Below are 115,343 nucleotides of genomic sequence, written 5' to 3' on the forward strand. Positions count from 1 at the left end.
GCCGGGCGACGACGCAGTCGGCGCAAACCCTCCTGCCCACGCCACATACCACATTTCGCCCTTGCCCCCTTCGCCACCCCATGGGATAGGGACGTGCCAACCGACACCCTCCAAGGAGACACCCTGATGGAGATTCGCGAGGCCCTCACATTTGACGATGTTCTCCTTGTTCCTGGCAAAAGCGCCGTGCTGCCGTCGGATGCCGATACGCGCACGCAAGTCACCAAGAGCATCGCGCTGAATATCCCGCTCCTGTCCTCCGCCATGGACACGGTGACAGAGGCGCGGATGGCCATTGCCATGGCGCAGGCGGGCGGCATGGGGGTCATCCACCGCAACCTCGACATCGACGCCCAGGCCCGCGAAGTACGGCGCGTCAAGCGGTTCGAGAGCGGGATCGTCTACAATCCCGTCACCCTGACCCCCGACCAGACCCTCGCCGATGCGCGCGAACTGGCGGAGCGCTACGGCTTTTCCGGCTTCCCGGTGGTGGATGAAAACCGCCGCGTGCTGGGCATCGTCACCAACCGCGACATGCGCTTTGCGCAGGACGACAGGACGCCGGTGCGCCTGATGATGACAGCAGACGACCTCGCCATCCTGCGCGAACCCGCCGACCGGGACGAAGCGATTTCCCTGATGAAGGCGCGGCGGATCGAGAAGCTGCTGGTGACCGATGGCAAGGGCGCGCTCACGGGCCTTCTGACGTTACGCGACACCGAACAGGCGGTGCTGAACCCGCAGGCCTGCAAGGACCCGCTGGGCCGCCTGCGCGTGGCCGCCGCAACAACGGTGGGCGATGCGGGGTTCGAGCGGTCGGAGGCGCTGGTCGATGCGGGCTGCGACCTGATCGTGATCGACACGGCCCATGGCCATTCCGAAGGCGTCGCGCGCGCGGTGGAGCGGGTCAAGGGCCTGTCGAACGAAGTGCAGGTGGTGGCGGGCAATGTCGCCACGGCGGAGGCGACGCGCGCCCTGATCGACGCGGGCGCGGATGCGGTGAAGGTGGGCATCGGCCCCGGCTCCATCTGCACCACGCGGATCGTGGCGGGTGTGGGCGTGCCGCAGTTGACCGCCATTGCCGATTGCGCGGCGGAGGCGTTGAAGACCGACACGCCGGTCATCGCCGATGGCGGCATCAAGTTCTCGGGCGATTTCGCCAAGGCCATCGCGGCGGGCGCCCATTGCGCCATGGTCGGCTCGATGATCGCGGGCACCGACGAAAGCCCGGGTGAGGTGATCCTTTACCAGGGCCGCAGCTACAAGAGCTATCGCGGCATGGGGAGCCTGGGCGCCATGGCGCGCGGCTCGGCGGATCGGTATTTCCAGAAGGATGCGGCCAGCGACAAGCTCGTGCCGGAGGGGATCGAGGGGCAGGTGCCTTACAAGGGGTCCGCCGGGACGGTCGTGCATCAGTTGATCGGGGGCCTGCGCGCCGCGATGGGCTATACCGGCTGCGCGACGGTCGACCAGATGCGGCGCGATTGCACCTTCGTGCGGATCACCGGGTCGGGCCTGAAGGAAAGCCATGTCCACGATGTCCAGATCACCCGCGAAAGCCCGAATTACCGCGCGGGTTGAGATGGTTATCGGCCGATCTTCATGTGATACGTTACCATGACGCCCGGCGCGCGCCTGTCCGCCGCGATGGAGGTGCTGGACGCCTGGCTGTCCGGCCAGCCGGTGGAGAAGGCGCTGACGACCTGGGCACGGGGCGCGCGTTATGCGGGCTCCAAGGACCGGGCGGCCGTGCGCGACCATGTCTACGATGTGTTGCGGCAAAAGGCGTCCTGCGCCGCGGCGGGCGGGGCTGAGACGGGGCGCGGCCTGATCCTTGGCCTGCGCCGCCTGCAGGGCCAGGACCTATCGAGGCTTTTCACCGGGGAGGGTCACGCGCCCGCGCCGCTTCGGCCAGAGGAAGCAGCTGTGTCGCCGCAGCCCCACGATCCGGAACGGGACATCCCTGACTGGGCGCGCGGCTTGCTGGCGGCCCGGGCCCCGGACATGGCGGCGGAGCTGTTCGCCAGCTTCGCCCACCGCGCCCCGGTCTGGTTGCGCGTGAACCTGTCGCGCATATCCCGCGACGGGGCGGCGGATGCCCTGGCGCAAGACGGCATCCTGACCGAGGCCCATGGCGAAGTCCTGACCGCCCTTGAAGTCACCGAAAACGCGCGCCGCGTGAAGCTCAGCGATGCCTATACGGGCGGGCTGGTGGAATTGCAGGACCTGTCGGTGCAGGCCGCCATCGCCCGGGTCGATTGGCCCGACGGGGGGCGCATCCTGGATTATTGCGCGGGCGGCGGCGGCAAGAGCCTTGCCATCGCGGACCGGGTCAGGGCGGAGTTGTTCGCCCATGACGCCAATCCTCGGCGCATGGTGGATCTTGGCCCACGTGCCGCGCGGGCCGGTGTGGAAATCGCGACCGTAGAGGGCGCCGATCTGACAAGTCGCGCGCCCTATGATGCCGTGCTGGCGGATGTCCCGTGTTCCGGCAGCGGCACATGGCGTCGCGATCCGGAAGCGAAATGGCGCACGACGCCCGATGATGTCGCGGCGCTGACCAAGGTGCAGGATGAGATCCTCGATGCGGCAGCGGCACTGACCGGCCCGGGAGGGCAATTGGTCTACATGACATGCTCGCTCTTCGAGGCGGAGAACGAGGCGCGCATCGCGGCGTTTTACGCGCGCGATCCCCGGTGGAGCATCGTATTCCAGCACCTCGATCTGCCGCTCACGGCGTCCGACGGGTTCTTCACCTGCGTCCTGCGCCGGGCCTAAATGTGGAAAACTCTAGGCGCTGCGTTCAGGCTTAAATCAAAATTAACCTATTTCGCGGACCAGTGATGGTAAGGTGGATATCCGCGCGCGGCGGAATCCCGTGCGTTTCACAGGGGCTGATCCAGGCGTGAGTGACGAAGCAACCGATAACGGCTTTGGGGACGGGCAGGCCATTCGTCCGTTCGTGCAACCGATTCTGTTGCTGGTTCTCGGCATCGTGGGTGGGCTTGCGGCCTATTTCGCGCCGGGGCCGGAATTGCGCTTTGGGCTGATGGCGGCGACCGGCGGCTGTCTTGCGGCGGCGGCGCTGGTAACGATCCGCGACATGTACCGCCTGTGGCGCGCGCGCACCACGTTCCAATCGGCCTTCGCCCTGATCCAGCACGACCCCGCCCCGTGTTTCTGCACGGATGAAGACGGGGCTATCGTGTTGCAGAATGTCGCGGCGGAACGGCGGTTCGGACAACGCACCGGCCTGCCCATGGCGCGCGCGATTGCGGGGGTGCTGCCCAATGCCGCCGCCGTCGTCTTCCGCCATGAAACCGCCCTTGGCCGCCGCGCCTCGGCCCACGAAATCGTGGTGACACCGCGCGGGACGGTCCGTCTGGCCGCCCACCGGATGCATGGCGGCACGATCTGGCGGCTGGAGGATATGGCCGATGGCCAGACGCGCCACGGGGAATGGATCGGCTTGCCGATGATGGTGGTCAGCCACAATGACACGGTCCTGTCGATGAACGCCGCGATGCGGGACGTGCTGGGGCGGCGGGCCACGACGCTGGAAGACGTGCTTCCCGACCAGCCGCTGGTCGCCGGGCGGCGATCCAGCCTGACCGGCGCAGATGGCACGATCGAAGTGATCCCGATCGTCGTCTCGGCCAAGGACGGCCGGCGGGAGATTTACGCCGTGCCGGGCCTGGCGGAGCCGCCTGCGGCTTCCGTTGCCGCGCGCGCCTTTGAATCGCTTCCCGTGGCCCTTCTGCATATCGGCGCAGACGGAGAGGTTCTGGCATCGAACCACCACGCGCAGGTGCTTCTGGGGATCGACCCCGGCATGACCGGCCCGCTGTCGCGCTTCGTGGAAAACCTGGGCCGCCCGGTGAACGATTGGGTCGCCGATACGCTGGCCGAGCGGGTTGCGAACCGACCCGAGGTCGCGCGCGCCAAGCAGCGGCGGGAGGAGACGTTCCTGCAAATCTCGCTCAGCCGGATCGTGGACGGAACCGGGCCCTCGCTTCTGGCCGTGCTGCACGACGCGACGGAGCTCAAGACGCTGGAGCAGCAATTCGTTCAAAGCCAGAAGATGCAGGCGATCGGCGAATTGGCGGGCGGGGTTGCCCACGATTTCAATAACCTGCTAACGGCGATTACCGGTCACTGCGATCTGCTGATGCTGCGCCACGACCAGGGCGATCCGGATTACGCCGATCTGGTGCAGATCAACCAGAACGCCAACCGCGCCGCCAGCCTCGTGGGTCAGTTGCTCGCCTTCTCGCGCAAGCAAACGCTGGAGCCCGAAGTGCTCGACCTGCGCGATTCGCTGGGGGAATTGACCCATCTGCTCAACCGTCTGGTGGGGGAGCGGATAAAGCTCAGCCAATCCAACGATCCCGATCTGTTGCCGATCCGCGCCGATCGCAGGCAGTTGGATCAGGTCATCATGAACCTGGTCGTCAATGCCCGCGACGCGATGCCCGATGGCGGCGAAGTGCGGGTGGAGACGCGGATGGTGAACCTGGCCGAGCCGATGAACCGCGACCAGGCGGTCGTCCCGCCGGGCTCCTACGTGACGATCCGCGTGCGCGACCACGGCCACGGCATCCCGCCCGACAAGCTGAACCGCATTTTCGAGCCGTTCTTCACCACCAAGCGCACCGGCGAAGGCACGGGGCTTGGCCTGTCGATGGCTTACGGCATCGTCAAGCAGACCGGCGGCTACATCTTCGTCGACAGCGTGGTGGGCGCGGGCACGACCTTCACGATCTACATCCCCGCCCATGTGCAGGACGACGCGCGCGCCCCGGCTGCGCAGGCGGAGGCCGAGATCGTCCCTGCGGGGGCCGAGGCGGAGATGCCGGATCGCGCGCCGGGTGTCGTGCTGCTGGTGGAGGATGAGGCGCCGGTGCGGGCCTTCGCCTCCCGCGCGTTGCGCCTGCGCGGCTATTCGGTGATCGAGGCGGGAAGCGCGGAAGAAGCGCTGGAGACGCTGTCCGACGCGGATCTGGCCGTGGACCTTTTCGTTACCGATGTCATCATGCCCGGCATGGACGGCCCGACCTGGGTGCGGGAGGCGATCAAGGACCGCCCCGATACCAAGGTGGTCTTCGTGTCGGGCTACGCGGAAAATGCCTTTGACGAGGGCTCCATCGGGGTGCCCGGATCCGTCTTCTTGCCGAAACCGTTTTCACTCACGGACTTAACCGAAACCGTGCGGCGGCAATTGCATTAAGGACGCGCCGCAACAACCTGAGACCAGAGCGCAAATTCCTCGGGCGCTTCCGATCTCAACCGCTGTTCCATCGCGTCGCTCAGGTGCACGTCGCGGGCTGGCGACACGTTGCTGTAGCCCAGATCGAGCTGCGCCTTGATCCGGCCTTCCACGAATCGCACGGCCTCCTCCAGGCGGTCGTGGCGGAACAGGTGATCCACGCCCAACGCGCCGTCCTCTTCCGACACGAAGCGCGATTGCCGCCCGACCCTGGCGAAGGCCGGCGGATCGTCTTGCAGCCACGCCTCCACGAACGCATCGAAGCTAATATCGGCGGTGGAATTCGCGGTGCCCCTGATCTGATCGCGGGCGCGGTAGCGATACCAGCTTTCCAGCCATCCCACCGGCTCGCGCACCACCGCCATCAGCTCAAGATGCCGCTGCCCGCGCTGCTCGAAAAACTTCTGAAGCTGGTTGCGATAGCGCCGCACGGTGCAGTGTTTTTGCTGCGGCGGGTTGAGAATCGCCGCATCCGCGTGGGGCAAAAGCGCCTCCTCCAGCGCCGTCGTGCCGGTTTTCGGCACCGCCAGAAGCACCAGTCGCGCTTTCCAAAACACCAGCATCCCAAAGCCTTCCCGCGAAATCCGCCCGCCCGTAACCGATTGTTAACGTCTGCCCGCGAAATATCACAGCACAGAAGAATTAACTTGAATTGTTCTCGTTTTGTTTGCTAGTGAGAAGTGGAACAAGAGGTGAACAAGAGCATGCCGGATATCGGGATCCAAAGACCCGGACCGGCCCCATTGCCGCCACGCCCCGCGGCATGACATAAGGATGAAACTCCATGGCAACGGCGAACCTTCTCGACATGACTGACCGTATCTCGGCCGATAAGCAAAAGGCCCTCGACAGCGCATTGGCCCAGATCGAACGGCAGTTCGGTAAAGGGTCGATCATGAAACTGGGCGGCGAGAACGCGCTGCCGGATATCGACTCCACGTCGACCGGGTCGCTTGGCCTCGACATCGCACTGGGGATCGGTGGCATTCCGAAGGGCCGCATCGTGGAAATCTACGGCCCGGAAAGCTCGGGCAAGACCACGCTGACGCTGCATTGCGTGGCCGAGGAACAGAAGAAGGGCGGCGTTTGCGCCTTCGTGGACGCAGAACATGCGCTTGATCCGCAATATGCCAAGAAACTCGGCGTGAACCTGGATGAGCTGCTGATCTCGCAGCCCGATACCGGTGAACAGGCGCTCGAGATCGTCGATACGCTGGTGCGCTCCGGCGCGGTCTCGATGGTCATCGTCGACTCGGTCGCGGCGCTGACGCCAAAGTCCGAGCTGGAAGGCGACATGGGCGACTCGTCGGTGGGTGTCCATGCCCGCCTGATGAGCCAGGCGATGCGCAAGCTGACGGGCTCCATCAACCGCTCCGGCTGCACGGTCATTTTCATCAACCAGATCCGCATGAAGATCGGCGTCATGTTCGGCTCGCCCGAGACGACGACGGGCGGCAACGCGCTGAAATTCTACTCCTCCGTCCGGCTGGACATCCGCCGCATCGGCGCCCTGAAGGACCGCGATGAGGTCGTCGGCAACGCCACCCGCGTGAAGGTCGTCAAGAACAAGGTGGCGCCGCCGTTCAAGCAGGTGGAATTCGACATCATGTACGGCGAAGGCATCTCCAAGATGGGCGAATTGCTGGATCTGGGCGTGAAGGCCGGGGTGGTCGAAAAGTCCGGGTCCTGGTTCAGCTACGGCGATGAGCGGATCGGCCAGGGGCGCGAGAATGCCAAGGCCTTCCTGAAGGAGAATTCCGACATCGCGTTGCAGATCGAAGACAAGATCCGCGCGGCCCACGGCCTCGATTTCGAGATGGCGCGGGACGGCGACGAAGACATCCTCGACGACGACGAATAAGTCGCCACGATCCGAAGGTGCAAGGGGCGGTCCGATCGGGCCGCCCTTTTTCGTTTGCCTCCTGTGGACAGGGCCGGGTCGCGGGGATACATCGGCCCCTGCACCCCAAGCCACGGACGCGCGCCCATGACCAGCCTCAACGATATCCGCTCGACCTTCCTTGATTACTTCGCCCGGCAGGGCCACGAGGTCGTGCCGTCAAGCCCGCTGGTGCCGCGCAATGACCCAACGCTGATGTTCGTCAATTCCGGCATGGTGCAGTTCAAGAACCTCTTCACCGGGGTCGAAAAACGCGACTACCAGCGCGCGACGACCAGCCAGAAATGCGTGCGCGCCGGCGGCAAGCACAACGACCTCGACAACGTGGGCTACACGGCGCGGCACCACACGTTCTTCGAGATGCTGGGAAATTTCAGCTTCGGCGATTACTTCAAGGACGATGCCATCGCCTTCGCGTGGGAATTGATCACCCGCGATTTCGGCATCGACAAGTCGAAACTGCTGACGACGGTCTACCACACCGATGACGAGGCGTTCGAGATCTGGAAGAAGGTCGGCGTGCCGGAGGACCGGATCATCCGCATCGCGACCTCAGACAATTTCTGGCAGATGGGCCCGACCGGCCCGTGCGGGCCGTGCACCGAGATCTTCTATGACCACGGCGATCATATCTGGGGCGGCCCCCCGGGCAGCGCGGAGGAGGACGGGGACCGGTTCATCGAGATCTGGAACATCGTCTTCATGCAAAACGAGCAATTCGCCGACGGCTCCATGGTGCCGCTGGATATGCAGAGCATCGACACCGGTATGGGGCTGGAACGGATCGGGGCGCTCTTGCAGGGCAGCCATGACAATTACGACACCGACACGATGCGCGCGCTGATGGAGGCGTCGGCGAATGCGTCATCGACCGACATCGACGGCACCCAGAACGTGCATCACCGCGTGATCGCCGATCACTTGCGCTCGACCAGCTTCCTGATCGCCGACGGGGTGATGCCGTCCAATGACGGGCGCGGCTATGTCCTGCGCCGGATCATGCGGCGTGCGATGCGGCACGCGCATCTTCTGGGTGCCAAGGACCCGTTGATGCACCGCCTTGTCCCCGCATTGGTCAGCCAGATGGGCCAGGCCTATCCGGAACTGGGGCAGGCGCAGGCGCTGATTGCCGAGACCCTGAAGCTGGAGGAGGAACGGTTTCGTCAGACCCTCGACCGCGGCCTGAAGCTGCTGGATGAGGAGCTTGCCGACCTGCCCGAGGGCAGCGACCTGCCCGGCGCGGCGGCCTTCAAGCTCTACGACACATACGGCTTCCCGCTGGATCTGACGCAGGATGCGCTGCGCGAGAAGGGGCGCGGCGTGGACACGGACGGCTTCGATGCCGCCATGGCCGAGCAGAAGGCCAAGGCGCGCGCGGCGTGGTCCGGTTCGGGCGATGCCGCGGACGCGACGATCTGGTTCGACATCGCGGAAGAGCACGGGGTGACGGAATTCCTCGGCTATGACACGGAAGTGGCGGAGGGGCAGATCCTTGCGCTCGTCACGGACAGCGCGCGGGTCGATGCGGCCAAGGGCGACGTGACGCTGGTGCTGAACCAGACGCCATTCTACGCGGAATCGGGCGGGCAGGTGGGGGATACCGGCGTCATCCGCACCGAAACCGGCACCGTCACCATCACCGACACCCGCAAGGTCGCGGATGTGTTCCTGCATATCGGCCACGTCACCGAGGGGGAGGTGAAGCCGGGGCAGGGGGCGGAGTTGCGCGTCGATCACGATCGGCGCACCACGATCCGCGCCAATCACTCCGCCACGCACCTGCTGCACGAGGCCCTGCGCCGCGCACTTGGCGATCACGTGGCCCAGCGCGGCTCGCTGAACGCGCCGGACCGGCTGCGCTTCGACTTCTCCCACGGCAAGGCGCTGAGCCTGGAGGAATTGGCGGGGATCGAGGCGGAGGTGAACGCATTCATTCGCCAAAACGCCCCCGTCGACACGCGGATCATGACGCCCGACGATGCAAGGGGCCTGGGCGCGCAGGCGCTCTTTGGTGAGAAATACGGGGACGAGGTGCGGGTGGTCAGCATGGGCACGCTCGACGGGTCTGGGAAAGGCATGGACGGCAACACCTATTCGCTGGAATTGTGCGGCGGCACCCATGTGACGCGCACGGGCGATATCGGGGTGTTCGTGACGCTCGGCGACAGCGCGTCGTCGGCCGGGGTGCGTCGGATCGAGGCGCTGACCGGACCCGCGGCGTTCGAGTACCTGTCGCAACAGGATCACCGCATGGGCGCGCTTGCGCTGGAACTGAACGCGCAACCGGGCGATGTGCTTGACCGGATCAAGGCGCTCAAGGACGAGCGCAAGAAGCTGGAAAACGAGGTGTCGCAGTTGCGCCGCGAATTGGCCATGGCGGGTGGGGCGAGCACGCCGGACGCCGCAGAGGTGGGGGGCATCGCCTTCCACGCGCAGGTGTTAAGCGGCGTGACGGGTAAGGATCTGGCGGCGATCGTGGATGAACACAAAGCGCGCCTTGGGTCTGGCGCGGTCCTGTTGATCGCCGATGCGGGCGGCAAGGCCGCCGTCGCCGCCGGTGTGACCGATGATCTGACGGACCGCATCAGCGCCGTGGACCTTGTCCGCGCGGCCACGCCCGTGCTTGGTGGCAAGGGCGGCGGCGGGCGGCCCGATTTCGCACAGGGCGGCGGGGCCGATGCCAGCAAGGCAGACGATGCCATCGCCGCTGCCAAAGACGTCTTGAAAGGAGCCTGAGACATGCCCGGAGCCTATTGGATCGCCCATGTGACCGTCACCGACGAGGACGCCTACGGCAAATACGCCGCGCTGGCGACACAGGCTATCGCGGCCCATGGCGGCACGTTTCTTGCGCGCGGCGGCCGGGCCATCCAGAAGGAAGGCCGCGCCCATCCGCGCAATGTCGTGGCGTTCTTCCCATCCCTCGACGCGGCCAATGAATGCTACGAATCCGCCACCTATCAGGAGGCGTTGAGCCACGCCAAGGACGCCTCCGAACGGGATTTGGTGCTGGTCGAAGCGGCGGAGTGACTTGACCCCGCCGTCCACGCCCTAACTTGGCGTGAAACGGTTAACGGGCAGTACATGGCACAACCTATCATCTACTGGGTCCGGCGCGATCTGCGCCTGTCGGATAACCCGGCATTGGTCGCGGCCTGCGCGGCGGGCGGACCCGTGATCCCCGTGTTCATCTGCGACGAGGTGGTGGAACGCCACGGCGCGGCCCCGAAATGGCGGCAGGGTCTGGGGGTTGAGGCGTTCGCGAGGACCCTGGAGGAGGCGGGATCGAAACTGATCCTGCGGCGCGGCGATGCGCTGGCACAATTGCAGGCGCTGATCGAGGATACCGGCGCGGCGGAGGTGCATTGGAACCGCCTTTACGATCCCGATAGCCGCAAACGCGATGAGGGCGTGAAGGCGGCGCTGAAGGATGCCGATATCAAAGCCGTCAGTCACCGGGGCCACGTCCTGTTCGAGCCGTGGACGGTGGAGACGGGCAGTGGGTCGTTTTACAAGGTCTATACCCCGTTCTGGAAAGCCGTGCGTGACCGAGACCCCGGCGATGCCCTGGCCACGCCCAAGATCCCCGCGCCGGATAGCTGGCCCGCCTCCGACGATATCGCGGATTGGGACCTTGGGGCGGCGATGGACCGGGGCGTGGAGGTGGTGGCCGACCATCTGAACGTGGGCGAGGGGGCCGCCCGCGCGCGGCTGGCCAATTTCATCGGCCACGGCATCGACGACTACGCCGATGCGCGCGATAACCTGGGAAAGACCGGCACCTCTCTTCTGTCCGAAAACCTCACCTACGGGGAGATCAGCGCGCGGGCCTGCTGGTGGGCGGGACGCCGCGCGATGGAGGACGGCAAACAGGGGGCGGAGACGTTCCTGAAGGAGATCGTGTGGCGCGATTTCGCGTATCACCTCGTGCATCACACGCCGCGCATCACCCACGCCAATTGGCGCGAGGATTGGGATGCCTTTCCGTGGAACGAGGATGAGCGCCGCGCGGAAGTGAAGGCGTGGAAACAGGGCCGCACGGGCATGCCCATCGTCGATGCCGCGATGCGCGAGATGTATGTGACGGGCCGGATGCACAACCGCGCGCGGATGCTGGTGGCCAGCTACCTGACCAAGCACCTGATGTGTCACTGGAAGATCGGGCTGGACTGGTTCGAGGATTGTCTTGTGGATTGGGACCCGGCCAGCAACGCCATGGGCTGGCAATGGTCCGCAGGCTCCGGCCCGGACGCGACGCCGTATTTTCGCGTCTTCAACCCCGAGACCCAGGCGGAGAAGTTCGACAGGCACGCACGCTACCGCACGCGGTGGCTGGCCGAGCTTTCGTCGCAACCTCCGCAAACCGCGTGCAGCTATTTCGAGGCGATCCCCCGGTCCTGGCCGATGTCGCCCGAAGACGCTTATCCCGATGCCCCGATCGTGAGCGCGTCGGAGGGGCGGCAACGGGCGCTGGACGCCTATTCCAACCGAAACTTCTGACGCGGATGTGTCGTGCTTGAGTGACGCGCTATGTGTAAAGGACTTGCTCCGGGCGCACCGGGCCGCCAAAACGTAAACGGGCAGGGAACAAGGGAAAAAAATGACGGTTTTCACGACACTTGAGGGGCAGCGCGATCTGCCGCGCTACTTCAAGGCGGTGTTCGATCAGGCCAAGGGGCTGGAACATGGGCGGCTCGATTTCCGACTGCCCGACGGGCGGCTGTTCCGGGTTGAGGGCTCCAAGCCCGGCCCGGTGGGCGAGTTGGACATCCACAACGAAGACATCTTCGCCCGCCTGATCCGCGAGGGCGATCTGGGGTTTTGTGAAGCCTATCTCGACGAATGGTGGTCCACGCCCGATTTGCAGGGGTTCCTCGACGTGGTTCACGCCGACAATGACGAGGTCTATGACGGCTTTCTCGGCCTTAGGATTATCCGCGCCTACGAAAAATTCCGCTTCTGGCTGCAATCCAATTCCAAGCGGCAGGCCAAGAAGAATATCGCGGCCCATTACGATCTCGGCAACGATTTCTATGCCCTGTGGTTGGACGACACGATGACCTATTCAAGCGCGCTGTTCGAGACGGGGCAGGAAAGCCTCGAGACGGCGCAGATCGCGAAATATGCCTCCATGGTGGATCAGATGGGTGCGATGCCCGGCGACCATGTGCTGGAGATCGGCTGCGGCTGGGGCGGGTTCGCGGAATACGCGGCGCGCGAGCGAGGGCTGAAGGTCACGGGCCTCACCATCAGCCGCGAACAGCACGATTACGCCGTCAAACGCATCGCCGATGCAGGCTTGAGCGACCGGGTGGAGATCAAACTTCAGGATTACCGTGACGAACAGGGCACATATGACGGCATCGCTTCCATCGAGATGTTCGAGGCGGTCGGGGAGAAATACTGGCCCGTCTACTTCGACACGCTGCGCGAACGGCTCAAGCCCGGGAAGCAGGCCACGCTCCAGATCATCACGGTGCAGGACAAGCGGTGGGACGTCTACCGCCGGGGCGTTGATTTCATTCAGAAATACATCTTTCCGGGTGGCATGTTGCCCGCGCCAAAAGTGCTCAGGGAACAGGTCCTGCGCGCGGGCCTGGAGGTGGCCCATTCGGTGGAATTCGGCGAAAGCTACAGCCAGACCTGCCGCCGCTGGTACGACACGTTCAACGAGAAATGGGACCAGATTTCCGCGCTCGGCTTCGACGATCGCTTCCGCCGGATGTGGAATTTCTACCTGACCTCTTGCGCGGCGACGTTCCATTTCGGAAATTGCGACGTGACACAGATCACGGTGCGGAGGCCGGTGTGATTATCGGAACGATCTAATGCCCACGGGCGCCAAGCTGGTCGGCGGTATCGTGTTCATGGCGGTGGGCTGGTTCGCGGCGTTGCAGGTGATCCTGACAATGCCCGAGGGCACGCCGGCCACTTACTTCCCCCACACGATCGCCGCCATCGGCCTCTGGCAAGGTTGGATGGTGATGGGCAACCGCGCGGGGGCGGGCATTGGATCGGGCATCGCCAACGGCATCCGCACCTCGGCCCAGATCGCGTTTTTCGGGCTGATGCTGTTTGCGCTGCGCACGATGTTCATCCGCTCCTCCGACCTGCGCTATGACAGCCCGGGGGAGGCGACGGTGGACGCGCTGAACCTGTTTCTGGAATACTTTCTGCAAATGCTGACGGTGGAGATCTGGGGCGTGCTCCTGATCGGCGGGGCCGTGGGCGGGTTGGTCACGGAACTGGCCGCAAAGGCGTGGCGCTAGGCGATGACCCCGATCTTCCTGTTCGGCACCCTGTGCCATCAGCCGTTGCTGGACCTCGTGGCGGGCCAGCCGGTGCGCATGGAACCCGCGCGCCTTGCGGGCCATCGCGCGGCCTGGGTCAAGGGCGCGTCCTACCCGATGCTGGAGGCGCGCGCGGATTGCGAGGCCGACGGGGCGCTCATCATCCCTGAGCCGCAATCGCTTCTGCGCCTTGATTTCTACGAGGCCTGCTTCGGCTATACCCGCCGCGCCCTTCGCGTCCATTGGGACGGCGCGGAGATCGAGGCGGAGGCGTGGTTCCCGCCCGAGCAGGCCGGCACACCGGGGGAAGATTGGTCGCTGCCCGCCTGGGCACGGCAATGGGGCGACGTATCCGTGCAGGCCGCGTCCGAGGTCATGCGCCAGATGGGCCGGCAGAGCCCGGAAGAGGTTGGCCAACGCTTCGGCATCATCCGCGCTCGGGCGGAGGCTTATGTCAGGGCCAGCCGTTGGCGCAGGCCGGGCCATGTCGGGCGCGGCTTCACCCGCGCCAATGCCATCCACCATGGCACCGAGCATGTCCATGACGGCTTTTTCAACATGGAAGAGGTCCGCGCGAGCCATGCGACCTTCAAGGGCGGCACCGCGGGGCCGATGACACGCGCCGTCTTCCGCGTGGCCGATGCCGTGACGGTTCTGCCCTATGACCCGGTGCGGGACCGTATCTTACTGATCGAGCAGTTCCGCTTCGGCCCATTCGCCCATGGCGATGCCGCGCCCTGGATGGTGGAGCCCATTGCGGGGCTGCTGGATGCCGGTGAAACGGCCGAGCAATGCGCGCGCCGCGAAGCGCGGGAGGAGGCGCGCCTGACCCTTGGCGCGCTCCATTTCATCGGGCGCTACTATCCCACGCCGGGCGGTGTGGCGCAGGTCCTGTTCTCCTATCTCGGCCTTGCCGATCTGCCGGATTCCATCGTGGGCGTCGGCGGCCACGCGCAGGAGAACGAGGATATCCTGAGCCATCTGGTGCCCTACGCCCTGGCGCTGAAGATGCTGGCGGAGGGCGACATGGCCAATGGCCCGCTGATCCTGTCGATGCAATACCTGATGCTGAACCGCGACCGCCTGCGATCCACGGTGCGTCTGGGATGATCCGCGCGGGTTGAGATCGCGCCCCGAAACTCCTACTCCTGTCGCAACCTCTCGGCCCCGGAAAGGCGTGCACCCATGACGACCCATAAAGACCTCGCCTCCGCCATCGGAAACACGCCCCTCATCCGCCTCAACGCGGCCTCCGACGCGACGGGATGCGAGATCCTGGGCAAGGCGGAATTCCTGAACCCCGGCCAGTCGGTCAAGGACCGTGCGGCGCTTTTCATCATCCGCGATGCGGTGGCGCGCGGCGACCTGCGCCCCGGCGGCACGATCGTGGAGGGTACGGCGGGCAATACTGGCATCGGCCTTGCACTGGTCGGTGCGTCCCTTGGGTTCAAGACGGTGATCGTGATCCCCAACACCCAGAGCCAAGAGAAGAAGGACATGATCCGCATCGCGGGCGCCGAACTGATCGAGGTGCCCGCCGTCCCCTATTCCAACCCCAACAACTACGTGAAGTATTCCGGTCGGTTGGCCGAACGGCTGGCCCAAAGCGATCCCAATGGCGCGATCTGGGCGAACCAATTCGACAATGTGGCCAACAGACAGGCCCATATCGACATGACCGGCCCGGAGATCTGGGAGCAGACGGAGCATAAGGTAAACGGCTTTACCTGCGCCGTGGGCTCCGGCGGGACACTGGCGGGCGTCGGAATGGTGTTGCAGCCCAAGGGTGTGAAGGTCGCGCTGTCGGACCCCGAAGGCTCGGGCCTTTACAAGCTCTATACGGGCCAGGAGGCGGGTGGAAACTCCATTACCGAAGGGATCGGGCAGGGGCGCATCACCGCCAACCTTGAAGGGTTCACGCCCGATGCCTGCTACAAGATCCCCGATGCGGAGGCGCTGCCGATCGTCTACGACATCCTCGCCGACGAGGGGCTGTGCCTTGGCGGCTCCTCGGGCATCAACGTGGCCGGTGCCATCCGCATGGCGAAGGAGATGGGGCCGGGCCACACGATCGTGACGATCCTGTGCGATTACGGCACGCGCTATCAATCCAAGCTCTTCAACCCCGATTTCCTGCGCGAAAAGGGCCTGCCGGTGCCACCTTGGATGGACGGGCCGGGCCGCGACGTGCCGACGGTTTTCGCGGAATGACGAACGCGGTCCTGCGGCGTCTGGCTGGCCTGGGTGCGGCCCTTGTCCTGGCGCTTACCCTCCTCGTGGCGATGTCGCCCCCGGCAATCGCCCAGACCGGCGGCCTTGAGCCTGTGGAAGAGCCGGCCCCCGCGCCGGCGGCCGACGGGGACGTCGTGGATTACGACGCGTGGGAACGGGCCGCGAGTTCGGCGGAGAACCTGATCTCGGGCGGTGTCGCCTCCACCGCGTTTTTCGAGACCCGCCGGGCGGAGCTTGTGCGCTGGCGCGCGCGGTTCTTGTCCGCCGAATCCCAGAACGCGGCGCGCATCCAGACCATTCAGGCCCAGATCGACGGCCTCGGCCCGGCCCCGGCGGAGGGCGAGACGGAGCCCGAGGCCATCGCTGCCCGCCGCGCCGCCTTGCAGGAGCGGCTGGCCGAAGCGCAATTGCCAAGCATCCAGGCGACCGAGGCGCTGAACCGCGCCGCCGGCCTGATCGCGGAGATCGACGCCGTCCTGGCGGAACGCCAGACCCAGGAATTGCTGGAGCTGGAGCCGACGCCCACCAACCCGGTGAACTGGGCCACGGCCCTTGGCGCATTGGCGGAACTTGCACGGCTGCTGCAATCGGATACCGCCGACCTTCTGGCCGATCCGGAGGTGCGCGCGAACATCACCGATGCCGCACCCGCGATCATCGGCATGATCCTGATCGGGCTGATCCTGATCCTGCGCGGGCGTAAATTCGTGGCGCGCATGGGCGAGCGGTTCCTCGATGCCGACCGCCGCCGGGGCCGTACCGCGCTTGGGTTCCTCGTCTCGCTCGGCCAGTTGCTGCTGCCCGTCTTCGGGATCGTGCTGATCGTCGTGGCCGCCGAAATCTCGGGCCTTCTGAGCGATGAGGCGGTGGAACTGGTGGAAGCGGCGCTGAGCCTCGTGATCGGCATCTACGCGGCCCTGTGGATCGGCGGGCGGCTGTTCCCGGATCATGAAGACCGCGCCGCAGCCTTCGATATGGCGCCGAAGCTGCGCGCGCCCGCGCGCCGCACGATCCTCTGGATCGGCCTCTTCATGGGGATGGTCAACTTCGTGGAGGTCGTGTCGAGCCTCGACGTGATCCCGCCCGCCGCACGCGGGGTGCTTGTGGTGCCGGTCCACATTGCGCTGGCGTGGATGTACCTGCGCCTCGCGCGGCTTCTGCGTCGCATCCGCACCGACATGCAGGAGGCGGAGACCTCCAGCTTCGCGCCGGGCGTGTTGGGTATCGCCGCCAACGCCCTGCGCGTCGTGGCCTTCGTCGGGCCGCTTCTGGGGCTCGTGGGCTACATCAATGCCGGTGAGGCGCTGATGGTGCCCACGGGCCTGACGCTGTTCCTGATCGGGGTGCTTCTGGCGCTTCAGGCGGTGGTCCGCGACCTCTACGCGCTCGTCTTCCGCAAGACGGCGGAGGATGCGAATGCCGCGCTTGTGCCGGTCCTTGTCAATTTCGCGCTGTTTCTTGCCGCCACCCCGCTTCTGGCCATCGTCTGGGGCATACGGCCCGAGCGGCTGGGGGAGCTTTACGCCCGCATCCTTGAAGGGTTTTCCGTCGGGGACACGCGGATCACCCCCGGCGTGGTGCTGGCTGTCATCCTTGTCTTCGCCGCGGGCCTGCTGATCACCCGCATCTTGCAAGGCGCATTGCGCAGCACGGTTCTGCCGCGCACCAAGCTCGACGTGGGCGCGCGCAATGCCGTCACCTCCGGTGTGGGATATGTGGGGATCGCGCTGGCCTGCGTGATTGCCGTGACCAGCGCGGGCATCGACCTCACGGCGCTCGGCTTCGTCGTCGGTGCGCTGTCCGTGGGCATCGGCTTCGGCCTGCAAAACGTGGTGTCCAACTTCGTCTCCGGCATCATCCTCCTGATCGAGCGTCCGATTTCCGAAGGCGACTGGATCGAGGTCAACGGCAATATGGGGATCGTCAAGGACATCTCCGTGCGGTCCACCACGATCGAGACCTTCGACAAGACCGACGTGATCGTACCCAATGCCGATTTCGTCTCCGGTACGGTCACGAACTGGACGCGCGGCAACACCGTGGGCCGGGCCATCGTGACGGTCGGCGTGGCCTACGGCACAGACACACGACGCGTGTCCGAAATCCTGTCGGAGATTGCCCATGGCCACCCCGACGTCGCCAAGTTTCCTGAACCCGGCGTCGATTTTCTGGGTTTCGGGGCCGACAGCCTCGATTTCCGGGTCCGCTGCATCTTGCGCGACATCAACCTGTTGGTGGTTACGAAGACCGAATTGCATCACCAGATCGCGGAACGCTTCGCCGCCGAGGGGATCGAGATCCCCTTCGCCCAACGCGACATCTGGCTGCGCAATCCCGAGGCGTTGCCGAATGCCACCCCCCGGTCCGAGCCGGAGGCCGAGGCCGAGCCCGACACCGATACCGACCCAGAGGCCGCGCCCGATCCGCGCGACCCGTCCCCATCAACGCCCGAGTAACGATGACCGAACCCCTGTTTCTGGACGATCCCTACCGCACCTCCGCCGCCGCCCGCGTCGTGGCCCATACCGAGGAGGGGGGCGTGATCCTCAACCGCACAATCTTCTACGCGCGCGGCGGCGGCCAGCCGGGTGACAGCGGCACGCTGGATTGGGACGGCGGGCGCATTCCGATCGCCACCGCGGTCAAGGGCGCGGAGGGCGCCATCGTGCTTGTCCCGGCAGAGCCGTCCGCCCTGCCGCCCGTGGGGGCCACGGTCGACCAACGGCTCGACTGGGACCGGCGGCACGGCCATATGCGTATCCACACCGCGCTGCATCTTCTGTCGGTCGTGATCCCGCTGGCCGTGACGGGCGGGGCCGTGGGGGCCGATAAGGGGCGGCTCGATTTCAACATGCCCGACCCGCCCGAGGACAAGCAGATCCTCGAAGGGCGACTGAATGCGCTGGTCACGCGCGACCTGCCCGTCTCGGTGGAATGGATCACGGAGGCAGAGCTGGACGCCAACCCGACCCTCGTGAAGACCCTGTCCGTGCAACCGCCCCGTGGGTCGGGCCGGATACGGCTCGTCCGGATCGGGGAGGGGAGGGACAGCGTCGATCTGCAACCCTGCGGCGGCACCCACGTGAAGCGCACCGGAGAGATCGGGAAACTGGTGATCGCCAAGATCGAGAACAAGGGCAAGCAGAACCGCCGGGTGACGATCGAACTGGCCTAGGGAGGCGCGGGCGAAACACCTTCCGCGGATCGCATCTAACCCCCTTGCACCTCCCCACCAATCTTGGGTAGACCCGGCCTTGGACAGGTGGCCGAGTGGTCGAAGGCGCGCGCCTGGAAAGTGCGTAGGCGGGAGACCGTCTCGAGGGTTCGAATCCCTTCCTGTCCGCCACCAACCCCGCATTTCCAATCGTTTTTGAATGCCGGGGGCCTCGCCCCGCCCGGCCCCATCCCTGTTTTTGCATAACATTTTGCATACCGTTCCGCTCCGCACCGACGGCGGGGCGGTATACATCAAGCATCCATCCACCCGATGTCCCGATCCCCCTGATCCGCGAACGCGCATTCGCGGGTGATTTCCGGTCGGCGTCGCGATATGCCGGGCGCGTTGGGGCAGTTCCGCCCCGTGTCGGAGGCATGACATGCGCAAATCCATCGCCCTCGTGGCCCATGATGCCAAGAAGGACGATCTTGTGGCCTGGGCCAGGGCTCACGAGGTGGACTTGGCGGGCCACAACCTCTATGGCACCGGCACGACCGGCGGGCGCATCCGCGATGAGACGGCGCTGGAGATCACGCCGCTGAAATCCGGGCCCCTGGGCGGCGATGCGCAACTGGGCGCGATGATCGCCGAGGGGCGTCTGGATGCGCTGATCTTCTTCGTCGATCCTCTGTCGGCCATGCCCCATGACGTCGATATCAAATCGCTCATCCGCCTTGCGATCCTCTACGACACGCCGCTTGCGGTGAACGAGGCGACGGCCACGGGCATTCTTCCGGGCCTTTCCGCGGATTGACCGCGCGCGGCTGTCATGCGCGCGTCTGTCACGCGCGCGGCTGTCACAGGGGCGTCACGGACTCACCCTAGATCACCGCCCAGAGAGTGTGCCGGGGGCCATCAAGCGGATTGCGCTTTGGCGCGGACGGTGTAGGCTGATCCCCGCGCGACACTCTTTGGGGGAGGATGCGGTCCGCGTGCGTCCCCCAACGATCATGACGACCTGCTGCATTGCACATGCAGGCGGTCGCGCCTTTCGCGCCCGGTCCGGGTGCATCACTGATGGGAGAGACGAATGACCCTCAAGACAACGTTGTCGCTTGGCCTTGCCGCCGGCCTGCTGGCCGGTGCCGCGGCGCAGGCGCAAACCGAGATTGAATTCTGGCACGCCATGGGCGGCCAACTTGGCGAAACGGTCAACCAGCTGGCCGAAGACTTCAACGCCAGCCAGGACCAGTACGTCCTGACGCCCGTCTTCAAGGGCACTTACGAGGAAACCCTGACCTCGGCGATTGCCGCGTTCCGCGCGGGCGAACAGCCCAACATCGTGCAGGTCTTCGACGCAGGCGCCGCCACCGTGATCGGGGCCACCGGTGCCACCATCCCCGTGGAACAGCTGATGTCCGACAACGGCATCGACTTCGACCGCGAGGATTACATCTCGGGCGTGCGCAACTTCTACGCCGACGCCGATGGGCAGATGATCGGCATGCCGTTCAACTCCTCCACGCCGATCATGTATTACAACGCCGACGCGCTGGCCGAGGCCGGGGTGGAGCCGCCCGCGACCTGGGAAGAGTTTGCCGAAACCACCGCGCCCGCGCTGCTGGAGGCGGGCTACATCCCCCTTGCGCAATCGCACCTGCCGTGGATCTTCACGGAGAACTTCTTCTCCCGCCACAACCTGCAATTCGCCACCAACGACAACGGCTATACCGGCGTCGATACCGAAATCCTCGTGAACCATCCCGCCATCCGCGCCCATTTCGAGGCGCTGACCGAATGGCAGGAGGCGGGCTATTTCGAGTGGTACGGCACCGGCTGGGGCGACAACCAGGACCCGTTCGAGGCCGGTGAAGTGGCCATGTGGCTCGGCTCCTCCGGCTCGTTCGGCGGCATCGCCGACCGCGTGGACTTCAACTTCTCCGCCGCCATGCTGCCCTATTGGGAGGCGGTCACGACGGAACCCACGCAGACCTTCATCGGCGGCGCGGCCCTGTTCGCCATGTCCGGCTTCGATGAGGCCGAGAACGAAGCCACCGCGGCGTTCTTCGACTTCCTCGACAGTGTCGATGCGCAGGTCATGTGGCACACGGAAACGGGCTACGTTCCGATCACCACCGCCGCCTATGAGGCGACCGCCGAGCAAGGCCATTACGAGGAATTCCCCGCCGCCGAAGTGGGCGTTCAGCAGCTGCAACTGCCCTCGGGCGAATGGACCCGTGGCTACCGCATGGGCTTCTACGTGCAGATCCGCGACGTGATGAACCGTGAATACGGCCGCATCCTGACCGGTGAGGCCACGGTGGACGAAGCCTTCGCCATCATCGAGGAAGAGGCCAACGAGCTTCTCGCCCGGTTCGCCCAGACCCAGGGCTGAGCGACCGACGATAATCGCGCTGGCCGGGTTTGTCCCGGCCAGTCGCCAACCAAAAGACGACCCGCCACTTTTCCAGGGGGAGAGCATTTCCGTGAAACGCGCCGCATTCGGGCATATCGGCTTTCCGATCCTGCTCCTGATCCCCCAACTCGCCATCATCGCGATCTTCTTCTACTGGCCGGCGGGCTACGCGATCCAATCCTCCTTCTACCTCGAAGATCCGTTCGGCTTCGGCTCCACCTTCGTGGGGATGGAGAACTACACCCGCCTCGCACGGTCCTCCAATTACATGTCGAGCGCGTGGTTCACCTTGATCTTCACCTGCCTCGTCACCTTCTTCGCGCTTGCCATCGCCCTTTTGCTGGCGGTCAAGGCCGACAAGGTGATCCGCGGCGCGCGCACCTACCGCACGCTGCTGATGTGGGTCTACGCCATCGCGCCACCCGTCGCGGGCCTGATCGGCGTGATGCTGTTCGACCAGTCACGCGGCAACATCACCCAGCTTCTGGGCATGATGGGGATCGAGTTTCGCCTGGGCGTGAATTACTGGGACACGGCCACGGCGATGATCTCCGTCTCGATCTGGAAACAGATCCCCGTGAACTTCATCTTCTTCCTGTCGGGGCTTCAGGCCATCCCGCGCTCGGTGCGTGAGGCCGCGATGATCGACAACCGCTCCGGCACGCGGCGGTTCTGGGACATCACCTTCCCGCTGCTGGCGCCCACGGGCTTCTTCCTGCTCATCATCAACATCACCTATTCGCTCTTCGACACGTTCGGCATCGTCGACACGATCGTGAAAGGCGAGCCGGGCAATAACCCCATGACGCTGGTCTACCGCGTCTTCGTCGACGGCTTCCGGGGCCAGGATCTGGGCGGATCGTCCGCGCAATCGGTCGTCCTCATGGTGCTTGTCCTGATCCTTACTATCGTGCAGTTCCGCTTCCTGGAACGCCGCATCCACTACACGTAAAGGGGGCACGGATATGGCTGACATCACCGACACCTCCACCCGGTCCGCCGCGCAATCGGCCGCCCCGACGCGGCCTGCCAAGCGCATCCGCTGGGGCGACATCGGCGACCACGCGATCCTGATCGCGGGCGCGCTTTTGATGCTGGTGCCCGTCTACATGGTCTTCGCCACCTCGTCGTGGGACGCGATCACGGTACACCGGCAGGGGATGCAATTCGGCTTCGGCGATCAGTTCGGCGTAAATTACGACGCGGCCCTGTTCGAATATGGCGGCTTCACGGACAGCGTGAATGGCGTGACGATGCTGGCCAATTCGATGATCCTGGGCCTCGGCTTTGCCATCGGCAAGATCATCGTGGGCATGATGGCGGCCTATGCCATCGTCTATTTCCGCCTGAAATTCGCGACACTTGCCTTCTGGATGATCTTCACCACGCTTCTCCTGCCGCTGGAGGTGCGCATCTTGCCGTCCTACGAGGTCATCACCTGGATGAACCTCGGCAACACCTATACCGGCCTGATCGTCCCGCTGATCGCGTCGGCCACGGCCACCTTCTTTTTCCGGCAGTATTTCCGCTCCATCCCCGAGGAATTGATCGAGGCCGCGCGCATCGACGGGGCGGGGCCGGTGAAGTTCTTCATCGACATCCTCGTGCCGCTGTCGAAAACCATGATCGCCGCGATGTTCATCATCATGTTCGTCTTCGGCTGGAACCAGTACCTTTGGCCCACGCTGATCACCACGGATGAAAGCCTGTTCACGCTCGTGCGCGGCATCCGGCAGATCATCCAATCCTACGCCGACGGGTCCGAGACGCCCGATTACGGGCAGGCGGCGGCGCTCGCCATCATCGCGATGACCCCGCCCGTCCTAATCGTCGTCTTCTTCCAAAGCTGGTTCGTGAAGGGCCTGACCGAGTCTGACAAATGAACAAGAGAGAACCATAAAATATGGCACAAGTGACCCTGAACGCTGTCCGCAAGGTCTATCCCAACGGGGCAGAGGCGTTGGAGCCGTCGACGTTCACCATCCCCGACGGGGAGCTGACGGTGCTCGTCGGCCCATCGGGCTGCGGCAAATCCACGATGCTGCGCATGGTGGCGGGGCTAGAGACGGTGACCGAGGGGGAGATTTCCATCGGCGACCGGGTCGTCAACGACATCGACCCGGCCGACCGCAACATCGCCATGGTGTTCCAGAATTACGCGCTTTACCCGCATATGAGTGTCGCGCGCAACATGGGCTACGGCCTCAAGAACCGCGGCATGGACAAGGCCGCCATCGCCGCCAAGGTGCGTGAGGCGGCGGAGATGCTGAACCTCACGGAATTCCTCGACCGCCGCCCGTCGCAACTGTCCGGCGGCCAGCGCCAGCGCGTCGCCATGGGCCGCGCCATCGTGCGGGAGCCCGACCTGTTCCTGTTCGACGAGCCGCTTTCAAACCTCGACGCCAAGCTGCGCAACCAGATGCGGATCGAGATTCGCGCGCTGCAACGCCGTCTTGGCACCACGGCGATGTATGTTACCCATGACCAGGTCGAGGCGATGACCATGGCCGACCGCATCATCGTGCTCAGCAACGGGCATATCGAACAGATCGGCACACCCAACGAGATCTACGAACACCCCGCCTCCACCTTCGTCGCGGCCTTCATGGGCGCGCCGCCGATGAACCTGCTGGAAGGGGAGGCGACGGGCGGGGCCGTCACGCTGAAGGGCGGGGCCGCGGTGCCGCAAGCGACCCCCAACGGCCATGCCGGGCCGCTGACCGTCGGTATCCGGCCCGAGGACGTGACGCCCGCCGATGACGGTGATCTGCCCTTCGACGTTGATATCATTGAGGAATTGGGCGCGCAGCGCCTGCTCCACGGCCATGTCGCGGGTCAGGCGTTTTCCGTTGCCGTGCCCAAGGACCGCGCCGCGGCCACGGGCGCCACGAAGCTGAGCGTCAAGCCCGGGGCGGTGCATCTGTTCGACCCGGACCAGGGCCGCCGCCTCTAGTTTCCCGTTGCGCCCGGCGTCACGCGGTTGTTTCGTCGCCCCACGAATGGAGGGACCGGAATGGCTTTGGTGAGACGTGATTGGGTTCCTTCGGGCAGCGAGGATCTGGTTCAGCGCATCGCGGCGCGAACCGCCGTCACCGACAGCGCGGCGCTCGCCGAACGGCTGACCGCATTGGGGGAGGAGAACCGCCGCATCCACGAGGATCGCTGCTTCAACCTCAACCCCGCCACCAACGTGATGAATCCCGCGGCGGAGGCGCTGCTTGCGAACGGCATGGGCACGCGCCCGTCGCTTGGCTATCCCGGCGACAAGTACGAGATGGGGTTGGAGGCGATCGAGGAGGCGGAGGTCATCGCCGCCGCGCTTGCCGCCGAAATCTTCGGTGCGCGTTTTGCGGAAATCCGCGTGGCGTCGGGGGCCATGGCGAACCTCTACGCCTTCATGGCGACCTGCAAACCCGGCGACACCGTGATCGTGCCGCCCGCCAGTATCGGGGGCCACGTCACCCACCACGGCGCGGGCTGTGCCGGCCTCTTCGGATTGCGGATCGTTGAGGCGCCGGTCAATGCGGATTGTTATACCATTGATATACCCGGTCTGGCCGATTTGGCGGAGAAGGAGCGCCCCGCGCTCATCACCCTTGGCGGGTCGCTCAACCTCCTGCCGCACCCGGTGGCGGAGGTGCGCGCGATTGCCGACGGGGTCGGCGCAACCGTCCTGATGGACGCCGCCCACCAATGCGGGTTGTTCGCGGGCGGGGTCTGGCCCGACCCACTAGCGGCGGGCGCGCATCTGATGACCATGAGCACCTACAAAAGCCTTGGCGGACCAGCGGGCGGCATGATCGTGACCAATGATGCAGACATCGCCAAGCGTCTGGACTCCATCGCTTTTCCGGGCATGACCGCCAATTTCGACGCCTCCAAATCCGCGGCCCTCGCACGCACGTTGCTGGATTGGCGCGATCACGGTCCGGCTTACGCGGCAGAAATGCTGCGCGTCGCGCATGAACTGGCCAAGGCATTGAAATCCCGTCAGGTTCCGGTGTTCGAGACGGCGGAGGGCCCCACCCGAAGCCACCAATTCGCCATTGCCGCCCACGAATGGGGCGGCGGGCAGGCGGCCTCCAAACACCTCTATCGCGCGGGCCTGATCGCCTGTGGCATCGGGCTGCCGATGGCGGAAATTTCCGGCGATATGAACGGCTTGCGGATCGGCACGCCGGAACTTGTCCGCTGGGGTATGGGGCAGGGCGAGGGGCAAATTGACCGCCTTGCCGACATGATTGCGCGCGCGCTGCGCAGCGACAGCCCCGAAGACCTCGCCCAGGAGGTCGCCGCATTTCGCCGTGAATTCAAGACCTTGCATTACATCACGCCGTAATCCGTCGATCCCTTCACGTTTTTGCAACTCATTCGCAATAGCCTTGCCTTTCTGCGAATGCATCGCATATACAGCTGGGACGGCGATGGTTCAGAGGACCTTGGCGAATGAAACGAGTTTTTCCTGCATTGGCGGTGACAGCCGCCCTTTTCCCCGCAACCGCCCCGGCCCAGGAGGCGCTTTCGGTTGTGACAACCACCGGCATGATCGCCGACGCTGTCCGTCAAGTCGGCGGAGATATGGTGGAAGTTCAAGCGCTTATGGGGCCGGGCGTTGATCCCCATGCCTATCGGCAGACACGCTCCGACATCGTGGCGACCGCGCGCGCCGACCTTGTGTTGTGGCACGGCCTGTATCTTGAAGCGCAGATGGAGGAATTCCTGCTGGAGCTGGCGGAGACGAACCGGGTCATGCCGGTGGCGGAGGCGTTGCCGCACGACGCATTGCTGGGGTCAGAGGATTACGCGGGCCAGTTCGATCCCCATGTATGGATGGATCCCGCGCTCTGGGCCGGTGTCGTGGCAGAGGTTGAGGCCGCACTTTCCGATGCCATGCCGGATGCCGAAGACATTTTCACCGCGAATGCCGCGGCCTTCGTTACGGAGATCGAGGCGCTGGCCAGCTATTCCGAGACCACGCTGGACACCGTGCCTGACACGGCCCGCGTGCTGATCACGGCCCACGATGCGTTCAGCTATTTCGGCGCGGCCTACGGTTTCGAAGTCGTTGGTATCCAAGGAATTTCCACGGAATCCGAGGCCGGGTTGCAGCGCATCTCGGAGCTGGTGGACCTGATCGTGACGCGCGAGATCGGCGCGGTCTTCGTGGAATCCTCCGTCTCCGATCGCAACATCCGGGCTCTGATCGAAGGGGCTGCGGCCCGCGGCCATGAGGTCGTGATCGGTGGCGAGCTTTATTCCGATGCGATGGGACCGGCGGGCACCTACGAGGGGACGTGGATCGGCATGATCGACCACAACGTTACCACCATCGCCCGCGCGCTTGGGGGCGACGCCCCGGAAGGCGGGATGCAGGGAAGGCTGATGGTGAATTGACATGGCGGAGCTGACATTGGTGGACATGCCAGCGGGACTTGATCCCTCAAGCCCCCTTGCGGTGCGCGGCCTGACCGTGACCTACGGCGAAAAGCCCGCGCTCTTCTCGCTCGACGCGGCGTTTCCCGCCGGACAGATGTCCGCCATTGTCGGCCCGAACGGGGCAGGCAAATCCACGTTTCTGAAGGCCGCACTTGGCCTGATCCCGCGCGTTTCGGGGGAGGTCAGCGTGTTTGGCCGCGATATCGACCGGGCCCGCGACCGCGTCGCCTATGTGCCGCAACGTGCATCGGTCGACTGGGACTTTCCCACCACGGCGCTCGATGTCGTCCTGATGGGCCTCTACGGCCAGCTTGGCCTGTGGAAACGGATCAGCGGCGGCCACCGCGCGACGGCGCTGGCCTGCCTTGACCGGGTGGGAATGGCGGATTTCGCGGAGCGTCAGATCGGGCAATTGTCCGGGGGGCAGCAACAGCGCGTCTTCCTTGCGCGGGCGCTGGCGCAGAATGCCGATCTGTTTTTGCTGGACGAACCTTTCGCGGGTGTCGATGCGGCGACGGAGCGGGCGATCATCGACGTGCTCAAATCCCTCAAGGCCGACGGGCGCAGCATCGTGGCGGTGCATCACGACCTTGGCACCGTGAAGGAGTATTTCGACCATGTGCTGCTGGTGAATTTGCGGCGCATCGCGGAAGGCCCGGTGGCCACGACCTTCACCGCCGCCACCCTGACGGAGGCTTATGGCGGACGCCTTGGCGCGGTCCAGATCGATGGGCTGGCGCTGGCCGGTGCGTGAATGTCGGATTTCCTGAACGCGCTCTTCTTCCAGGCCGGGTATAACGCGGCGCTGGTTGCCATCGGTGCCGCGCTTCTCGGTTTCGCGGCGGGGGCGGGGGGCAGTTTCCTGTTCCTGCGAAAGCGCGCATTGGTGGCCGATGCGGTGGCCCATGCGACCCTGCCCGGCGTGGGGCTCGCCTTCATCGTCATGGTGGCCCTTGGCGCGGACGGGCGCAGCCTGGTCGGCCTGCTTGCCGGTTCCGCGCTGTCGGCGTGGTGTGGGCTTCTGGCGGTGGAATGGATGGTGCGCCGCACCCGCCTGTCGGAGGATGCGGCCATCGGCGCGGTCCTGTCGGTGTTCTTCGGCCTTGGCGTCGTGATCCTGACCGTCATTCAGGGGATGAGCCGCGGTCGGCAGGCGGGGCTAGAGGACTTCTTGCTCGGCTCCACCGCGGGAATGCTGTTCCAGGACGCGGTCTTGATCGCGGCCGGTGGTGCGGTGGTCGTGGCGGCGATCTGGGTGTTACGGCGACCGATGACGATGGTGGCCTTCGATCCGACATTCGCCGCCGCCAGCGGCATCGACGTGCGCCGGGTCGATCTGGCGATGATGGGCGTGGTGCTGGCGGTCACCGTGATCGGCCTGAAACTCGTCGGCCTGATCCTGATCGTGGCGCTGCTCATCATCCCGCCGGTCACGGCGCGCTTCTGGTCGGAACGGGCGGAAAACGTGGTGTGGTCGGCGGGCCTGTTGGGCGCGCTGTCGGGGTGGGTCGGGGCCGCGATCTCGGCCTCCGCGCCGTCGTTGCCGACGGGTCCGATCATCGTGCTCGTGGCGGCCAGCCTGTTTGCCGTCTCGCTTTTGCTCGCGCCCGCGCGCGGTGTTCTGGCGACGCTGTTGGCGCGCCGTGCGTTCCAGCGCCGCGTCCACCGGCGCCAGGGGCTGCTGGCGGTCAGCCGGGCGGAGCCGATCCACGATCCCCTGACCCTGCGCATCCTGACCGCCGAGGGCCTGATGCGGCCGGACGGGGTTGCCACCGATGCAGGGCGCGCTGCCGCTACAAGGATTTCCCGCGACGAACGGCGCTGGTCGGTCGCGCGACGCCTGCACCACGACACGGCCCTGACCGGGCGCTATGACGGTTTGACGCCCATCGAGGAGGTGTTCACCGCGGATGAGATCGCGCAGTTCGATGCCGAATTTGGCACGCCCCATCAGGTGGGACCGGCGTGATGGGGGCGGAGTTCGTTCAGTTTTCCCTGACCCCGATCCTGATCGGCATTTTCGCGTCGGTGGCCTGCGCGCTTCCGGGCAATTTCCTGATCCTGCGGCGGCAGGCCCTGATCGGGGACGCGATTTCCCACGTGGTCCTGCCCGGTATCGTGGTGGCGTTCCTGGTGACGGGGATGGTGGCGACCGGCCCGATGCTGGTCGGGGCGGCGACAGCGGCCCTGGTCGCCGTTGTCCTGATCGAGGCGGTGCGCCGTCTTGGCAAGATAGAGCCTGGGGCAGCGATGGGGGTTGTCTTCACCTCCCTCTTCGCGGGCGGCGTCTTGCTGCTGGAGCAATCGGATACGTCGAACGTGCATCTGGACGTGGAACACGCGCTGATGGGCAATCTGGAACAATTGATCTGGCTACGCGCAGAGGGTTGGGGATCGCTGGTCGATCCCGTGGCGCTGTCCCATTTGCCGCCGGAGCTTGCACGCATGGCCATCGTCGCGGCGCTGGTCGCCATCCTGACGCTGGTGTTCTGGCGCCCGCTGAAACTGGCCAGTTTCGATGAGGGGTTTGCACGCTCCATCGGCTTGCCGGTGAACCTGATCGGGTTCGGGCTTGTCACGGCGGCGGCGGTTGGGGCGGTTGCGGCCTTCGATGCGGTGGGCTCCATCATCGTGATCGCCATGTTCATCTGCCCGCCAGCCGCGGCGCGCCTGATGACCAACAGCCTGGGCCGTCAGGTGGCGTGGAGCCTGGGCTTCGCGACCCTTTCGGCGATCCTTGGCTACGTCCTTGCGGGATACGGACCGATCTGGCTGGGGGCGAACAGCTCCGTCTCGGCGGCGGGGATGGTGGCGGCGGTCTCGGGTCTGATCCTTGCGCTGGCCTGCCTGTTCGGCCCGGCGCGCGGGCGGATCGGTATGGCGGCGGGGGGGTAAACATGAACAGCGATGCGTGGAAGAGCTTCCCGAATGCCCCGGCGCCGGGGACGCGGATTTGCGCGCGGGCGGAAGTTCCCACAAAGGGCGTTGCGGCGTTCGATCTTGATGGCTTCCCCCTGCTGCTGGTGGCCAGCGCGGAGGGTTTGCGCGCCTACGTGAATGCATGCCCGCACCAGTTCCTGCCGCTTGATTACCGGTCGGCAAACGTATTGTCGCCGGACGGAACGCTGCTTCGATGCTCCGCGCACGATGCCGGATTTGACGCGTTAAGCGGCGCGGGGGTCGATGGGTTCGGGCAAGGCTGCGCGCTTGACCCCGTACCGGTACGACATGAGGGGACGGACCTTGTGATCGGGCCCGCCTAGGGTTGGCAATCCCCCGCGTCCCTGCGCAAATGGCGCGCAGGAGGGGCGAGATGGCGAAACCACCCGAACATGACGGCGCGCGCATGTCGTTTGACGGCGCGATGAGCTATGTCGATTACCTGTCGCTCGATCCGATCCTTGGCGCGTCCAGACCGCTGAGCGATGCCCATGATGAGATGCTGTTCATCATCCAGCACCAGACGTCGGAGCTGTGGATGCGGTTGGCCCTGCACGAGCTGGACGCCGCCCGGTGGGCCTTGCAGAGCGGAGATTTCCCGCCCGTCTTCAAGATGTTGACCCGCGTGGCGCGGATTTTCGAACAACTCAACGGTGCGTGGGACGTGCTGCGCACGATGACCCCGTCGGAATACACACAGTTTCGGGAGGATCTGGGGGAATCGAGCGGCTTCCAATCGCACCAATATCGGCTGATCGAATACATCCTCGGCAATCGGAACACGGCAATGATGAAGGTGCATGAACACCGCAAGGATCTGCACGCGATGTTGGCGCAGGAGCTGACCCAGCCGTCGCTCTACGATGTGGCCATCACGCATCTGGGTGCGGCGCTGAGGCTGGAACTGCCCGACAGCCCGCTTGATGCGCCCCACGCGCCAATCCCGGCGATCGAGGATGCCTGGGCACAGGTCTACCGCGATCCGGAGCGGCACTGGACGCTTTACGAGCTGGCGGAGAAGCTGGTGGATCTGGAGGATTACTTCCGCCGCTGGCGCTTCAACCACGTAACCACCGTGGAGCGGATCATCGGCTTCAAACGCGGCACGGGCGGGACATCGGGCGTGAAATACCTGCGCCGGATGCTGGAAGTGGAATTATTTCCGGAGCTTTGGAATGTGAGGGGCCAGCTATGAGTTTGCCGATGAAACACAAGTTCGAGTTGCCCGATGGGGTGATCTACCTTGACGGAAACTCGCTTGGTCCGTTGCCCAAGGGCGTTGCAGAACGCGTTGGAAAAGCGATGAACGCAGAATGGGGGGCGAACCTCATCAAGGGGTGGAACGTGGATGGCTGGATGGCGCAGCCCACGCGCGTTGGCGATCAGGTCGGGCGGATCATCGGCGCGGCACCCGGCAGCGTGGTGATGGGGGATACCCTGTCGTTGAAGGTCTACCAGGCACTCTCGGCCGCGTTGCAGATGCGGCCCGACCGGAGGGTTGTGATTTCCGACAGCGGCAATTTCCCGACGGACCTCTACATGGCCGAGGGGTTGATCCGGCACCTCGACCACGGCCACGAATTGCGGATCGTGGCCCCCGAAGAGGTGGCGGACGCGATCACGGAAGACGTGGCCGCCGTGATGATAACCCAAGTCGATTACCGGACCGGACGGGTGCATGACATGGGGGCGATCACGGCGCGCGCCCACGGGGCAGGGGCCGTGATGATCTGGGATCTGGCCCATTCGGCAGGTGCCCTACCCGTGGACATGTCGGGCTGCGACGCCGAATTCGCGGTCGGGTGCACCTACAAATACCTCAACGGCGGGCCGGGCGCGCCCGCCTTCATCTACGTGCGCCCCGATATCGTGGGGGACATTGACCCGGCCTTGTCCGGTTGGCTCGGCCATGAAGCGCCGTTCGCCTTCGATCTCGATTACCGGCCCGGCCTGGGGATTGAACGGATGCGCGTGGGCACGCCCCCGGTTCTGCAGATGAGTGCGCTGGAGGAGGCGATGAAGATCTGGGAGGAGGTCGACATGGACGACCTTCGCGCGGCGTCGATTCTGCTGTCGGAGACATTCATCGCGGAGGTGGAGGCGCGTTGCCCCGATCTGGTCCTTGCCAGTCCGCGCGATCCGTCCAGGCGCGGCTCCCAGGTCTCGTTCCATTTCGAGGAAGGCTACGCCGCCATGCAGGCCCTGATTGCTCGGGGCGTGATCGGAGATTTCCGGGCCCCCGACATCATGCGCTTCGGCTTCACCCCGCTTTACCTCGACGAAGGAGATGTCGTGCAAGCGGCGGTAATTCTTGAGGATATTCTGACCAATCGCCTGTGGGACCGACCCGAGTACCGCGCGCGCAACCGCGTGACCTGATCGGCAATTCGCCGCAGGTCAAAGGAAAACAGAAGGTGAACACTTCTCTTTTCCGGTGTAGAACATATAACGAACATATGGCCAAGCGTTCGTTATCCGAAAAACTCTCCATCCTCGCCGACGCGGCGAAATACGATGCGTCCTGCGCGTCGTCCGGGGGGGAGCGTCGCAATTCGTCCGATGGCAAGGGGTTGGGTTCATCGGGCGGCACCGGCATCTGCCATTCCTACGCGCCGGACGGACGCTGTATCAGCCTTCTCAAGATCCTGATGACGAATTTCTGTATCTACGATTGCGCCTATTGTGTGAACCGCGCCTCAAGCCGGATCGAGCGCGCGCGGTTCTCGGTGGAGGAGGTGGTGTATCTGACCGTCGAATTCTACCGTCGGAACTATATCGAGGGGCTGTTCCTGTCGTCCGGGATCATCCGCAGCCCCGACGACACGATGGCCGACATGGTGCGCATCGTACGAACGCTGCGGGAGCAGGAGAATTTCCGCGGCTACGTGCACCTCAAAACCATCCCCGATGCCTCCCCCGAGCTGCTGGACGAAGCGGGCAAATGGGCCGACCGATTGTCGATCAACGTCGAATTGCCGACCCAGAAGGGCCTGGATCAGCTTGCGCCGGAAAAAGACCTCACGGAAATCCGCAAGGCGATGGGAGAGGTGCGGCTGCGCCGCGAAGCGTCGCGCGAGAAAACCTATCGCGGCAAGCGCAAGGCCAAGTTCGCGCCCGCAGGCCAATCGACCCAGATGATCGTCGGCGCGGACGGGGCCAACGACCGCACGATTCTGCATCAATCGAGCAACCTTTACGCCAATTACGCGCTTAGCCGGGTGTATTATTCCGCCTTCTCTCCGATCCCCGACAGCTCTCGCATCCTGCCGCTGAAATCGCCGCCGCTGGTGCGGGAACATCGCCTCTACCAAGCCGACTGGCTGTTGCGGTTTTACGGGTTCGAGGCGGGCGAACTGGCCGATGACGGGATGCTGGATCTGGATGTCGATCCGAAATTGTCTTGGGCGTTGCGCCACCGCGCGGCCTTTCCCGTCGATATCAACACCGCCGGCAAGGAAATGCTGTTGCGCGTTCCGGGCATCGGGACGCGGTCGGTCCAGCGCATCCTTGGCGCGCGCAGGCACCGGCGGTTGAGATACGAGGATCTGGCCGCCATCGGTGCGAATATGAAAACCGCCAAGGCGTTTATCGTGGCCGATGGGTGGTCGCCCGGTGGCCTGACCGATGCCGCCAACCTGCGTGCCCGCTTCGCCCCGCCGCCCGAACAGATGCTGCTGATCTGATGCATAGGGTCGCCATACCCAGGATCGGGGCATTGGCCGTCTGGCGGGCAGCCGCGCGCGGGTTTCTGCGCGATGGCATACGACCGGAGGAGGTGGATTGGAGCGGGGCGGACACCTTGTTCGACCGCTTGCCGGAGGCGTCGGATCAGGGGCGCGCGGGATCGTCCTATACCCTTTCGAAAGCGGCGCTTGGTACGATCGAGACAGCGCTCAGCCATTCGGACCCGGACCGCTATGCCCGCGCGTACCAGGTGGTCTGGCGCATGGCGCACGGTGATCTGCGGTTCGGCGACCGGTCCGATCCGCAGATGCACAAGCTGCTGGATCACGCCAAGGCCGTGCGCCGCGATATCCACAAAATGCACGCCTTCGTGCGGTTCCGCGAAGGGCCACCCCACGGGGAGCGCCGCGCCTTCGCGGCCTGGTTCGAGCCCGAGCATCCGATCGTGGAGGCGGGAACGCCGTTCTTCGCCAAGCGGTTCGGTGACATGGATTGGGTCATTGCCACGCCGACCCTGACCGCGACGTTCAAGAACGGGACGCTCACCTATGCGGAGACGTCCGACGCGAAGCCGCCCCCCGACGACGCGGCGGAAGAGCTTTGGTGTACCTACTATGCCTCCATCTTCAATCCGGCGCGCTTGATGACCCGGGCGATGCAATCGGAGATGCCCAAGAAATACTGGAAGAACCTGCCCGAGGCGCGGCTGATCCCCGATCTGGTCCAGACTGCGCAATCCCGCAGCCGCGCCATGCAGGAGGCCGCCCCGACCCAGGCCCCGGCGTTTTTCGAGGCAATCGCGCGCGCCCAGGACCGGGCGGAGGAGGCGAGCCCGGATGCGATGGAGGCGTTGCGGCGGCGCGCTGCGGCCTGCGAGCGGTGCGATCTGGCCTGTCACGCCACCCAAACCGTGTGGGGGCAAGGGCCGGTTGATGCGCCGCTGATGATCGTGGGGGAACAGCCGGGCGACCAGGAAGATCTGGCGGGTCTTCCCTTCGTCGGTCCCGCCGGTCAGCTTTTGCGCGCGCTTGCGCAAGACGTCGGTCTGTCGATCGACGATGCCTATGTCACGAACGCCGTGAAGCATTTCAAGTTCACCCCGCGTGGCAAGCGCCGCATCCATCAGCGCCCCAATGTCGGGGAGGTCGAGGCCTGCAAATGGTGGCTGGACCTGGAAATGCGGTTGATCAAGCCGCGCCTCGTCCTTGCGATGGGGGCCACCGCGGCGCGCGCCCTGACCGGCCGCAACGGCGCGATGGCCGCGCGGCGGGGACGGGTGGAGCCGGGGCGGCATGGCGGTGATGTGCTTGTCACCCTCCACCCGTCTTATCTGTTGCGCCTCGACGGGGCCGCGAAGGTGCAGGCGACGCAAGCCTTCTGCGCCGATCTTGCGCGAGCCCGCGATTTTCAACGTGACAGCGCGCAAGCCGTTGGCGATGTTGCCGTGGGGGGCGGGGGGACCCCGGGCAATGGCGACTTATCTGGGCTGCATCGCGGATGATTTCACCGGGGCGACCGACCTTGCAGGCATCCTTGCGCGTGGGGGTGTCCCGGTCTCCCTACGCATCGGGGTGCCGAGCGGTCCGCCGGAGGAGACTGCCCCGTTCGAGGTGATCGCCCTGAAAATTCGCAACCTCCCCGTGGCGGAGGCGGTGGCGCAGGCGCGCGCTGCCTTGGCCTGGTTGCAACATGCCGGGGCGGAGCGGGTATTCTGGAAATATTGCTCCACCTTCGATTCCACGCCCGAAGGCAATATCGGCCCGGTGGCGGAGGCACTGATGGACGATCTTGGCACTGATCAGACGATCTATTGCCCGGCGTTTCCGGAAAACGGGCGGTCGGTGTTCATGGGACATCTCTTCGTGGGACGCGATCCACTGGCCGAAAGCCCGATGAGGGATCATCCGCTTACGCCGATGCGCGACAGCAACCTGATGCGGTTGCTTGCGCCGCAAGTGACGCGGCGCGTGGGGCTGGTGGACCGGATGGAGGTTACGCGCGGCGCGGTGGCGGACCGGCTTGCGACCTTGCGGGACGAGGGTGTGGCCCATGTGATCGTCGATGCCGTCGCCGATGCGGACCTTTCCACGATTGCCGCCGCTTGCGAGGACATGGCCTTGGTGACCGGCGGCAGCGCCCTCGCACGGCCCTTGTCGGCGCTTTACGTGAAGGACGGGGCCGTGGGGGCGGCGGGCGATGGCCACGATACTCCACTCCTGCCGCCGGAAACTATCGTCCTCTCGGGAAGCTGCTCCTCCATGACAAATGCGCAGGTCGCGGCGTATCTCGCGACGGGCGCGGCGGGTTATCGGCTTGATCCCCTTGCTTTGGCGGAGGCGGGGCCCGGCCCGGTCCTCGATTGGCTTGCACAACAGGACCTCGCGCAGGCCCCGCTGATCTATGCCACGGCGCGACCGGAGGACGTCAGGAAGGCGCAGGACCGGCTTGGCACCGCACGGGCCGGGTCGCTGGTGGAGGAGGCCCTTGCCGCCTGCGCGCGCGCCGGGCGGGAGATGGGCGCGCGCAATTTCATCGTAGCGGGGGGAGAGACATCGGGCGCGGTCACGCAGGCGCTTGGGGTCGATCGGCTGACCATCGGTGCGGAAATCGCGCCGGGTGTCCCTTGGACTTACGGGCGGACAGACGGGGCGGACATCGCGCTGGCCCTGAAATCCGGGAATTTCGGCGCGGAGAGCTTCTTTTCCGACGCCCGCACGGGATTGGACGGGCCATGAGCGACGAGACGCGCCTGCGCGAACAGATCTGCCTTCTGGCGCGCTCGATCTTCGAACGGGGCCTGACCGGGGGCAGCACCGGCAATATCTCGGCCCGGACGGCGGATGGTGGCCTGTTGGTCAGCCCGACCGGCACGAGTTTCGGGCGCCTCGATCCCGCGCGGCTCAGCCGGTTCGATGCGGGTGGTGTATTGATCGACGGCGATCCGCCGACCAAGGAAATGCCGCTTCACACCGCGTTCTACGACACGCGCAGTACCGCGGGTGCGGTCGTGCATCTGCATTCGTGCCACTCCGTTGCGTTGTCGATGATGCCCGATGTGGACGAAGACGATTTCCTGCCGCCCCTTACGCCCTACGGCCTGATGAAGCTGGGGCGTGTGAAGCTGTTGCCGTTCTTCCTGCCCGGTGATCCGGCCATGGGGCAGGCGGTGCGCGGACTGGCGGGCAAACGCTCTGCGGTCATGCTGGCCAATCACGGGCCAGTGGTGGCGGGCCGCGACGTGGAGGCCGCGTGCAACGCTGTGGAGGAGCTGGAGGCGACCGCGCGGCTGGCGATGTTGACCCGCGGCCTTTCGCCCCGGATGCTGACCGACGCAGAGGTGCAGGCGGTGGTCACGGCGTTCGACGTGGAGTGGGAGGAATGAAATTCTCCGCCAACCTGGGGTTCCTGTGGGCCGATTGTCCGCTGCCCGATGCGATCCGGGCCGCGAAAGCGGCGGGCTTCGACGCGGTGGAATGCCATTGGCCCTACGACACGCCACCTGACGTCGTTCGCGATGCACTGTCCGACACGGGCCTGCGGATGCTCGGCCTGAACACCGCCCGGGGTAACGTGGCGGCGGGTGAGAATGGGATGAGCGCCGTGCCCGGGCGACAGGAGGAGGCGTGCCGCGCCATTGATGAGGCGCTGTCCTATGCCACGGCAATCGGGGCGGGCAACGTGCATGTGATGGCCGGTGTGGCATCGGGCGACGCGGCGCATCTTTGTTTCATCGATGCCCTGCAATGTGCCAGCAACCGCGCGGCCAGGCACGGCATCACGATCCTGATCGAGCCATTGAACCGGTTCGACGCGCCGGGCTATTTCCTGCGCAATCTCGACCAGGCCGCGCAGATCATAGCGGAGGTGGCGGTGCCGAACCTGAAACTGATGTTCGATTGTTATCATGTGGCCCGGACGGAGGGCGACGTACTGCGCCACCTTTCCAACCTGCAACCGATAATCGGCCATATCCAGTTCGCCCGCGTCCCCGACCGCGGCCCGCCGGACGGGGGTGATCTGGACTATCGCAAGGTCTTCGCCTGGATCGAGGCATCGGGGTGGGAAACGCCACTCGGTGCGGAGTACAAGCCCGGTGAAAACACGGATGCGACGCTTGGCTGGCTGACTTGGGCGCGGGGCTAGCCGGTTCGGTTGACCCGGTCGATCAGCGCCTGTCCCTTCTCCGCCCGCTCCGAGTAGCGATCGACAAGGTGATCGACGCTGTCGCGGGTCAGAAGGGTGAATTTCACCAATTCCTCCATCACATCGACCATACGGTCGAAATAGGGCGAGGGCCGCATGCGGTCGTCTGATCCGAACTGCTGAAACGCTTTCGGGACGGAGGATTGGTTCGGGATCGTCAGGCACCGCATCCACCGCCCTAGAATGCGCAGCTGGTTCACCGCGTTGAAGCTTTGCGATCCGCCATTGACCTGCATCAGCGCCAGCGTCTTGCCTTGCGTCGGGCGAACCGCCCCGAGGGAGAGCGGAATCCAGTCGATCTGGGCCTTCATGATACCGGTCATCGCCCCGTGCCGTTCGGGGGAGCACCAGACCATCCCCTCGCACCAGGTCACGGCCTCTCGCAATTCGGCCACCTTGGGGTGGTCGTCCGACGCGCCGTCGGGCAGGGGCAGGCCGGTTGGATCGAAGGTCCGCGTCTCGGCCCCAAGGCGGGCAAGAACGCGCGCCGCTTCCTCCGACATCAGGCGGCTGAAGGATCGTGACCTGAGCGAGCCGTAAAGCAGCAGGATGCGCGGCGCATGGGTGGACGGGGTCGCGGGAAAAAGGCGATGCGGATCGGACACACGAAAGGCGGCCTCGTGGATCTGGGGCGTGTCGGACATCAGTGTTCCTTCCCTGCAAGGAGCCAGCCGAAGAAGAGTGTGGCAAGGATCGCCGCGCCCAGTTGCACGGCGATGAATGGGGCGATGTCAGCGGGCGAGATCCCGGCAAACGTGTCTGAGAAGCCGCGCGCGATCGTGACGGCAGGGTTGGCGAAAGAGGTCGAAGACGTGAACCAGTAGGCGGCGGTGATGTAGAGGCCCACAGCCATCGGAACCGCATCCGGGCGCGCTTTCAGGCAGGCGAGGATCGTGCCGATCAAACCGAAGGTGGCGACGAATTCCCCGCTCCATTGGCCAACACCGCTGCGCAGCGTGGTGGAGGCGTCGAGGATTGGATGGTCGAACATCAGATGTGCCGCGAAAACCCCAAACACGCCGCCGGTGATCTGCGCGACGACGTAAAGCCCCGCATCGCGCGCCCCGATGTCTTGCTTGAGGGCGAAGGCCAGCGTGACTGCCGGGTTTAAATGCGCGCCCGAGATCGGGGCGAAAATCGTGATCAGCACGACAAGGATCGCGCCGGTGGGCAGTGTGTTTCCCAGAAGGGCGATGGCAAGGTTTCCGTCGGCAAGTCGCTCCGCCATGATCCCCGACCCGATCACGGTGGCCAGTAGGAAGAAGGTGCCGAGGGCTTCGGCCATCAGGCGTCGGGACATCAAGCGGCTCCTTACGCGGCATTCATTTCGGCGAAAACCGAATTGATCTATCGGTAATCCTGCGCCGGTTCTCTTGTCAAGATTTGATAATTCGGGAATGATCGAAACATGGATCAGACCCGCGCTATAGACGCATTTGCCGCTTTGGCACAACCGACCCGCGTTGCCGTGTTCCGGCTTTTGGTGCGCGAGGTTCCGGGCAGTCTTCCGGCGCTGGAGATCGCGCGGCGCCTTGATGTTGTTCCGTCAACGTTATCGGCGCATCTGGCGACCCTGCGTCGGGCGGGTATCTTGACCTCCACCCGGCACCAGAAGGAAATCCGCTACGCCGCCGACCTTGGTGCGGTGAATGCGCTCGTCGGGTTCCTGCTGGCCGATTGCTGCGGCGGACGGACCGAGAATTGCGCCGAGATCCTGTCGCTGCTTGGCAAAAGCGACGCAAGCTGCGGCTAGGGAGAGGGCGCGCGATGCAATATCATCTTGACGGCTACCGCTCGGGCGATCCTGCGGTCCATCCTGCGGATGAGAGGGTCGAGGCCGCGCGTGGCGATGTGGACGTGCTGATCGTCGGGTGCGGTCCCGCCGGTCTGACGCTTGCCGCGCAGCTGGCCGCGTTTCCTGACATCACGACATGCATCGTGGACCAAAAGGATGGCCCGCTGGAGGTCGGGCAAGCCGACGGGATCGCGTGCCGTTCGATGGAGATGTTCGCAGCCTTCGGCTTCGCCGATCGCGTGATGAAGGAGGCGTATTGGGTCAACGAGGTGGCATTCTGGCGCCCGGATGCAGAGGGAAAACTGCACCGCGCCGACCGAATCCAGGATGTAGAGGACGACCTGTCGGAGATGCCGCACGTCATCCTCAACCAGGCGCGGGTGCACGATTTCTACCTGGAGGTGATGGAGAATGCGCCAACCCGCCTGCGACCCGACTACGGGCGCCGATTGGTGGCGCTGAGGCGGGACAACCACGCGACCCATCCGCTTGAAGCCACGTTCGACGTTGCGGGAAGCGCGCCCACGACGATCCGCGCCCGGTACGTGGTGGGCTGCGACGGTGCGCGGAGTGCCGTGCGAAAATCCCTTGGCCTGGCCCTGGAGGGAGAGGCCGCGCGGCAGCTTTGGGGCGTCATGGATGTGCTTGCCGTGACGGATTTTCCCGATTTCCGCCTGAAAGCCGCGATCCAGTCCGCCGGTGACGGCAGCATCCTCCTCATCCCGCGAGAGGGCGGGTACATGGCGCGGCTCTATATCGAACTCGACGAATTGCATGGCGATGAACGGGCCGCGGACCGGGGTGTGAATGCGGATATGTTGATCGCGAAGGCGCGTGCCATCCTTGCGCCGTATCGCTTTGACGTGAGCGAGGTGGCGTGGTGGTCGGCCTATGAGATCGGTCAACGGGTCTGCGCACGTTTCGATGACGCCAAAGCGGGACAGGAGCCGCGGATTTTCATTGCGGGCGATGCCTGCCACACCCACAGCCCCAAGGCGGGGCAAGGGATGAACGTCTCCATGGCGGATGCCTTCAACCTCGGCTGGAAACTGGCGTCTGTTTTGCGCGGCCAGTCCGATCCGGCGCTTCTGCGGACGTATTCGGAGGAACGGCAGGCCAAGGCACAGGAGTTGATTGATTTCGACCGCGACATGGCGCGCCTGTTCAGTGCCAAGCCGAAGGATGCAGACGAAGCGGCGCAGTTTCAACAATACTTCAAGAAACATGGCCGCTACACGGCGGGGGTGGAAACACGCTACGCGCCGTCGATCCTGACGGGTGGGACGACGCATCAGCATCTGGCCAAAGGGTTGGTGGTGGGCAAGCGGTTTCACTCCGCCCCCGTTGTCCGCATGGCCGACGCCAAGCCTATGCAACTGGGCCATATACTGAAAGCCGACGGGCGTTGGCGCGTGGTCGTCTTCGCCGGGGCGGATGATCGGGGCGCGCCGGGCGGTTCGATCGCGCGTCTGTGCGATTGGCTTGAACAGGGAGAGAACAGCCCCTTGCGGCGGGTGACACAAGACGGCGCCGATATCGACAGCGTCGTGGACGTCCGCGCCGTGTTTCAGCAGGGCCACCGCGACCTGACGCCCACCGACATGCCCTCGTTGCTGGTTCCGACGAAGGGAATATTCGGGTTGGTGGATTACGAGAAGGTGTTCTGCGCCGATCCGGCGCATGACATCTTCGATATGCGTGGGATTGACCGGCAAAACGGGGCCTTGATCGTCGTACGCCCGGATCAATTCGTGGCTCATGTCCTGGTTCTGTCGGACCATGACGCGCTGTCCGCGGTATTCGATGCGGTTTTGCGCCCGGCCGGCAAAGAGAATCCCGACACCTGATTGCGTTTGTCGACGCGCCTTGACTCGCGCCCGGGAAACCCGCACCATTTCCAAATTGAACACAGTGTTCAATAGTGAACTACATGAACGCGCGTGCCGTAGGATCTATGCGCGCATTCGGGGGGAAGCACGGCGCGATGGCTCAGCCAAGGCTCAAATCCAACGCTGGCTTGACGTATCTGGAGCGGGAAGGCTCTGGACCACGAATTGTCTTTCTGCACGGTATCGGGTCGAACGCGATGTCGTTTGCGCCGTTGTTCGAGGTGTTGCCGGGCGATCTGCATCTTTTGGCTTGGAACGCGCCGGGATATCTGGGGTCCGACCCGCTGCCGTCCCCGTGGCCGATCGCAGACGATTATGCGGCGCGTCTTGCGACCTTTCTCGATGCCCTTGGGTTCGGGCGCGTGAACCTCGTCGGCCATTCCCTTGGCACCTTGATGGCCGCCGCCTTCGCGCGAGATTTTCCCGACCGGGTCCAAAGCCTCACCCTCGCCGCCGCTGCGAACGGATACGGGGTGCCTCGGGGCGGCACGCTGCCCGACAAGGCCTGCGCGCGTCTGGAGGATCTGGCACGGCTCGGGCCGCAGGCATTCGCCATGGCGCGCGGCGCAAACCTTGTCCACGATCCTGAAAACAATGCCGATATCGTCGGGCATGTCACCGACGCAATGTCCCGGATCGAGCCGCATGGCTACGGGCAGGCCGTGCGCATGTTGGCCTCCGGCGATCTTCCGGGGAACCTGGCCCATGTTCCCGCTCGACCGCGTTTCATCATCGGGGCTCAGGATCGGATCACGCCGCGAACCCAGACGGACGCAGCCGCTGCGGCTTGGGCGAACGCTCACGGCGCACATCCCGAGATCACCGAAATCGAAGGGGCGGGCCACGCCGTCTACCTGCAACAGCCCGATGCGTTCTGTGCCGCACTTTTGACCACTTTATCAGCCGCCACCGCCCAAACCCGAGAGGGAGCTTGAGATGACAGACGATATCAGACTGGACCACCTGCGTGGGATCGTGATGCGCGCGCCCGGAATTTCTGCGACGACCCCGTTCTACACCGAACAATGGGGCCTGAATGTCGCCCACGCGGAGGATGGGATCACCTACCTCCACGGGACGGGGGCGCAGCCTTTCATCTACGGTTTGAAGGACGACACGACCTACGGGATTGAATACATCCATTTCGGAATGCCGGACCGTGCGGGCGTCGATGCGCTTTTCCGTCACTTGCAGAACAAGGGTGCCGACCTGCGGTCGGCACCCAGTGATCTGGACGGTCCCTTCGGCGGCTACGGATTCGAGGTTGCCGATCCGGACCACCGCCGCCTGCGGATCAGCGCTGATGTCGCGTTGCGGCAGGCGGACGATGTCCACGCCTACCCGCGCAAGATCAGCCATGTGGTGTTGAACTCCCCCGATATGGACGGGGTTCAGAAATGGTACGAGGAGATGTTGGGTTTCCGCACCAGCGACTATTCCGCCGACCAGATGGTGTTCCTGCGCTGCGGCAGCGATCATCACGCCATCGCCCTTGTGCGGTCGCAATACCCGTCCGTGAACCATGTGGCCTTCGAGATGCCGGGCATCGACAGTTTCATGCGCGGCATCGGCCGGATGAAGCAAAAGGGGCAGGTGCCCAGTTGGGGGCCGGGGCGGCATGGGCCAGGCAACAACCCGTTCGCCTATTTCGTCTCTCCCTCCGGTTTCGTCATCGAGTTCACGTCCGAGGTACAGCAGATTGACGAGGCGACCCACGAACCCAAAGTCTGGTCGCGCGAGGACCCGGAGGCGATGGATCAATGGATGACCGCCGGGCCGCCGACGCCCGCACAACGTGCGGTCATGGCCGGACGGCCCGATCCGGGCTTCCCGAAGGGCGAATGATTCATGGATCTGGGATTGAAAGACCGCGTCGTTGTGGTGACCGGCGGCTCTTCGGGGATCGGATTGGCGGCTGTGCGCGTGTTTCTGGAGGACGGCGCGCGGGTGGCGTTCTGCGCGCGCGGGATCGAACGGCTGGAGGTCGTCGCAGCGGAGCTGGCCGATGAATTTGGCGCGGACCGGGTACTGGCGCGGGCCTTTTCGGTTCTCGACGCGGACGCCGTCGCCGGTTTCGCCGGAGACGTGCAGGCGACGTTTGGCGGCTGCGATGCGCTGGTGACAAATGCGGGGCAGGGGCGCGTCTCTACCTTTGAGGATACCAGTGATGCGGATTGGCGCGAGGAGCTGGAGTTGAAATTCTTCAGCCAACTCCACCCCATTCGCGCGTTTCAGGCGATGTTGCGCGAAAGCGAAGCAGGCGCCATCGTGGCGGTCAATTCGCTCCTTGCCCTGCAACCGGAGCCGCACATGGTCTGTACGTCCGCCGCCCGGGCCGGTTTGCAGAACCTGCTGAAGTCGTTGGCGACGGAACTTGCCCCGCATATCCGCGTGAATTCCATCTTGCTTGGCCTTGTCGATAGCGCGCAGTGGCAACGCCGCTTTGATGCGCGGGACGATCCATCGCAATCGCGGGATGAATGGTATGACGCGCTTGCGCGGACCAAGAAGATCCCCCTTGGCCGCCTTGGCCAGCCGAGTGAACCCGCGCGCGCCATCGCCTTCCTCGCCTCTCCGGCGGCCAGCTACATCACCGGTGCTAAACTCGAAATCTCCGGCGGCGTTTCGCGCTTTGCCTGACCAGATACGGAAAATGCCCATGTCCCAAAATGTTGGCCACCAGATCGCCGAGGCGCTTGCCGATGCGGGCGTCACCACGATGTTCGGCGTGATTTCCATCCACAACATGCCCATTCTGGATGCAGTGGCCGAACAGGGGCGCATTCGCTTCATCCCCGCGCGGGGGGAGGCGGGTGCGATGAACATGGCCGATGCATTCAGCCGGGTGTCGGGGCAATTGGGCGTGGCCCTGACCTCTACCGGGACGGCGGCGGGTAATGCGGCGGGTGCGCAGGCGGAGGCGTTGACCGCAGGCAGCCGCGTGCTGCACCTGACCACCCAGATCGACCGCCCTTACATGGACCGGGACCGGGCGGCGATCCACGACGTGCCGAAGCAGCCGGAGATGCTGCGCGGCGTGTCGAAGGCGGTCTATCGCATCTGGGATGAGAACGGCGTGCTTGGCACCCTGGCCGCCGCGATCCGTGCCGCGATGACGCCGCCCACCGGTCCGGTCAGCCTTGAGGTTCCGGTGGATGTGCAGCGCGTACCGGCCGTTTCAGGCATGAAACTGACGCCACCAAAGCCTGCATTGCCGCCGCTCAATGACGCGGCGCTGGATGCGCTGGCTGAAAAGGTGAAATCCGCCAAGCGCCCGATGATCTGGCTTGGCGGGGGCGCGCGGGGCGCGGCGGCCGAGGCGTTGGAGCTGGTGGAGCGTGGCTTTGGCGCGGTCAGCTCGACCCAGGGCCGCGGCGTCGTGCCGGAAAGCCACAAGGGCACGCTTGGCGCGTTCAACATGACGCCCGAGGCGGAAGGGATCTTCAAGAACGCCGATCTGATGATCGTCGTCGGCTCTCGCCTGCGGGGGAACGAGACGCGAAACAACAAGATGCCGCTGCCCAGACCGCTCTACCAGATCGACATGGAGCCGACCCAGGGCGGGCGCAATTATCCGGTCGACGGGTTCATCTTCGGTTACGCAGCCGCGAGCTTGCGCGGCTTGTTGGATCGGTTGCCGGATACGCTCAACACCGATCCGCAATTGCACTATGACATCGCGGTTGCGCGCGCGAAGTCCGAAGGCGCGCTGCGAGGGCGGCTCGGTCCCTATCAAGTCGTCGCCGATCACCTCCTGTCCGTGGTCCCTCAAGGCAATCACCCTTGGGTGCGCGATGTGACCATTTCCAATTCGACCTTCGGCAACCGCTACGTTCAGGTCGCGGCGTCCCATTTGGGGGTCCACGCGCTTGGCGGCGGGATCGGGCAGGGGATCGCCATGGCCATCGGCGCTGCGGCGGGCGCGGAGGCGCGGACCATTGCTTTGGTGGGCGACGGCGGCGCACAGCTTGGCATCGCGGAATTGATCACAGCGGTAGATCAGGATTTGTCGATTACCTTCGTCCTGATGAATGACGCGGCTTATGGCGTGATCGAGAACATTCAGGATGCACAATATGATGGTCGCAGACACTATTCCAAGCTGAAGACGCCCGACTTCAAGATCCTCTGCCAATCCATTGATATGCCGCATGTTTCGGTGTCGGCGATCGAGGATTTTCCGAAGGTGTTCGACGGCACGCTTTCCGCTTCCGGCCCCGTGTTGGTCGAGGTCGACATGAATGCCATCGGCCCCTTCGCGGAGTCCTTTGCCGGACCGCCCGCGGGTGCTGCCGGGGGTAAGACATGAGCCTTGGCCATATCGCAATCATTGGGTTCGGGGCCATCGGGCGGGATTTGGTAGACATCCTCGCCCAAAACGGTCCGCCTTCGCGCCTGTCGCTTCTGGTGCGGGAGGCGCTCGTGGCGGAGATTGAGGCGGAGGTCGGGAAAGCGATCACCGTGACCTCCGATCTGGAAACGCTTCTGGCCAGCGCGCCGGATGTTGTTGTGGAATGCGCGGGCCACGGGGCGGTCGCGGCCCATGGTGCGGCGATCCTGTCCCACGGCACTGATCTGGTCGTGGCCTCCGCGGGGGCCTTGGCCGATGCCGGTCTTGCCGCGGCGTTGGAGGCGGCGGCGCGTGGCTCGGGTGCCCAATGCGTTGTGCCGTCTGGTGCCATCGGTGGGATCGACGCGCTTGGCGCGGCGCGGCTGTCGGGGCTGACGCAAGTAGCCTATACAGGCACGAAACCACCCGCGGCATGGGCCGGAACTCCGGCGCAAGATGTGACGGACCTCCGAACCCTGACCGAGCCATTCACCTTCTTCGAAGGCACCGCGCGGGAGGCCGCGCAGTTGTATCCCAAGAATGCCAATGTCGCGGCCACTTTGGCGCTGGCGGGCCTTGGCATGGACCGGACGGAGGTCCATCTGGTGGCCGATCCGACGACGTCCGAGAACACGCACACCTTCGCCGTCACCTCGGCGGCGCTCGATTTCTCGATGCGCCTGGTCGGCAAACCCTCACCCCGCAATCCCAAGACCTCCCGTTCCACCGTCTACAGCATCGCGCGCGCCGTTCTGAACCGAAGCGCCGCGATCGCCATCTGAGGATTCCATGGACCAGACCTTTCGCGACGACCTGATTTTTGTGGGCGGCCAGTGGCAACGGGGACGCGGCGCACCGATTGCGTCTCACTTCGCGGCGGATGGTGCGCTGAACACCACGATCACAGGTGCATCGGCGCAGGATGTGGAAGACGCGATCGACCGCGCGAAGGCAGCGCAACCGGCCTGGGGGGCGCTGAAGCCCCATGAACGGGCGAGTGTTCTTCTGCGCATATCCGACGGGATCGCGGCGAATATCGAGAGGATCGCGTGGGTGCAGAGCCGCGACACCTCCAAGACGCTGACGGAGACACGGGCGCTTGCGACCTCCGCCGCTGGGACATTCCGGTATTTCGCGGCGGTGGCGGAGACGGCGGACGAATTGCTGACCGTGCCGCGCGGGGACTACACGACCTCGTCAATTCACGAACCGCTCGGCCTCGTGGCGGCGATCACGCCCTGGAATTCGCCCATCGCCTCCGACGCGCAGAAGATCGCCCCGGCCCTGGCGGCGGGAAATGCCGTCTTGCTGAAACCCGCCAGCTGGTCGCCGCTTGTCAGTCTGGAACTTGCCCGGATCGCGGAGGACGCGGGGTTGCCCTCCGGCCTTCTGTCGGTCTTGCCCGGATCGGGGCGGGAGGTCGGTAACCTGCTTGTGGAGCATCCCGATATCGCCAAGGTCTCCTTCACCGGGGGGACGGATACCGGGCGCCGTCTGGCCCATGCCGCGGCAGACAAGCTGATGCCGGTGTCGTTGGAACTTGGGGGCAAATCGCCCACCATCGTTTTTTCCGATTGCGACACGAATCTGGCCATCGCGGGCATCCTGTTCGGTATTTTCTCGTCCTCCGGGCAAAGCTGCATCGCAGGCTCGCGCCTGTTCGTGGAGCGGTCGATCTATGAGGATTTCGTCGCGCGATTGGTGACGGCGACGGAGGCCCTGCGGGTCGGGCATCCGTTCGATCCGGCCACGCAGGTCTCGTCCCTCGTCCATCCCGATCACCGCGCAAGCGTGGAGCAATATGTGGAGATCGCGCGCGGGGAGGGGGGAGAGGTGCTGTGTGGCGGCGCGCGTGCCGAAGATCCGGCGCTGCAAGCCGGTGCGTTTTACCTGCCCACGATCATCGCGGGCCTCGACAACACGGCGCAGACCTGCCGGGAGGAAATTTTCGGCCCGGTCCTTGTCGTGCTGCCGTTCGAGGACGAGGCAGACGTGATCGCGCAATCCAACGACAACCAATATGGTCTGGCATGCGGGATCTGGTCAAATGACCACCGCCGATGCCAGCGCGTCGCGAAGGCCATTCGCGCAGGGACCGTTTGGGTGAACACCTACAAGCAATTCTCCATCTCAACCCCGTTCGGTGGCGATGGGGCCAGCGGCATGGGTCGTGAGAAGGGGCGCGCGGGACTACGCGCCTACCAGCGGCAGAAATCCATCTACGAGGATATGTCGGGTCAGCCGCATCCGTGGGCCAGATGGCCCTAGCCGTCGAGATATCCAAGCTCGGCCGACGCCGTCCGGGCCGCCGTCAGAACGGCATCGCTGAGCGCCACGTCATTGCCGGTAAATCGCGCCTCGGGACCGGACACATTGAGGCCCGCAATCGCTTGGCCCGTATGGTCGAAAATGGCCGCCGCGCAGGATCCGATGCCGGGCTCGTAATTTCCTTCGCTCCACGCGAACCCCGCCGCCTTGTCGCGATGGGCCTGCGCGATGATCGCCTCGATCGTCTCGGGCGTCTTTTCGGTGGCCTGTTCCGGCTCATCTCCGGCGAAGAGTTGGCGCAGGGTCGCGTCGGGGAATTCCGCGAGGATCGCGCGCCCGATGGAGGAGGCATGGGCCAGAAGCCGCGAGCCGGTCCGCACGTTGCTGACAAGGTGCGAGTTCGGAGCCTCCCGTCCCAGATAGATGATGTCGCGCCCCTCCAGCACACCCAGATGGGCGGACATGCCGGTGTCGCGGCAGAGGTTGCGCAGGACCGGTTGGCAGACCTGGACGAAATCCCGGCTGTGGATGGCTTGCGCGCCGAGGCTGACCATTCCGGCGCCAAGCCGATATCCCGCGCCGTCGCCCAATTCCTCGATCATACGGTGATCCAGAAGCGTGTGGATCAGGCGGATCAGGGTGGTGCGGTTGATGCCCAGATCCCGGGACACGACCGACAGGTTCCGGGCGCGTTCGCCTTCCCCGATGTAGCGCAGGAGCTTCAGGGCACGTTCAACCGGTGGAACGGAATAGCCTGTCGGGGACGGTGCTTCGGTCATCTCGGTCACTCCAGTCGTCCCGGCGCGGAAAGGCGCTCCGTACCCGGCCCGTATTGCGGAAAAGAGTTGACCGGACAAGGGCGCATCAATAGGCTTTGAACAGATAGTTCAAAATAGAACACTTGGCAATGGGGGAAAGAGACAGCGTGAAACTTTCCATAGGCATATGCGGGGGCGGCGTCGGCGGGTTGTGCGCAGCGATTGCCCTGCGGAAAGCCGGTCACGCTGTTGAAGTGTTCGAGAAGGCGCGCGCCATCAATCGCGTGGGCGCTGATATCAACCTGACCCCGAACGCCGTCTTCGCCCTCGATCAACTTGGTGTGGGGGAATATCTGCGCCACAGTGCGGCGCGCCCGAGTTTTCGCATCAGCCGCGACGGGATCAGCGGGGAAGAGACGTCTCGCCTGCCCATGTCATCGGCGGCGGAGGAGAAGTACGGCGCCCCGCAGTTGACGATCCACCGCGCCGATCTGCTTGATGCGCTGCGCGATCAATTGCCCGACGGCGTGTTGCAGCTTGGAAAGGCAGCGGCGGGTCTGGACCTGCACAATGGCCATGCAACGCTCGGCTTCGCGGATGGTGGTGAACGCGACTTCGATCTGGTCGTGGGCGCGGACGGTATCCATTCCGTTATCCGCACCGCGCTGTGGGGGGAGGATCAGCCACGCTATACCGGCATGGTGTCCTATCGCGGCACGTTTCCCAGCACCAAGTCGGCGGGGCTGCCGGATACGGACGCCTTTACCAAGTGGTGGGGCGAGATCCCGGAGAAACAGATCGTCACGTTCCCCCTGACGCAGGGGAAGGAAATCTTCGTGTTCGCGACCCTGCCGCAGGAGGATTGGTCCGAGGAAGGCTGGACGCTGCCCGGGGATGTCGACGACCTCCGCCGGTCCTATGCCAATTTCCACGAGGATGCGCGCAAGCTGATCGACGCGCTCGACGAGGTCACGCGATCCGCGCTCCACGTGCGCGATCCGATGCCGCAATGGGCCAAGGGGCGCGCGACGTTGCTGGGGGATGCGGCCCATCCGATGGTCCCGTTCATGGCGCAGGGCGCGTGCATGGCGATCGAGGATGCCGTGGTCCTGGGCCGCGCGCTTGATGACACATCGGACGATCTGGACGCCGCGCTTGCGCGGTACGAAACGGAACGCAAGCCCCGCACCGCGCGGGTCCAGGAAAGCTCGCTTGCCAATGACTGGCTCAAGAAAGCCGGCAATGCGGATTGGGTCTACGGCTATGACGCCTGGACCACGCCGCTTACCAAAACACAAAACGGGAGTTCCCATGAAACACGCATTTAAGACCGCCCTCGTCGCGGCAAGTCTTCTGACCGCGCCCGCTGCAATCGCCGATCCGATCGAGATCAACGCCGTCACCCTTGCGCCGCGGTCCGTATACATCACGCAGCCCTTCGGCCAGTTCGTCGAGGAAGTGAACGAGATGTTCGAGGGCGAGATCCAGATCAACTGGCGCGGCGGCCCGGAAGTGATGCCGCCCTTCGGTCAGGCCGAAGGGGTGCGCAACGGAGCGATGGGCATGACCTATACCAGCCCCAGCTACCATCAGGGCCTTGTGCCGACCTCGGGCACGATGAACCTGTCCTTCCTCAACTACGAGGAGATCGCCGCGACGGATTACCACGAGCGGATGACGGAACTGCACGCGGAGCAGGACCTGATGTTCCTTGGGGAGATCCCGGCCACGCAGCTGAACTTCCAGATCTACATGCGCGAAGAGGTCACGAGCCTTGCGGACCTTGAAGGTTTGCGCATCCGTGTCTTCCCGACGCTTCTGCCGCTGGTCCAGGCGCTCGGCGCGGAGCCGATCGTTCTGCCCATGGGTGAGATCTATACCGCGTTGGAGCGGGGCACGATTGACGGCTATATGCAGGGCCCCCTTGGTCAGGCGGAGCAATTCGGCGGTCTGGTCAGCACCGTGATTCAGCCCGGTGTCTACCGTGCGGGTTTCCCGGTTCTGATGAACATGGACATCTGGAACGAGATGTCGCCGGACCTTCAGGATCGCCTGATGACCTTCCTGCGTGAAGATTTCGCGCCACGTATGGACGACATCTGGGCCGATGATATCGCCGAGGAACGGGCCGCCATGGAAGCGGCCGGGTTCCAGTTCCTTGAGCTGACGGGCGAAGAGGCCGAGCGTTACGAGGACATGGCCATGGACGCCGCGTGGGCCGTGACGGCCGAGAATGCGGGCGAAGAGATCGCCGCAGAGCTGCGCGCCATGCTGGACCGTTAAGGGCCCGCACAACGATTTGGCGGAGCCGCATCCATTTCGGCTCCGCCAGCTTTTTCAGGGAAAGACCGCAGGTGGATCAGACCTTCACGCAAGTCAGGCGCGTCTTCAGCGTGGTGAACCTCGTCTGCGCCTGCATTGGGGCGACCATGCTGTTCGGCATCGCGCTCATCATCTGTTTCGAGGTCACGGTCCGTGCCCTGGGCGGCGCATCCCAGTTGTGGGTGATCGAGGGCAGCGAATATGCGCTGTTGTTCATCACGTTCCTCGGCGCGCCGTACCTGCTCGAAAAGAACATGCACGTGGTGCTGGACCTGCTTTACGACAGTCTGTCAGGCCGTCCAAGGCTGGCGCTTCAGGTCCTGAACGCGAGTATCGGTTTCGTGTTGTGCGCCGTGCTTACCGTCGTGGGGATCAGCGTCGTGATCGAGCAATTCGATCTGGGTGTGCGGCAAGTGACGGTCATGCGCCCGCTGAGTTGGTGGATCACCGCCGCATTGCCCCTCGGGATGGGGCTCATGGCAATTCAGTTTCTGTTCCAGGCAATCCGGTCGCTGCGCGGCGAGGTGCTTTGAACGATGGAATGGTATGTCACGCTCATCATCGTACTGGTGCCGCTTTTCGTGATGATGATGGCGGGGCTTCCGGTCGCGTTTTCCTTCCTCGCGGTCAATCTGGTCGGCTCCTACCTTTTGATGGGCGGGTTTGCGGGGATCGAGCAATTGGTGCTGAACACGGTTGATTCCGTGTCGAGCTTCACGCTCATCCCCATCGCGCTTTTCATGATCATGGGGGAGGCGATGTTCCGGTCGGGCATCGCCATCGACTTGATGGACACGCTGGACAAATGGTTCGGCAAGCTGCGTGGGCGACTTGCGCTGATGGCCGTGGGCGGGGGCGTCCTCTTCTCGACGCTCACCGGCAATTCCATGGGCTCCATTGCGCTTCTGGGCTCCTCGCTCACGCCTGAGATGGAGAAGCGAGGCTACGCCAAGTCGATGTCACTTGGCCCGATCCTCGGCTCTTCCGGCCTCGCGATCATGATCCCGCCCTCGTCGCTGGCGGTTGTGCTTGGCGTCATCGGCGACATTTCCATCGGGCGCATCCTGATCGGGATCATCGTACCGGGGCTTTTGATGGCGTTGCTCTACGTTATCTACATCCTTGGCCGCTGCCACCTCCAGCCGCACCTTGCCCCGTCCTTTGACGTGCCACCCGTCCCGCTGAGCGAGAAGGTCAAGGCGACCGCGATCAATATCGTGCCGCTGGCCTTCGTCGTCTTCTCCGTCGTGGGCGTGATCTTCCTTGGCATTGCAACACCCAGTGAAGCCGCGGCGACGGGGGCATTCGCCACGCTCTTTCTTGCCGCGATCCGCCGCCGCCTGACGCCCCGTATCTTCGGGGAGACGATGTTCTCCAGCGCCAATATCTCGGTCATGGTTCTGCTGATCGTGTCGGGCGCGGTGACGTTCTCGCAATTGCTGGCGTTCACGGGCGCGACCTACGGAATGGTCGACGCGGTCCTTTCGCTCGATATTTCGAACGAGGCGATCGTCTTCATGATGATCATGCTGGTCGTCTTCATGGGCATGTTCATGGGACCGCTGCCGATCATGTTGATCACGCTGCCGATCTTCATTCCGGTGATCCAGCAATTCGGGATGGATCCGATCTGGTTCGCGGCGATGTTCCTTGTGGCGATTGAGACGGGGGCGACCTCACCCCCCTTCGGCGCGGCCCTGTTCGTGATGAAGGCGGTGGCGCCCAAAGGCACGACGATGGCCGATATCTACCGTGCGGCGGTGCCGTTCATCATCTGTGATTTGATCGCGATCCTGCTTTTGTTCTTCATTCCGGAACTCGTGACCTATCCGGTAGACCTGATGTTCCGATGACGCGCCCAAATATCCTCATCGTGATGACGGATCAGCAACGCGCGGATCACCTGGGCTGCTATGGCAACCCTATCGTACGGACGCCCCATATCGACGGGCTGGCCGCGCGCGGCACGCGGTTTGACAAATTCTACGTTGCAAACCCGATTTGCCAGCCCAACCGCGCGGCCCTTGCCACGGGACAATTGACCAGCGTCAACGGGTGTCGGCAGAACGGCATCCCCCTTGGCCTGGATTGCACCACCTATGCCGACGTTCTGCGCGCGGTGGGGTACCGGACGGGGCTGGTGGGCAAAGCGCATTTCCAGAACGTCTCGCCCATCCCGGCCAAACGCCCGGAGGCGAAAGGCGCGGGCGACGTGCCGCCCACCCCGTTCGAGCTTGCGCGCCGCAGCCAACGCGCGGGGCCGGTTTACGGGCACGAAGTCCGGACGGTCTGGGTCGACGATCCGGATCACGACATCCCAACACCCTATTACGGCTTCGACCATCTGCGATTGTGCATCGGCCACGGCGACCAGGTTGAGGGGCATTACACGAAGTGGCTGCTCGACCGGCTGAACGGCGCGCCGGATCCGAGGGGACGGGGCGCGGCGCTTGACAACGGACCGCAGGAGGCACCGCAAATCTGGCGCACCGCGGTGCCGGAACATCTGTATCCCACCGCTTTCGTGGGGGAGGAAGCCTGCGCCTTCCTGAGGGAACCGAGCGACGATCCGTTCCTGCTTCTCGCGTCGTTCCCGGACCCGCACCACCCCTTCACCCCGCCCGGGCATTATTACGACCTGTACGACCCGGACGACATCCCGCTGCCCGAAAGCTTCGATCACCCAACGGCGGCGCGTACCGACCTTCCGGCGCATATGCAGCGCGTCTACCAGATCGGCGCAGAGAAGCCGGATGCCTTTTGGCCGTTCCACACCGATGCCGATGCAACGCGTCGGATGATCGCATTGAATTACGGCGCGATCACCATGATCGACGATTGGGTCGGACGCATTCTGGCAACGCTGGAGGACAGCGGGAAGGCCGACGACACGATTGTCGTCTTCATGTCCGATCACGGCGATTACATGGGCGATCACGGCACCGTTCTGAAGCACGGGCTGCACACGCAGGGACTGATCCGGGTCCCGATGATCTGGGTCGATCCGCGGCGGGACGCGGGCGTGGCGACGATTCAGGGCAGCGCGATTGATTTCGCACCGACTCTTCTGCAAGCCGTTGGCTTGGCCTGTCCCATCGGGATGCAGGGTCGCGATCTGCTGGCCCCAGCGGCGGAGGATCTTCCGGTCCTTATCGAGGATGCGGGCCTGGCCTTCGCCAGTGAAGATGGTCTGACCGCGAGCCGAACGCTCGTGCATCAAAACTGGCGGATGACGCTTTTCGAGGGGAGCGATCTGGGCGAGCTGTACGACCTGACCGCCGATCCCCACGAATTGGCGAACCTTTGGACCGATCCGGCCGCGTCCGACCGAAAAGCCGCCATGACGGCTCACCTTGCGCACCGACAGATGGCGCTGCGTGATACTTCGCTCCTCTCAACGCATCAGGCCTGAACGGTGGCACGGAACTTGAACATCCTGATCGCGGGCGGAGGGATCGCCGGGTGCTGTGCGGCCATTGCGCTGACCCATGCGGGCCACACGGTCCGCGTCATCGAAAAGCAGGCGGAGTGGCGGTTTCAAAGCTCCGGCATATTTGTCTATGCCAACGGTCTGGTGAGCCTGCGCAAGTTGGGCTTGCTGGACGACATCCTCGCGGCGGGGTTCCCGGTGCCGGGCGGGCGAAACGCTTACTACGACCATACCGGCAACCCGATCGTGGAGACGATCTATCCTTCCGAAGATGGCATCCCCGCGATCCTTGGCATCAAGCGGGCGGAGATGCACCGCGTGATGGCCGGGCGCGCCGTGGTGCTTGGGGTTGAGGTTTGCCTGGGAACGACGATCCGGGAACTGCAGCCGGGACCGGATAAGGTGGAAGTCTCGTTGTCGGACGGAACGACGGCGGAATTCGACCTGGTGATCGGGGCCGATGGCCTGCGTTCGACCACGCGCGCGATGATCGGGATCGACGTGGCCCCGCGTTACACTGGTGTTGGCGTCTGGCGTTCCGTTCATCGCAGGCCGCCGGACCTGACCGACAAGATCATGATGATGGGACCCGCAAAACGCTTCGGGATCATGCCGATCAGTGACGATCTTCTTTACACGTTCGGGACCGTGGCGGAGCCTGCGGGCGTTCACTACAAGCCGGAGGATTGGCCGCGGATCATGGGGGACCGTTTCGCCGAATTCTCAGGTCCCGCCGCGCCGTTTCTGTCGGAGCTCAGCGATGGGACGGAGGTGCTCTATACGGCCGTGGAAGAGGTCGTTCTTCCCTTGCCATGGCACCGCGGGCGGGTGGTGTTGATCGGCGACGCCGCCCACGCCTCCACGCCGTTCATGGGGCAGGGCGGAGCGATGGCGATGGAGGATGCGGTGGTTCTGTCCGACGCCTTGACCGCCCACGATACGCTGGAAGACGGCCTGATTGCGTTCGGCAAGGCGCGCGCGCCGATCTGCGGCTTCGTCCAAGACGTCTCCCGCGCGGTCGGTGAGGCGGGCGCGAGGGAGACCGGGGATGACATGGCCGCGCGCGACGCGGAGATGCGCGAAACGGCGCAGGACAAGGTCGACGGGTTCTACGGTAAACTGGCCACTATGAACGCGGCGCGACCGTTCTAGCCGGGCAAGCGCAACCGGCCCGAAATCTCCGCGTCTCGGGTGCGCATCGCGCCGATCTGTGCGGTCGCCGACCACAGGCCGCCCATGATCTCCGCCCCCGTCAGATCGACGTTTCCCGTGATATGCGATCCTTGCAACGTCGTGTTTGCCATCATCAGCGCCGCCTTGAGCGAGAGGGAGGTCAGGCGGGCCTCGGTCAGTGACAGAACGCCTTGCACATGCACGCCGTCCAGAACCACGTCCTCGGCCACCAGCCCGTCCGCCCGCAGGTCGGTGCGAAAAAACCCGCCGCTCATATCGCACATTCCGCGAATTGTTGTGCCGCGAAGCCATGCCAACCCGCGAAAGGTCGTCCCGCGCGCGCTGAGCCCGCCCTTGAGCGTAGCGCCGGACAGGTCGAACCCCCGCACCTCCAACCCGTCGAGCACGAGCGCGTCTTCCAGAACAATACCGCGCGCGTCCACATGTTCGCCGTGGCGCCAGGGCCGCTGCAAGTCCGCCAGAAGTTCCGCCCCGGTCACGTGAACACGAAGCCGCGGTTCACGGGCAGGACCTGGCCCGTCAGGGTCAGCGCCGCCTCGCTCAGCAAGAAGGCCACTGTTCCGGCCACGTCCTCGGGCGGCTGCGGTCCGGGCACGGCGCGCCCGTTCCCGTATTGATCGTGGCGCGCTTTCGGGACGTAATCGGTGCTTTCAGTGGTCAGTATTCCGGGCGCGATGGCCGTCACTCCGATCCCGTCCGGCCCCAATTCGCGGGCCAGCGACCGCGTCATGGAGATGACGGCGCCCTTTGAGGCGACGTAGGACATCAGGTTCGGCGCGCCCCACAGCGCGGTGTCAGAGGCCACGTTGACGATCCGGCCGGAACCCGAGGCGCGCAAGGCAGGGGCGGCGGCCCGTGTCATCAGCCATGTGCCGCGCACGTTGATTTCCATCACCCGGTCCCACGTTTCGATCTCGACCTCTTCGAACCCGATCCCGCCGATGCCGGTCGCGATGGCGCCGTTGTTGAGCAGACCGTGAAGAGGCCCGTCCAGGGACGCGGCAAGGGCCGTGATGCTGTCAGGGTCACGGAGATCGACGGGATGAAAGGCGGCCGACAGCCCTGCGGCCGTCTCGCGCCCTTCCTCCTCAAGGATATCGGCAAGGGTCAGGCGCGCGCCCGCCTCCGCCAGATGGCGCGCGATCACGGCACCCAGCCCGCGCGCGGCCCCGGTCAGCAGGATGTGGCGACCCTCAAGGCTCATTCGGCAGCCACGTCCGCGCTGGCGTCTTCCGCCTCGATCTGGGTGCGGGCCAGACGGTTGAGCGTGCGCCGCAGATGCGCCAAGCCTATGTCATGTTGGTAGAGCATCTCGCGCCGCCGCGCATCGTCGGGCATCCCTTCCAGCATCACGCGATCCTGCTCCAGCACGTTCCAGTGCCGCTCTTCCAGCCGCGCGCGGAAGAGGAAGCGCCAGCTTTCACGCTCGAACCCCTGTACCTTGCGCATGCGCCAGAAGAAGACCTTGCACTTCTGCGGCCCGATCGGAAGGACGTAGCCCACGATCCGCATGTTGCCGCCCGGACCGGCGGACGGGGGATAGGGGATGTCGAGGTGGCAATACATGCCCCCCTCGGGCGTCTCGAATTCCACCCAGTCGAAATTCTCCCCGGTCTGGCCCACGCGGGCGACGCGGAAGCCGTCGTCGCGTCGGTCCAGCTCCAGCAGATCCTGCTTGGAGCCGAAAGCCAGCGTGAAACTCTCGGCATGGAGGTAGCAGCCATGCATCGGGTCGGCGAGGTTGTCGAGCGCGTAGCGGTAATTCACGTCCCATACGGCGGTACATAGGAACCCTTCCCACTCCGGGTCGCTGAGTTCCGGCGACAGGGGTAGCTCGGGTGGCTCTGTGGTTTCGTCCGACGACATGAAGACGAAAACGGCATCGGAATGCTCGGCCACGTGGAAGGACCGAAGCGCCTTGCGTCCCTCCATCGGGCAATCGGGCATGGCGGGAACCTGTTGCACCGTGCCCGTGCCATCGACCACGACGCCGTGATAGCGGCAGCCGATATGTTCGCCATGGATTTCCCCGTAGCTCAGTGGCGCGCCGCGATGGGGGCAGAAATCCTCGATACACTGGATCGAGCCGTCGCTGCGCCGCCACATCACAAGCCGCTCCCCCAGCGCCACGACACCGTGGGGGCGATCGGCGCGGATTTCCACGGATTTCGCGACCGGGTACCATTGATCGCGGACGCCTTCATTCACCCGTTCTTCGATACGGGTGCGCATTTCTGGTGAAAGTGCCATTGTCGTCCTCCCCCTCAGGCGCCGAAGCCGTTTTCGGCATATGCCTGGTCCAGATCGGCGTTGATTGCCTTCAATTCCTCTTCCAGCGTGTCGGCGGTCCAATCCGCCTTGCCACTGGACGGTCGCGTGACGTTGCGCATCGCCAAGGCCTTGGCCAGATCCGGTGCGCCCTGAACGCCGTCCCCGTAGATGGCCATCAACGCCTCCGCAAAATCGTCCTCCGCCTGGGTCAGGGGCCGCCCACGGCCCTGATGAGCCAGTTCCGGGCGACCGGACACGCGGGCGGCTGCCATCAGTTCCTTGAACGCGTCGGGGCGCGGTTCCTTGATTTCATGGCTCATCGCTTACCCTTTCCGGTAGACCGCGCCGTCGTCACCCGACGTGCCTATGACCGTCCAGACCGTTGCCGCACCGGCGCCTGGGTTGCGCAGGTAATGGGCCTGTCCCGCCGGCGTCTTGACCAGATCGCGCGGGCCCAGTTCCACGGAGGTTTCGGTCCCGTCTTCGCCCACCCAGACGATCTCGACGCTACCCTCCAGGCACAGATACGCATCTTCGACAGTGCGGGTAAACGGCGCGAGGCTAAGGCCCATCGGCAATCCCCACATCTCCTTGCGGGTGCTGTCGTGCTTCACTGCCCCCGGCGCGTCGCCCACATAGACTTTGCGCGTGAAGCCCGCATCCTCCCAGATTGTCGGAAGCTCCGCGTGCCGCACCACGTAGTCGGCCATCAGCTTCTGGATTTCGTGGTCGCCGTCCGGGTCGAACGGCATCGTATTGCCCGGCTCCGCCCCGAAGGTGCGCGCAAGTTCCGCGGGATGCTCCTTGGGATGGTAGTGGTAGACCGGGGGCAGCGGTTTGCCCACGTCGACGGAGATTGACATGACGACCGGCTCCACCCCGTCTACACGGAACCCGTGGCCAATCTCGCGGGCGTTGAGGATCATGTCCTTGGGGCCGAGATTCACTTCGACGACCTCGCCGTGCTTTTCCCATCCCACGATCAGGGCGCCGGACAGGATCAGGAAACTCTCCTCGATCTCGTGGCTGTGGCAGGCGGCGTAGCGCCCGGGCTCCTTGTAGATCAGGCTGAGCGTGAAATTGTCGGCCTTCAGGGTCGACGGATCGCCTACCTTGGGGGAGCCACCGGCCCCGATATACCGCATCTGCGCGCGCGCCAGCTCATCGAAGCCCGCATTGGACGGAAACGCGTTCCAGTCAAAGGTCTTGTCCACGAACCGGCCAGTATGGGCGCGCAATTGTTCGGCCAGGCTGGCCTTGGGGGTGTCGACGACATTCATGGCGGGTCTCCCTTGGATATGCGTTGGAATTGAGTTTAGGCCCGTGGGTTTCGTTGGGAAGATTGCGTTTTACCGGTGAAACTGCGATGCCATTCCATGGCCGAGAGAGATCCCTATTCCGTTCCCGCCCTGGTCCGGGGTCTGAGCCTGCTTCAGACCTTCACGCCAGAGCGGTCCGAACAGACCATGGCGCAATTGGCCCAATCGCTTGGCATCACCCGGTCCGCCGTCTTCCGAACCGTGCATACATTGGTGGAAGAGGGATTCCTGCTCCCGGTGCGTGACGGCACACATTTCCGCCTTGGCCCGTCGGTCCTGCGCGTCAGCTATGGCTACCTCGCCAGTCGGGAGCTTCTGGAAGTGGCGCAAAAGCCGTTGGAGGCCCTGCGCGACGGGCAGGATTGGTCCGGGCATCTGGGCGTGTTGGACGGGCGCCACATTCTCTACCTCATCCGCCTTCCCGCGTCAGACGGCCTGTCATCCCTCGTCCATGTCGGCAGCCGCCTGCCTGCAACCCTGACGGCGATGGGCCGGGTGCTGCTGACGCAGAAATCCGAACCCGACCTCAGGCGCCTGCTGGACGGACAGCCGAAAAACGCCGTGGAGAAAGCCCTCGCGGCATGGCGGCAAGACCGCGCGCGCCCCTCCGTCATCCACAATGGGAGCTTCGAGAGCGGCCTGTGCAGCGTCGCGGCCCCGATCTTCGACATGTCCGGCGAAATCGTTGCGGCCATCAGTGCAACGAAACAGACCGACCAGGTGCCGGAACCCGTCGAACGCGAAGTCCTTGCGACCGCCCACAACATCAGCCGCGCCATGGGTTGGAAAGCGCCGGATGGATGAAGCAGGGTGCGTGCACCGCCTGTTCGTGATCGCATTTGGGAGAGGTCTGCGCTTGAAGGCCGATCACTCCGCCTGATCCTTCTGCGGTTTGCCCGCGACGTAGGTTTGTACGATGGACCGGTCGTCGCCCATCATCTGGATGGCGAACAATTCTTCGAATAGGGTCTCGGCCCGGGCCATCCTAAGGGCCATCGCGGGTGTGGCGGTGGAGCTTACGACAACGACATCCGCCTCCGTTCCGGCATCCAGTGTTCCGATCTTGTCGGCCATACCAAGGACCTCGGCATTTCCGCGCGTGATCCAGTGGAAGGCGCGCAAAGTGTGCAGTTTCTGGTCCTGCAATTGCAGGATCTTGTATGCTTCGTTGAGGGTTTGCAGCATCGAATAGCTTGTGCCGGCCCCGATATCTGTCGCGATGCCGTTGCGAATGCCGCGGGCGCGCAGGCCCGCATCATCGAACAGGCCGCTGCCGAGAAAGAGGTTTGAGGTTGGGCAGAAGACCGGATGTGATCCCGTCTCTGCGAGTGCACCGAGTTCCCGGTCTTTGAGATGGATTGCGTGGCCCAGAAGCGTTCGGTGCCCAAGCAGACCGTAGCCCTGATAGATGTCCAGATAGTCGCGCGCCTGCGGATAGAGTTCTGCCGTGTAGGCAATTTCGTCGTGGTTTTCGGACAGGTGGGTCTGCACGAAACAATCGGGATGCTCCTTCGCCAGGGCACCTGACATTGCCAGCTGTTCGGGGGAGGAGGTGATCGCGAACCGTGGCGTGATGGCGTAGGACGCGCGGCCTTTGCCGTGCCAGGCCTCAATCAGGGCATTGCTGTCGTCATAGCCCGATTGCGCTGTGTCCAGCACACCCATCGGGGCGTTGCGATCCATCATCGTCTTGCCCGCGACGACGCGCATGTTCCGGTGCGCGCATTCCGCGAACAAGGCTTCGGCGGAACCTGCGTGGACCGAACAGAAGGCGACGGCTGTCGTCGTGCCGTGGTCCGTGAGCAGCGAACAGAATTTGCCCGCCATGGCGCGCGCGTGTTGCGCATCGGCGTAATCGGATTCCGCAGGGAAGGTATAATCGTTCAACCAATCCAGCAGCTGCGCGCCCCAGCTGGCCACGATCTGAACCTGCGGAAAGTGGACATGGGTGTCGATGAAGCCGGCCATGAGGAGATGCGGGCGATGATCCACGACCTCTGACCACCTGGCATTGCGGGCCACGTCATCGAAGCTGCCCGATGCGGTGATCCTGCCATCGTGCATAAGGATCGCGCCGTCCTCGATGTAGCTGTAGCACGCCGTATCGTCGGGGCCTTGCGGCTCGGAATGGAACGTCAGGATGCGTCCGCGCAATAGAGTGCCGGGCATTGTGGGGGCCACCTTCTGCTTTGGGGTACGGGGCTCCGTTGGCGGAGCCCCGCTTGTATAGGTCAGGCCCGGTCCAGGGCGGGACTGTCATCGTCGATCATGTCGGGTTCATCCGGCACGATGACCCGATGCTCCAGATCCTCCTTCGGGGCGAGCATGGGATAAAACAGCATGAAGGCACCGATGATAAGGTAACCGATGGTGATCCCATCGAATTGGGGCGCCTGCAACGTGTAGCTGTGAATGATCCCGACGGATGACATGATCGAGGCCGCGATAGCGAAACCGCCTGCGTGTTTGAACCGACCGTCGATCACATCGGCCACGATTGCCCCCCAGATGAGGCCCGTGATGATCGCGCCTTGGGACAGGGCAAGGTGGCCTTCGTAATGCGCGCCTTCCATCAACAGCGCGGCTGTCAGATCCGTGTCGCCCAAGCTTGGCAAGCCGTCGACGCCCGAATTGCGAAGCGCGTTCATCAACGATCCCCATTTGGTCATCAGGAACCCCGAGATATGGGGCAGGATAGCGAAGGCCACGGCGGCCATGTGTGCGGGCTTCACCGCGTAGCCGGTATTGGCGATCAGGCTGACCGAGACGAAAACCAGCACCGGCGCGGCTGCTGCAATCGGGATCAGGCCCGCCAGGAACGACAGGAAGCCGAAGAATGCTGCCGCCGCGATCACCAGGGCCACACCGATGATGTAACCCGCCCGCGCATCGAGACGTTTATAGGCGGGATGGCCGATATAGACCGTTGTCGGAAAGGGTGAGCCGAACAGCGCGCCGATCATCGTGCCCGCCCCATCCGTCACCTGACACAGGCCCACGGGATAGCTGTCACCCGCCGCTTCGGCAGATTCAACGTTATTCATCGTCTCGATGAAGTTGTAGATCTGCACAGGCACCAGAACGAGGAACAGTTCGGGGTTCGCGAAGAGGTATTGGATGCCAATCATCAAATCGCCGAAATACGGGATCGGCGCGTATAACCCGATGCCATCGGTCGTGAACGAAGATTTGCCAAGGATGATGGCGATCACCACACCCACGGTGATCGCGACAAGACCCGCGGGAAGGTTGCCGGGCAGGCGGAACCGTCCGACAAGACCCCACAGGATAAACAGAAGCGAGGAAAAGCCGATCAACGGGTTCTCGAAGATCTCTGCTAAGGGCACCGATCCGATGAACACCAATGCAATGCCGCACAACGTGCCAAGCATACCGGCCCGGGGTGTGATCCGCTTCAGGAACGGCCCCACGAGGGCACCAAGGGCCGCGACGATGCCGCCCATGAACCCCGCGCCGATCCCGACTTGCCACGCAAGAAGCGAGTCGCCCGTGGCCCAGTAAATCGGCCCGATGACACCGAACAGATAGACGAACATCACTGGCGTGGAGATGCCGTAGGGCAGGGCGGTGACGTCGCTGCCCTGCTTATTGGCGACCCATTTGGCCATCAAGGTGTAGACCACGACCCCGGCAAGGATGGCGACGGCGGCGCCGGGGACGATGCGGCCGAACACGATTTCGGCAGGCATCTGGAACACGAACTGGCAAATCCCGGACAGGATCAGCAGGTTCACCAGGTTATCGGTGAAAAGTGCCCAGAAGGCGTTGAAGTCGCTTCGCTTGAAAAGCTGATAACTATAACCTGTGTCGGTCATGATCTGGGTCCTTCCCATTTTGATGTATGTGCCACCGCGCCCCTCCCGGCGTTGGGTGGCGGAGTGTCATCGTGTCGTTTCCGCAATCACGTCGTGGGCGCAGCGTGTCGTCAGGACGTCCATGACCTCGGCCACGACGAAGGCTGCGATCACCTCTGGCCGTTTGTCAGGGCTGCCGGTGGCACCGATGGGACACACCAATCCGCGCGTGTCGGACCGGGCTTCTGAGGCTCTGTGATACCGTTCGAACTTCGCGCGCTTGGTGGCGGAGCCGATTAGGCCGACATAAGCCGCATCGCCGCGCTCCAACGCCTCGGACGTGAGCAGGAAATCAAGGGCATGGTCGTGGGTGAGAACGATAAAGGCGCTGCCCTTGGGTGCGCGCCGGATGTCGGCCTCGGCCATGGCGGACAGCCGGGCTTCGACCGCCGCGTCGACCAGGGCCAGTTCGTCGCCCCTGCTGTCGATGATGCTGCACCGGACGGGCAGATGTTGAAACTGGCGCGCCAATGCGCGGCCCACATGGCCCGCCCCGAGGATATAGACGCAGGGGCTCTGCCGATCCGACGCTTCGCGCTCGGCAAGAGCTGTCGCGCGATCTGCGCTGGTCATGCGTTGCAGGCTTATCTCGACACGCCCGCCGCAGCATTGGCCGATTTCAGAGCCCAAAGGCACGTCCATCTTGTCTGAGTGTAGACCTGACCGGAGCATGGCGCGGGCGTGATCGGTGGCCATGTATTCCAACTGGCCGCCGCCAATCGTGCCGATCGTGCCGTCCGCGGAGACGAACATCTGCGCTCCGGCCTCGCGCGGGGACGAACCGCGGACACGAATCAGGCGCACCTGGACGATCCGTTTATCCGCTGCAAGGAATGAGGCAAGCGACATCGGACCTAACCCCGCAGCCGTTCGATCGCCATCAGGACACGTTCCGGCGTGGCCGGCGCATCCAGGCGGGGGCATTCGCGATAATCCGCAACGCTGGCCACGGCGTGGGACAGTGCTTCGAATACCGAAATCCCGAGCATGAAGGGCGGCTCTCCCACGGCCTTGGACCGCTTGATCGTCCGCTCCTTGTTCTCCGACCATGTTGCAAGCTTCACGTTGAAGCTGCGCGGGCGGTCGGATGCCAGGGGGATCTTGTAGGTTGAGGGCGCGTGGGTGCGCAGCTGGCCCTTGGCGTCCCACCACAATTCCTCGGTGGTGAGCCACCCCATGCCTTGAATGAACGCGCCCTCGATCTGCCCGATGTCCAGGATCGGGTTCAGGGAATTGCCCACATCGTGCAGAATATCCGTCCGCTCCACCCGGTATTCTCCGGTCAGCGTATCGACGGACACTTCCGAGCAGGCGGCGCCGTAGGCGTAGTAGTAGAACGGGCGTCCTTGTCCCGTCTCGCGGTTCCAGTGGATCTTCGGGGTCTTGTAAAAGCCCGCCGCAGACAAGTGCACGCGCGCCATGTAGGCCTGCTTGATGAAATCCGGGAAGGAGAGGATTTCACCGCCAACCTGGACCGCATTGGGCAAGAATTTCACATTGCCTGCGTCAACATTCCAATGGTCCGCGGCGAAGGCCACCAACCGTTCCTTGATCTGACGCGCCGCATCCTCGGCGGCCATCCCGTTGAGGTCCGATCCGGACGATGCCGCCGTGGCCGGCGTGTTGGGCACTTTTTCAGTCGTGGTCTTGGTGATCTTGACCGTATCGAAATCGACCTGCAGCGCATCGGCCACGACCTGCGCGATCTTGGTGTTCAGACCTTGGCCCATCTCCGTGCCGCCGTGGTTCAGATGGATCGACCCGTCTGAATAGATGTGCAGAAGTGCGCCGGCCTGATTGTACCAGGTCGCGGTGAAGGAAATGCCGAATTTGACCGGCGTCAGCGCGATGCCCTTGCGGATCGTGCCGCCCCGCTCAGCCGCGCGCGCGTTCCAATCCAGCACGGCCTGTCGGCGTGCCTGGTAGTCGGAACTCTCTTCCAGCTCCTCACAGATGCGCGGGGCAATGTTGTCCTCGACCGTTTGATGATAGGGCGTCACGTCCCGCCCGCGCTCGCCATAGAAATTGCGCTTGCGTATCTCCAGGCTGTCGAAGCCGCGGTGATACGCAATCTCTTCCATGATCCGCTCCGCCACGATCACGCCCTGCGGTCCGCCAAAGCCGCGAAATGCCGTGTTGGACACGGTGTTCGTCTTCATCGGGTGGGAGTTCAGAAGGACGTTGGGATAGTAATAGGCGTTGTCGGCATGGAACAACGCGCGGTCGGTGACGGGGCCGGAAAGGTCGGAGGAAAAGCCGCAACGGGCGGCAAATTCGCCCGTCACCGCCTCGATCATGCCGTCGTCGTCAAACCCAACCTCGTAGTCGATCACGAAGTCATGGCGCTTACCGGTGGCCGACATGTCGTCATCGCGATCGGGACGGATCTTCACGGCGCGGTTCCACCTCTTCGCTGCAATCGCGGCGACCGAGCAGAACAGGTTCATCTGGGTTTCCTTGCCGCCGAACCCGCCACCCATGCGGCGCACGTTGATTACGACGGCGTTGGACGGCACGCCAAGCGCATGGGCCACCATGTGCTGTGCCTCGGACGGATGCTGGGTGGAGGAATGCACGACCACGTCGTCATCTTCGCCCGGGATGGCAAAGGCGATGTGGCCCTCCAAATACATGTGATCCTGCCCGCCGACATGCATCCTGCCCTTGAGGCGGTGCGTTGCGGTCTCCATCGCGGCGCTTGCCTCCCCTCGCTTGAGGGTCAAGGGCGGCGTGACGTACCCCGTCTCGGCGGCCTGCGCGGCTATCGGGTCCAGCACGTGGGGCAAGTCCTGATAGTCGATCTGGGCAAGCGTCGCGGCCCGGCGTGCCGCATCTCGGGTCTCGGCCACGACGGCGAAGATCGGCTGGCCCCAGAATTCGACCTTTTCCGTTGCAAAGATCGGCTCATCATCGCGCCCGGTGGGGGAGACGTCGTTAACGCCGGGTATATCATCCGCGGTCAGCACGCCGATGACGCCGGGGGCGGCACGGACGGCGTCCAGGTCAACACGGGACAGATTGGCATGGGCGCGGGTGGAGAGGCCCAAATAGGCGTGAAGCGTCCCGGCAGGCTCCGCGATATCGTCGCAATAATCGGCGCGGCCCGTGACGTGCTTGACGGCACTGTCGTGCTGGAGGTCGGCGTTGACCGGTCCCTTGATCCGGTCCCGGGTCGGATCGGTCTTCACCTGCTGCTGCGGGATCGGCGGATCCATCCGCTTTTCGGTCCGGGTCCGGGTTTTTATCGTGCTGTTGTCGGTCATGTCATGTCCCCCCGCCTACGCGCTCAATTGTGCAAGGGCGCGATCGCCCTGCTGATCCAGCCAGAACTTGCGAAACAGGTTCTTGGATACGGTCAGGCGATATTCGGATGACGCGCGCCAATCCGTCAGGGGGGTGAAATCTTCCCCCAATCTATCGGCGGCGCGCAACAGCGTGGCCTCGCTCCACGGTTTTCCGACGATCGCGGCCTCGGCATGGGTCGCGCGCTTCGGTGTGGCGGCCATCCCGCCGAACGCGATGCGGGCGGCGGTTATCTGGCCGCTGGTAACGGTGACATTGAAGGCCGCGCAGACAGACGAGATATCCTCATCCCGGCGTTTCGAGATCTTGTAGGCGGCGTGCCGGGCGTCCGGCCGCGGTTTGGGCACGCTGATCGCTTCCAGGAAGTCCGAAGGTTCCCGATCCTGCTTGCCGTATTCGATGAAGAAATCCTCGATCGGCATGGACCGGCGCGTCTTGCCTTTGCGCAGGGTGATCGTTGCACCAAGCGCGATCAGCGCCGGCGGAGTGTCCCCGATGGGGGAGCCATTTGCGACGTTTCCGCCGATCGTGCCCATGGAGCGGATTTGCCACCCGGCGATCCGGTCCCAAAATGCACCGAGATGCGGATAAAGCCCCAAAAGCGCATCGCGCGCGCCCTCATAGCTGACGCCCGCGCCAAGGCGAATGGCGTCATCCGTTGTCGTGACCTCCCGCAACTCGTCGAGATGGCCGATGAACACGACCGGAGAGATATCGCGCAGGAATTTCGTGACCCACAGCCCGACATCCGTGGCGCCCGCCACGATGGTCGCATCCGGACAGTCCATCAACGCATCCGCCAGATCATCGACGCTTGCCGGCAGAACGCAGCGGCTATTGCCCCTTGCAACCTCGACCCTCTGACCGTCCGCAAGCTCCGTCAGCTTCGCCGTCATCGCAGACCGTTCCCGCGTCAATGCGTCCTGGGCGGGGGAGCCGTGGCTCGTGATTGCTTTCGCCGCCTTGATGATTGGCTGATATCCCGTGCAGCGGCACAGATTTCCCTGAAGCGCCGTTTCAATCTCGACCTCCGACGGATCGGGCGTCTTCATCCACAGGGCGTAAAGCGACATAACGAAGCCGGGGGTGCAAAAGCCGCACTGACTTCCGTGATGCTCGACCATCGCCTGCTGAACCGGGTGCAATTTGCCGTGCGGGCCGGATAGGTATTCGATCGACACGACGTGGCAGGCATCAAGCGACGCAGTCAGGCGGATGCACGCATTGACAGGTTCATATTGCAAAACCCCGTTCTGCAACCGGCCCACGAGAACCGTGCAGGCACCGCAATCGCCTTCGGCACAACCTTCCTTGGTTCCCGTCAGGCGACGGTCAATGCGCAGGAAATCGAGTAAGGTGTCACTTGCGCCGACATGTTCCAGACTGACCTCGCGGTCGTTCAAAATGAACCGAATGTTGGATCTGGTCATTGCGTGCTCCCTCCCTTGCCCTGGGGTCGAGTGCTTTATGAGGGAGGAAGATTGTTTCAAAAAGACAGGCAGTCGGGCATAGTATTTCAACGTTTTGTTGAGAATGGGGGTAAGCCCTTGCAATATATCGAAAGCCTCAAGGTGTTTTTACGAGTGGTGGAGCTCGGCAGCATCACGGCGGGTGGACGCGATCTGCGTCTGACGCCCGCAGTGGCGAGCAAACGGATCAAGGAGCTTGAGCGGCATCTGGATGTCCGGCTGTTCAACCGCACCACCCGACAGCTTTCGCCCACAGAAGCGGGGCTGGCATTCTACGAAAAGGCAGGCGAGGTGGTCCGGTCGTTGCAGGACGCGGAGGCGGCGGTATCCGGCTATTCCACCAACCCGCGCGGCACGGTCCGGGTGACGGCGCCCTTGGGCGTGGGCAAACGCCTTATCGCGCCCCTGATCCCGGACTTCGTTGACCTCTACCCGGACATCTCAATCCGTCTCAGGCTGTCCGATCGAAAGGTCAGCCTGCTGGAAGACGGCCTGGACCTTGCGGTGTTTGTCGGGCGTCCGCCGGACTCCAATCTGAAGCTGAGAAAAATCGTGGACACTCCGCGCGTGCTGTGCGCGTCACCGGAATATTTGTCCCGCGCCGGAACGCCAAAATCGCCGGACGACCTCAAACACCACAATTGCCTGCTGCTCCGCTATCCCAGATCTCCGGAATGGTTCTGGACGCTGGAAGTGGAGGGCGTGCCTACGCGCATCGACGTCTCGGGCAAATATGATTCCGACGATGGTGACGTTTTGACCGAATGGGCCTTGGCCGGACGGGGGATTGCCAACAAGCCACGTATTGATGTTGAAGCGCATCTGGCCGCCGGGAAGCTTACGGAGGTCTTGCCAGACACACCGCCCGAACCGGCCCTCTTCGGTTGCCTTTATCCGCACCGGCGGTTGCAGGACAGCAAGGTCCGGTTGATGACAGATTTCCTGGTGGATGGGTGCCGAAAGCGACTTGCCGCGGGAGCGTGAAGCCGGGTCTTTTGGTGCGGTAGGGCAACGGGTTCCATAAAGGGACGGTAATCCAGACGGGGGCGCGATCACCGCGAACTTGTAAGCCCCGCTGACAGCTTTCCCGACGTCCGTAGGCGTCAAGACCAATGGACATGTCCTTTTGTCAGTCATGGCGAACACCGGCAGATCAAGGTACGAACGTCGCATGTATCAGTGCGTAATTAGTGGCGAGTATTCCGCTGCCGAAACCGACCACTTCTACAAACAGGAGTGGTCGGCTTTTGTCGGCGAGGTTGATCGGATGACCGGCGGAAGCCCGGTTGCACGACAGCTGTTCCTCGATGCCCGAGAGAAGCATTTGGCGGCAGAGACGTCAGTGCGCCCGGCTCAGTGCGCAACACACGACGGCACGTTTTTAGCCAATCCGGATCGTTGTAGCTAAAGAGTCTGCACACAGCGCTTCGCGCAATTTCTGCCAATGGAATCTGAGCGGAGGGGGCGCTTGTCGACTATCGAGGCAGCATTGCTTTGCGACGACCTAAATCTCAATCTGGCCACTCGACTCGACCCATCCGTCGCGCGCCGCCATGCTCGCCAAGCGGCCATCTTCACATCGGTTGCGTCGTGTTGCGGACGAGGTTCGACATCCAATCGACCAAGACCCTCACCCGTGGCGTCAGGTTGTTCCGATGCGCATAGACGATGGCTATCGGCACGGTTCCGGTGGGATGGTCGGTCAGCACTTCGACAAGTTTGCCCGCCGTCAATTCATCTTGAATGTCGAAGGTAGGGATCTGCGCCAGCCCCAAGCCCGCGACGCAGGCGCCAATGTACGTATCGGCGTTCGTCGTCGTTATGGATTGCGCAATTCTGAGCTGTCGCGGCGCACCGTCCCCCGGTCCGCGGAACGACCATAGCTGCCTCGTGAATGGCGAGACGTAGCCGATGGCCCGGTGCTGATCCAGATCATCGAGCGTTTCCGGCGTGCCATGGCGCTCAAGATAACCCGGGCTTGCGCAGATGATCATGCGCGCATCGACCAGATGGCGGGCGATGAATTCGGAATCTCCCTTGTCCCCGACCCGCAGCACGAAATCCAAGCCCTGTTTCAACAGATCTTCCTGACGATTGGAGACGTGCAGTTCCAACTCGATATCCGGGTATTCTTCGAAGAATGCAGGCAAAGCGGGAACGATCACTCGGCGGCCCATGCGGCTTGGGACGCTTGCACGGATCCGCCCACCGATCCGGGCGTTGCTTTCGCCGAACATCGCATGCGCTTCGTCAAACACGGCGAGGACGTCGCGACTGCGCTCCAGAAAGGCCTGCCCTTCCGGGGTCAGCGCCACATTGCGAGTCGTTCGATCAAGCAGGCGGGCGCCGACCTCCTCCTCAAGATCCTTGATCGCCTTGGTGATGGAAGAGCGTGCGAGTCCAGACGCCGCGGCGGAGCGGCTGAAATTCAAGGTCTCGGCCACGAGCTTGAAAATATGCAGTCTGGTTATGCGATCCATGGTGCGACTGTTCGGGTATCCTGGCAGGAGAATTCGACGTCAGCACCAGTAGGGTAGGCTTTCGGGGCTATGCACGAAAGGGCGAGTTTCTATTCTTTGAGAGGGCGCGGATGGCAAACACCTCTTGGTGTGTCCCGATCCAGGAATTTCGCCCGCAACATTTGGGTAGATTTGTCGAACGCGAACGATGGCGTCAAATAGCAAGGAGTTGCATCCGATGGTCAAGAAAGCTGGTAGCATGAGGCCTCGGACGTGCATCCAATCCGGTCAAGGCACGCGGTTTTGTGCTCGGGTCGTCCAGTTGGCCTTGGCGTTGAGTTTGATCGCGGGCCCCGGGGCGGCGCAGGAAGAGGGGCAGGCCCGGGTGACGCTCGCGTTCTCAGAGATGTCGGCGGCGCTTCTCACCTCGCGGTCCGAAGAGATCCTGCTTTCCCTTGCCTACTTCGTCGCGCCATCCCCACAAGGCCAAGCGCAGGCCGATGAGAGCGGGATGATCCCACTGGGATATGACAGATTGCAGGTGCCCGCGCAGACGGGCGTTGTGACCTTGCCGCAAGACGGCCTTGCCGCGATTGATCCGGCGCTGACTTTGGGGCCGGTCCTTGTCAACGCGAATGTCGGATCAGCGCGCGTAAGCGACGAGGATAACCTGCTGGACTGCGATTTCTTCGAAGGTGCGCTTCAGACGTTGCGCGCGCACACAATTACGCTTCATTGCACGCTCATTGCGGAAGAGGAGGCCATCGGCGATCTTTCCGGTTCCGAACTGGTCGGCCACGATTGGGTCGTTGAAGATGTCGCCGGGCGCGGGGTACCCGACGACGTCCGGTCCAGCCTGCGGTTCGACGGCGAGGGGCGTATGACGGGCGAGGCGGGCTGCAACCGCATCTTCGGAAGCTACACGCTCGATGGGTCTGCCCTGTCCGTCGGTGCGATTGGGATGACGCGAATGCTCTGCCCCGAACCGGTGATGGAGCATGAGGCGCGCTTCACGGCGATCCTGGAAAGCGTCAGCACCTTCCGCATTGACGAAACCGGCGCGTTGATCCTGGAGGCGGACGCGGCGACCTTCATTGTCGCACGCCAAGCGACGGCAGAGTGATCGAACATCGCTGACCGTGGGTGTGGCCCGCCTGTTTTAGCGGGCCAGTGTTGGTGTCAGTAGCCGCGCGGCGAATTGCGGCAATCTTCATACATGCGCCCGTCGGAGCACGTTACGAGGTTCGCCGTGTTGGGATCGGCCCCCGTGGCTCCTCTGAATGTGCCTTCGGCCTGTGCGTCGGGATTGTCGATCCGCATGCCCGTCGATCTCTCGAACGATCCGATATTCGGATCCGGGCCCTCATCGACACAGGCCGCAAGCGACAGGGCCATCAGGCCCATGGCTATCGTGGAAAACTTCATGGCATGTTCCTGTCTTTGTGGTGAATGAGGCAGTGACGCCACCGTGGTGGACCGCGACATGCATTGGGGTCAACGCCAACCGATGCCGCCCGCATCGGCTGCACCGTTCGCGCTGAGCGAACGAAGTGGGCCGCGGGTTTTAGCGTGATCAAACCGATGTTGTTGACGCCGAAACTTGAGTGGACGTGGAGTGGCGAAATTCCTGATTGTTCGGAGCCGCCGTCAGAGGAAGTCGCAAAGGAAGACCGCGACGGCTCTCGCGGGCCGTTCGTTCACCGCCACGTCGATCTATGCGCTCCCTTGGCACATATGGCTCCGCACCGTAGGTTCATATTGTTCGAGTCCAGCGGCAGGTGTTGTCGACGTTTTCCGGGCAATTCCGCTCGATCGTCGACGATGGCGTAGCCATACTTATCTCAATCGGAAGCCGCGTCATTTGCGTCGCGATCTGTTCGCTTGCGTAAAGTGAACGCAACGCGAGTTCTTCGAAATCATCAATTACATTCAGCTTTGTAAGCGCTGAGGATGTGTCGGGCAAAACCATGATCTCAACCACAACCACGGACCGCGCCCTGATCCAAACGCACAATTGCGTGGGTCGCCGGTTCAAATGCATAAGGTTTATTCACATTCTGACGGTCGCTGCGGCCATCGTCCTTACCGTGATCCCGGCAACCCGCGCGATTGGGCAGCAGGGCGACACGCCCCTCACCGTCGGCATCTACGAAAGTCCGCCATTCGTCATGTATCCCGATGATCAATCGCAAGAAGGGCTGGCGATTGACCTGTGGAACGAGCTCGCCGACAGGCTTGAGCGCGAGAGCACGTTCGTGCGTTTCGAAACCTTTGGGGATCTGACCCGCGCCGTCGAAAGCGGCCAGATCGACGTGGCCGTCACAAACCTGACGATCACCGAGGACCGTCACGCCCGCATGGATTTCACGCAGCCCTGGTTCGATGCGGGTCTTCGCATCATGGTGATGGACGAAGGCGCAACCGGCCTCCGGGCGCTCATCAATGGCCTGGCCGATGCCGGGCACCTTCGCGCCTATGGCTGGCTCGCTCTCGTGATCTTGATCGCGACATTCGCGTTCACCGTGTTCGACCGCCGCTTCGACAAGGATTTTCATCCGCGCTGGCGCGATGGCATGGCCCACAGTTTCTATTCCGTCATGCAGATCGCGACCTCCGGAAAGATGGCCGCGCGCAAGAACCTGTTTGGATGGATCGGGCGCATCGGGCAGGCGCTTTGGCTGATCGTCGGGATCGCGGTGGTCGCCTATATCACCTCGTCCGTCGTCTCTGTCATGACGACGCTGGCCATCACGGACCAGATCAACAGCCCCGAGGATTTGCCAGGTCAGCGTATTGGCGTGTTCGAGGGGAGCATCGCGCAGGAATTCGGGCAGGTGCGCGGCTACAACCTGCGGAGTTATTCAGGAATTGCGGGGGCTGTCGCACATCTGACCGACGGACGTATTGATGCAATCGTGGCTGACGCCCCGGTCCTCGAATACTTCGCTATTTCCAACCCGGACATGAACCTCAACGTGGTGGGGCCAATTTTCGAGCCGGACAGATACGGGTTCGCTTTGCCGCTGGACAGTGACCTGACCCGAGACCTGTCAAACCACATCCTGGCACTGTGGGAGGATGGCACCATCCGCGCCCTTGATACGGACTATTTCGGCCATGAGTGGTGATGGCCGACCCGATCACGGTAGGGGAGCATCGAGGGTTCATTTTCATCCGAGTTATTCTTCGTTCGCCCACACGCCACGGCGTAGCGCGCACCTTGGCCGATCACACGCGCTTCGTACAGGGCGCCGCTCGGTACGGTTTCTACAGGTAAAAGTGCTTCGCATCGTCCCCCAAGCCTCCTCACGCGGTCCACACCGAAAGATCCCGATATGTTGAAGCAAATACACGCCTTTGCCGATCGTCACGCGCTCGCCTTGGCGCTCGTCATCGTGCTCGGATATTTCGCCTACTTCTTCATTCCCGGCGCGCTGTCATCCAACAGCTTCGGACGCGGTGAGACCCACAGCGATGTCGCGTCGATGTCCGCGCAATTGACAGGCGAGCTGCTTTTGGCCGCCTCCATCCTTGCGTTGATCGTAGTGCTTGGCTGGACCAAATCCGCGCGGCTGACGACACCGTTGCGGCACCGATCCCTTTGGTGGCTCTTGCCACCGCTCCTCTTCACCTCGCTCATATTGCTCGTTGGATTGAGCGTGACCGGACCTGAGGGGCAGGGGCCGGGCCCCGCAGTCGCGGGCATTGTGGCGCTGCTGGCAACCGTGGCGCTTATCGGCATTTTCGAGGAGTTGCTGTTTCGCGGATTGCTCTTCCGGGGTATCGAGGCGAAAGCGGGCCCCTTATCGGCGCTTGTCGGGTCATCTATCATCTTCGGCTTGATGCATTACGTGAATTGGGTTGGCGGCCAGCCGTTCGGGGATACGACGGTGCAAGTCATCCACGCCGCCGCGGGCGGGTTCATGTACGGCGCGATCATGCTGATGACGGGCTCCATCTGGCCGGGCGTTTTCCTGCACGCGTTTTGGGACGGCACGGTCAGCGTCGTCTCGACAATCCGCGAAGCGGCCGCCCCGGAACTCAACACGGAAACGTCGACGCTGTCTTCCGTGGAAAATCTTCCAACGGAACCCGCAGGGGGCGGGATTGCGGAACTGCTGTTCGCGGGATTCGAACCTGTCTACGGCTTGATCGTGATGCTCGCGTGGCTCGCCCTGCGGCACCGCCGTACAGCGGCCACCCGGATGCCGTAGTGACCAACGCTTAGGTTCTGTGCCGCAGCAGGCCTCCGGCACCGCGCCAGACCAAAACGTACAACAGCTACTTGGGCGAACGTTAGTGACGGTGGCCATTTTGGTGCGCTGCTCCTATGTGTAGATACTCGCAATGAGGCGGGCACGGTCAGGGATGTACCAGCGTATTCCAGCGTAGCCTCCGTCACCGCCAACGGTTTGAAGATTGAAAATGGAACTAGGTCAAAACGCCAGGCTCTCCATTGCGCCCATGATGGATTGGACAGGTTTATTCATAGTTTCAATGCGTAAAAGGGTGGCGTGTGCAGTATGTGTGCGATATGAAATCGCCTTCTGGCGCGCTCTGTCTGGAGGTGTGCGGTCAAATAGAATTCATGCGACTGCGGTTTGTCTGCGCTAGTTGACTTAAGACCCGACTTCCCTCCAGCCTTTGGGAGCATCCGTCGGTTGAATTCTGGCCTCATGCGGCCTTGGTATCCAGTCTCGACTTCATAGCAAACTTCTTCAGCGTGAGATTGCCCAGAGATGAGTGGGGTCTGTTCCTTTTGTAGTCGTTCTTCCGCGCGCCGATCTGCTCAAGGGCTTCGGCTAGCGATGAGAACAGGGTTTCGTTCAAGAGCTCGTCCCGGAAACTTCTGTTGAATGACTCAACAAAGGCATTCGGCATGAGCTTTCCGGGCGCGATGTAGTGCCAGTCGATCCGCGTTTCCTGGCACCATCTGAGCACTGCCATACTTGTCAGTTCCGTCCCGATACCGCTGGCAATCATTCTGGGCTGTCCGCGTCAGGCCATAACCGCGGTCAGTTCCCTCGTCACAAGCAGCCCAGACAGCGAGATGTCGGCGACCAGGGCGAGGAATTCACTGCTGAAGTTGTCGACGATGGCCAGCACCCGGAACCGTCGCCCGTGGGTGAAGACATTTGACACGAAGTCCAGGCTCCAGCGTTCGTTGGGCCGTTCCCGCACCAGCATCGGCCTGCGTGTGCCCAGGGCCCCTCTTCGGCCGCCGCGCTTCCTCACCCGCAGCTTTTCTTCCGCGTAGAGCAGCCTCACCTTCTTCTGGTTCACCTGCCAGCCTTGTCTTTCCAGCATCCCATGCGCCCGCCGATAGCCAAATCGACGGCGCTCAGCCGCCACCTCTTTCATTGACATGCGCAAGTCCGCATCGTCCTGACCCACGTGGTGATACCGAACGCTCGACCGGTCTACGCCAAGAACTGAGCACTCCCACCGCTGGCCCACCCGATGCTGTGTGCAAAGGTGAGCCACAGCTTCCGGTTTTCGCCGGGCATTACGGCTCTCCCATGGCGACATCCTTCAACATCGCGTTGTCCGGCATCTGTCCGGCCAGCAGCTTCTTCAGTTTGGCGTTCTCGGTTTCGAGAGCCCTCATTTTGCATACATTAGACTCTACCAAGTCGCCAAACTTCGTCTTCCATTTATTGAAAATCGCCGAGCTGATCCCATGCTCGCGGCAAACATCTGCAATCGCCACGCTGCTCTCCTGCTGCATTAGGATCGCTATGATATGCTCCACGTTGAACCGTGGCCTCTTCATTTTGTCCCTCTCCGTCGGTGGAACGGACTCTATCTCAAATTGCAGGAGGAAACTGGTCTCAGGTCATAACTTTACTCAAATTTCGTGGTTGCGTACGCTACGGTAACATCTATATACCATCCATACAGATGGAGAATGAATGGCAAAGGTAACGCAGCTGCGCGATAGGCAGCCTGAAAATGAGAAGATCACGATCAACCTGGGGTTTGTGGATCTGGGACGCATCGACCTGTTGGTACAGGAGGGGTTCTATTCAAATCGAAGCGACCTGATCCGAACAGCGATCCGCAACCAGTTGGACAGCCATAGCGAGAGCGTCAGCAAGTCACTTGAACGGCATACGATGGAACTGGGTCTTCGGGACTACACAGTCGCCGATCTCGAGGCGGTGCGGGATGCGGGCGAAGTCCTACATGTCAAGGTCGTTGGCCTGACGCGTATCGATCCCGACGTCACGCCTAAACTCGCACTGGAAACGATAGGATCAATCACCGTGCTCGGCGCTTTGCAGGCCAGCGCGGACGTCAAGAAGGCACTCGGCGACCGCATCAAATAGGTCGCTGGTCAAACAACAAAGGAAGCACGATGAAACTCTTCAACGTCGGCGCGACGCGCCAGGCGACCGATGCCGCTTGGGCGTCGGCTGCCACCGATCTGGTTCAACGCACTCTCGCGCAGCATGGTCTTGCCTCGCAATCGCCGCAGGCCGGGCAGATTGACCTTGCGAGCTTACCGTCAATCGACAGCATGTTGGCCAAGCTTTCCAGGCCATCCAAGCGTTCTGGTTTTCCTAAGGTAATTGTTCCGGACGGCGCGACTTTCGAGGAAGACATATTTGCCTGCCCGTCCGGCAGCCGCCGTTATCGCCTTTACGTCCCGGCCTGCGCATCCGAAAGTGCCCGCGGTGTTGTCATGATGCTGCATGGCTGTACCCAGACGCCGGAGGACTTCGCAACAGGGACCGGCATGAATGCGCTGGCCGACTTGCATGGGTTCGTGGTGATCTATCCCGCGCAATCTCGGGGTGACAATGCGCAGTCGTGTTGGAACTGGTTCAGCCGTGGCGACCAGCGCCGAGGTCGTGGAGAGCCAGCGATCCTTGCTGAATTGGCTCGAAAAGTTTGCAGCGAGCACGGTGTCACCCGCGACGGTACATTCGTTGCTGGCCTTTCGGCCGGCGCAGCCATGGCGGCCATCTTGGGTGAAGCCTATCCTGATGTTTTTGCCGCAGTCGGTGCGCATTCCGGCCTTCCCGTCGGATCCGCCAAAGATGTGCCTTCTGCATTTGCGGCGATGGCCGGTGATGCGCTCGCCGGCCCCGATCCTGTGGCTTCAGGTCACCGTGTCCGAACAATCCTGTTTCACGGGTCAGCCGATCGCACGGTGCATCTCACAAACGCAGACGGCATCGCGCAGCGTGCGCACAGGGTTGGTCCGGGGCCGAGCGTCCAGACGACCGATACCGGAGAGGCCGCAGGTCGCACCTATAAAAGGCGCATCTCCTGCGACGCGGAAGGCGCCGCATTTCTCGAACATTGGACGATCGACGGACAGGGACATGCCTGGTCAGGGGGAAAACCCGGCGGATCGCACACTGATCCAACGGGACCGGACGCCAGCGCCGAGATGGTTCGCTTCTTCTTCGAAACGTCGTCCAAGGCTACTGAAAATGGCCGACATGACACTGACCTGTGATGCAGTGAATGAACCGACCCCCGGCCCGAAGTGGGCGGCCCGCTGAACATGGTCCTTGCCCGCCTATATGTCGGGTTCATCGCGCGGGGCGGCGATGCGGGACCTTGCCGCGCCCACTGCCGCGCGGCTTTGCAGCGCCATATACCAGAGCTGATCTGCACCTATGACAGGCTTGTCGCAATATCGGGTGGATCCGACCGGGCCGCACGGTTTCCGTTCACTTGGTGCTCGCCACACTATCTTGTTGGCTGCTCTCTCGCTGCCGCCGCTGACCGGGATGATGTGCGGCTGGTGCGCAACTACGACCCGTCGCCCGATCTCAACGAGGGGTTGCTGCTCCGGACCGATTGGACGGGTCGCGCGGTTATGGGCATGGTCGAATTCCTTGGGGTCTGTCGGACGGAATCAACGACGCGGGTCTCAGCGTCGCCCAGGCTTATGGTGGCCGGTCCGAGACGGCAGAGGGTTTTGGCCTCACCACGATCCTGCGGTATGTGCTCGAGACCTGCGACAGCGTCGACGCCGCCCTCGCCGTACTTCAGCGCGTGCCATCGCACATGGCGTATAACGTGGTGCTTGCGGATGCGGGGGGGCAGACCGCAAGCGTGGAACTGGCCCCCGGCGTTGGGGCGACGATCATGCCTCGCGCGATTGCGACCAATCACCAGAATATGGGAAGAGCGGCTGATCGGCCCGGCTCTACCCGAACCCTCGAACGGCTTGCGCATCTGAAACGACTGCGGATCTCCCCAAGTCGTCTGGGGGTGCACTTTCTCGAAAAGCCTTTACGTCAAGATCGCTACGACCAAGGGTTCGGAACACTCTTCACCGCCGAATACAGTCCGAAGACACAATTGCTCTTGCTGTCGATGGCCGGAGAGCAGTGGTATCAACGGCTCGATGCGTTTCGAGAGAGGCAGCACATTGCCGATTACTCCGGCGCGCAGCGCAAAGTCGTCTATGACGATGATGCCGTAGATTGGGCAACCGGCGTGGACTGGTCACGGGCCGCGGGGATGGATTGGACCCGGCTTGCCATGGACTATGCGGCAGGTAGCGGTCAATGGATCGGCGCCTATAATCCAGGTGCCTCGTCGCGCCAATGTATGGTTCCTTGTCAGCAGAGTTGAACATGACTTTTCGGGAAAGCACGCGCCGCCTGGTCCACGCTACACAACGATATGTGGGCCGTCGCGCGTTCAAGATACCTTGATCGCTTGGCGCGCAAGACAGCTATTTATTTCTGGACACAATCCAGGGAGAGATTGGTTGAACGAACTTCTCGCACCGGACGCGCTTTCGTGGTGGACCGCTTTATGGCGACTAACTGCAGCGACTATTTTCCCGCTTGCGATCGGGATGGAACGGTTCATCCGGCGTAAACCGATCGATTTTCGACCCTATGTCGTCATCTCGGTCGTGTCCTGTGCGCTTCTGGTTGCAACCCAGGATCTTCTGGCCGCGCAGGGGGGTGAAGGTGCTACCGTGGATCCGACCCGCGTGATGCAAGGGGTGATCACTGGGATCGGTTTCTTAGGTGCCGGCGCGATGTATCGTGATGGCGACTTTGTCAAGGGTGCGGGCACGGCCGCCAGTATCTGGAGCGCTGGCGCACTAGGGCTTATTTGCGGGATCGGTGAGATCTGGTTGGCCGGCATGATCACAGTCACAATTGTCGTGTTGATGCTGGTAAGCGCACCGTTCACGGCACGGTGGGATAGCAGATCTGGCGAGTAGGCCGCTAACGAGTAACACTAGCATCGAGTTGCAACGTATCTCTTAACGAATAATCGCGCATCGTTCGAAATATCCATTGCCATAGAAGGCTTTCGCCAAGAGCAGGATATACGCTAAACTTGGTCGAGAAGTGGGTGGGTAATGGCAATTTCGGATATTGGATCAGCAGACGAAGTGATCGCTGGCGGCGCTGTAGATGGGCTCGTGTTCGAAGCCCTTGTGCAAGCGACTTTTGCGGCCCTTCTCTTCAAGACGGATACCGATCTCACACTCCTGTGGCGCAACCAAGCCCATGCCGTCATGTCTGAATCGGTCGGTCGAGTGGTCCAGCACCTACCGATGTTCGAGGCGTTCCCACCGAGTGATGATGGTGAAGGGGCCGCTGCAAAGGCTGCGATCGAACACTCTGTTCAGCGCATCAAAGAGAGCGGCACCGCTGAAAGCCTTGGGCCCTATCGCTACGATCTGCGCGGCCATTCTGGTGCATATGTCGAACATCACTGGGAGATGAACATGTCTCCGGTCAAGCAGGATGGGGACGTGGTCGCGATCCTGCAAGTCGCGAAGGATGTTACACGCGACGTCCTTTCCGCACGCTTGTCAGACTCCCTCAAGCGTACCGCGCAGTCCACGGCAGCGGTCAGCTACTTCAGCTATGATCGCGAAACCGATGTGTTCGTCCGCAGCCCGGAAGTCGATGCGATGTTCGGGTTCGCTGAAGGCGAAGCCGGTCCAAACGCGCAGAGCTTTTTCGCGCGCGTCCATCCGGAAGATTTGCCGGGCGTCTACGAGGAGGTTGAGCGGGTGTTCGATGCTCCAAGGGGAGAGATCGCCTCGTTCGATTATCGCGTTCCGGTTCCTGACGGCGCTGAGCGCTTCCTGCGCATACGTGCCGAAGTCGCCACGGACCCGGATGATCGCAGAGAGAAGCTAGTCGGGACATTCGTCGATCTCACGGATCTTGAAGAAAACCGTCAATCTCTGGCCCGCGCGCTTGAATTGCAAAAAGCCCTCGTAAGCGAGGCGAACCACCGCATCAAGAACAGCCTCGCGATTGCGACCTCCATGCTCCGCCTGGAACAGAATGAACTGCAACGTCGTGAGACGATTGACCCCGCTGAGGCCGCTGCTGCGCTGGCGAGTGCGGGTGCGCGCATTCGGGCGATCTCCGATGCCCATGGTCTCATGCAGATGGACCAACATCGCACCAGTGTGTTTTTGAAGTCGCTGGTCGAGCGGTTGGCCACATATGCCAGGCAATCAGCAGGCATTTTTGAGGATGAATTATCTCTCACGCTGCCCGCAAGCGATATCGCGCTCGACAGCGAAACGGCGATCACGTTGGGCATGATCCTGAACGAGACCGTCACGAACGCCCTGAAGTACGGTGTGGAGCGAGACACTGGCACGGACATTCGCCTCTCGGTCGATTTGAGCGATGCAGAAATCACGATCGTACTGGAAAACGCGAAAGCCACCAACCGCAGGGCCATGGATATTCCATCGACGAAACTCGGCTCCATGCTGGTCGCGCAGCTGACCGATAATCTCAATGCGGAGTTCCAGTCTGAAGAGACCGCAGATGTTTATCGAACGAAGCTGACTATTCCGATGTCCTACTTCCATGGCCGGAGGTAACACAAGTCACAAGCCGCGCTCAGTACAGCCCTCATAGGGTCCGTATCGTCGTATCTTGTCATCAGCGGTTTTGTTCTTGTACTGTTCTCTCCTATGGAGAGCTGCATGACCGATCACATGCGCGGTCGCGCCTGCGGAATTGAACGACTTTACCTTGATTTCGACAGCTTTTTCGCGACCGCCGAACAGCATTTCAATCCCGCCCTGCGCGGACGTCCCGTCGGCGTGGTGCCGCTCGATTCGCCAAATACCGGCTGTATCGCCATCAGTCGGGAAGCCAAGGCGCGTGGGCTCAGGGGCAACGCGCCCATCGCAGAAGCGCGCGCGGCCATTCCCGAGATGGTGTTCGTCGTTGCGCGTCATGATGTCTATGTGCGGCTGCATGATCGCATTCTGGAGGTGATCGAAAGCTGCCTCCCCATTGCCCATGTACGATCAATTGATGAGTTGGTCTGCGAATTGCTGCCCAGCGAAGCGGCGGAGGGACAGGGCGTGGCGGAGCGTATCAAGCGTGCGCTCGCAGAGAATTTTAGTGACGTGCTGACGTGCTCTATCGGAATGGCCCCGACCGAGCTGCTCGCCAAGATCGCCGCCGAAAAAAGCAAGCCGGATGGTTTCGCCTTGCTTCAGGCTGCCGATCTTCCTGAAGCGTTGAGCGATCTGAAGCTTCGTAAGCTGCCTGGTATCTCGGAAGGGATTGAACAACGCCTGGCTGCGGCCGACGTAACAGATTTTTCGGGGCTTTGGGCGCTGGCCCCAAAACAGGCCCGTGCGATCTGGGGCAACGTGGAAGGTGAACGCTTCTGGAATGGCTTGCACGGCTATCATTCGGAGCGTCCGGAGACGAAGAAGCGGATGTTCGGCCATTCACGCATGTTACCATTGGACTGGCGCGACAACGCAAAGATTGCAATCTGCGCGCGACAGCTAGGCCTCAGCGCGGGACGCCGCCTTCGCCGGGCTGAGCTGCGAGCCACGAAGCTGACGCTGAGCTTCCGCGGCGGCGGCTACCGCACCCGCACCGCAAGCAAGAGCGACACCCTACGCTGGCAACGAGAATACGGCTTTCCCCCAGCGCAGGACGACCAGTGTTTCCTGAAAACGCTTGCGAGAGGGCTGGACGAGGCAAGGTCTTCACGCGGCTTCAAACCACGTTCAGTCAGCGTCATGCTGCATGGCTTGGTAGACGACGCGTCGGCCACAGGCGATCTATTCGACCTGCCGGGTGCCGCAGCGCATGACCGGTCCAACGCGGTAGAACGCCAAAAATGGGAACGCGTGAGCGCGGTCATGGACCGCCTCCGGCATGACCTGGGTCCCGAAGCCATCTCTTTAGGACCGAAGGCAGAGGTTCCTGGCGGGTATCTAGGCGCGAAGATCGCCTTCGGACGTATTCCCGATCGGGAAGATTTTAACTCTGCACCCGTACCGGATGAACAGACCCACTTCTGTTCCTTCTAACACAACGATCACTGCCCCGGCGACGCCGAATAGCGCGCGGCCCAGGAATGGAATTCAGAGGTCACATCGTCCGGCTTCTCGCTTAATTCCAGCCAGGGAAGTTCGTCCAGAATAGTCCATAGATGACTTTGACTGCTCGGTGGCCAGTCATCCATAAGTTTTGTCAGACCCGATGGCAGGCGTCTTTCTGCATCGGCGGCCGAGTAATAGAGCGCGAATGGCGCTGCGTTTAGCATGGCGACCAGATCTGCGACCTCGAACAATAACATCCGATCATCATGATTGCCGACATGCGAGATGACGTCGACTTTCTTAAGCAACGCTCGACCCCGGGCTACGGTCTGAGTGGTCGACAAAACAAAACTGACGGACAGCGTCAGTACCACCATACCATTCACACCGACAAGCACGCCAAGAAGAGACCAACCGGCGCTTCGAGGTTCAGTTATGCCACCCCCGACGGTCGACAGGAGATGACCGACATGGGATGCGATACCGGTGAGCGACGCTGCTGACTGCGTATCCGAATTGACCACAGCGTCTTCCACTCCGGCGAACACCAGCGTCCATCCACTCGCGTGTCCGACGATCCACCAGGTTGCGATCGCCGACATCACCGCAACTCCGGACAGCCGGTGCTTCAGGTCCCCATCCGGGAACCGTCTCACGACGGCGAAGGCGCCGCGTGCGACGAATTTCGAGATTGGGCTAAAGGACGCTGCTCCGATCGTCGTGACCAAGAAGTCGAAGACGACGAGGCCGATCAACAAGAGCCCGATTAAAGTGACGATCAAATCCACTTCTATTCCCTTGAATCGTCACGGCGACCAAAGACATATCACGCAGCGCCTCACGAGCGGCTCTTAAGCCATCTGTCACGGACAGTTCGAACAACAGGTTGATCAGGATCTGCGCCCATTCACGGATTGCTAGGTCGATCGGACCAGCGTGCCGTCAAGCTATATTGAAATGGCTTCCATCAGACAAAGTAGTCTTTTCATCAAACCCGCGCAGGTCTTGACGGTCCTGCGCTTTTTGGCGCGCGTGACTGGAGGATGCTTGATGGCGAAAATAGATGACGTTGAACTCGATAAGGGTGGTGCGCCACACCAGACGACGGCAGATGGCTACGACCCCCTGACGACGCAACAGGGTGTGCCGGTTGGGGATGATCAGAACCATCTGAAAGCCGGGGCGCGGGGCCCAATGCTCGTCGAGGACTTTCATTTTCGAGAGAAGATCTTTCACTTTGACCATGAGCGCATTCCCGAACGGGTCGTGCATGCCCGCGGTTATGGGATGCGCGGTTACTTCGAACTGACTGACGACCTGTCCAACGTGACGGATGCGAAAGTTTTGACCGAAGTCGGCACAAAAACGCCTGCCTTCATGCGTCTGTCGACCGTGGCCGGCAGCGCAGGCTCGCCGGACCTTGTGCGCGATGTGCGCGGCTTTGCGGTCAAACTTTATACCAGCCAAGGTAATTGGGACCTGGTCGGCAACAATATTCCGGTGTTCTTTATCCAGGACGCGATTAAGTTCCCTGATCTCATCCATTCGGTCAAGCCGGCCCCGGATCGCGGCTTTCCGCAAGCGCAGTCGGCGCATGACAATTTCTGGGATTTTGTCTCATTAACACCAGAAAGCATGCACATGGTTATGTGGCATGTTTCGGACAGGACGATCCCCCGATCTTTTCGATTTATGGAGGGGTTCGGCGTGCACACCTTCCGGCTGTTGAAGGGCGATCAATCGACGTTCGTGAAGTTTCACTGGAAGCCGAAGCTCGGGATGCAATCAGTACTCTGGAACGAAGCGGTGAAGATCAATGGTGCCGATCCCGACTACCATCGACGCGACATCTGGAATGCGATCGAAACGGGCGATTATCCGGAATGGGAGTTGGGTGTTCAACTCTTCGATCAGGAATTCGCCGACAGTTTCGCCTTCGACGTTCTCGACCCGACAAAGATTATCCCAGAGGAAGAGGTGCCTGTCCGCATCATTGGGCGGCTCGTTCTGGACGAGAATGTCGACAATTTCTTTGCAGAGACGGAGCAGGTGGCCTTCTGTACGCAGAACGTCGTGCGCGGTATCGGATTTACAAACGATCCGCTGCTTCAGGGACGCAACTTCTCCTATCTCGACACGCAGTTGAAGCGGCTCGGTGGGCCGAACTTCACCCATATCCCAGTCAATGCTCCGAAATGTCCCTTCGCGAATTTCCAGCAGGACGGCCACATGGCCATGTGCAACCCGAGCGGTCGCGCGAACTACGAACCCAATAGCTGGGGGACTGACGAGGGCGGTCCTCGAGAAAATCCGGAGAACGGATACAAGCACCATCCGCAGGAGGTGAGCGGCGAGGCGGTTAAGCTGCGCCCGGAAAGCTTCGCCGATCACTACAGTCAGGCGCGGCAGTTCTATATCAGCCAGACGGAGGTCGAACAGGGGCATATGCAAGATGCGTTGGCGTTCGAGCTGAGCAAGGTCGAACGCGCCGACATTCGCGAACGGGTGGTGGCACATCTGCGCAACATCGATGAAGGCCTGGCGGAAAGCGTTGCTGACGCGCTTGGCATGGACCTGCCCGATGCGATTGAACCCCTCGTTGAGCCGGATCGGTCCCTGGACGCTTCGGATGCGTTGAGCATACTGAAGAACGGTCCCGACAGCTTTGCAGGACGGACGCTGGGCATTCTCGTCTCGGAGGGTGTGGATGCCGATCTTGTTACGAGCCTGCAATCGCGGATCAAGGATGTCGGCGGCAGTTGTAAGGTCGTTGCTCTAACCGTCGCCGGTGTGCGCTTGAGCGACGATGGCGAGCTTGAAGCCGATGAGAAAATCGAGGGCGGACCGTCTGTCCTGTTCGATGCCGTCGCAGTCATCGTGACATCAGACGGAGCCGAGCAGATGGCAGATGTTCCTGAGGCACGGGATTTTGTGAGCGACGCTGTCTCGCATAAAAAGTTCATTGCCTTCACGGATGGCGCCGAGAAGCTCTTCGAAGCGGCTGGCCTGGACGCGAACACAATCAAAGGGTGTTTCGCAGTGTCCGACGCCGAGTCTCTGGACGCTTTCGTTGAACAGTTGAAAGAACTCCGGGCGTGGAGTCGGGGCGGCTAAAGGTATGTGCGTGGAGTATTTCGCAGGCGGGTTTCCGTAGCTAGGTACCTGATCGTCGTTTGCTGATCTGATCCATCGCCCACCCCACCGAGAGGCCATGCAGCATGGTTGACAGGACAATCGTCAATGCAACGATGGCCCAAAGCCGGTCGGCATCGGCGAAATCCTCCGATCCCAATGCGTAGCTCAGATAATAGATCGATCCGATGCCGCGAACGCCATAGACCGCAATTACTCCCCGATCCGTTCTCGGCAGCCCTAGTCCAATCCCCGATACCCATCCGAACACCGGACGCACCACGACCAGCAGAAGAACCGCCAGAGCGATATCGGACCATGCAAGAGCAGGCAGAAGGAGCGGCAGTGCCGCGCCCAAACCGATCAGCAATAGCGCTGTGAGGGCATGTTCTATGGATTCGGAGAAGTCATGCAGCCGCTTGTGAAAGTGGTGGTCCTCTTCGACACGCCGTAGGGCAAGACCCATGACGGCGACCGCCATGAACCCATAGCCTTCGACGAGCTCTGTCGCACCGTAGCACAGGAATACACCCGCGATTGCAACCACACCTGATCCGGTTTCGGCCAGAGCGGCATCCCTTGGAACCGAGAAGAGCAGATAGGCCAGAGCGTGTCCGAACATCCAACCGGCGAAAGTTCCCACAACGATCCTGTAAGCGACGTCGATGGCCAGCCAGTTTGTCAGCCAGTCCATCTCGGTAACGCCGTAGGCGAATACCGAAATAGCAAGATAGACGAACGGGAACGCCAACCCGTCGTTCAGCGTCGCCTCCGTGGTCAGGGTGAACCGCACTGGATGTTCTTCGCCTTCCTGTGGCGGTCCGACCTGAACGTCGGCGGCCAGAACCGGATCGGTCGGGGACAGGACCGCACCGAGCAGCAGCGCGCCGGCAAGGGTGAACCCGCCCAAGGCTACTCCAAGGATTGCCGTTGCCGCGATTGTCAGCGGCATGGCAATCACCAGCAAGCGCACGGTCGGACGCCACTTCTCCCAGGGGCCAAGGCGGTCGATGCGCATACCCGCACCGAAGAGGGCGGCAATCACGCAAATCTCGCTCGCACTCTCCCAGAGTTTGGGCTGCGACCGCGGATCGGGAACGGACGGAAGCTCCGCAATGATCAAGGCTGCGAATGCGGACAGCAAAATTATCAACGGCGCCGCCGCAGGTTCGCGTTCGGAGACAAGTCGCGGCAGCCATCTGGCCAGGACAATCACAGCGCCAATGACGGCAAGCCAGAGATGGTAGGCACTGAACTCGAACAGGTGTTGCAATGTCACACAGCCATTCCCCGCCTTTGTAATTGAACCGTGGCCGAACCCGAAAACGTCCTCCTGGCTGCTCTCGACGGGTCCAGTATGCCAATTTCCACAGGCTAGGTGCGGTAGGCCGGCGACCGTCAATCTACATTGAACTGCGCATTCCTGGTTTCTCTAAGCTGCCAACAAAACTCAGGGAGCCCACGCAGATGCACAATCTTTTCTATCTCATCGGACTGGTCGTGGTTGTTCTCGCGATCCTCAACTTCATCGCATAGCAAACAAGGAGGACGACATGGCTGATCCCAATTCCCCTGCCAAATCCGCGGAGACAACCCCGTCTTCTCGACCATCGAAAACCGAAGGTACGACGTCGGTTGCCGACGATGCGAAAGAAATCACATCCGATGTGTCGCAAAGGGCCGCGTCTCACGCTTCAGAAATGAAGGACAAGGCCGTCTCCTATGCCGAAAGCCAGAAATACAGCGTGGCAGAAGAAGGTCACAACGTTGCTTCGGCCCTACGGAAGGCGGCTGACGAGATGCGATCGGGATCGCCGCAAGAGCGAACCCTCGGGCAAATTGCGGACGGGATCGCAGACGCGTCTGACGCCATCAAGAACAAGGATATGAGCGAGATCGTGGGTGATCTGAACGGGTTTGCACGGCGCAATCCGACGGTCTTTCTCGGTGCGGCCGCGCTTCTGGGTTTTGTCGCCGTGCGCTTCGCGAAGGCGAGCAATGATGGCAGCGCGCAGTCAGGCCTGTCGGATTTTGGGGCCACCTCGTCCTCGACGGCCCGCGACCGTTCCGGCACGCAGACATCCTCGGTCACGCCTGGTCAAACGACATCACAAGGAGCTCGGACATGAGTGAGACGTCAAAATCCGCAAGCGGTCTCGTCGGCGACGCGCTCGGTCACGTAAGTGCCCTTGTACGCAACGAGGTCGATCTCGCCCGGGCCGAGGTCAACGAAAACCTGAAGTCCGCCGGCGTTGCCATCGGTCTCATCGTCGGTGCGGTGGTGGTCGCGCTTGTGGCCTTGAACGTGCTCGTCGCGGCCGTGGTCGCCGGTCTGACGGAAGCGGGCCTGCATGGCGGTTGGGCTGCGCTGATCGTTGGCGTGGTGCTTGCCGGAATTGCCTACGCGATGGCGCACAAGGGCACCAGCGATCTCAAGTTGAGCAGCCTCGCACCGACGCGCACCGCAGAGAACCTCAAACGCGACGCCGAAGCCGTGAAGGAGGCTTACAATGACGACTGATACCCGCACCCCAGAAGAGATCGAACGCGACATCGAACGCGAGCGCGCCGGTCTGACGAATACGATCGAAGATCTACAGGACAAGTTTTCTGTGGAAACGCTCGCCCGGCAGTTCACCGACCATCTACGCGAGAATGGCAGTGACATCGGTCGTTCGGTCTCGCAGTCGGTCAAAGACAATCCAATGGCCGTGGCTCTGACCGGGATCGGACTTGCCTGGATGATCTTCGGCGGCGGATCCTCGTCGCAGCGTCCGAACTACCAGCGCCATCACGACGATAACGACCGATATCGCTTCGCGTCGGACCGGCGTCAACGCCCTGGGCTTGACTATGATCGCGGTGACCGGTCGCTGGGTCGCGACACCGAGCTGGCGTGGCTGCAATCCGGTGGCGGGCAGAAGTATGGCACCACGCGCACAACCTCCGACCTCGGTGATGGCAATTCTGACTCCGAAGGCGCATCGATCAAAGACGCCGCGGAAACAGCCGGGACGAAAGTGAAGGAGACCGCACAGTCCGTGTCCGACAGCGCATCCTCGACTGTGCAATCGGCAAAAGAGGGAGTATCGGATGCGGCGGATCGCACCACAGCTCAGGCCGCGGCACTTCGTGATCGCCTGTTTGAAGGGACGGAGAAACTTTCCGAAGAGGCGCGCAATCGTGTGGTTGCAGCGCGGCAGCATGCCTGGGACTCTTACCAGGCTGCGCAACGCCATGCCCGGAAAGGTCAGCGGCGTGCCGCCGAACTCTACGAAGATCAGCCGCTGATCGGAGGGGCGCTGGCCTTTGCCGTGGGCGCCGCCGTCGCTGCAGCTCTCCCGCGCACGCAGATGGAAGACGACTATTTGGGCGAACAGAGCGATGCAGCGATCGCCGAGGCCGAACGCGTGTTCCAGGAAGAAAAGTCCAAGCTGACGGAGGTTGCGAAAGCGGCCGGGAACGAAGCGAAAAAGGCTGTGAAGGATGTTAAAGACACGGCAGATTCGAAGGCGTCTTCCAAAACTGCTGCCAAGTCTGCCGCAAAGACCGTCAAAAAGGCGGGCGAGCGTGTCACGAGGGCGGCGAAGGATGAGGCAAAGAAACAGGATTTTGGCAAGCCAAAGTCCTGATACACAATTTGTCGGGCCATACTCAGACCGCGCTACTATGAGCGCTATCGCGAGGGAGGGGGTGTAATGGCCAGAGGACGTGAGGCGGAGACACCTACAGAGATTCCAGCGAAAGGCTGGAAGGATATCGCCTTCCGGGTGAAAGACGAGATCGCCGCCGATCATGTCGGACTGATCTCCGCCGGTGTTGCTTTCTATGCCTTGATGGCAATCTTCCCCGCGATCACGGCGTTGATGGCGCTTGCAGGGCTGGTGTTCGAACCCGAGCAGTGACGGCGCAACTGGAAACCCTCGCTTCCTTCATGCCCGAGGATGCCGCGCAGATCATTCTAGATCAGGCCGTTGCCGTGACCGAATCGCAGAATGCCGGACTGGGTCTGGCCTTCTTCGTCGGCATCGCGATCGCGATCTATTCTGCATCCAAAGGCATGGCGAGCCTGATCGAAGGTCTGAATGGGGCCTGCGACGAGGAAGAGACGCGGGTTACGTCAAACGGACAGCACTCCCGCTTGGTCTGACTTTATTCCTGATCATCGGCATATTGGCAGGGTTGGCGGCTGCTCTGGCAGTGCCCGCTCTACTTGGAGCAATCAACCTTCCGGCATGGATCGAACTTATCCTTCAGATCGGGCGATGGCTCCTTTTGGCGCTTCTGACGATCCTGGGCCTCGCCGTCCTTTATCGGTTCGGTCCGTCGCGGGACAAGCCCGAATGGCAGTGGCTGACGCCGGGCGCGATCCTCGCCTGCGTCGTATGGCTGGTCGCCTCGATCACGTTCTCCGTCTATGTCAGCAATTTCGGTAGCTACAACGAGACCTTCGGCAGTCTGGCCGGTGTGATTGTCCTCCTCATGTGGCTGTGGTTGTCTGCGTTCATCATTCTAATGGGGGCGGAGCTTAATGCCGAGATGGAAGCGCAAACCCGGCGCGATACGACCACCGGTCCTGATGAGCCTATGGGCGCGCGGGGAGCGCAGAAGGCGGATAAACTCGGGGAGCAGGCCTGATCAGCCCCTCTCCCTGTGCTCGTGCTTTCAGTTGCAGTGCCGGGCGAAAGAGGGGACTTCAGTGCCATGAAAACTGACTACCCCGTTACGCCGGATGGTCGATACTTCGTCGCAAAGGACCGGCTCTGGCGTTGTACTAATCCCGATCTGACGGACAGCGAGCGACGGACCTATGTCAAGGAACTGATGGAAGCCCGGCGCGCCGTCAAACATGCCTCGACCCAGACTGAATTGCGGGCAGCGCGATCATCAGTGCAGCGCGCCAAGGAATGCCTCGGCGAACGTGGACCGGTTTGGTGGGACGATGGTGCGGAGGACGTGACCCGATATCACCCTAAGAACACTGAATATGCTGATTGGTGGGCAGAGATCTCTGGCGAGTAGATAGCGCGGTGCGCTAGTCCGGCTGGATCGCAATACGATAGATGCCGGAGAAGTCATCCGGATCGACGGGCTGACCGCCCTGTTTGATCGCGATTCGACCGGTTTTCGCAGCGTCGATTGCACAATCGCGAATAGGACCCATCAACGGTCGCCACGCTTCGGGATCACCACTGGCAATCTCGCGGGCGACTTCCGAAGGACAGATGGTTTTCTCCGGCCCTCTCTGGAAGGCGAGACGCATCATCGTCTCATCAATTTGATGGTTTGTGGGGGTAGTGAGCTTCTTATTCATGATCCTGTTCGAACATCATGGCGCTTACCCAGGGTCACTTGCACGCATCACCCTCCTGACAAGTTGGCGCGTCGCTGAGGGCTATGCTGTTCGTTCGCTGCGGGCCAAGAAGACCGCCGCGACCCCCATCAGACCTGAAGATGCACGGTTGATGATCCGTCGTCTCAAAGGCGTAAGAGCGTGAACGCCGACAAGCGCACCTGCCGACACCCAGAGCAAAGCGGCCACCCCTTCGGCCACCAGGTAGAGCGCGCCAAGGGCAAAAAGCTGCGGCATCATCGGCGCAGTATCGGACACGAACTGGGGCAGAAAGGCTGTCAGGAGAAGATAGGCTTTTGGATTGCCCATCAAGGTCAGGAATTCGCGGCGCATGAGGGTGGATACGTCCGGTGCCTCCAGCTCGGCCGAAACATCCGCTCGCCAGAACTGAACGGCCAGAAAGAGCAGGTAGGCGACCCCGATCCATTTAAGAATGACGAAGGCGACCTCCGATGTCCGCAGGAGCACATCCAGACCGAGCGAGACCAGGACGACAAGCACAGCCCAGGCGGCGAGACGGCCGACGATGCTTTTTGCGGTGCGCCGCCATCCGGCTTTGGTCGCGGACACGAATGCAAGAAGGTTGTTCGCCCCAGGCGATGCACCGAGCAGAAGCGCCGCCGGAAGGAAGATCAGAAGCTGTCCAATGTCGTTGTCGCAGGTCTCCGATGTGAATCGTGGATAAACCTCGATGCTATGCGCGATGCCCCGGGCGGCAAAGCTCGTTCGAGAAAAACCCGCCGTGACGGCGGGTTCCTCTCTTGCACCTCGGCAAACGAATCAGAGCGACCGCTGCCAGCGATCAACCTCTTCTTCGGCCTCTTCCTTGGTCTTGCCGTAGCGCTCCTGAACCTTGCCAGCGAGTTGGTCACGTTTGCCGGCAGCGACGTCGAGGTCATCATTCGTGAGCTCGCCCCATTGTTCCTGGGCTTTGCCTTTCATCTGCTGCCATTGGCCTTCGATCTGATCCCAGTTCATGGTCTCCTCCTTAGTTTACGTGGATCGACGCTCTGACGAGTAGCCCGTCCGAGCGGAGACGCGGGATTGCGTCGGAGCAATTCTAACGTGCCAGCACGCCACTGGTTTCAAGACAGCTTAATGCCTCCGCAGTTGCAGTCCGACCGTTGATTTGTATATCAGACGCCAAAATCTGAGCGTTAAAGCAGATCGTGCGGCATGCCGTCCGGCACATCGATAGACACGGTCTTTCTCTTCGCCCAATTTTCCAACCATTCTACCGCTCCCGGTCGTTTCCGGATAGCCCGGTCGGATTTCGGCGCCACCCAGCCGTAGATCGGCTGTTCGCGGTAGCTCGGTTTGGACATGCCGAAAACCCATCGCATATTGCCGTAGGTCGCCGGGTCCCGTCCGTCGAGGGATAGGCGGTCGTTGAGATAGCAGGCGGTATTCCAAGCGGTCTCCGGATCCCGCGTCCACTTGATGATCTGCTTGCCCCAATACATGCGCAGATTGTTGTGCATGTACCCGGTCTCAAGCCACTGGCGCTGCGCAGCGTTCCAGGTTTCGTCGTCAGTTCGGCCGTGTACGAGATCGGTGAGGGAATAAAGAACTGGGCGTTCGTCATCGGCGTGGTCCAGCAACGACTGGCGCGGGCGCTCCGGTACCGTCTGAAAACCGTCGGGCTGGTCTGCCTGATAGGCGAGATAGTGAAAATATTCGCGCCAGGTCAGAAGCTCGTCGAGATATTTCCATTTCGCGTTGGCCGGCGCATCCGCCGCTCGAACCGCAGCGGTGATGACGCGTGGCCCGATCACCCCGAAATGCAGATAGGGCGACAGGCGCGAGACACTGTCCTCTTCGGCCGGGTTGTTGCGGCGATAAGGATATGTCTTCAGCGAATACTCAATGAACTCGGCAAGCGCTGTCTCAGCGGCTGCCGCTGTCGGCGGAAACTCGGGGCAGGGGAGCAGGCTGTGATCGATCACACATTCGGAGATGATCGATCTGATCTTTGCGTCGGACTTGTCGGCCAAGCCTTCATCGGCAAAGCAGACGTTACCCTCATAGAGCCCGCACCGGCTGTCGAAGTCCGCAGCATGAGCTTCGTAAATCGACCGCAGCTCGCCGCTGGCCTTGCGGAACGCCGGCGTGGTCGAGAGGTTGTCGGGCAGCATTTGCGTCGGCACCAGACGGGCGGTGTCGATCGCGAAGACCGCGCGGTCACAGCGTTCTGCGAACCGCTTTGCCTGCACCCGGGCGACGAAGACCGGGTGATCGTCGGTAACGACGGCGGCAGCGCTTTCGGCCAACCGGTAGACCAGACCTTTCTCACGACGTTCGTCACGGTCGACATAGGTTACACACCGCAGCCCACGCCGTTTGCAGCCTTGTTGAAGATCGCGGCTCGCGCCCAGAAGGAAGGCGTGCAACCTATTCGATGCATAGGGGTAATCTTCCCGTACGCCATGATAGACCAACACAGGCAGGTTGAGCTGATTGCCCAGATCAACCGCCCCGTCGATGGCAGGATTGTCCCAGGCGCGAAGCGTCTGCTGCAGCCAGCAAAGAACATAAGCCGTCTTCGTTTGGTTGACTGGCTGCGTGTTCAACGCTCGCACGCGGTCGGCAATATCCGATGACCAGTCAGGCATTGCCTGCCGCCTTACGGGGACGCCTCTCGCGCACCTCTCGCGGTTTGCGGCTGCCATGCTTGTCGAAAACAGCGGCGGCTTCCTTTTTGGCTTCACTCGTGCGCCGGAGGGCGTAGATGCGCTGCTTCGCTTCCTTCGTGGTCTCCCGGTAGTCGACGATCGGGGAAGGGTAATCCGCGATTGGGTCGTCGCGCAGCCACGGTTCCTGCAAGTCTTTCCCGTCCAGATGTGCGAGCTCGGGAACCCAGGTGCGCGTGAATTCGCCCGTCGGATCCTGATCGTAGCCCTGCTTCACCGGAGAATAGATACGCACCGCATTGATGCCGGTTTCGCCTGACTGCATCTGACTTTGCGGCCAATGGATGCCGGGCTCGTAATCCGTAAAGAGCCGCGCCAGAACCTCGCCCGATTGCTGCCAGGGGAGCCAGAGGTTATAGGAAGCAAACGACATGAGCATCGCGCGCATGCGGAAATTAATCCAACCGGTCGCCTTCAGGTAGCGCATGCAGGCATCGACGAAGGGATATCCGGTCTGGCCCGTGGCGAAAGCTGTCAGTCGGGTGTCGTCGTTTGGCGACGGCCGCAGCCCCTCGTAGATGCGCGCCATGGGCAGCCATTCGATCTCCGGCTCCGCCTCGAGTTTCTGCATGAAATGGCAGTGCCAATGCAGCCGACCAATGAAGGATTTGAGCGCGCCCAGCCACAGGCCGCGTTCGGATTTGGGCAGTTCCGCGATCTCGGCCTGCCGTTTGAGGGTTGTTTGGTAGATTTCCCGCATGGAGAGGCTGCCCGCAACAAGATGCGGAGAAAGGCGCGAGCAGGCCGTTTCGCCGGTGACCGGGCTCGACATCGCTTTCTGATAGGGTTCGCCGCGGTCGTATAGAAAACTCTCAAGCGTTTTCAGAGCCGCCGCCCTCCCGGGCGGTTGAAGATCCTGAATGCCATCATGCTCGAGGCCTAAGTCCTTCGCATCCGGCAGCATCGTATCTCCGAACGACAGCCAGTCGATCTTGTCCGGTACCGGGCGGATCGGTTCTGACATCATGGCATCCCAGCGTTTCGCCCATTTGTTGCGGTCAAGCGCGCCGCCGCGCCAGATGCCGTATTGCTGGAACTCTTCGAAGCGAACCCCATGATCGCGGCACCAGCGATGAACCTGTTTGTCCCGTTCAAAAGTCCAGGCATTGCCGGTCTCCATATGAGCGACCAGCCGAAATGAGCCGTGGACGGAACGAATTTCCTTCAAAGCGTCAACAACCGAACCGATATGGATGGTGAGGCGGCCGCCATGGTCGGCGATGTGATCCTGGAGGCTCTCGACTGCGCCTTGGACAAATACCCATTGCCGGTAGCTGGTATCCGGAAGTGCCCAGTAGTCCGGTTCGACAACGTAAAGCGGAAGCACGCGTCCGGCCGCGCTCGCGACACAAAGAGCCTCGTGGTCTTCCAAACGCAAATCCTTCTTGTACCAGACAACGGTCAGGGCAGGTTCATCGATGTGCGTTGATGATCGTGTAGACGTCTTCACAAGGGCAAATGACTTTCCATGGTTCGCAACAATGACCCGGGTCTGTGGCCCAGGTCCGACAATCCCAGTTTATTGGCAGTGAACATGGTGCGGCGTCGCCATGCTTCAATCTAGCGGAACGCCAGTTCCCATAGACAGTTCCATACTAGACGCGACTCCGCAGCGCCCTACCCACGTAGCGACCAGCCGGAGTGATCGAACAACTTTGGATCAAAAAGGATGCCCATAATGACTTTGACACTCCCCTCCGTTCGAGAAATCTCCACCGACCAGGAGACTGTCTACGCCTTTGAAATTAGCGGCCACGTCTCTGACGACGATGCCGAGGCGCTGGCGAAATACATGAACGACGCCTTCGACCGGCACGAAAAGGTCAGCATGCTCATGAAGCTCGACGGCTATGAGGGCAGCGACAAGGATGCGATCTTCGATGGAGATGTGTTGGAATCGCGTTGGCGTTCGCTTTTCAAAGTCGAAAAGTATGCTGTCGTCGGCGCGCCGGACGGGGCGGAGAAGATGATCGGCGTCATGGATAAGCTCATCCCGGTCGATGCCCGAACCTTTAAGACCCATGAAGAGCATGCCGCTTGGAACTTCGTCGGAGCCAATCCGAAAATTTAACGGCCGAAGCACCCTTGATCCTTCACCACGTGACAGCCGATTTGCCGGATGGCGTGGTGCCGATGCGGCGCATCGCATCATACCGGCTTGAAGAGCGTGCAGACCTACTGGGCTAGACACCCGACCTCAGTACATTCGTGGGAGAGTTACCATCGATTAGACCAAAGCGATCGAAGGTGCTAATTCCGATCTTCAAGATTTGCAATATCTTGATGAGTAGCGGATCAAACATGCTCTTGTGGAGGGCGGTTCGGTTTCGGAAGAAGGATCATCTTACGCCCAATCATTGTCCGACGTGACAGCGGGTTCGCCGGCTTGCCAATCTCGGAACTCGCGCCTTCCGCATCGGAGACGAGCCAATGAAGCGGCGGGTGTTTCATAGCTCGTGCATGTCGGCGTATGGCTGAGGTAAGCCCCATACTGTCCAGGACCGGTCTCAAAGGAAAAAGCGCTTCCCCAGGGACATAGGGAAGCGCTTAAGCACTCCTTACAGAGTACAATGTGGACCAATCGGTCCACGGGGGGGCACTTTCGCCTTAGCCATCGCCTTCCGGCCAGACGTCTTGGTCTTCCTTGTTCGTTTCTTCGACGAGGAAGAAGTCGTCCGGACCATCGTCTTCGTTGAGGAACTTGATGCTCTTCATATCGACGGCGGCATCCTTGATGCCAATCCTCAGGAGCCCTCCGACATCTAAGATATCACCCTTCATTTGAGCGTCCCGATCCGAGATCAGCTCGTTGACCTCCCGATTTTCGTACGCCTTCGCTTCGGAACCATTCGGTACGACCGTTTCGGCGGTAAGGGGGCGAACTCCTGTTCGACCAGACAATCGCGCAAACCGATCAACTCGGAAGGTAGAGGTCCTCACACTGGTCAGATCGTAGGTGGCCATCATCCCGGAATGAGCATCGGCAAGAGCACCGATGCTAATCGCGAGGCTCACGGCAGTGACAGCGAAACGTCTTTTTTCATCGAGTATCTCCTAATTTTTGGCGCCCGTATTAATCGGGTCCTATACGGCCGGTTTCCCAACGCAGTTGCTTCGGGGCCGCCCGTTTCCAATTGAACGGTAAGCAGCGCGCAGGACTAATGCTTCAATCTGGATTGATGCTCTGACACACCAAAATCATAGTCTGGACGTCTGCCTGGCTACTCTTGGAGAAGTACTCATGTCGCGTCCGTTCGCCTTCTTCGTGCATCATCAGGGACGCGGCCATGCGCGACGCTGCGAAGAGATCATTCGCCATCTCGATGACCGTCCGATCACGATCCTCAGTGCGGATCGAGTGATCTTTGGAGATTTCGACGAGCGCATCTCCTTCGTTGAACTGCCCAACGCTATCGGCGATCCGAGTGCAACGGCCGCGCTGCACAATCAGCAAACGCCCGATGTCACTCAATGCGTGCCTCTTGGCTCATCGGCGTTAAAGGCCAATGCAGAAGAGATCGTAGGCGTCTTCAAGCGTGACAATCCCGCGTTGATGATCAACGATGTTTCGGTCGAGTGGGCATTGCTAGCCCGGTTATGTTCGGTGCCGTCCGTCAAAATCCGCATGCATGGCGACCGGTCCGATGCGAGCCATATCGCGGCCTATCAGGCCTGCGTCGGTATGATCGCGCCCTTCCATGCTGATCTCGAACAGCCCGACTACCCCGAGTGGGCAAGAGCCAAAACGTTCTATTCCGGCGGACTCTGCACCAGTCTCGATGCAGTGCCGGAAAAGAAAGAAGCACGTGATCGGCTCGGTCTTTCGCCGGATCGGAAGATCATTTTGGCGCTTTCGGGAGGGGGCGGCAGTGGTGCAAATTATGCCTCGCTGACCATGGCCGCACGGGCGTTGCCGGACGCGCTTTGGCTGACCGTCGGTCCGGTCCAGCTTGAAGGGCATGAGACCGAGTTCACCAATCTGCGTCAATGCGGCTGGGTCGAGAATGTCCTCGACTATCTTGCTGCCGCGGATGTCGTTGTCGCCTCGGCGGGCGACAACACCTGTCACGAGATCGCGCGGGTGGGACGGCCGTTCCTGTGCATCCCCGAATGGCGCTACTACGATGAACAGGTGGCGAAAGCGCGCGAACTTGCGCGTCTGGGTGCCGCGCATGTCCTAACCACCTGGCCAGCAAGCAATGCACAATGGCAGAGGGCAATCACGGGAGCGCTTGAGGTTGGCACGAAACGACTTGTACCGCTCTTCGACGCGCAGGCCGCCAAGAAAATTGCCAATCATCTGATCGCGCTCGATGGGCATCTTTGGGACGACCGCTCAACTGAAGCGAACCGAACCGTCGCATCGGGCGGCCTTTCGCTCGTTGGCTGACGGGTAGCGGACGATCTCGATCAAATCATCGCCCCAGTCGATGAAACCACCTTCAACAAGCTGATTCAGCCAATAGTCCATGCACCAGGACCCATGCTTCTGTCGAAACAGATTGGCGTTTCGCACGATGTCCTCGAGATGGGTGAGCGGGGGTTTTTCGACCGCATGCCATTGATGGACGGCGCGGGCGTTCGGTACCCAATGGAGGCCGATATCCGATTGATCGAGACGCACTGCAAAGTCAGTATCCTCACCCCCGTACCCTTCAAAAATCTCGTCAAACCCGCCAAGGCCCCAGAACGTTTCGGTGGTGAGGGCGAAGGAAAGGCTCCAGAATTCCGTCGCCAATGGTATTCGTCGGATACCGCGCCCCAGGACGTCTTCAAACCGTCGCGCCGGATGTTGTTCGCTCACCCCCCAGAGAGCTTCAGACGTCATGGTGCCGGGTCGATGGTCTTCGGCCAGATACCGTGTCTCTCCCATGAGACAGCGGTCGACCGCCATGGCGTCCAGATAGGCTTCGACCAAACCGGGCAGCGGGATACAGTCCACGTCGAGAAATATCAGAGCCTTGCCCATTGCGGTACTCGCGGCAGCATTGCGCGCCGCTGCCAGTCGCGGGCGAGACCCACCCACCTGCACTTGGCGGACGGGAAAATTCGTGTTTGGAAGCTCGGCGAACGGGTCGGGCTGCATATGAGCGATGACCAGTTCCGTTGGTGCTATCGTTTGCCGGGTCATGCCGTTGATAAGATGGCGCAGATGCGACTCTCTCCCTCGCGCAATGGTGCAAATACTCGTCGTCATGGCGCGGTCTGGGCCCAGTCATGGGCCAAGCCTTCCAGGACACCCGCAGCAAAGTGGTCTTTTGCAAAGTAGCTTGCCTGGCGTGATCTGAGATGGGCGAGTTCGGAGGAATGGTTACCGACGATGATCGGTTTGCCGACCATTTCCAGCATATGGATGTCATTGCCGGAATCGCCCGCCGCCCAGATGTCGGAAGGTGAGATGCTAAGCCGGTTCGCGACATGGTGGATCGCGTGGCCTTTCGACACACCGCACGGCAACAAGTCCAAGAACCGGCCATGCGAATATATCAGTTCGAATTCGAGGCCGGCCTCCTCGAGTGCTGATCGAACGTCGCGGCATCGGTCGATCTCATAAAGGTAGTAGCTGCGCTTGAAACCGCGCTGCTCCTGTTTCGGTTGTGGCTCCAGCCAATCAAAGCCTGTTAGGGCGCTTTCAATACCGTCAGGACTCCAGGTGCCGCGCCCCAAAGGTGGCCAACCGTCTTCGCGCTCCATCTCACGGAAAGCGGAATCGTGGATCCAGTAAATTTCAGAGCCGACCGATGTGATCAGAAAATGCGGGGCCGGAATATCCCACTGTCTAATGATATCGATTGCACTGTGCAGCGATCGGCCTGTGGCGATCCCAAAAGCGGTGCCGGGACGAGACCGCAGCCAACTCTCCAAACGCCGCAGAGCCAATTTGTCGCCCGTTAACGTGTTGTCGATATCGCAGACCAACATTGTGTCGAACTTGTGCTGTGACCGAGAGGCCCGGTCGGTGCGATCCGGGCCGGCAAGCCATGCCACCTCTGCAAGATACACCTTGGCGTGACGATCCCAGGAATAGAAGTCGCAGGCCGACAGCCCGTTGTGAGCTGCGTCCTTCCAGGCCTTATCATCGCGAAGCAGGCTGAGAATAGCGTCACCAAGGGCACCGATATCAGTGGGATCAACAAGGATGCCGTTCTGGCACCGCTGCAGAATGTCATTTGGCCCGCCATTGTTGGTCGCGACGACGGGCAGACCCGACGCGGCCGCTTCGAGGAATGTCAGCCCAAAAGGCTCGTTAAAGGCCGGATTGGCGAAGACGCCACGCCGCTCCGCAGCGTCGCGGTAGATCCCTGCCACATCCTCCTCCCGATGCGTTTTGGGAAAGGCGACCTTTCCCCAAAGATTATAGTCGTCGATAAGTGTGAGCAGTTCGGTCAGAACCTCGCGTGGTTCCGTATCCTCCTCGACAATTTTCTCGCGGGTTCCGGCATAGATGATCAGGTTTGCCGCCTCCTGCAGCCTGCGATTTTCGCCAAAGGCGCGCACCAACCCTGCGAGGTTCTTCTTTGCCACTGGGCGGGCCAGCGCAAGGATAGGCGGTTTGTCGGGATCGATCAGGAACTGGTTGCGCACTTCGCTGCTAACCCGGCTCTCCTCGCGACAGTTTTTGAACCTTTCCAGATCGCAACCCGGTGGATTGACGCGAACACGCTCTGGCCGGGCCGCAGGATAAAAGCCGTACTGCAGTTCCGCCTCGTCCATCGAACTTGCAATGATCCGATCAGCCGCAGCGATCACGCGTTTTTCCATGTCGATGCGGTCTCGAAGCGTGCCGGTCAGGCTACGTCTGCCAAGGGTTCTGGCTTTGACATGGCCAAGGGAATGCGCGGTGAAAATAACCGGTATGCCGAGACGGCGCTTCATCTTGACGGCCAGCTCACCACCATCGGCATAGTGGCCATGCAAAACGTCCGGCCCAACAGGTAAAGCGCGAATATGCGCTTCGAGATGGTCGGCGAGAACAGGAAGTTCGAACCGCAGGTCCTCCTTCGCAATATATTCGTCGCTCGCTCCGTCGATGCGAATGATCGATGAGCGATCTGAAATCTGTTCCTGACGCTCTGCGTAGTGGGTGCCGAGTTTGTCGCTGTCGAACCGCCGGACGATAATCTGCTGCTTCAAAGAAGGGGACTGACGTTCTGCCGCATCCACCAGTTCGAGCAAATACTTGATATGCCCACCCGTATCCGGCGTTACCCCATAGGGAACGTTCCGCGCCCGAAGGCATCCCTGCAATGCGACATGCATGATGAACATGTCGCAGGACTAATCGTGAACAGACGATCTGACATTGCGCTATATTGATGTTAAACTGCGACAATATGGTTTGGTCGCTTCGACCGGCTGATACTGGAACATTGTGCGGTCTACGAACCTCTGTCCTAGACCGGAATTCGAATGCATATGGAGACCACGACTGAATCTGGTCTTGTGAGAAAGGACCAGAATGTCGGACGATTCCCAAAGTTGCCTTGTCGAGAAGCTCTCGTACTACATCGATATCGACGAGACTGCCGAAGACCATCTTGCGTCGCTCGAAGAGCAAGAGCGCAGCTACCATCGTCATCAGGAAGTCTATAGCGAGGGGGACGAGCTCAAATACCTCTATGTGGTGAAAGAGGGATGGTTCTATTCCTATACGGACATGCCCGACGGGCGGCGTCAGATCGTGCGCGTCCTGCATCCTGGTGACATCATCGGCTTCCCTGACATCGCCTTCACTGAAGCCACATGTAGTATTCGCGCTTCGGAAGACGGTTGCCTCTGCCCGTTTCCAAAACGCAAGCTTGACGCAATCTTCAAGGAATCGCCAAAGCTCACCGCGCTGATGTTCTCGATCGCTAATCGCGATCACGCCTGTGTCATCGACACGCTGCGCGCCATGGGACGGATGAGCGCGCGGGAGCGTCTCTCTTATTTCTTCCTCGATCTGATCTCCCGGCTTCGGATTACCAACAAGCAAATGACCGATACGATCCGCATGCCGATGAACCAGCATGAGATGGGCGACGCGCTCGGCTTGACGCATACCTATGTCAGCAAGACGATCCGCGAGATGGAAGACGAAGGTCTCATCAGCCGTGACGGAGACACGCTGACGCTCGAGCAGGAGGACAGACTCAAATCCATGGTCGATTTCTCTGACCGCTACGCGAAACTCGACACCTCCTGGTTCCCCAAATGATCCATGTTCAATCCGCGCCACTAAACACGGTTCTATCAAGATAGATTGACGCACATACGGCCCGCGCAGTGCCTACTGCTCCGCAACCTTGTCGTCTGCCCGCAGCCGACCGTTCAGGAGGGTGCCTATGTTCGTGCAAACCGCGCAGGATCTTTTTTCCCGGCGCCTCGGGGACGTCTACTCCAGTGCCTGCTTTTTGGCGCAGCACATTCCTTCGATGGTGACTGCCACCGAGAATGAGGATTTGCGCAAACTTCTGAACCTCTATCTCGATATCGTGCGCGACAACGCCGATCGCAGCGAAGCCGCACTGCGGCAATTGCCACCCGCGGTCGGACAGCGCGAACCGACAGCGGTCCCAGCGATGGTGGATGACTTTTTCGATCTGATCGAAGGGCTCCAGGAGCCATCGCTTGTCGATGTGGCCATAATTTTTTCGAGCAGCGAGATCGGGATTTACGAAGCGCAGCGCTTCCATCTTCTCTCCGAATTCGCTGATCAGTTGGGCCGGGCCGATGCGATCGACGCGATGAAAAAGAGCGGCGAGTCCCTGAGCGCGATCTGCGACCAGCTTCGCGAAATCGTCGGCAACGGCAAGGCGCAACCCCGCCCGAATTGATCCTATCTAAAGAAAGGCACAGAACGTGAATTCCGAAAACGACGCATTGGAAGAACTCTATACGACTGTGATCGATAGCCGGGACGGTTACGAAAAGGCCGCGGAGGTTGTCGACAGCCCACGCCTTCAGTCTTTGTTCGAAGAGCTAGAAGAGAGACGAGCGCGCCATGCTTCCGAGCTGCGCGAGTATCTGACCTCGGCCGATATCGACCTCGACGATGACGGCACGATACTCGCATCCGCACACCGTCAGTACCTTGGATTGAAGGACATGATCTCTGACGACGACGACGCCGTGGTGGCCGAGGTCATTCGCGGCGAGCGGCAACTGCTCGATGCCTATGACCAGGCCATCCGGCCGATGGATGCCTCAAGCCCCGCCTTCTCTTTTGCAACCGAGCAGCACAGGAACCTCGAAGCGCATATTGAGGAGCTTGAGCTGCTCGCTGAAGACAACGATACCCCCTCGACACGAAACGCAATCTCATGAGCATGGAGAGCCTCAAGGACGTCTATATCGACCAGCTGCAGGATATCTACAGCGCCAACAAGCAATCCGCGGATGTCACGATCGAACTCGCCAAGGCGGCGACCAACGAAGAATTGAAGGAGGCGCTGAGAACCGGCGTGAAAGGTATTCGCGACGGTATGGACAAGGTAGCTGGGATCGTGCGTGACCACGATGCAGACCCCGACGGCGAGCATTGCAAGGGCATGGAAGGTCTCGTCGAAGAGGCGAAGGCCCACGCTCTTGAAGAAGAGTTCGGCGATGACGATGCACGCGATGCGATGATCATCACGCAATATCAGCGCATAGCGCACTACGCGATCGCGGGCTATGGATGTGTCGCCGCCTTTGCCGGCCGTCTCGATTTTCACGAAGACAAGGGCACCCTCGAAGACTGTCTCGACGCCTGCTATGACGGCGATCGCCGTATGACCGAACTGGCAAGCTCGGGCATCAACGAAGCGGCGGCGTAAGGTTGCGGATCGCGCAGGTCGCTCCCCTGATCTTCCCGGTGCCGCCATGCGATCACGGTGGCACCGAACGGGTTGTTTGCGATCTGACGAACGGGCTCGTTGCCCGTGGTCACGAAGTCACCCTCTTCGCCGCCGACGGGTCTCAAACAGATGCCGATCTTGTCTCGCAAGGACCGCCTGTCGCCGCAATTAAAGATGCTCCACCCTCGCTGCCTTCGGCCATGGAATGCGTGATGCTCGACCAAGTCGCGGCGCGGGCGGACGACTTCGACATCATCCATTGTCACACCGAGCTCTACCATGCCGCCGTGCTGAGGCCCCGGCGGCACAAGACGATCATGACGATTCACTGGCGTGCGGATCAACTCGACCGGCAAATCTATTTCGACCATTTTCGCGATCAGAAGGTGGTGGCGATTTCCAAGGCACAAGCCGCCACATTGCCAGCGTCGAACTGTCTCGACGTTGTGCATCATGGCATTCCTGCCGATCAGCTCCATCTCGACGATGGGGCAGGGGGATATGCGGCGTTTCTCGGACGAATGACCGACCAGAAACGCCCTGATCTCGCCATCGAAATCGCACGGCGCGCGGGACTGCCAGTCCGGCTCGGCGGCACCGTGGATGTCGGCAATCCGGATTATTTCGTGACCGAGGTCGAACCGCTTCTAAACGAGTCCGCGACCTATCTGGGTCCAATCACACAGGATCAGAAACAGGCCTTTCTGGGCAAAGCATCCGTGTTTGTCTTCCCCGTTGACTGGCCGGAACCGTTTGGGTTGGTGATGATCGAAGCCATGGCTTGCGGAACACCCGTGGTCGCTTGGCGCAATGGCAGTATCGAAGAAGTCATCGATGACGGCGTCAGCGGCTTCATTGTCGATAGTGTTGAGCAGGCGGTTCGCGCCGTGGCGCTTGCGAAAGCGCTCGATCGCAGAGACGTGCGGCTGGCCTTTGAGCGCCGGTTCACAAGCGCCCATATGGTGGACGGATACTTGCGCGCCTATGAGACGCTGCTTCAGAAGCCGGAAAGACTGCAGGCGTGATCGCGGCGCATTTGCCAATTTCGTCAGTGGACTCCCGGTGCTTCTGTTGCGGCGCCCGGTCCTGGACGGAAGATTTTCTCGGCTGGAGACGTTGCAGATACTGCGACATGCGGCTTCCTATCGACAGGTCGCTGCGTCACGCGGACGGCTCAGATCTGCTACGGTCGACGCTCCAGTCGCCCCCCGCAGGACGACAACTTGTCGGACATGGCCACTGGCGTGCGACAGTCCGTACTCTCCGGATCGCGGGGACGACGATTAATCGGTGGCTCGCAGGCAGATGGCCTTCACAACACCGGCTTGCCGATGACCCACGTGATGTTCCTGAATTCAAACCGTTCGAGAGCTTCGGCCACACCTCGGTCAGCCTGGTCGTCCTGGCCCGGGCAGGCGATCCTGCGCTGCCGGGCCTCCTTGATCGCTACGAACGTACGTTCACCGATATCGTTATCGTTCTGGACAGCAGTACGAAATGCGACCGTTCGGATAGTAACGTCCGACTTTTCGGACGGCCTCTCGATGGCAATTTTGCAGCTCAGCGCAATGCAGGAACGTCGGCTGCAAAGGGTTCATGGGTGTTCCATCTCGACACGGACGAAGACGTCTCAGCCGACTTCTGCGCGGTCCTGCCGCATCTCGCGAGCGCTGCTGCTTGCTCAGGCTATCTTGCCGTCGGCTTCCCGCGGCGAAACTATGTCGATAATCGCCTCAGCGATCTTTTTCCGGATATCCAATATCGTCTCATCCGGCGTGACGTGCTTTTCGAAGGCCGCGTTCACGAGCGGCCCAGTGTTTGCGGGCAAGGGGATCGTACCATTGTCTCACAACACGGCATGATCGACCATCGGATGGCGCGCGATCGGGTCCGGGCACGGTCCAAGCACTACGACCAACTGGGTCAGGAGGCGGCGCGGCATCAGGACGATGTCGCATTGTTGTCAGCCTTCGCACCTTAGTGGCCCCTCTCGTTTTCGCTGCGCTGAACGCCCGCAAGTAGACGTTCATCCAGCGTATCGCTGCGATCGTCGTGCAGGACTGAAATATCTCCGGTGGTCTCGAAGACCACCGCGAGCACCTGATCGAACTGCGTCACATTGGTCTCGCGCAGCTTGACGTGCAGATCGCTTTCGCTCACCTTGGTCCGTTTCAGGTTCTCAGGCAGGATATTGGACCCGTCCATCAGCAGCACAGGATCGTTGATCACCAGCCGTTCGAAGCGATCCGATCGTGCGATGAGGAGCGACATCACCCATTGCAGGCCAAAGAGCACCGCGATGGCGGCGAGAGGAATAAGGAGTGGCGTGGAGTTGGCCATCGCCGCGCTGGCCAGAACCGAGCCGATCGCCACCGTGACTGCAAAATCATGCGGGACCATTTTTGCGAAGCTCCGCAGGCCGACCAGACGTACCGCGATCAAGATCGCGCCATAGGCGAGAATACCTCCGACCATCGCCTGCCACAGATCACTCCAGCTTTCGGGCAAAATGGTCATCTCGTATCTCCAATCCGGTTTCTTGGCCGCCAATAGGCTTGGACCTCCCAACGCGACGTACGGTGCTGCTTGCCGGATTGCCAGCCAATGCGGGAACGACCCATGAACCGGGCATGCAATCCGGGCTGCTTTTGAGCTGCATCCGCGAACTGGCGATGATGATGGCACAGGACAAGGGAACCGCCGGGCCGAAGGCTTCGCTCGATCTCGCGCACCACTGAAACCAATGTGCGATCGTTGAGATAGTAAAGCAGTTCCGCGATGACGATGGCATCGTAGGTCGATCCGGGAAACCGGCCGGGCAGGGGCAGGTGATGCAATTGAACCCGCGAAAGGCTGCTCACGATTTCCGCGGCGCGGCGAAGCGCGGCTTCCGATCCATCGCAGGCATCGACCGACAGCGCGCGTTTGGCCAGGTCCCGGCTGTTGCTTCCGTTGCCACAGCCCAATTCGAGGACACGACCGTGTATCTGGGTCCCCAGCATCCGAAGGACAATCCTTCGCTTATGAGCTTCGTTGCGAGAGATGCGGGTGCCCCAAGGGTCTGCCGCGTCCGTAAACATCCGGTCGAAATGATCGAGCGTGGCGTGGTCCCTCATCAACATGTGAACCGCTCACAGGGCTGGCACATCCGCGCGATCATCTCCGGGGTCAGGCAAAACCCGTCCGGATCGTCTTGTATCAACCCCGTCTGGCTCCGATAACGACGAAGCGCTGCGCGTTTCGCTGCTGCGGACCCATAGAGTCCAGTTTCGCCTCCAAAAGTGTTCACTGAAGATCTTTGCGACGGCCAGACGACGTAGCGCAACCGTCGAATGGCGGTGGGCCAAGAGCGGTCACACAGACCGGCGACGGTGCGGTGGTCAGGATGATCGTCATGTTCCGAAGGGACGATCAAAAGATCGGGCTGCGGGCGCGCACGGAAGCAGCCCAGTGCGTTGTACTCTTCCTCCATCGTTAGGTCACGAAGCCCACCATCCGGTAGACCGAGAAAGGTAACATGTGCGGGTGGCACGCCTGCCAATTGCATCGCCGAGAGCGTCTCCGCTTGCCGAAGGACAACGAGCTTTTGTTTGGGGTAGGCGCGGCTGTTGCGATGCGAGGCCGATCCATCGGTCACGACGATAACATCGACCCGCACCCCACGTCGGCGCAGCGTGGAGATCGTAAAGAACGCGCCGATCGTCTCGTCATCGGAGTGCGGAGCCACCACGACCGCATGGTGCACCCCGTCGAGGTTCAGGGCGCGCAAGGCCAAACATCCAGCGAGCCGCTCGCGACCGCCGCGCCGACCTCTGCCAGTTGCGCGTCAGGCCCGGGCTGACGAATATACATGCCAAGATCTTGGGCGAACCGGCAAACCGGAAATTCCTCGAAATAAGCCGCCGTCCCGCAGGCCTGCTGCGCCAGGGCAATCCCTCGCTCGCAGGCCGCATAAACTACGTTGCGTAGGTTCGCGACAATTGTCGTATCGAAGTCGTCCCCTTTCGAAACCCATGTCCGACCGGTGGAAAGAACCAACGCTGCCGCCGCGCTCGCTTCGCCATGGAGAGCCGCAAGCCTCCGCTGCTGAACAATATCGTCCGCACGTTTCAGCCGGGTCAGATGATCGCAAACCGCGTCCAACAGCCCCGTCAATCCACCGATCTGCACGGTCGCGAAGCGCAGCGCGCCGGCGCTGAACCATGGCTCGCGTTCGTAGTCTCCAGGCTCACCGATCGACTCGCTTGACGCACCCGCCCACTGAACGCGATGGGTTTCGGAGTGTCGCATTCCCGAAACACGCCACCAAGACTCATCAACACGGCCCGGGTTCTGTTCGAGATCGATCAAGTGGAGCTGTGTCTGCGGCGTTCCAGCGGCGCTCGTGACAAGCGCATGCGTCAGAATACCGGCACCGGAAGCGTAGCTCTTGCCGCCCGTTAGGCCCTTTTCGGACTGTTCAAGCGTGTAGCCCGGGCCCTCGGCATTCCACACACCCAGGATGGCATGGGAGCCATCTCCGCGTTCCAGCGCTTCGAACTGATCACGGCCGCCATACCGATACAGAATTTGCCACGCATCCACATGACCTTCGAAGAGACGTCCAAGCGCGATGTCGTGCCGACCGGCACGGAACAGGCGGTGAAGAAGATCGGCCATCTCTTCAAGAGTACCGGGGTCTTGCCGGGATCGGCCCGCGTCGAGCTGAGCGATGCAATGACGAATGAATTGGGCATTGTCCGGGCACTCCGACCGGTTTGGGAAGTTGGCGGCTCGGACCGCTGTATTGCATCTTTCACACACGGAACTGATTGGCGTTCAGAGTTGTGAGTATGGCCGCGGCCTCCGAAAGGGCCACATCACGCGTCGTCTCGTAAGCGGGAACCGCCTTCATGGCAAAAGCATCGGCGTTGGGTGCCTCCTTCGCCAGCAGTCGCAGTTCCTGTGTTGCCCCGAGAGCTTGTGCTGCCCAGGTCCAATCGCATCGACCCTTTCGCCGCGCATAGACCTTCCGCGCAAACGCATGGCGGGCATATTGCTGCGCGGCGTCGGCAGGATGTTCGACCCGAGGCTCCTCTACCTCGTCCGCCATGAAACGTAAGGCATCGGCCAGACCCCCCTTCGCACGACCGTTCATGCGCGACGAAGTCACCACCCGCATCGCTCGGTCATGGCGCACGCGCAAACCCCGGTGGCGCGCGCGATCCACGATATCCTTGTCTTCTCCGCTGGCGATTGCCGTAAAACCGTCAAGCTGTCGGTAGGCCTCAACGCGAAACCCCAGATTGGCACCACCAACCCATGGATGAGAGGGTGCGGGATCGTAGGGAATGACGTCGATTTGACGCCGCAGGCTGTGCAGGTCTTCGAGATAGGTCTCCAGCGCGTCGCGCGCCGGGAGTACCGACGCGCGATCCCGGGTCGTATAACCGGCAACGACATCGACCTCACGCAGAGCTGCGACTGCGCTTCGAACCCAGTTGCCCTCGGGAACCGTGTCCGCATCCGTTGTCAGCAGGATCGCGTCAACCCCTTGCTCGCTGCCCTCCAAGGCATGTTCAACCGCCAAGCGCCGCGCACGACCGGCATTCGGTGACGCGGCCCGAGAGACCAGCGATGCTTTGCCCGCAAGACAACCGGTCTCGAACACATGGCGGGCGAAGGCTAGTCCGCCGTCCCGGCACCCATCGAAAAGAAGATGCACGGTCAGCTCGATCGCATCGCATCCGGTCTGGCAAGCCAGCGACTGCAGCAAACCTGGCAAGCCAGCCTCCTCGTCACGAACCGGCACGGCGACTTGGACATGTGTCAAATCATTCTCCTGCAACTGCCGCCGAGTATCGCAGGATGCACAGACGCGCCCTCAATCTAGATTGATGCCAAATCCATCTCCTTGCTTATTCGTCACGACGATCCCGTCAGAAGGCTAGGTGTACTTGTGTCATATCTACCCCTTATTGACTGGGCATATCTTGCGGCTGGTTGAGGTCTTGCCTTGGCAACGAGGAGGCAAGGTCGACTGTTGGAGTAACAAGATATGCCTAAGCGCATCGCCATCGTTGGAAACGCGCCGATAGAAGATGATCGGTCTTCGTTGATCGATGGCGCGGATCACGTGGTGCGGTTCAACAATGCGTTCGGCTATGGCCATGTAACGGGCGCGCGGATCGACGATCTCTATCTCATCAATTGCGGGGGGCAGCCCCTGGAATGGCTGCGTTCGGACGCGTTCTGGTCGCGCGATTATCTCACAAAGACACTTCAGATCACGCTGCCTTTGGCTGCCCCTAACCGGCAGCGATCGCTTGGCGTAGCGGACGATGGCGATGGCCAATCTGTCGATGGCCTGAACTTCGAATGGGATATGCGCGCCGCGCTTCGGCCGCTTGGCAAAACCGTTCGCACGCTCGCCCCCGATACTATCTCAGCAGCAACAGATGCCTTGCGCGCCTTGGGAGCCGGTGACGCGCAGGTCAACCCGAGCACCGGCTACCTCGCGGCGTTTGCCTATCTCGAAAGCTGTACGCATGGGACGATTGTCGATCTTTATGGATTTACCTTTGCCGGGTGGGGCGGACATAGCTGGGAAAGTGAGAAGGCCTGGGTTCTCGACCAGCAATCAGAGGGTCGGCTTAACTGGCATCAGCCTTAGCGCGCCGTCTTCGGCTGCGCGGTCGGTTCCAGACTGCGCTGGCGACCGGCAAGGATTGAGCGGTAGACCTTGAGCGTTTCTTCGCCAAGCCGCCGGCGAGTGAGGGTTCGAGCATGCTCACGACCATTTGCGCTCAACCGCCTCTGCAACGCATGGTCTGCCAATAGTGTCTCAACCACCTTCTGAATGGACCGCGCAGAACAGTCTTTCGCCAGGACACCACACTTGGTGCGCTCGACGAATTGCACAGCGGCGGGGTCCTCTGCGCATGCGACCAGCGGGCGGCCGAAAGCCGCCGCTTCGCGATAGACCAGACCGTAAGACTCATAGCGCGAGGGTGCGAGTACAATGCTCGCTTCCTCAAAGAGATCGTGCAGCGTTTCGTCGGCCACAGCTGGGAAGCAACGGATATGGCGACGGGCATGATGGCTCTCGGGATGGCGGGCCAGTAGCGCACCGACCGCGTCCTCATCGACGCCAACGATTGTAAGGCTCGCAGCGGGGCGATCGGCGCGTTTCCGTGCGCTGACAATCCGGATAAAGGCTTCGACCATCTCCTGAAACCCCTTGCGCCGTTCGTCGCGGCCGATGAACAGGAATTTGGGCGCAGCTACGGGATCAAAGCCGACGTCTCGGCTGCGCGCCAGCAGCGTTGGATCGAGGGCCAATTCGACGACAGCGTGCGGCTTTGCGGAGGGAATGCCATAGGTTTGTTCGATCATGCGGTGATGCGTCACCGTGTTCGAGATGAGAGCGCTGGCGCGCCTTGCGGTCCACGCCTCTAAGGAGTGAGCAAATCGGAGATCGATCATATTGCGCACGCCTATGGTAGAGGACCATGTGTCGATCGCCGGCGTGCTGTTGCGAATGACAATTGGCGTCTCGTGGCTCGTCAGGAGTGCGGCCGGTGCGTACCAGTTCGTTGCTTCGATGATATCGAAGGGTGTCTCCTGGTGTAGATCGCGCACTACTTTCTGAAATTGCCACGGTGCTACGAGATGCCCGCCGCAGGCCCGCCGACGCACAAAGCTCCCGACCCCTTTCTCCGGTGGAGCGCAGCCAATGATTTCGATGTCTGTTTCGTTTTCCCGAAACCCAAGGGGTTTGGATGCGGTAATGACGCTCACCGAACATCCGGTCTCGCGCAAGCCATGCGCGATCATATGCGCTGCGCGCCCTAGACCGGAGCCGCCGGGTGGGTAAAACCACGTGAGCAACGCGACCCTCATGAGAGTGACCCTGAAGAGATGCAATAAAGCCTGATCATTCGGACCGGATTGCAAAGATCCGCGCATGCCGCTTCAAGGTAGCTTGAAGCATGCCCGAACACCCCAGCTAGAAATCGAGTGAAGTGAATCGACGTCAGGCTTTTCTGGTCTGCTGACAGCATGACCTAAGCGCCGCCTGCTATGCATCCAAGGAGATGAGAAACTATGCAGGATATGGTTCAGTGGTTCGCGACCCTTACCGGAATAGCAGCTGCAGTCATTGTCTCCCTCAACCTCGGTCGGAAGCTGACTGGATACGGCTTCATTGTCTTTACCGCATCCTCGATCGCCTGGGTCTGGTTCGCATTGCAGGCGGGGGAAACCCCCTTAGCGATACAAAACGTCGTCCTGACTGTCATCAATATCGTAGGCATCTACCGGTGGCTCATCCTAAAACGACAAATCAACAACGCTGAGGAGTAGTCTGCCGAACTCGCTCATCCCCCGATCAGATCGCCACCGTTGCGATGTAGAACCTGGCCGGTCATGTAGCTGGAAGCCTCACATGCCAAAAACATGAAAGACGGTGCAACCTCGCACGGTTGGCCGGGTCGACCGAGGGGGCTATCGGTCCCGAACGCGTCAATTTTGTTCTTCGAAAACGACGCCGGGATCACCAGTGCCCAGATCGGACCGGGTGTCAGGCCGTTGACGCGAAACTTCTTCGGCGCAAGCTTCGACAACGCCGCGCGCGCAAACCCGAGGATGGCACCTGTTGTCGATGCATAGTCCAGCAACAGGTCCTGACTACGATCGGCCATGACCAACGTGGCGCTGATGATCGTAGAACCTTCGGTCACGTGCGCCAGGGCTGCCCGTACGCAGAAAAACTACCCGAAAATGTTCGTCCGGAACGTCTGCACGAGCTGTTCTTCAGGTATATCCTCAACCTTGTCGCGCGCGTGCTGCTCGGTAGCGTTACCGATAAGACAGTCGAGTTGGCCGAACTCGGGGACAATGCTTTCGGCGGCCTCCTGACAGAGTGACTTGTCGCCGACATCGCCTGAGACGAGCTTGGCTTCTGATCCTTACAGCTCGACCAAACGTTTGGTTTCGTCGGCGTCACTGGCTTCACCATTGTAGACAATTCCAACTCGCGCGCCTTCCCGCACAAAAAAAACGGTGACCGCAGGGCCGATCCCGGGATCGCCACCGATGATGGTCGCAACTTTGCCGTCCAGCCGACCAGAAGCTAAATATTTAGGTATGCGGAGGGCGCAATAAAAATACGACGAACCTCAGGATGCAGCGAAAACTCGTTGCCAACTCAACATAAACTTCATCAGCCGCAGCCGATATGTAGGTGCCAACTAACTGTTCACCAAATGAGATCAACGCCATCAATGTTCGCAATAATGCGTTGAAAGCCTACAATCTTATCTTCACCGATGGAGTAATGGATCGAAGCTAACTAAAGATAAGAGAGTTGGGCGGCGGGTCGATACAATCTGTGTGCAATCGTTGGAATGTCCGTATGATTGGCGCGCGCAGGCTTCGATGCTTAGGCGTCTGATGCCGACTCGTTCGTCTTTCCGGGCATCTTTTGACGAGTTGCTGCATCCACAGCCTTGCGTGCCTTCGCAAACCCGCGATCTGTGGTCATGAAACGCGCGATCATGGGTGCAATCAGTCGCGCGGGTTCAAGCTCTTGGTCGGTCTGATTGGCGAGGACGCGTGCGTAAACGCTCAGATCCCGATGAACGTCGGCGGGTAATTCCACGGAGAGCTTGACGGGTTTGTCGTCGGGGATGGCACTCAGCTTCAGTTTCGTCATCGCACTTCTCCTAGGGGGTCGAGGATCAGATCTCGGGTGATCATGACGCGCACCGGGAAACCGGGGCTGATTGTGAGGGTTGGCGGGACGGAGATTTGTTGCCGAACGATCTCTTCGCCGGTGCGTCTAATTGTTCCTTGTGCGGCCTCGCGGATGGCGGTGGCGACGTTGTCTTCACTTGTCGCTACGCCCTCCAGGCCGACGTTGAGGATTGTGGCGAGGCCTGCGGCGAGGAAGACCCGGCCCCAATGGTAGTTGACCCAATCCTGCAGGCCGGCAGTACCTGCTCCGTCGGTGCCGGGTTCGCGATTGAGGTTGATGGACCGGCCATCGGGAAGGATGAGACGGGTCCAAACCAGAAGGAGGCGGTTCTGCCCCACAACTATGGTGCTGTCGTATTCGCCAAGGAGCCGCGCGCCCTGGGGGATCAGAAGGTAGCGTCCCGAGGGGCTGTCATAGACGTTGGAAGTGACTTGCGCGGCGATTTGGCCCGGCAGGTCCGAGCGGAGCGCTGTGAGGAGCGCGGCGGGAATTACTGTGCCAGCCTGAAGGATATAGGGACTTGGTGGAGACACCAGCCGTTCTGAGCTAACGGGATCTGTAGCTGTTCCGCGTGTTAGGACGGTGTCCTGGCCTGCTGCAGTGCCTTGAGGCGCAGAAGAGCCGTGCGGCATGGGGAACATATTCGAACCCATGGGGGCAGAACTAGGATCTGCACCGCTGCCTCGGGGCCCGGTTTGCGTCTCTGCAAAAAGGGCGCTGAGTCTAGCGGCCTCGATCTCTTGCAGTCGAAGCTGTTCTGCCGGATCAATCCCGGGCGCTGAAAGCCCTGTGTGGGTTGGAATGGGAACCGGATCACCCCGTTCCTGCGCGCTGAGGATGGGGCGACCAAGCTCGCCGGGCAATGGAGGCCCAAGACGGGGAACATCACCATAGTTGGTCGGCAATCGTGAGAGACCTTCTGCAGCCTGAATGCGTTCGGTCGAATACAACTCGGAAGGTGTGTCGCTGGCCTGACGGCCTTGCAAAGCGACGATGAGGATGGCGCCAAGACCGAGACCAACGGTCGCCACGAGCGCCGCAATCGCTTTTCGGGAGAGGCGCATGACGCGCGGCGGGTCGGGGCGGAGGCGGAGGTCCCGGGCGATGTCCCGTTCCTTGCGCGGACCTTTGGGATCGCTGGTTGGAGCTGTCATCTCGTTTGCTCCTCCGCATCGTCAGGGTCTGCGCGACGGTGCTCGACGCCGTCCATCCGCACGATCCGCACCATTTCTTGCCGGGCTTCGCCAAGCCTGAGTTCCGCGGCCCCGAACAGCCGATCGACGATCAGGACATTTCCCGTGACGCGGGTGTTGACGATCTGGCCCTCGCCGTCCGGTCCGATCACGAACAAAGGGGGCATCTCGCCTTGGGCGATGCCTATCGGGAAGACGACGTAGACGCGGCGGCCATCGTCGAAAACCGAGACCGGACGCCAAGGTGGGCTGTCGCCCTGCAGGCCATAGCGATAGTTCCTGTCTGCTTCCGACGGGATGGTTGGACGCAGCAGAGCTGGCAGACGCGGTCGTGTCGGTTCGGACGGATAGGCCCATGCGACGGCAGGCATCCAAATCTCTTCGCTGGCGCGCAGCTCGATCAGGTAATTGCGCCGATCGGTGCTGATGACGAGATTTGTGGTGATGTCCGGACGTATCGGTTTGACGAGAACGTGGACGCGGGCAATCCTGCCTGCGCCGCTCACGGTGTCGCCTATGATCCAGCGAGCCGTGTCGCCTGCTGCAATGGGGCCGGGACCGATCAGCTGTTCGCCCGCCTCCAGGGTGATCGTCGTGATCTGACCAGGGGCGGCATAGACCTGATAGAGCGCACCTTCGCTCCAAGGGAAGACCTGCAAGGAGTTGTAGTAGCCCTCTGGGCGCGGCTCGATCCGAGCCGCAGCGTTGGCGGCTGCGATCCGGGCCTCAGGCGTGGCTGCATTAGGGTCTCCGCCACGGGATGGCGTCCATGAAGGTGGGGTGTGGACCGGGCGCAGAGGGTCTTCCGCCAGGGGCGGTGACGGAGGAGGTGCAAGAGTAGGGACTATGTCGTCATAGGCGATCTGCGGCGGAGGCTCGTTGGCGCAAGCTGTCAGGAC

The 115,343-nt window shown here is 62.2% G+C and carries 110 protein-coding genes, 1 tRNA gene and 3 pseudogenes (1 of these 114 running past the window's edge); 75 read left to right on the forward strand and 39 right to left on the reverse strand.

Going from position 1 to position 115,343, the window contains the following annotated elements:
* The first annotated feature begins 126 nt into the window (after positions 1–126).
* The 3 genes from guaB to KUW62_RS06430 all read left to right on the forward strand — a co-directional run bounded on the left by guaB (position 127) and on the right by KUW62_RS06430 (position 5,227).
* On the forward strand, positions 127–1,581 hold the full coding sequence (gene guaB / locus KUW62_RS06420; RefSeq protein WP_224814680.1) for an IMP dehydrogenase: 1,455 nt from the start codon (positions 127–129) through the stop codon (positions 1,579–1,581).
* 36 nt (positions 1,582–1,617) lie between these two features.
* Positions 1,618–2,778, forward strand: coding sequence for an RsmB/NOP family class I SAM-dependent RNA methyltransferase (locus KUW62_RS06425; RefSeq protein ID WP_224814681.1), 1,161 nt, complete (start codon positions 1,618–1,620; stop codon positions 2,776–2,778).
* Positions 2,779–2,905: 127 nt separating this feature from the next.
* Positions 2,906–5,227 carry an ATP-binding protein gene (locus KUW62_RS06430; protein WP_224814682.1) on the forward strand — a complete coding sequence of 774 codons (2,322 nt, stop codon included), beginning with the start codon at positions 2,906–2,908 and terminating at the stop codon, positions 5,225–5,227.
* On the opposite strand, the gene KUW62_RS06435 is transcribed toward KUW62_RS06430, so the two are convergent.
* Positions 5,224–5,829 carry a gamma-glutamyl kinase gene (locus KUW62_RS06435; RefSeq protein ID WP_224814683.1) on the reverse strand — a complete coding sequence of 202 codons (606 nt, stop codon included), beginning with the start codon at positions 5,827–5,829 and terminating at the stop codon, positions 5,224–5,226. The genes KUW62_RS06430 and KUW62_RS06435 overlap by 4 nt on opposite strands.
* A 221-nt stretch (positions 5,830–6,050) precedes the next feature.
* On the opposite strand from KUW62_RS06435, the gene recA reads away from it, so the two are divergent.
* The 29 genes from recA (at position 6,051) to KUW62_RS06580 (ending at position 37,464) form a co-directional block, all read left to right on the forward strand.
* Entirely contained in the window at positions 6,051–7,127 is a 1,077-nt protein-coding gene (gene recA, locus KUW62_RS06440; protein ID WP_224814684.1) for a recombinase RecA, read from the forward strand.
* Positions 7,128–7,253: 126 nt separating this feature from the next.
* Positions 7,254–9,902 carry an alanine--tRNA ligase gene (gene alaS / locus KUW62_RS06445; protein ID WP_224814685.1) on the forward strand — a complete coding sequence of 883 codons (2,649 nt, stop codon included), beginning with the start codon at positions 7,254–7,256 and terminating at the stop codon, positions 9,900–9,902.
* Positions 9,903–9,905: 3 nt separating this feature from the next.
* Positions 9,906–10,196, forward strand: coding sequence for a DUF1330 domain-containing protein (locus tag KUW62_RS06450; protein WP_224814686.1), 291 nt, complete (start codon positions 9,906–9,908; stop codon positions 10,194–10,196).
* 54 nt (positions 10,197–10,250) lie between these two features.
* A complete protein-coding gene (locus tag KUW62_RS06455; protein ID WP_224814687.1) occupies positions 10,251–11,666 on the forward strand; it encodes a deoxyribodipyrimidine photo-lyase in 1,416 nt (471 codons plus the stop codon).
* Positions 11,667–11,766: 100 nt separating this feature from the next.
* Positions 11,767–12,978: a cyclopropane-fatty-acyl-phospholipid synthase family protein gene (locus KUW62_RS06460; RefSeq protein WP_224814688.1), complete on the forward strand. Its 1,212-nt coding sequence runs from the start codon at positions 11,767–11,769 to the stop codon at positions 12,976–12,978.
* Positions 12,979–12,994: 16 nt separating this feature from the next.
* Positions 12,995–13,435, forward strand: a complete 441-nt coding sequence (locus KUW62_RS06465; protein WP_224814689.1) for a TrgA family protein — start codon at positions 12,995–12,997, stop codon at positions 13,433–13,435.
* 3 nt (positions 13,436–13,438) lie between these two features.
* Positions 13,439–14,566: an NUDIX domain-containing protein gene (locus KUW62_RS06470; RefSeq protein WP_224814690.1), complete on the forward strand. Its 1,128-nt coding sequence runs from the start codon at positions 13,439–13,441 to the stop codon at positions 14,564–14,566.
* Positions 14,567–14,641: 75 nt separating this feature from the next.
* On the forward strand, positions 14,642–15,667 hold the full coding sequence (locus KUW62_RS06475) for a cysteine synthase A (protein WP_224814691.1): 1,026 nt from the start codon (positions 14,642–14,644) through the stop codon (positions 15,665–15,667).
* Positions 15,664–18,144: a DUF3772 domain-containing protein gene (locus KUW62_RS06480; protein WP_224814692.1), complete on the forward strand. Its 2,481-nt coding sequence runs from the start codon at positions 15,664–15,666 to the stop codon at positions 18,142–18,144. Before KUW62_RS06475 ends, KUW62_RS06480 begins: the two co-directional genes overlap by 4 nt.
* Positions 18,145–18,146: 2 nt before the next feature.
* Positions 18,147–18,863 (forward strand): alanyl-tRNA editing protein, encoded by a 717-nt coding sequence (locus KUW62_RS06485; protein ID WP_224814693.1) that lies wholly within the window; start codon positions 18,147–18,149, stop codon positions 18,861–18,863.
* A gap of 81 nt (positions 18,864–18,944) precedes the next feature.
* Positions 18,945–19,034: transfer RNA gene (locus KUW62_RS06490), tRNA-Ser, on the forward strand.
* 250 nt (positions 19,035–19,284) lie between these two features.
* Positions 19,285–19,659 (forward strand): methylglyoxal synthase, encoded by a 375-nt coding sequence (locus tag KUW62_RS06495; RefSeq protein ID WP_224814694.1) that lies wholly within the window; start codon positions 19,285–19,287, stop codon positions 19,657–19,659.
* 276 nt (positions 19,660–19,935) lie between these two features.
* Entirely contained in the window at positions 19,936–21,240 is a 1,305-nt protein-coding gene (locus KUW62_RS06500; RefSeq protein WP_224814695.1) for an extracellular solute-binding protein, read from the forward strand.
* 91 nt (positions 21,241–21,331) lie between these two features.
* Positions 21,332–22,213, forward strand: a complete 882-nt coding sequence (locus KUW62_RS06505; protein ID WP_224814696.1) for an ABC transporter permease subunit — start codon at positions 21,332–21,334, stop codon at positions 22,211–22,213.
* Positions 22,214–22,226: 13 nt separating this feature from the next.
* Complete coding sequence (locus KUW62_RS06510; protein ID WP_224814697.1) at positions 22,227–23,144, forward strand: ABC transporter permease subunit; 918 nt, start codon at positions 22,227–22,229, stop codon at positions 23,142–23,144.
* 20 nt (positions 23,145–23,164) lie between these two features.
* The gene (locus tag KUW62_RS06515) at positions 23,165–24,214 is read left to right on the forward strand and encodes a sn-glycerol-3-phosphate import ATP-binding protein UgpC (RefSeq protein WP_224814698.1); all 1,050 of its coding nucleotides are present in this window, start codon (positions 23,165–23,167) and stop codon (positions 24,212–24,214) included.
* Between the two features lie 60 nt (positions 24,215–24,274).
* Positions 24,275–25,600, forward strand: a complete 1,326-nt coding sequence (glyA, locus tag KUW62_RS06520) for a serine hydroxymethyltransferase (protein WP_224814699.1) — start codon at positions 24,275–24,277, stop codon at positions 25,598–25,600.
* A 107-nt stretch (positions 25,601–25,707) separates the two neighbouring features.
* Positions 25,708–26,655, forward strand: coding sequence for a metal ABC transporter solute-binding protein, Zn/Mn family (locus KUW62_RS06525; RefSeq protein WP_224814700.1), 948 nt, complete (start codon positions 25,708–25,710; stop codon positions 26,653–26,655).
* 1 nt (position 26,656) lies between these two features.
* Positions 26,657–27,451 (forward strand): metal ABC transporter ATP-binding protein, encoded by a 795-nt coding sequence (locus KUW62_RS06530; protein WP_224814701.1) that lies wholly within the window; start codon positions 26,657–26,659, stop codon positions 27,449–27,451.
* Entirely contained in the window at positions 27,452–28,666 is a 1,215-nt protein-coding gene (locus KUW62_RS06535; protein ID WP_224814702.1) for a metal ABC transporter permease, read from the forward strand.
* Complete coding sequence (locus tag KUW62_RS06540; protein ID WP_224814703.1) at positions 28,666–29,592, forward strand: metal ABC transporter permease; 927 nt, start codon at positions 28,666–28,668, stop codon at positions 29,590–29,592. Before KUW62_RS06535 ends, KUW62_RS06540 begins: the two co-directional genes overlap by 1 nt.
* A 2-nt stretch (positions 29,593–29,594) precedes the next feature.
* Entirely contained in the window at positions 29,595–29,960 is a 366-nt protein-coding gene (locus KUW62_RS06545) for a Rieske 2Fe-2S domain-containing protein (RefSeq protein WP_224814704.1), read from the forward strand.
* 50 nt (positions 29,961–30,010) lie between these two features.
* Positions 30,011–30,832 carry a tryptophan 2,3-dioxygenase gene (locus KUW62_RS06550; protein WP_224814705.1) on the forward strand — a complete coding sequence of 274 codons (822 nt, stop codon included), beginning with the start codon at positions 30,011–30,013 and terminating at the stop codon, positions 30,830–30,832.
* An 8-nt stretch (positions 30,833–30,840) separates the two neighbouring features.
* Positions 30,841–32,016 (forward strand): kynureninase, encoded by a 1,176-nt coding sequence (kynU, locus tag KUW62_RS06555; RefSeq protein WP_224814706.1) that lies wholly within the window; start codon positions 30,841–30,843, stop codon positions 32,014–32,016.
* Between the two features lie 77 nt (positions 32,017–32,093).
* Positions 32,094–33,320: a putative DNA modification/repair radical SAM protein gene (locus KUW62_RS06560; protein WP_224814707.1), complete on the forward strand. Its 1,227-nt coding sequence runs from the start codon at positions 32,094–32,096 to the stop codon at positions 33,318–33,320.
* Positions 33,320–34,822 (forward strand): UdgX family uracil-DNA binding protein, encoded by a 1,503-nt coding sequence (locus KUW62_RS06565; RefSeq protein ID WP_224814708.1) that lies wholly within the window; start codon positions 33,320–33,322, stop codon positions 34,820–34,822. The genes KUW62_RS06560 and KUW62_RS06565 overlap by 1 nt, the downstream gene beginning before the upstream one ends.
* Positions 34,791–36,056, forward strand: a complete 1,266-nt coding sequence (gene otnK / locus KUW62_RS06570) for a 3-oxo-tetronate kinase (protein ID WP_224814709.1) — start codon at positions 34,791–34,793, stop codon at positions 36,054–36,056. Before KUW62_RS06565 ends, otnK begins: the two co-directional genes overlap by 32 nt.
* Positions 36,053–36,703 carry an aldolase gene (locus KUW62_RS06575; protein ID WP_224814710.1) on the forward strand — a complete coding sequence of 217 codons (651 nt, stop codon included), beginning with the start codon at positions 36,053–36,055 and terminating at the stop codon, positions 36,701–36,703. Before otnK ends, KUW62_RS06575 begins: the two co-directional genes overlap by 4 nt.
* Positions 36,700–37,464, forward strand: coding sequence for a hydroxypyruvate isomerase family protein (locus KUW62_RS06580; RefSeq protein WP_224814711.1), 765 nt, complete (start codon positions 36,700–36,702; stop codon positions 37,462–37,464). Before KUW62_RS06575 ends, KUW62_RS06580 begins: the two co-directional genes overlap by 4 nt.
* On the opposite strand, the gene arsH is transcribed toward KUW62_RS06580, so the two are convergent.
* Positions 37,461–38,168 (reverse strand): arsenical resistance protein ArsH, encoded by a 708-nt coding sequence (arsH, locus tag KUW62_RS06585; RefSeq protein WP_224814712.1) that lies wholly within the window; start codon positions 38,166–38,168, stop codon positions 37,461–37,463. The genes KUW62_RS06580 and arsH overlap by 4 nt on opposite strands.
* Positions 38,168–38,824: an MIP/aquaporin family protein gene (locus tag KUW62_RS06590; RefSeq protein WP_224814713.1), complete on the reverse strand. Its 657-nt coding sequence runs from the start codon at positions 38,822–38,824 to the stop codon at positions 38,168–38,170. Before KUW62_RS06590 ends, arsH begins: the two co-directional genes overlap by 1 nt.
* 108 nt (positions 38,825–38,932) lie before the next feature.
* Here KUW62_RS06590 and KUW62_RS06595 point away from each other — a divergent pair, with 108 nt between their 5' ends.
* The 8 genes from KUW62_RS06595 (at position 38,933) to KUW62_RS06630 (ending at position 47,806) form a co-directional block, all read left to right on the forward strand.
* Positions 38,933–39,277 (forward strand): helix-turn-helix transcriptional regulator, encoded by a 345-nt coding sequence (locus tag KUW62_RS06595; protein WP_224814714.1) that lies wholly within the window; start codon positions 38,933–38,935, stop codon positions 39,275–39,277.
* Positions 39,278–39,291: 14 nt separating this feature from the next.
* Positions 39,292–41,166 (forward strand): FAD-dependent monooxygenase, encoded by a 1,875-nt coding sequence (locus KUW62_RS06600; protein ID WP_224814715.1) that lies wholly within the window; start codon positions 39,292–39,294, stop codon positions 41,164–41,166.
* Between the two features lie 137 nt (positions 41,167–41,303).
* On the forward strand, positions 41,304–42,143 hold the full coding sequence (locus tag KUW62_RS06605) for an alpha/beta fold hydrolase (RefSeq protein ID WP_224814716.1): 840 nt from the start codon (positions 41,304–41,306) through the stop codon (positions 42,141–42,143).
* Position 42,144: 1 nt separating this feature from the next.
* Positions 42,145–43,053 (forward strand): VOC family protein, encoded by a 909-nt coding sequence (locus tag KUW62_RS06610; protein ID WP_224814717.1) that lies wholly within the window; start codon positions 42,145–42,147, stop codon positions 43,051–43,053.
* Positions 43,054–43,056: 3 nt separating this feature from the next.
* Positions 43,057–43,848 (forward strand): SDR family oxidoreductase, encoded by a 792-nt coding sequence (locus KUW62_RS06615; protein WP_224814718.1) that lies wholly within the window; start codon positions 43,057–43,059, stop codon positions 43,846–43,848.
* Positions 43,849–43,867: 19 nt separating this feature from the next.
* A complete protein-coding gene (locus KUW62_RS06620; protein WP_224814719.1) occupies positions 43,868–45,517 on the forward strand; it encodes a thiamine pyrophosphate-binding protein in 1,650 nt (549 codons plus the stop codon).
* Positions 45,514–46,320 carry an aspartate dehydrogenase gene (locus tag KUW62_RS06625; protein ID WP_224814720.1) on the forward strand — a complete coding sequence of 269 codons (807 nt, stop codon included), beginning with the start codon at positions 45,514–45,516 and terminating at the stop codon, positions 46,318–46,320. Before KUW62_RS06620 ends, KUW62_RS06625 begins: the two co-directional genes overlap by 4 nt.
* Before the next feature lie 7 nt (positions 46,321–46,327).
* Entirely contained in the window at positions 46,328–47,806 is a 1,479-nt protein-coding gene (locus KUW62_RS06630; RefSeq protein WP_224814721.1) for an aldehyde dehydrogenase, read from the forward strand.
* Here KUW62_RS06630 and KUW62_RS06635 read toward each other — a convergent pair.
* Positions 47,803–48,585, reverse strand: coding sequence for an IclR family transcriptional regulator (locus tag KUW62_RS06635; RefSeq protein WP_224814722.1), 783 nt, complete (start codon positions 48,583–48,585; stop codon positions 47,803–47,805). The genes KUW62_RS06630 and KUW62_RS06635 overlap by 4 nt on opposite strands.
* A gap of 146 nt (positions 48,586–48,731) precedes the next feature.
* Here KUW62_RS06635 and KUW62_RS06640 point away from each other — a divergent pair, with 146 nt between their 5' ends.
* From KUW62_RS06640 to KUW62_RS06665, 6 genes are all read left to right on the forward strand, one after another.
* A complete protein-coding gene (locus KUW62_RS06640; RefSeq protein WP_224814723.1) occupies positions 48,732–49,892 on the forward strand; it encodes an FAD-dependent monooxygenase in 1,161 nt (386 codons plus the stop codon).
* Positions 49,876–50,847 (forward strand): TRAP transporter substrate-binding protein DctP, encoded by a 972-nt coding sequence (dctP, locus tag KUW62_RS06645; protein WP_224814724.1) that lies wholly within the window; start codon positions 49,876–49,878, stop codon positions 50,845–50,847. Before KUW62_RS06640 ends, dctP begins: the two co-directional genes overlap by 17 nt.
* A 71-nt stretch (positions 50,848–50,918) precedes the next feature.
* The gene (locus KUW62_RS06650; protein ID WP_224814725.1) at positions 50,919–51,419 is read left to right on the forward strand and encodes a TRAP transporter small permease; all 501 of its coding nucleotides are present in this window, start codon (positions 50,919–50,921) and stop codon (positions 51,417–51,419) included.
* Positions 51,420–51,422: 3 nt separating this feature from the next.
* Entirely contained in the window at positions 51,423–52,739 is a 1,317-nt protein-coding gene (locus tag KUW62_RS06655; RefSeq protein WP_224814726.1) for a TRAP transporter large permease subunit, read from the forward strand.
* Entirely contained in the window at positions 52,736–54,298 is a 1,563-nt protein-coding gene (locus KUW62_RS06660; RefSeq protein ID WP_224814727.1) for a sulfatase, read from the forward strand. The genes KUW62_RS06655 and KUW62_RS06660 overlap by 4 nt, the downstream gene beginning before the upstream one ends.
* A gap of 15 nt (positions 54,299–54,313) precedes the next feature.
* A complete protein-coding gene (locus tag KUW62_RS06665) occupies positions 54,314–55,468 on the forward strand; it encodes an FAD-dependent monooxygenase (protein ID WP_224814728.1) in 1,155 nt (384 codons plus the stop codon).
* Here the strand turns inward: KUW62_RS06665 and KUW62_RS06670 are convergent.
* The 5 genes from KUW62_RS06670 to KUW62_RS06690 are packed head-to-tail and all read right to left on the reverse strand — an operon-like array spanning position 55,465 to position 59,061.
* On the reverse strand, positions 55,465–55,989 hold the full coding sequence (locus tag KUW62_RS06670; RefSeq protein WP_224814729.1) for a pentapeptide repeat-containing protein: 525 nt from the start codon (positions 55,987–55,989) through the stop codon (positions 55,465–55,467). The two genes, KUW62_RS06665 and KUW62_RS06670, sit on opposite strands and share 4 nt — an antisense overlap.
* Complete coding sequence (locus tag KUW62_RS06675; protein ID WP_224814730.1) at positions 55,986–56,714, reverse strand: SDR family oxidoreductase; 729 nt, start codon at positions 56,712–56,714, stop codon at positions 55,986–55,988. The genes KUW62_RS06670 and KUW62_RS06675 overlap by 4 nt, the downstream gene beginning before the upstream one ends.
* Positions 56,711–57,760: an aromatic ring-hydroxylating dioxygenase subunit alpha gene (locus tag KUW62_RS06680; protein ID WP_224814731.1), complete on the reverse strand. Its 1,050-nt coding sequence runs from the start codon at positions 57,758–57,760 to the stop codon at positions 56,711–56,713. Before KUW62_RS06680 ends, KUW62_RS06675 begins: the two co-directional genes overlap by 4 nt.
* 14 nt (positions 57,761–57,774) lie before the next feature.
* Positions 57,775–58,101, reverse strand: a complete 327-nt coding sequence (locus KUW62_RS06685) for a recombinase-like helix-turn-helix domain-containing protein (RefSeq protein WP_224814732.1) — start codon at positions 58,099–58,101, stop codon at positions 57,775–57,777.
* A gap of 3 nt (positions 58,102–58,104) precedes the next feature.
* Positions 58,105–59,061 (reverse strand): hypothetical protein, encoded by a 957-nt coding sequence (locus KUW62_RS06690; RefSeq protein WP_224814733.1) that lies wholly within the window; start codon positions 59,059–59,061, stop codon positions 58,105–58,107.
* 96 nt (positions 59,062–59,157) lie between these two features.
* Between KUW62_RS06690 and KUW62_RS06695 the strand changes: the two genes are divergently transcribed.
* Positions 59,158–59,904: an IclR family transcriptional regulator gene (locus KUW62_RS06695; RefSeq protein ID WP_224814734.1), complete on the forward strand. Its 747-nt coding sequence runs from the start codon at positions 59,158–59,160 to the stop codon at positions 59,902–59,904.
* Positions 59,905–59,967: 63 nt separating this feature from the next.
* On the opposite strand, the gene guaD is transcribed toward KUW62_RS06695, so the two are convergent.
* From guaD to xdhA, 5 genes are all read right to left on the reverse strand, one after another.
* On the reverse strand, positions 59,968–61,269 hold the full coding sequence (gene guaD / locus KUW62_RS06700) for a guanine deaminase (RefSeq protein WP_224814735.1): 1,302 nt from the start codon (positions 61,267–61,269) through the stop codon (positions 59,968–59,970).
* Positions 61,270–61,331: 62 nt separating this feature from the next.
* Entirely contained in the window at positions 61,332–62,936 is a 1,605-nt protein-coding gene (locus KUW62_RS06705; RefSeq protein ID WP_224814736.1) for a xanthine/uracil/vitamin C permease, read from the reverse strand.
* Between the two features lie 66 nt (positions 62,937–63,002).
* A complete protein-coding gene (gene xdhC / locus KUW62_RS06710) occupies positions 63,003–63,824 on the reverse strand; it encodes a xanthine dehydrogenase accessory protein XdhC (protein WP_224814737.1) in 822 nt (273 codons plus the stop codon).
* A 5-nt stretch (positions 63,825–63,829) separates the two neighbouring features.
* Entirely contained in the window at positions 63,830–66,190 is a 2,361-nt protein-coding gene (gene xdhB / locus KUW62_RS06715) for a xanthine dehydrogenase molybdopterin binding subunit (RefSeq protein ID WP_224817052.1), read from the reverse strand.
* A gap of 63 nt (positions 66,191–66,253) precedes the next feature.
* Entirely contained in the window at positions 66,254–67,708 is a 1,455-nt protein-coding gene (xdhA, locus tag KUW62_RS06720; RefSeq protein ID WP_224814738.1) for a xanthine dehydrogenase small subunit, read from the reverse strand.
* Between the two features lie 117 nt (positions 67,709–67,825).
* Here xdhA and KUW62_RS06725 point away from each other — a divergent pair, with 117 nt between their 5' ends.
* A complete protein-coding gene (locus tag KUW62_RS06725; RefSeq protein ID WP_224817053.1) occupies positions 67,826–68,731 on the forward strand; it encodes a LysR family transcriptional regulator in 906 nt (301 codons plus the stop codon).
* 590 nt (positions 68,732–69,321) lie between these two features.
* Here the strand turns inward: KUW62_RS06725 and KUW62_RS06730 are convergent.
* The gene (locus KUW62_RS06730) at positions 69,322–70,227 is read right to left on the reverse strand and encodes a LysR substrate-binding domain-containing protein (protein WP_224814739.1); all 906 of its coding nucleotides are present in this window, start codon (positions 70,225–70,227) and stop codon (positions 69,322–69,324) included.
* Between the two features lie 313 nt (positions 70,228–70,540).
* Between KUW62_RS06730 and KUW62_RS06735 the strand changes: the two genes are divergently transcribed.
* Positions 70,541–71,329: an META domain-containing protein gene (locus KUW62_RS06735; RefSeq protein ID WP_224814740.1), complete on the forward strand. Its 789-nt coding sequence runs from the start codon at positions 70,541–70,543 to the stop codon at positions 71,327–71,329.
* Positions 71,330–71,385: 56 nt separating this feature from the next.
* Here the strand turns inward: KUW62_RS06735 and KUW62_RS06740 are convergent, their stop codons facing one another.
* Positions 71,386–71,631, reverse strand: coding sequence for a hypothetical protein (locus KUW62_RS06740; protein ID WP_224814741.1), 246 nt, complete (start codon positions 71,629–71,631; stop codon positions 71,386–71,388).
* A gap of 542 nt (positions 71,632–72,173) precedes the next feature.
* Between KUW62_RS06740 and KUW62_RS06745 the strand changes: the two genes are divergently transcribed.
* A complete protein-coding gene (locus KUW62_RS06745; protein ID WP_224814742.1) occupies positions 72,174–73,334 on the forward strand; it encodes a transporter substrate-binding domain-containing protein in 1,161 nt (386 codons plus the stop codon).
* A gap of 207 nt (positions 73,335–73,541) precedes the next feature.
* Entirely contained in the window at positions 73,542–74,420 is an 879-nt protein-coding gene (locus KUW62_RS06750) for a CPBP family intramembrane glutamic endopeptidase (protein WP_224814743.1), read from the forward strand.
* Positions 74,421–74,880: 460 nt separating this feature from the next.
* Here the strand turns inward: KUW62_RS06750 and KUW62_RS06755 are convergent.
* Positions 74,881–75,979, reverse strand: a pseudogene (locus KUW62_RS06755) (IS3 family transposase).
* Between the two features lie 139 nt (positions 75,980–76,118).
* Here KUW62_RS06755 and KUW62_RS06760 point away from each other — a divergent pair.
* From KUW62_RS06760 to KUW62_RS06785, 6 genes are all read left to right on the forward strand, one after another.
* Complete coding sequence (locus KUW62_RS06760; RefSeq protein WP_224814744.1) at positions 76,119–76,535, forward strand: CopG family transcriptional regulator; 417 nt, start codon at positions 76,119–76,121, stop codon at positions 76,533–76,535.
* A gap of 29 nt (positions 76,536–76,564) precedes the next feature.
* The gene (locus KUW62_RS06765) at positions 76,565–77,674 is read left to right on the forward strand and encodes a PHB depolymerase family esterase (protein ID WP_224814745.1); all 1,110 of its coding nucleotides are present in this window, start codon (positions 76,565–76,567) and stop codon (positions 77,672–77,674) included.
* 347 nt (positions 77,675–78,021) lie between these two features.
* A complete protein-coding gene (locus tag KUW62_RS06770; protein WP_224814746.1) occupies positions 78,022–78,804 on the forward strand; it encodes a C45 family peptidase in 783 nt (260 codons plus the stop codon).
* A gap of 139 nt (positions 78,805–78,943) precedes the next feature.
* Positions 78,944–79,411: an MgtC/SapB family protein gene (locus KUW62_RS06775; RefSeq protein ID WP_224814747.1), complete on the forward strand. Its 468-nt coding sequence runs from the start codon at positions 78,944–78,946 to the stop codon at positions 79,409–79,411.
* Positions 79,412–79,552: 141 nt separating this feature from the next.
* Complete coding sequence (locus KUW62_RS06780) at positions 79,553–81,049, forward strand: sensor histidine kinase (RefSeq protein ID WP_224814748.1); 1,497 nt, start codon at positions 79,553–79,555, stop codon at positions 81,047–81,049.
* Between the two features lie 105 nt (positions 81,050–81,154).
* Positions 81,155–82,510, forward strand: a complete 1,356-nt coding sequence (locus KUW62_RS06785) for a type VI secretion protein ImpB (protein WP_224814749.1) — start codon at positions 81,155–81,157, stop codon at positions 82,508–82,510.
* A gap of 8 nt (positions 82,511–82,518) precedes the next feature.
* Here the strand turns inward: KUW62_RS06785 and KUW62_RS06790 are convergent, their stop codons facing one another.
* On the reverse strand, positions 82,519–83,310 hold the full coding sequence (locus tag KUW62_RS06790) for a hypothetical protein (RefSeq protein ID WP_224814750.1): 792 nt from the start codon (positions 83,308–83,310) through the stop codon (positions 82,519–82,521).
* Between the two features lie 154 nt (positions 83,311–83,464).
* Complete coding sequence (locus tag KUW62_RS19075) at positions 83,465–83,692, reverse strand: hypothetical protein (RefSeq protein WP_224817159.1); 228 nt, start codon at positions 83,690–83,692, stop codon at positions 83,465–83,467.
* Between KUW62_RS19075 and KUW62_RS06800 the strand changes: the two genes are divergently transcribed.
* The gene (locus KUW62_RS06800; protein ID WP_224817054.1) at positions 83,582–85,636 is read left to right on the forward strand and encodes a catalase; all 2,055 of its coding nucleotides are present in this window, start codon (positions 83,582–83,584) and stop codon (positions 85,634–85,636) included. The genes KUW62_RS19075 and KUW62_RS06800 overlap by 111 nt on opposite strands.
* Before the next feature lie 40 nt (positions 85,637–85,676).
* Here KUW62_RS06800 and KUW62_RS06805 read toward each other — a convergent pair whose 3' ends face one another.
* On the reverse strand, positions 85,677–86,933 hold the full coding sequence (locus KUW62_RS06805; RefSeq protein WP_370632859.1) for a cation:proton antiporter: 1,257 nt from the start codon (positions 86,931–86,933) through the stop codon (positions 85,677–85,679).
* 274 nt (positions 86,934–87,207) lie between these two features.
* Between KUW62_RS06805 and KUW62_RS06810 the strand changes: the two genes are divergently transcribed.
* The 7 genes from KUW62_RS06810 (at position 87,208) to KUW62_RS06830 (ending at position 90,676) form a co-directional block, all read left to right on the forward strand.
* On the forward strand, positions 87,208–87,783 hold the full coding sequence (locus tag KUW62_RS06810; protein WP_224814752.1) for a hypothetical protein: 576 nt from the start codon (positions 87,208–87,210) through the stop codon (positions 87,781–87,783).
* Positions 87,780–88,175, forward strand: coding sequence for a phage holin family protein (locus tag KUW62_RS06815; RefSeq protein WP_224814753.1), 396 nt, complete (start codon positions 87,780–87,782; stop codon positions 88,173–88,175). The genes KUW62_RS06810 and KUW62_RS06815 overlap by 4 nt, the downstream gene beginning before the upstream one ends.
* Positions 88,165–89,286, forward strand: a complete 1,122-nt coding sequence (locus KUW62_RS06820; RefSeq protein WP_224814754.1) for a DUF3618 domain-containing protein — start codon at positions 88,165–88,167, stop codon at positions 89,284–89,286. The genes KUW62_RS06815 and KUW62_RS06820 overlap by 11 nt, the downstream gene beginning before the upstream one ends.
* A 66-nt stretch (positions 89,287–89,352) precedes the next feature.
* A complete protein-coding gene (locus KUW62_RS19080; RefSeq protein ID WP_370632860.1) occupies positions 89,353–89,559 on the forward strand; it encodes a hypothetical protein in 207 nt (68 codons plus the stop codon).
* On the forward strand, positions 89,556–89,804 hold the full coding sequence (locus tag KUW62_RS19085) for a hypothetical protein (RefSeq protein WP_370632927.1): 249 nt from the start codon (positions 89,556–89,558) through the stop codon (positions 89,802–89,804). The genes KUW62_RS19080 and KUW62_RS19085 overlap by 4 nt, the downstream gene beginning before the upstream one ends.
* A complete protein-coding gene (locus tag KUW62_RS19090) occupies positions 89,801–90,292 on the forward strand; it encodes a YihY/virulence factor BrkB family protein (RefSeq protein ID WP_370632918.1) in 492 nt (163 codons plus the stop codon). The genes KUW62_RS19085 and KUW62_RS19090 overlap by 4 nt, the downstream gene beginning before the upstream one ends.
* 66 nt (positions 90,293–90,358) lie before the next feature.
* A complete protein-coding gene (locus tag KUW62_RS06830) occupies positions 90,359–90,676 on the forward strand; it encodes a hypothetical protein (protein ID WP_224814755.1) in 318 nt (105 codons plus the stop codon).
* Between the two features lie 13 nt (positions 90,677–90,689).
* Here KUW62_RS06830 and KUW62_RS06835 read toward each other — a convergent pair whose 3' ends face one another.
* The 5 genes from KUW62_RS06835 to KUW62_RS06855 all read right to left on the reverse strand — a co-directional run bounded on the left by KUW62_RS06835 (position 90,690) and on the right by KUW62_RS06855 (position 95,147).
* Positions 90,690–90,968: a DUF3253 domain-containing protein gene (locus KUW62_RS06835; RefSeq protein WP_224814756.1), complete on the reverse strand. Its 279-nt coding sequence runs from the start codon at positions 90,966–90,968 to the stop codon at positions 90,690–90,692.
* Between the two features lie 81 nt (positions 90,969–91,049).
* Positions 91,050–91,712 (reverse strand): LysE family translocator, encoded by a 663-nt coding sequence (locus KUW62_RS06840; RefSeq protein WP_370632919.1) that lies wholly within the window; start codon positions 91,710–91,712, stop codon positions 91,050–91,052.
* A 75-nt stretch (positions 91,713–91,787) separates the two neighbouring features.
* On the reverse strand, positions 91,788–91,985 hold the full coding sequence (locus tag KUW62_RS06845) for a CsbD family protein (RefSeq protein ID WP_224814757.1): 198 nt from the start codon (positions 91,983–91,985) through the stop codon (positions 91,788–91,790).
* A 179-nt stretch (positions 91,986–92,164) separates the two neighbouring features.
* Positions 92,165–93,619 (reverse strand): deoxyribodipyrimidine photo-lyase, encoded by a 1,455-nt coding sequence (locus tag KUW62_RS06850; RefSeq protein WP_224814758.1) that lies wholly within the window; start codon positions 93,617–93,619, stop codon positions 92,165–92,167.
* A complete protein-coding gene (locus KUW62_RS06855; protein WP_224814759.1) occupies positions 93,612–95,147 on the reverse strand; it encodes an FAD-binding domain-containing protein in 1,536 nt (511 codons plus the stop codon). Before KUW62_RS06855 ends, KUW62_RS06850 begins: the two co-directional genes overlap by 8 nt.
* Positions 95,148–95,375: 228 nt before the next feature.
* Here KUW62_RS06855 and KUW62_RS06860 point away from each other — a divergent pair, with 228 nt between their 5' ends.
* A complete protein-coding gene (locus tag KUW62_RS06860) occupies positions 95,376–95,768 on the forward strand; it encodes an STAS/SEC14 domain-containing protein (protein ID WP_224814760.1) in 393 nt (130 codons plus the stop codon).
* 536 nt (positions 95,769–96,304) lie between these two features.
* Here KUW62_RS06860 and KUW62_RS06865 read toward each other — a convergent pair.
* A complete protein-coding gene (locus tag KUW62_RS06865; protein WP_224814761.1) occupies positions 96,305–96,661 on the reverse strand; it encodes a hypothetical protein in 357 nt (118 codons plus the stop codon).
* A 277-nt stretch (positions 96,662–96,938) separates the two neighbouring features.
* Here KUW62_RS06865 and KUW62_RS06870 point away from each other — a divergent pair, with 277 nt between their 5' ends.
* Positions 96,939–98,087, forward strand: coding sequence for a glycosyltransferase (locus KUW62_RS06870; RefSeq protein WP_224814762.1), 1,149 nt, complete (start codon positions 96,939–96,941; stop codon positions 98,085–98,087).
* On the opposite strand, the gene KUW62_RS06875 is transcribed toward KUW62_RS06870, so the two are convergent.
* Positions 98,034–98,894 carry a glycosyltransferase family 2 protein gene (locus KUW62_RS06875; protein WP_224814763.1) on the reverse strand — a complete coding sequence of 287 codons (861 nt, stop codon included), beginning with the start codon at positions 98,892–98,894 and terminating at the stop codon, positions 98,034–98,036. The two genes, KUW62_RS06870 and KUW62_RS06875, sit on opposite strands and share 54 nt — an antisense overlap.
* Positions 98,891–100,966 (reverse strand): HAD-IIB family hydrolase, encoded by a 2,076-nt coding sequence (locus KUW62_RS06880; RefSeq protein ID WP_224814764.1) that lies wholly within the window; start codon positions 100,964–100,966, stop codon positions 98,891–98,893. The genes KUW62_RS06875 and KUW62_RS06880 overlap by 4 nt, the downstream gene beginning before the upstream one ends.
* Before the next feature lie 190 nt (positions 100,967–101,156).
* Between KUW62_RS06880 and KUW62_RS06885 the strand changes: the two genes are divergently transcribed.
* From KUW62_RS06885 to KUW62_RS06910, 6 genes are all read left to right on the forward strand, one after another.
* Positions 101,157–101,894, forward strand: coding sequence for a Crp/Fnr family transcriptional regulator (locus KUW62_RS06885; RefSeq protein WP_224814765.1), 738 nt, complete (start codon positions 101,157–101,159; stop codon positions 101,892–101,894).
* A gap of 127 nt (positions 101,895–102,021) precedes the next feature.
* The gene (locus KUW62_RS06890) at positions 102,022–102,513 is read left to right on the forward strand and encodes a DUF892 family protein (protein ID WP_224814766.1); all 492 of its coding nucleotides are present in this window, start codon (positions 102,022–102,024) and stop codon (positions 102,511–102,513) included.
* A gap of 25 nt (positions 102,514–102,538) precedes the next feature.
* Entirely contained in the window at positions 102,539–103,003 is a 465-nt protein-coding gene (locus KUW62_RS06895) for a PA2169 family four-helix-bundle protein (RefSeq protein ID WP_224814767.1), read from the forward strand.
* Positions 103,000–103,494, forward strand: a complete 495-nt coding sequence (locus tag KUW62_RS06900; protein ID WP_224814768.1) for a ferritin-like domain-containing protein — start codon at positions 103,000–103,002, stop codon at positions 103,492–103,494. Before KUW62_RS06895 ends, KUW62_RS06900 begins: the two co-directional genes overlap by 4 nt.
* A 2-nt stretch (positions 103,495–103,496) precedes the next feature.
* A complete protein-coding gene (locus KUW62_RS06905) occupies positions 103,497–104,540 on the forward strand; it encodes a glycosyltransferase family 4 protein (RefSeq protein ID WP_224814769.1) in 1,044 nt (347 codons plus the stop codon).
* Between the two features lie 107 nt (positions 104,541–104,647).
* The gene (locus KUW62_RS06910; RefSeq protein WP_224814770.1) at positions 104,648–105,496 is read left to right on the forward strand and encodes a hypothetical protein; all 849 of its coding nucleotides are present in this window, start codon (positions 104,648–104,650) and stop codon (positions 105,494–105,496) included.
* On the opposite strand, the gene KUW62_RS06915 is transcribed toward KUW62_RS06910, so the two are convergent.
* The 5 genes from KUW62_RS06915 to KUW62_RS06935 all read right to left on the reverse strand — a co-directional run bounded on the left by KUW62_RS06915 (position 105,493) and on the right by KUW62_RS06935 (position 109,306).
* Complete coding sequence (locus KUW62_RS06915; RefSeq protein WP_224814771.1) at positions 105,493–106,032, reverse strand: DUF421 domain-containing protein; 540 nt, start codon at positions 106,030–106,032, stop codon at positions 105,493–105,495. The genes KUW62_RS06910 and KUW62_RS06915 overlap by 4 nt on opposite strands.
* The gene (locus KUW62_RS06920) at positions 106,029–106,637 is read right to left on the reverse strand and encodes a class I SAM-dependent methyltransferase (RefSeq protein ID WP_370632861.1); all 609 of its coding nucleotides are present in this window, start codon (positions 106,635–106,637) and stop codon (positions 106,029–106,031) included. The genes KUW62_RS06915 and KUW62_RS06920 overlap by 4 nt, the downstream gene beginning before the upstream one ends.
* Positions 106,631–107,284 carry a PIG-L deacetylase family protein gene (locus tag KUW62_RS06925; RefSeq protein ID WP_224814772.1) on the reverse strand — a complete coding sequence of 218 codons (654 nt, stop codon included), beginning with the start codon at positions 107,282–107,284 and terminating at the stop codon, positions 106,631–106,633. Before KUW62_RS06925 ends, KUW62_RS06920 begins: the two co-directional genes overlap by 7 nt.
* A complete protein-coding gene (locus tag KUW62_RS06930) occupies positions 107,272–108,174 on the reverse strand; it encodes a hypothetical protein (protein ID WP_224814773.1) in 903 nt (300 codons plus the stop codon). The genes KUW62_RS06925 and KUW62_RS06930 overlap by 13 nt, the downstream gene beginning before the upstream one ends.
* A 136-nt stretch (positions 108,175–108,310) precedes the next feature.
* Entirely contained in the window at positions 108,311–109,306 is a 996-nt protein-coding gene (locus KUW62_RS06935) for a glycosyltransferase family 2 protein (protein ID WP_224814774.1), read from the reverse strand.
* Between the two features lie 246 nt (positions 109,307–109,552).
* Between KUW62_RS06935 and KUW62_RS06940 the strand changes: the two genes are divergently transcribed.
* Positions 109,553–110,167 carry a glycosyltransferase family 29 protein gene (locus KUW62_RS06940; protein ID WP_224814775.1) on the forward strand — a complete coding sequence of 205 codons (615 nt, stop codon included), beginning with the start codon at positions 109,553–109,555 and terminating at the stop codon, positions 110,165–110,167.
* On the opposite strand, the gene KUW62_RS06945 is transcribed toward KUW62_RS06940, so the two are convergent.
* On the reverse strand, positions 110,164–111,462 hold the full coding sequence (locus tag KUW62_RS06945; protein WP_370632862.1) for a glycosyltransferase family 4 protein: 1,299 nt from the start codon (positions 111,460–111,462) through the stop codon (positions 110,164–110,166). The two genes, KUW62_RS06940 and KUW62_RS06945, sit on opposite strands and share 4 nt — an antisense overlap.
* A gap of 138 nt (positions 111,463–111,600) precedes the next feature.
* Between KUW62_RS06945 and KUW62_RS06950 the strand changes: the two genes are divergently transcribed.
* Positions 111,601–111,858 (forward strand): hypothetical protein, encoded by a 258-nt coding sequence (locus tag KUW62_RS06950; protein WP_224814777.1) that lies wholly within the window; start codon positions 111,601–111,603, stop codon positions 111,856–111,858.
* 14 nt (positions 111,859–111,872) lie between these two features.
* On the opposite strand, the pseudogene KUW62_RS06955 reads toward KUW62_RS06950, so the two are convergent.
* The 5 genes and pseudogenes from KUW62_RS06955 to trbG all read right to left on the reverse strand — a co-directional run.
* Positions 111,873–112,253: pseudogene (locus KUW62_RS06955) on the reverse strand (SDR family oxidoreductase); the annotation flags it as partial.
* 12 nt (positions 112,254–112,265) lie between these two features.
* Positions 112,266–112,448, reverse strand: a pseudogene (locus KUW62_RS19095) (SDR family NAD(P)-dependent oxidoreductase); the annotation flags it as partial.
* A 488-nt stretch (positions 112,449–112,936) separates the two neighbouring features.
* Positions 112,937–113,209, reverse strand: coding sequence for a DUF2274 domain-containing protein (locus tag KUW62_RS06965; protein ID WP_224814778.1), 273 nt, complete (start codon positions 113,207–113,209; stop codon positions 112,937–112,939).
* On the reverse strand, positions 113,206–114,405 hold the full coding sequence (locus KUW62_RS06970) for a TrbI/VirB10 family protein (RefSeq protein ID WP_224814779.1): 1,200 nt from the start codon (positions 114,403–114,405) through the stop codon (positions 113,206–113,208). Before KUW62_RS06970 ends, KUW62_RS06965 begins: the two co-directional genes overlap by 4 nt.
* A protein-coding gene (trbG, locus tag KUW62_RS06975; protein WP_224814780.1) for a P-type conjugative transfer protein TrbG crosses the window boundary here: on the reverse strand, positions 114,402–115,343 show its 3' portion. 45 nt of this gene lie beyond the right edge of the window; 942 of the gene's 987 nt are visible here — the last part of the coding sequence; the start codon falls outside the window, past its right edge — the gene reads right to left on this strand; the stop codon is at positions 114,402–114,404. The genes KUW62_RS06970 and trbG overlap by 4 nt, the downstream gene beginning before the upstream one ends.

Source organism: Hasllibacter sp. MH4015, assembly GCF_020177575.1.
Taxonomy (GTDB): Bacteria; Pseudomonadota; Alphaproteobacteria; order Rhodobacterales; family Rhodobacteraceae; genus Gymnodinialimonas.

Bases quoted from the DNA above. Each gene is read 5' to 3' on its own strand.
- guaB (WP_224814680.1), top strand. From the start codon at position 127: ATGGAGATTCGCGAGGCCCTCACATTTGACGATGTTCTCCTTGTTCCT.
- KUW62_RS06425 (WP_224814681.1), top strand. From the start codon at position 1,618: ATGACGCCCGGCGCGCGCCTGTCCGCCGCGATGGAGGTGCTGGACGCC.
- KUW62_RS06435 (WP_224814683.1), bottom strand. From the start codon at position 5,829: ATGCTGGTGTTTTGGAAAGCGCGACTGGTGCTTCTGGCGGTGCCGAAA.
- recA (WP_224814684.1), top strand. From the start codon at position 6,051: ATGGCAACGGCGAACCTTCTCGACATGACTGACCGTATCTCGGCCGAT.
- alaS (WP_224814685.1), top strand. From the start codon at position 7,254: ATGACCAGCCTCAACGATATCCGCTCGACCTTCCTTGATTACTTCGCC.
- KUW62_RS06450 (WP_224814686.1), top strand. From the start codon at position 9,906: ATGCCCGGAGCCTATTGGATCGCCCATGTGACCGTCACCGACGAGGAC.
- KUW62_RS06455 (WP_224814687.1), top strand. From the start codon at position 10,251: ATGGCACAACCTATCATCTACTGGGTCCGGCGCGATCTGCGCCTGTCG.
- KUW62_RS06460 (WP_224814688.1), top strand. From the start codon at position 11,767: ATGACGGTTTTCACGACACTTGAGGGGCAGCGCGATCTGCCGCGCTAC.
- KUW62_RS06465 (WP_224814689.1), top strand. From the start codon at position 12,995: ATGCCCACGGGCGCCAAGCTGGTCGGCGGTATCGTGTTCATGGCGGTG.
- KUW62_RS06470 (WP_224814690.1), top strand. From the start codon at position 13,439: ATGACCCCGATCTTCCTGTTCGGCACCCTGTGCCATCAGCCGTTGCTG.
- KUW62_RS06475 (WP_224814691.1), top strand. From the start codon at position 14,642: ATGACGACCCATAAAGACCTCGCCTCCGCCATCGGAAACACGCCCCTC.
- KUW62_RS06480 (WP_224814692.1), top strand. From the start codon at position 15,664: ATGACGAACGCGGTCCTGCGGCGTCTGGCTGGCCTGGGTGCGGCCCTT.
- KUW62_RS06485 (WP_224814693.1), top strand. From the start codon at position 18,147: ATGACCGAACCCCTGTTTCTGGACGATCCCTACCGCACCTCCGCCGCC.
- KUW62_RS06495 (WP_224814694.1), top strand. From the start codon at position 19,285: ATGCGCAAATCCATCGCCCTCGTGGCCCATGATGCCAAGAAGGACGAT.
- KUW62_RS06500 (WP_224814695.1), top strand. From the start codon at position 19,936: ATGACCCTCAAGACAACGTTGTCGCTTGGCCTTGCCGCCGGCCTGCTG.
- KUW62_RS06510 (WP_224814697.1), top strand. From the start codon at position 22,227: ATGGCTGACATCACCGACACCTCCACCCGGTCCGCCGCGCAATCGGCC.
- KUW62_RS06515 (WP_224814698.1), top strand. From the start codon at position 23,165: ATGGCACAAGTGACCCTGAACGCTGTCCGCAAGGTCTATCCCAACGGG.
- glyA (WP_224814699.1), top strand. From the start codon at position 24,275: ATGGCTTTGGTGAGACGTGATTGGGTTCCTTCGGGCAGCGAGGATCTG.
- KUW62_RS06525 (WP_224814700.1), top strand. From the start codon at position 25,708: ATGAAACGAGTTTTTCCTGCATTGGCGGTGACAGCCGCCCTTTTCCCC.
- KUW62_RS06530 (WP_224814701.1), top strand. From the start codon at position 26,657: ATGGCGGAGCTGACATTGGTGGACATGCCAGCGGGACTTGATCCCTCA.
- KUW62_RS06535 (WP_224814702.1), top strand. From the start codon at position 27,452: ATGTCGGATTTCCTGAACGCGCTCTTCTTCCAGGCCGGGTATAACGCG.
- KUW62_RS06540 (WP_224814703.1), top strand. From the start codon at position 28,666: ATGGGGGCGGAGTTCGTTCAGTTTTCCCTGACCCCGATCCTGATCGGC.
- KUW62_RS06545 (WP_224814704.1), top strand. From the start codon at position 29,595: ATGAACAGCGATGCGTGGAAGAGCTTCCCGAATGCCCCGGCGCCGGGG.
- KUW62_RS06550 (WP_224814705.1), top strand. From the start codon at position 30,011: ATGGCGAAACCACCCGAACATGACGGCGCGCGCATGTCGTTTGACGGC.
- kynU (WP_224814706.1), top strand. From the start codon at position 30,841: ATGAAACACAAGTTCGAGTTGCCCGATGGGGTGATCTACCTTGACGGA.
- KUW62_RS06560 (WP_224814707.1), top strand. From the start codon at position 32,094: ATGGCCAAGCGTTCGTTATCCGAAAAACTCTCCATCCTCGCCGACGCG.
- KUW62_RS06565 (WP_224814708.1), top strand. From the start codon at position 33,320: ATGCATAGGGTCGCCATACCCAGGATCGGGGCATTGGCCGTCTGGCGG.
- otnK (WP_224814709.1), top strand. From the start codon at position 34,791: ATGGCGACTTATCTGGGCTGCATCGCGGATGATTTCACCGGGGCGACC.
- KUW62_RS06575 (WP_224814710.1), top strand. From the start codon at position 36,053: ATGAGCGACGAGACGCGCCTGCGCGAACAGATCTGCCTTCTGGCGCGC.
- KUW62_RS06580 (WP_224814711.1), top strand. From the start codon at position 36,700: ATGAAATTCTCCGCCAACCTGGGGTTCCTGTGGGCCGATTGTCCGCTG.
- arsH (WP_224814712.1), bottom strand. From the start codon at position 38,168: ATGTCCGACACGCCCCAGATCCACGAGGCCGCCTTTCGTGTGTCCGAT.
- KUW62_RS06590 (WP_224814713.1), bottom strand. From the start codon at position 38,824: ATGTCCCGACGCCTGATGGCCGAAGCCCTCGGCACCTTCTTCCTACTG.
- KUW62_RS06595 (WP_224814714.1), top strand. From the start codon at position 38,933: ATGGATCAGACCCGCGCTATAGACGCATTTGCCGCTTTGGCACAACCG.
- KUW62_RS06600 (WP_224814715.1), top strand. From the start codon at position 39,292: ATGCAATATCATCTTGACGGCTACCGCTCGGGCGATCCTGCGGTCCAT.
- KUW62_RS06605 (WP_224814716.1), top strand. From the start codon at position 41,304: ATGGCTCAGCCAAGGCTCAAATCCAACGCTGGCTTGACGTATCTGGAG.
- KUW62_RS06610 (WP_224814717.1), top strand. From the start codon at position 42,145: ATGACAGACGATATCAGACTGGACCACCTGCGTGGGATCGTGATGCGC.
- KUW62_RS06615 (WP_224814718.1), top strand. From the start codon at position 43,057: ATGGATCTGGGATTGAAAGACCGCGTCGTTGTGGTGACCGGCGGCTCT.
- KUW62_RS06620 (WP_224814719.1), top strand. From the start codon at position 43,868: ATGTCCCAAAATGTTGGCCACCAGATCGCCGAGGCGCTTGCCGATGCG.
- KUW62_RS06625 (WP_224814720.1), top strand. From the start codon at position 45,514: ATGAGCCTTGGCCATATCGCAATCATTGGGTTCGGGGCCATCGGGCGG.
- KUW62_RS06630 (WP_224814721.1), top strand. From the start codon at position 46,328: ATGGACCAGACCTTTCGCGACGACCTGATTTTTGTGGGCGGCCAGTGG.
- KUW62_RS06635 (WP_224814722.1), bottom strand. From the start codon at position 48,585: ATGACCGAAGCACCGTCCCCGACAGGCTATTCCGTTCCACCGGTTGAA.
- dctP (WP_224814724.1), top strand. From the start codon at position 49,876: ATGAAACACGCATTTAAGACCGCCCTCGTCGCGGCAAGTCTTCTGACC.
- KUW62_RS06655 (WP_224814726.1), top strand. From the start codon at position 51,423: ATGGAATGGTATGTCACGCTCATCATCGTACTGGTGCCGCTTTTCGTG.
- KUW62_RS06660 (WP_224814727.1), top strand. From the start codon at position 52,736: ATGACGCGCCCAAATATCCTCATCGTGATGACGGATCAGCAACGCGCG.
- KUW62_RS06675 (WP_224814730.1), bottom strand. From the start codon at position 56,714: ATGAGCCTTGAGGGTCGCCACATCCTGCTGACCGGGGCCGCGCGCGGG.
- KUW62_RS06680 (WP_224814731.1), bottom strand. From the start codon at position 57,760: ATGGCACTTTCACCAGAAATGCGCACCCGTATCGAAGAACGGGTGAAT.
- KUW62_RS06685 (WP_224814732.1), bottom strand. From the start codon at position 58,101: ATGAGCCATGAAATCAAGGAACCGCGCCCCGACGCGTTCAAGGAACTG.
- KUW62_RS06690 (WP_224814733.1), bottom strand. From the start codon at position 59,061: ATGAATGTCGTCGACACCCCCAAGGCCAGCCTGGCCGAACAATTGCGC.
- KUW62_RS06695 (WP_224814734.1), top strand. From the start codon at position 59,158: ATGGCCGAGAGAGATCCCTATTCCGTTCCCGCCCTGGTCCGGGGTCTG.
- guaD (WP_224814735.1), bottom strand. From the start codon at position 61,269: ATGCCCGGCACTCTATTGCGCGGACGCATCCTGACGTTCCATTCCGAG.
- KUW62_RS06705 (WP_224814736.1), bottom strand. From the start codon at position 62,936: ATGACCGACACAGGTTATAGTTATCAGCTTTTCAAGCGAAGCGACTTC.
- xdhC (WP_224814737.1), bottom strand. From the start codon at position 63,824: ATGTCGCTTGCCTCATTCCTTGCAGCGGATAAACGGATCGTCCAGGTG.
- xdhB (WP_224817052.1), bottom strand. From the start codon at position 66,190: ATGGATCCGCCGATCCCGCAGCAGCAGGTGAAGACCGATCCGACCCGG.
- xdhA (WP_224814738.1), bottom strand. From the start codon at position 67,708: ATGACCAGATCCAACATTCGGTTCATTTTGAACGACCGCGAGGTCAGT.
- KUW62_RS06730 (WP_224814739.1), bottom strand. From the start codon at position 70,227: ATGGATCGCATAACCAGACTGCATATTTTCAAGCTCGTGGCCGAGACC.
- KUW62_RS06740 (WP_224814741.1), bottom strand. From the start codon at position 71,631: ATGAAGTTTTCCACGATAGCCATGGGCCTGATGGCCCTGTCGCTTGCG.
- KUW62_RS06745 (WP_224814742.1), top strand. From the start codon at position 72,174: ATGATCTCAACCACAACCACGGACCGCGCCCTGATCCAAACGCACAAT.
- KUW62_RS06750 (WP_224814743.1), top strand. From the start codon at position 73,542: ATGTTGAAGCAAATACACGCCTTTGCCGATCGTCACGCGCTCGCCTTG.
- KUW62_RS06760 (WP_224814744.1), top strand. From the start codon at position 76,119: ATGGCAAAGGTAACGCAGCTGCGCGATAGGCAGCCTGAAAATGAGAAG.
- KUW62_RS06765 (WP_224814745.1), top strand. From the start codon at position 76,565: ATGAAACTCTTCAACGTCGGCGCGACGCGCCAGGCGACCGATGCCGCT.
- KUW62_RS06780 (WP_224814748.1), top strand. From the start codon at position 79,553: ATGGCAATTTCGGATATTGGATCAGCAGACGAAGTGATCGCTGGCGGC.
- KUW62_RS06785 (WP_224814749.1), top strand. From the start codon at position 81,155: ATGACCGATCACATGCGCGGTCGCGCCTGCGGAATTGAACGACTTTAC.
- KUW62_RS19075 (WP_224817159.1), bottom strand. From the start codon at position 83,692: ATGGTTCTGATCATCCCCAACCGGCACACCCTGTTGCGTCGTCAGGGG.
- KUW62_RS06810 (WP_224814752.1), top strand. From the start codon at position 87,208: ATGGCTGATCCCAATTCCCCTGCCAAATCCGCGGAGACAACCCCGTCT.
- KUW62_RS06815 (WP_224814753.1), top strand. From the start codon at position 87,780: ATGAGTGAGACGTCAAAATCCGCAAGCGGTCTCGTCGGCGACGCGCTC.
- KUW62_RS06820 (WP_224814754.1), top strand. From the start codon at position 88,165: ATGACGACTGATACCCGCACCCCAGAAGAGATCGAACGCGACATCGAA.
- KUW62_RS19080 (WP_370632860.1), top strand. From the start codon at position 89,353: ATGGCCAGAGGACGTGAGGCGGAGACACCTACAGAGATTCCAGCGAAA.
- KUW62_RS06830 (WP_224814755.1), top strand. From the start codon at position 90,359: ATGAAAACTGACTACCCCGTTACGCCGGATGGTCGATACTTCGTCGCA.
- KUW62_RS06835 (WP_224814756.1), bottom strand. From the start codon at position 90,968: ATGAATAAGAAGCTCACTACCCCCACAAACCATCAAATTGATGAGACG.
- KUW62_RS06845 (WP_224814757.1), bottom strand. From the start codon at position 91,985: ATGAACTGGGATCAGATCGAAGGCCAATGGCAGCAGATGAAAGGCAAA.
- KUW62_RS06850 (WP_224814758.1), bottom strand. From the start codon at position 93,619: ATGCCTGACTGGTCATCGGATATTGCCGACCGCGTGCGAGCGTTGAAC.
- KUW62_RS06860 (WP_224814760.1), top strand. From the start codon at position 95,376: ATGACTTTGACACTCCCCTCCGTTCGAGAAATCTCCACCGACCAGGAG.
- KUW62_RS06865 (WP_224814761.1), bottom strand. From the start codon at position 96,661: ATGGCCACCTACGATCTGACCAGTGTGAGGACCTCTACCTTCCGAGTT.
- KUW62_RS06870 (WP_224814762.1), top strand. From the start codon at position 96,939: ATGTCGCGTCCGTTCGCCTTCTTCGTGCATCATCAGGGACGCGGCCAT.
- KUW62_RS06875 (WP_224814763.1), bottom strand. From the start codon at position 98,894: ATGACGACGAGTATTTGCACCATTGCGCGAGGGAGAGAGTCGCATCTG.
- KUW62_RS06880 (WP_224814764.1), bottom strand. From the start codon at position 100,966: ATGTTCATCATGCATGTCGCATTGCAGGGATGCCTTCGGGCGCGGAAC.
- KUW62_RS06885 (WP_224814765.1), top strand. From the start codon at position 101,157: ATGTCGGACGATTCCCAAAGTTGCCTTGTCGAGAAGCTCTCGTACTAC.
- KUW62_RS06890 (WP_224814766.1), top strand. From the start codon at position 102,022: ATGTTCGTGCAAACCGCGCAGGATCTTTTTTCCCGGCGCCTCGGGGAC.
- KUW62_RS06900 (WP_224814768.1), top strand. From the start codon at position 103,000: ATGAGCATGGAGAGCCTCAAGGACGTCTATATCGACCAGCTGCAGGAT.
- KUW62_RS06910 (WP_224814770.1), top strand. From the start codon at position 104,648: ATGCGGCTTCCTATCGACAGGTCGCTGCGTCACGCGGACGGCTCAGAT.
- KUW62_RS06915 (WP_224814771.1), bottom strand. From the start codon at position 106,032: ATGACCATTTTGCCCGAAAGCTGGAGTGATCTGTGGCAGGCGATGGTC.
- KUW62_RS06920 (WP_370632861.1), bottom strand. From the start codon at position 106,637: ATGTTGATGAGGGACCACGCCACGCTCGATCATTTCGACCGGATGTTT.
- KUW62_RS06930 (WP_224814773.1), bottom strand. From the start codon at position 108,174: ATGGCCGATCTTCTTCACCGCCTGTTCCGTGCCGGTCGGCACGACATC.
- KUW62_RS06940 (WP_224814775.1), top strand. From the start codon at position 109,553: ATGCCTAAGCGCATCGCCATCGTTGGAAACGCGCCGATAGAAGATGAT.
- KUW62_RS06945 (WP_370632862.1), bottom strand. From the start codon at position 111,462: ATGCGCGGATCTTTGCAATCCGGTCCGAATGATCAGGCTTTATTGCAT.
- KUW62_RS06950 (WP_224814777.1), top strand. From the start codon at position 111,601: ATGCAGGATATGGTTCAGTGGTTCGCGACCCTTACCGGAATAGCAGCT.
- KUW62_RS06965 (WP_224814778.1), bottom strand. From the start codon at position 113,209: ATGACGAAACTGAAGCTGAGTGCCATCCCCGACGACAAACCCGTCAAG.
- KUW62_RS06970 (WP_224814779.1), bottom strand. From the start codon at position 114,405: ATGACAGCTCCAACCAGCGATCCCAAAGGTCCGCGCAAGGAACGGGAC.